Here is a 115,343-nt window from a genome sequence, read left to right as displayed (position 1 = left end):
GTGTTGCTGGTGATTCTTTAGAAGTTCGCAATGGTTTTGTTTACATCAACGGAAAGAAAAATGAATTACCAGATAGAGCGCATTTACAATTTAGCTACTACGTACAGCCAAAAACATCGCAATTCAATCCGCTTTTCCTAAAGGAACGTTATGATATTACAGATGGTTTCGGCATTATAAACGACCAAAACACCTATTATTTCTCAGCGATTTCAGATGAAGCTTTAGCTAAATTTAAAGACAATCCTAACGTAGTAAGCATCACACCAAATATTCAAGAAAAAGGTGTTAGAGATGCAAATATTTTTCCGCACGACCCAAATTATAATTGGAATGTAGATTTTTTTGGTCCGTTATATATACCAGAAAAAGGAAAAACCATCAATATTGATTTAAAAGTTTTACCACTTTACAAACGTGTTATTACCGAATACGAGGGCAATACATTACAGGTAAAAGGCAATCAAATTTTAATCAATGGTGAAGTAGCCACTACCTATACCTTTAAACAAAATTATTATTGGATGATGGGTGATAACCGCCACAATTCCATAGATGCCAGAGCTTGGGGCTTTGTACCTTTCGACCACGTAGTGGGGAAACCTGTATTTATTTGGATGAGTTGGGATGGAAAAAAACCACGTTGGGAACGTTTCTTTACAACCGTTAGTGGTGAAGGCAAAGCAACGTCATACCTTATTCCGTTTCTTGTATTATTGTTAGGATGGATTGGTTTTAACAAATGGAGAGCGAGGAAGAAGAGTAGTTGATTGTCATTCCTGCGAAAGCAGGAATCCATTTTAGAATAATTCAGATTCAATGAAAGAGATTCCTGCTTTCGCAGGAATGACAGAACAAATGAACATTATATTACACCCCACATACTTTCCAAACATAGCACATTTTGTTGCCATAGCAAATGCCGACCATGTGATGTTTGAGGTTGATGATAATTTTTTAAAGCAAACCTACCGAAACCGTAGCTATATTTACAGTGCCAACGGCAAACTCGCTTTAAACATTCCTGTTGTTCATACGCAGAAAAACAGACAAAAATATCGGGATGTTAGAATTTTCAATGAAACCAAATGGCAGGATTTACATTGGAAATCGTTACTTTCAGCCTACAGAACCTCACCCTTTTTTGAATATTATGAAGATGAACTTCAACCGCTATTCAACATAAAAGCCGATTATATTTTAGACTATAATTTAAAGTGTTACGAGGTTATTTGCGAATGCTTGCAATTGGATATACAGACTTCAAAATCTAAAATTTATCAAAAGGAGATTGCTAATGCTACTGATTTTAGGCCCTTAGTGAACGCTAAGAAAGAGCAGCCACAACAATTTGATACTTACACCCAGGTTTTTAGTGATAAGCACGGATTTATCCCTAATTTAAGTATTTTAGACTTGCTTTTTAATGAAGGGCCAAACGCACTTAATTACTTAGAATCTCAAACCATAACCCTTCAATAATGTTACAAACTGTAGCACATTACGGTTGCCACTTTTTATTACCGCTTGCGGTTGCTTTGGTTTTTTATAAACAGAATTGGAAATACGCCTACCTCATCATGGTTTTAGGTATGCTGATTGATTTGGACCACTTATTGGCAAACCCTATTTTCGATCCAAACCGGTGTAGTATAGGGTTTCATCCTTTACACTCTAGTTTAGCGATTTTGTTTTATATATTTTTATGCTTCCCTAAGAAGTCTCGCTTGGTGGGTTTGGGTTTGGTAATCCATATTATTGCTGATACGGTAGATTGTGCTTTGATGTAATTTCAAGTTGCAAAGTTTCAAAGAATCAAAGTGATTTCGTTAAAAAGTTTAACGGGTAAGTATTTTGGATTTCTGAATAAAAACTGTGACTGAATACTGCGACTGTAGACTATTCTTTATCCAAACTTAAAGTTGCCATTAAAGGATAATGATCGGAGTAATGCTGATTGTAAGACTTGAAACCATTTACTGAAAAAGCTTTGTCGGAAAAAATATAATCGATGCGAACTGGGAAAAATTTGAATTCATAAGTACGTCCAAAACCATTTCCTGCTTCTTTAAATGAATCATTTAAATTGCCCTTAATTTTTCGGTATACATAAGAATACGCTGTGTTATTAAAGTCGCCACAAATAATCATCTTATAATGACATTGTTTTTGATGTTCTAAAAATATCTCCGATTGAAATTGTTGACGCTTGAATGTATTTTCAACCTGTTTAAAAATACGGGAAGTACTTTCCTGTTTAAGCTTTTCTACATCGGTATCAATTTTTAACGATTGCAGATGTAGGTTGTAAACCCTAATCGTGTCTTTTCCCTTTACAACATCGGCAAAAATGGCATTGTTGTATGTATTTGGAAATTCTAAAGAACCCGAATTGACAATAGGAAAATTAGAAAAAATGGCTTGACCCGTGAGTATTTTTTTTCCTGACACTTTTTCAAACTTGTACTTATAAAAAGAAAAATCAGTATTTGGATTCGGGCGGTAATCTTGAATACACAAAATATCTGGTGCTTCGGTTTTAACGAAATCAACTATTTTGGTTTCTATGTTTTTTTCAGGAATCCAATCATACAGATTAAACAATCGTACATTGAAATTCATCACTTTTATATTATTCGGATTTTCAACTTTTTTTGATTCTGAGAACTTGTAAAGGGAACCAAAAACCATTTGCCCTACAAGAAGCGCTACCAACGATATGAAAAGTTGCTTTCTTATGCCAATTAACCAATACAAAAAAAACAACACATTCAATAAAATTAAAAAAGGCACGCCCAAACTAAGTACCGATAACACTGAAAATGCGCGTGGTGACAAAAATGGCAATGCATAAGCTAGTAATAGAACAATAGCAACCAAAATATTGATGACGTAGATGATTTTATTTATCCCTTTCAGTTTTTTCATGTTCTATTTGTTGACCGATGACTGATGACCGATTATTGCTGGCTTATGAACAAAATTTTATTTCAAACTATTTCTAAATGATATCATCATGTTCATTAAATGAAACGACTCATTGTAATATTTACAAACTCTTCAAGCGATTTTCAAATTTGAACTTTTCCATAAAAATATTATGAATACAAAAAGCATCTGTCACCTGTCATCAAACTTCAGAAAAGCTACTTCCCTGCCCTGAATAAAAATTCTTTTTCTTCTGCCGTTAAACTATCGTAACCGCTTTTGCTTATTTTATCTAAAATGACGTCAATTTTCTTTTGATTATTAAACTCGTTAAAATCGGCTTTAGTATAACCACCAACCTTACTTTTATTTTTATGAACGGTTTTTAAAGGTCCTTTTTTAGAAGGTTTAAACATATTGACAAATAAATCCACTAAATGTTCAAATCCTTTACCAATATCATCACCTTTCAGTAATCGTTTTGCATAAAAATAGCCTAATAATGCCCCGCCTAAATGCGCTAAATTCCCTCCTGCATTACCAATTTCAGGATTATTAATACCTGTAAAAACCCCAAGGATATCTAAAATTACAATAGCTAATCCAACATACCAAAGCTTTATGTTAAAAACAAAAAAACGAACCTCTTGGTTTGGCATATAAGCACAAAGAAAAATTAACAAAGCTCTTACTGCTGCTGAAGCTCCTACCAAATTAGAATTAGCACCAAATATACTTGGAAATAAGGTGTAGCATATCATAAATAGTAATCCACCAGACATGGCCCCGAGAAAGTAAATATTCAAAGCCATTTTAGCACTGAATAAATTTAAAAACATACGCCCAATAACATACAACCAAAGCATATTAAAAAGGATATGAAAAAAATCATAATGCACAAAAGCATAGGTAATGATTGCCCAAGGCTTTACTACAAAATTGCTTAAGTTGCTTGGTAGCTCGAACCAATTCAGTTTTAAAAATAACGCAAAAACATATACAACTAAATTAACAGCTATAATTTTCTCTAATACATTTAAACGAGATAACTTATACCTTATGTCGTTATTTAAACTCATTAATCCCAACGGTTTTTGTTAAACTGATTTTTTTTCCAGTACCACATAATAAAAAATCCGGTTAGCGCGCCACCAACGTGTGCCATATACGCCGTGTTACTCGGGCTAAAGAAAGACTGTCCCGTAATACCTGAAATTAAATCTAAGATAATAATACCTGGTATAAAATATTTAGCTTTTATAGGAATAGGTAAAAATATAAGCATCAGTTCCGCATTGGGGTTCATCATACCAAAAGCTGCCATGATACCCATAATACAGCCCGAAGCCCCTACCATTGATGCATTATAAACGGGAAAAATATTTTTTAATTCGGATAACTGTGCTTGGGTAACACCTTCAAGTACTTTGTTGTTAGAAAGCATGTGGGTAATTTGATCTGAACTTAACCCTGAAGCTATTAAAGAGTTATAATTAGGAATGTACTGAAAATAATAGTAGCCCAACTGCAATGCAGCAGCACCTAACCCAGCAGAAATATAAATAAACAAAAACTTTTTAGAGCCTAAAACATGTTCAACCGGCGAACCAAACATCCACAAAGCAAACATATTAAACAACAAATGTGTAATGCTTAAATTCTGCAAATAACCGCCACCATGCATAAACATATGCGTAATAATTTGCCATGGTTTAAACAAGTCGTTTTTTGGAAAATACATAGCAAACAATTCATAAAAAGCACCATTTGCAATAAATAACGTTCCAATAAACATCAAAACGTTTATAATTATTAAATGCTTAACGGTTTCAGAAATTCGCATCATAGTTTTAATCTTTCTAATAAAGTGAAAAAGTAATAAAAAAACCTTTCGACTTTAGTTTATCTTGAACGTAGTCGAAAGACTCAAGGTGTCGATAATTACCTTCCACTTTGTTTTATATAAATTTTTTATCTAATTCGTCAACACTCATCGTAATAAATGTTGTTCGGTTAGTAGGTGATACATTGGGCTCTTTACACGCAAACAGCTTATTTACCAAATGTTCTTGTTCGTCTTTTTGTAATGACTGCCCTCTTTTAATAGCTAAACTTTTCGCCATCGATTTGGCTAGTAAATCAGTGGCACTAAAATGCGTATCGGGTACTTCATTTTCAACATCGCCAATTAATTGTTCTAAAATAATGGACACTTCACTTTCTGGAACCGATACGGGAACACCTGTAATTTCAATAGTTTCATTAGTAACATTTGAAAACACAAAACCGGTATGTTCTAAATCTTCTTTTAATTGATGGATGATTTGAATTTCCTGTGAAGAAAAATGCAATTCCAAAGGAAACAACAATTGCTGACTTACTCCTTCCTTAATGGTTAAATTCTTAAGAAAATCCTCGTACAAAATTCGTTGGTGCGCCCGATGCTGGTCGATAACCAACATACCCGATTTTATAGTACTAACAATGTATTTATTATGAAGCTGGTAGGTGATTTTAGTTTGTTCAATTTTATTATCATCGGTAAAAGCTGACATGGTAGTTTCTTCACTTTCAAAATGAACTTCACTAAAATCGTGATCGGTTTTAGTACCTTTCGATTCTAATCCTACATATAAACTGTCCCAGTTATTTACCGTTTGCTTTTTAAAACCAGTAATTTGTTTTCCTGAGGAATAATTTTCTTTAAACGGATTAAAACTTCTATCCACCTCAATAACTGGAGTTATAGTTTCTTTATTACTGAAATGGTACGGCGTATCCAAACTAGAATCACGCTCAAAATCAAGCACGGGTGCAATATTAAACTGCCCCAAACTATGCTTCACAGCCGAACGCAATAAGGCATAAAGGGTGTGCTCATCATCAAACTTTATCTCTGTTTTTGTTGGATGGATGTTGATATCAATGGTTTGAGGATCGACCGCTAAGTTTAAAAAATAGCTTGGGTGATTTCCGTTTTTCAACAAGCCATCAAACGCCGAAGCAATAGCATGGTTTAAGTATGGACTTTTAATAAACCTGTCATTCACAAAAAAATATTGCTCGCCTCTGGTTTTTTTTGCGAATTCTGGTTTCCCAACAAAACCTGATATCTTCAACACTTCGGTTTCTTCTTCAACAGGCACCAATTTCTCATTGGTTTTGTTTCCAAAGATATTAACAATACGCTGTCTGTAATTACTAATTGGCAAATTAAAAGCTTCACTTCCATTGTTATAAAGTGCAAAACTAATATTGGGATGCGCTAAAGCTACGCGATGAAACTCATCTATAACATGACGTAACTCCACGGTATTCGACTTTAAAAAATTGCGTCGTGCCGGAATATTAAAAAAGAGATTTTTTACAGAAATTGAAGTGCCTTTTGGCGTAACCACCACTTCTTGGGATACCACATTACTTCCTTCTATAACAATGCTATTACCTACATCATCATTCTCTTGCTTGGTTTTTAACTCCACATGGGCAATAGCAGCAATACTAGCCAAAGCCTCCCCTCGAAAGCCTTTGGTATGCAAATGGAACAAATCATCTGCCGTACGGATTTTAGATGTGGCATGACGCTCAAAACTCAATCGGGCATCGGTGGCGCTCATTCCCTTGCCATTATCTATAACTTGAACAAGGGTTTTGCCAGCATCTTTTATAATAAGTTTTATAATAGTGGCATCGGCATCAATAGCATTTTCCAATAACTCTTTAACTACCGAAGCGGGGCGTTGTACAACTTCTCCAGCAGCAATTTGATTTGCAACATGATCGGGCAAAAGCTGTATGATGTCTGACATAAATTATTTGGAAAAAAATATAGATAGATCGAATTCAATAATTGCTAAAAAAATTAAAACCAATACAGCAATAATAATTAAAACACGTCTATCTGCTTGTTTATCTGGGTTGCTTTTTAAATCGTCTAACGCATTTACTATTTTAGTTTTTAAACCCGTATTGCCTCCAACGGTTTTTCTAAAATCATCAAACTTATGTTTAATTTCAAACGGGTTACCTTCCCCTTTATCATCAAAATAACGCGGCGTATAATTAAACTTTTTGTTTTTTCTCAGTTTTAAAATTCCCATAATTTCTAAGTTTTTGGTTACATGTATTTTTTTTCTAACAAATACATGCAAATCAATAATAATACCAAAACTATAATGAGTGTTCGTATTGGCATCACACCTTTTACTTTCCGACTCCTTTCACTTTGTCGTTTCCATTTAGAAACAAAATCCACCTTCTTAGCGTCGTCTAAGTTGTCCTCATTTTCATTTTTCTTTGAAAAAGGGGATTGATAATTAAAGGTTTTATTTTTGTGTGATTTAAACAAAGTCAATACTTACTTATACCTCAAAAATACTTAAAAATAGGGAAAAACCGAAGATTGAAATGATAAAAAATGTTAACATTTGAAGTTGCTAGGAATCAAAGCTTCAGAGATTCAAAGATTCAAAGATTCAAAGTTCCAAGTAAATTTTGGTAACAGTCATTTTATAGCTTTGTCTCTTTGCTGCTTTGCTACTTTGCTACTTTGCTACTTTATAACTAACTGTTTTTTCGCAGTTCAGCCATTTTAATAGCTGCAATGGCGGCTTCGGTACCTTTATTACCGTGTATTCCACCTGAACGTTCGATGGACTGTTGCATAGTATTATCGGTAAGTACACAAAAAATAACTGGGGTTTCGTGCAGTACATTTAGGTCTTTAATACCTTGAGTAACACCTTCACAAACAAAATCGAAATGCTTGGTTTCTCCTTGAATAACACAACCTATAGCAATTACGGCATTTACCATTTGCTGTTGCATTTTTTTGCTTCCATAGATAAGCTCAAAGCTTCCTGGAACATCCCAACGGATAATGTTATTTGGCAATGCACCGTTTTCTATAAGCGCATCGTAAGCACCTTGGTATAACCTTTCGGTAATGGTATCATTCCATTCTGAAACAACAATCCCAAACCGAAACTTGCTCGCATTTGGGATTGTTGTTTTATCGTAATCAGATAAATTTTTGTTTGCCGTAGCCATATTATTTATTTGCCAATACCTGAGCTTTACCAATAAATACGTCTATGGTTGTAGCTTCAGATGAATTTGGATATTCTTCTTTAATTCTGTTGAAATATGTAAGCGCTTTATCGGCTTTACCTAAATCTAACGCAATAGCACCTGCTTTATATAGATACATAGGTGTTGTGTATTCATTGTTACGTAATTCTGCAGCTTGCTCATAATAATCTAAAGCATCTTCAGATTGGTTTAATTGTGCAAACGCATCACCAATGTTTCCTTTTGCTAAAGGCGCTAATATTTCATCGTCACTTTCAAAATCACTTAAATGCTCTATGGCTTTTTTGTAATCTTTTAAGTTCAAGTAAGCGGTACCCGCATAGTAGTTAGCTAAGTTAGCCGCTGGTGTTCCACTGTGCTCCTTAATAATATCCAGCATTCCAAACTTCCCTTCACCACCTTTTAAAGCCAAGGTATAAAGCGAATCTTTAGCAGTACCGTTTACTGCATCGTTAAAGTATTTTTGTGCTTGAAACATGTCGTTTATAGCTGTTACTTGTTTAGGTTTTGCTATAAATTCCTTATAACCTAAAAAACCTAAAACCACTACAGCTACAACACCAATTATAATAAAAATGTATTTTTGATTCTTTGCAACAAAATCCTCTGTTTTTGATGCCGTTTCATCAAGTGTATTAAAAACCTCGGCGGTAGCAGAATGTTGTTCTACTTCTTCTACCTTTTCTTCTTTTGTTTTTGGTTTGTATCCTCTTTTATTATAAGTTGCCATGTATTTAGTCTAAAATTAATGCGCCGCAAAAATATAATTTTTCTTCATAACTAAAAGGGTATTTATTTGATATTTTTCAATAATTTGCACATCCTTTTAAAGAGTCCCATATTCTTTATACCGTTTAAGTTAGCTTTTTTATGATTTTAAAATCACTTTCATTACTAAATTACAAGAATTTCGATAGTAAAACCTTCGCTTTCAACGATAAAATAAATTGTATTGTTGGCAACAATGGCATTGGAAAAACCAATGTTTTGGATGCCATTTACCATTTATCCTTTGGAAAAAGTTATTTTAATCCCGTTGCAACCCAAAATATTAAGCACGACGAAGACTTTTTTGTGATTAATGGCGATTATGAAAAGGAAAGCAAACTTGAAAAGGTGGTGATAAGTTTAAAACGCGGACAAACCAAAGTGATTAAGCGCAATGGAAAGGCTTATGAAAAGTTTAGTGAACACATTGGTTTTTTACCGCTTGTTATTATTTCGCCAGCCGATAGGGATTTAATTATTGAAGGCAGCGATACCCGCCGAAAATTTATTGACAGTGTCATTTCGCAAAGCGATAAAAAATATTTAAGTAACTTAATAAATTACAACAAAATATTGGCGCAACGCAATGCCCTGCTAAAATATTTCGCTTTAAACCATACTTTTAATAAAGATACTTTAGAAGTTTACAATAACCAATTAAACGATTTTGGCACTGTTATTTTTGAAAAACGCCATGCTTTTTTACAAACATTCGTCCCCATTTTCAAAGCACGTTATGAAGCTATAAGCAATGGCAACGAAGTGGTTGAGCTAAACTACCACAGCGATTTGTATGAAGACAATTTAAACAACCTGCTTCTAAAAAACATCAATAAAGACAAAACCTTGCAATACACCAGCGTAGGCATTCATAAAGACGATTTACATTTTAATATTGAAAATCATCCTATTAAAAAATTTGGAAGTCAAGGGCAGCAAAAATCATTTTTAATAGCTTTAAAACTGGCACAATTCGATTTTATAAAAGCACAAAGTAATGTAAACCCTATTTTATTACTTGACGATATTTTTGATAAATTAGATGAAAATCGTGTGGCACAAATTATTAAATTAGTTGATAATGAAAATTTCGGGCAACTATTTATAAGTGACACCCATGCTGAACGTACTGAAAATGCAGTAAAACAAGTACACCAAAGTTATGAGATTTTTAAATTATAACAGGAAGAACGAATACCAACACCCAGCAACTAAAACCCATTAACTAAAACTAAAATGGCAAAGCGCAACAACGAACATATAAGTATATCAGACGCATTGAAAGAATTTGTAGAAACCAATAAATTAGAAAAAGGTTTAAACAAAGTAAACGTAGCCGATGCATGGGCAAATTTAATGGGCAATGGCGTTAACAACTACACCACCGCTGTAAATTTAGAACGAGACACCCTTTATATACAACTTAGCTCGAGTGTATTGAGAGAAGAATTAAGCTACGGAAAGGAAAAAATAATTAAGATGCTTAATGAAGAACTAGGAAAAGAAATTATTAAAAAATTGATTCTAAGATAATTAGATATTTAAAGATAAAGTAAAAAAAACAATAAAAAGCAGCGATGTGTAAAAAATTATACTACCTTTGTCCCTTAAATTTTTATAAATAAATTACAATGAGTAAAGGTACCGTAAAATTCTTCAATGACTCTAAAGGTTTTGGATTCATCACTGAAGATGACAACAACAAAGAACATTTCGTACACATTTCAGGACTTATCGATGAAATTCGTGAAGGTGATGCAGTTGAATTCGATCTACAAGAAGGTAGAAAAGGATTAAACGCCGTAAACGTAAAAGTAATCTAATACATATACTTTAACAATTACATTAAAAGTCTATCAATCAATTTGATAGACTTTTTTGTTGAATTTAACTTCAAAATAAAATTAACTGAAAAATACATGACTTGCTATGATATTTAGCGGTACTTTTGAAACAATAATTAATATTTAATATTTATAACATGAGTAAAGGTAGCGTAAAATTCTTCAATGATTCTAAAGGTTTTGGATTCATCACTGAAGATGACAACAACAAAGAACATTTTGTACACATTTCAGGACTTATCGATGAAATTCGTGAAGGTGATGCCGTAGAATTCGATCTGCAAGAAGGCAAGAAAGGTTTAAACGCCGTAAACGTAAAAGTAATCTAATACATACACTTTAACAATTACATTAAAAGTCTATCAATTTTTTTTTGATAGACTTTTTGTTTTTTATAAACTTTCTAAAAAAAACATTTTTTTTTTAATAATTTTTTACGTTACATTTATACTATTAATTTAATAATTTAAAGTATGAGTAAAGGAACAGTTAAATTCTTCAACGATGCCAAAGGGTTTGGTTTTATTATTGAAGAAGGTTCGAAAAAAGAGCATTTTGTTCACATTTCAGGTTTAATTGACGAAGTTCGTGAGGGCGACGAAGTTGAATTTGAACTTAAAGAAGGTAAAAAAGGATTAAACGCAGTAAATGTAAAAGTAATTTAATATATACTATTTAATTTTTTTAAGACACAAAAAATCCCGCAATAGCGGGATTTTGTATTTATAACTTGTATTGAAGTCTTAGAACATCTCTCTTCCCGAGAAATGAAAAGCACTTTCTATAGCAGCATTCTCATCACTATCACTTCCATGCACCGCATTTTCACTTATAGAATCTGCAAACAGTTTTCTAATAGTTCCTTCTGCAGCATCCGCAGGGTTTGTAGCACCAATCAAGGTTCTAAAATCTTCAACAGCATTCTCTTTTTCTAAAATAGCAGCTACTATTGGGCCACGTGTCATATATTCAACTAACTCACCAAAAAATGGACGCTCATTATGTATCGCATAAAAAGTTTGAGCATCTTTAGTAGTCATTTGCGTTAATTTCATTGCAACAATTCTGAATCCTGAAGCTGAAATTTTTTCTAATATTGCGCCAATATGCCCTTTTTCCACTGCATCTGGCTTAAGCATTGTAAATGTTCTATTTGTTGCCATTATATTGTTTTAAATTTGGTGCAAAAGTAAGGTATTTATCAATAAAAACAAGTCCATTGAATTTTAAAAAATTGTATCTTCGCTCTCTATGACAAAAGAAGATATTTTAAACATAAAACAATTACTTTCAACACCAAAAAAAATAGTAATTGTTCCCCACAAAAACCCCGATGGCGACGCTATTGGCTCAACCTTAGGACTTTACCATTATCTTATAAAAAACAAGCATCAAGCACAAGTTATTACACCTAACGATTATCCTAGTTTTTTAAAATGGATTCCTGGGGAAGCAAACATTTTAAAACACGATACACAAACAAAAACATGTGATAGCCTTATTAATGATGCCGATATTATTTTCACATTAGATTTTAATGCCTTGCACAGAACCGGAAACATGGAACCAGTTTTGGCAGCAAGCAAAGCCATTAAAATAATGATTGACCACCACCAAGCACCAGACGATTATGCAACCTATGTATTTAGTGATGTAAGCATGAGTTCTACGTGCGAAATGGTATATCATTTTATTGACATGCTGGGCGATTTAAATATTATAGACACCAACATGGCCACTTGTATTTATGCAGGTATTATGACAGATACTGGCTCGTTTAGATTTTCTTCTACTACCAGTAAAACCCATAGAGTTGTAGCCGATTTAATTGATAAAGGTGCTAACAATTCTGAGATTCACAATAACATATACGACTCTAATAGTTATAAAAGCTTACAATTATTAGGCTGTGCATTAACCAACTTAAATGTTATTCCAGAATCTAGAACGGCATACATAACACTTTCCCAAGAAGAATTAAACCGATACGACTACAAAAAAGGAGATACCGAAGGTATTGTAAATTATGGATTATCATTAGAAAACATAGTTTTAGCGGCCATTTTTATTGAAGACAAACAAGAAGGTATCATAAAAATATCATTACGTTCTAAAGGAAATTTCTCAGTAAACGATATGTCTAGAACCCATTTTGAAGGTGGCGGACACACAAACGCAGCTGGTGGCAAGAGCTATTTATCCTTAAAAGATACCGTTGAAAAATTTATTAGTATATTGCCTAGTTATAACAAAGCTTTAAATAATGAATAAATTATTCCTACTTTTTTTTATTTTACTGGCCGTTTTAAGCTGTAAACAACCCGAAGCCAGACGTCCTATTTCGGTTAAATCTGGTTCGTTTATTAATGCTTCCGTAGAACGGAACAAAAAATTATATGCCAAGGAGAAAGCTCAAATTGAAAAAATAATGAGTCAGCATAAAGACCGTAATTACATTGCTTCAGAAAGTGGGTTTTGGTATTATTACAACACTAAAGTTGAAATTGATTCTTTAGAAACCCCTAAATTTGGTGACATTGTTAACTACAACTACAATGTAAAAGCGTTAAATGGCAGTGTAATTTATTCTAAAGAAAACATGAAAACCCAAACTTACGTTATGGACAGAGAAGAACTCTTTACTGGGCTACGCGAAGGTTTAAAACTTTTAAAAACAGGCGAAACAGCAACATTTCTATTTCCTTCCCAAAAAGCTTATGGTTATTATGGCGATGAGAATAAAATAGGAAGCAACATACCTTTAATTTGTGAAGTTACCGTGAATTCAATTACCCAAAATCAACCCGAATAGTAATGATTCCATTAAAGAATTCTTTTAAAGTTTTTACAATTACTTTATTAATAGCCATTTCTTCTTGTAAAGCACAATATAATGATTTTGAAGATGGTATATATGCCGAATTTATCACCACCAAAGGTACTATGGTAGCCAAATTGGCTTTTGATGAAACCCCTATTACCGTTGCTAATTTTGTATCGTTGGCCGAAGGCACCAACACCATAGTAGACAGTGCTTATAAGGACAAAAAATTCTATAACGGTATTATTTTCCATCGTGTTATTGATAGCTTTATGATTCAAGGTGGCGACCCTACAGGCACCGGTTCAGGCAACCCCGGCTATAGATTTAAAGATGAATTTAAGCCCAATTTAAAACATGATAAACCAGGTATTTTGTCTATGGCAAATTCGGGCCCAAACACCAATGGAAGTCAGTTTTTCATAACAGAAGTTCCAAAACCTAATTTAGACAACAGACATTCCGTTTTTGGGGAACTTGTATTGGGGCTGGATATTTTAGACAGTATTTCGAATGTAAAAACAGATTCTAGAGACAAACCTCTTGAGGATGTTGTTATAAAAGAACTAAACATTATAAGAAAAGGAAAAGCAGCAAAGGCATTTGATGCGCCTAAAATTTTTATCAACCATTTTGCTGAAGCAGAAAAACTTGAAAAAGAAAGAATAGCTAAAGCCGAAGCCCTTTTAAAAGCCACAAAAGACAAATTTTCCCAACAAGAAGCACAAGCTATTACATTAGCTTCTGGTTTAAAATACATCATTACTGAAAAAGGAACAGGAGAAAAACTAAAAGAAACCTCAAAAGTTTTAACCAATTACACCTTGTATTTTGAAGATGGAAAAATTCTTGACACCAATAAATTAGAAACAGCCGAAACATTTGGCATAGTTAACAACCACCGTAAAGCTGCTAACCAGTACCAACCCATCGTATCCGATTTAAGTCCAAATGCTCGAATGATAGCTGGCTTTAAAGAAGGCTTGCAACAATTACATATAGGCGATAAAGCCACTTTATTTATTCCGTACCACTTGGCGTATGGTGAAACAGGAAACAGAGCTATTCCTCCAAAAACTAATTTAATTTTTGAAGTTGAAATTTTAGAGCTTCAAAAGTAACATCAAACAAAACACAAATTTATGTACCTATTAAAATTTGACTGGAACCCGCTAACAGGTATCGACATTATTGGAAATTTCAAACTGCACTTTTATAGCCTTATGTGGGTGGTTGCCTTTGTTTTAGGTTGGTACATTATGAAACGCATTTTTACAAAAGAAAAAGTATCGTTAGAATATTTAGATCCTTTATTTATATACACGGTTTTAGCAACTATGATTGGTGCTCGTTTGGGGCATGTACTTTTTTATCAATCAGAATTAATTTCTGAGGATTTTTTCAGCATATTTCTCCCTTTTAAATTTAAAGGGGGATTTGAGTTTACAGGTTTTCAAGGACTTGCAAGCCATGGAGCGGCCATTGGTATTATTATAGGCATGTATTTATACCGAAAAAAATACAATTACAAATCCTTACTTTGGATTTTAGACCGTGTGGTAATTTCGGTTGCTTCAGGTGCTATTTTTATAAGAATTGGAAATTTTATTAATTCTGAAATTATTGGAAAAATAACCGATTCTAATTTCGGGGTTCGCTTTATTCAAGATGAATATTATAAAAGCCAAATTGTGCAGTTAACCGGTATAAACGATGTTCAAAAAGCCTACAATGCAGTAACAGACAATCCACAATTTATAGAATTATTAAATGCTGTTCCTTACCGCCATCCAGCACAATTATACGAATCGTTTTGCTATATTTTTGTGTTTTTAATATTATGGTATTTCTACTCTAAAACTACAAAAAGAGACCAAACTGGATTTCTTTTTGGGCTATTCTTAATCTTGTTATGGACCGTACGTTTCTTTGTCGAGTTTGTAAAAGAACCACAGGGCGATGAGTATATCAATTGGTTTGGTTTAAACACAGGGCAATGGTTAAGCATCCCATTCATCCTTATTGGTTTGTATTTTATGTTTGTTTACAAACCTAAAACAACTGTTAAATAGTATGTTTTTTAAACACATTATAATAATTTCGGTTTTAGCTTTAGGTGTTATTGCTTGTAAAAAAGACAAAAAAGCTGTTACGCAAACCGATATTTCATTTAAAAAAGAAGGTGAGCTAACTATTTTTAAAATGGGCGATTCAACCAAAATAAACTTGGATATTGAAATAGCCGATACCGATTTTGATATTCAAACAGGCTTAATGTACCGCGATTCTATGGAAGAAAACCAAGGTATGCTGTTTGTTTTTGATGACGTAACCCAACGTTATTTCTACATGAAAAACACTAAAATACCTTTAGATATTATTTATATAAATGATGCCTACAAAATTGTAAGTTTTCAAAAAAATACCAAACCTTTGGATGAAACTTCGTTACCATCAAAAGCCCCTGCAAAATATGTTTTGGAAGTCAATGCCGGTTTAGTAGATACATGGACACTTACTGTGGGTGATAGTATTAGCTTCAGTAAATAGATAATTCACTTTCTCGTTTACAACAAAAACCCCTTTGATTTTAAGATGAAATTTTGTATTTTATCAGTATTAAAAATACATGAAATTATGGGAAAAGGAGACAAAAAAACCAAACGCGGCAAAATAAACAGAGGTACTTTTGGTGCTAGACGCCCTAGAATTAAAAAGAAACCCTCTATAGAAACCAAAATTAGTATTGACAAAAAAGCTATCGCCAGATAAGGTGCTTACCTTATAAAAACCAATTCTGTTTCGGTAGACATTGGTTCACTATAATTATATCCTTCGTAATTAAAAGCTTTAATATCGTCAATTGTTTTTGCATCGGTATCTATAACATAGCGAGCCATTAAACCTCTGGCTTGTTTAGCAAAGGTCATAATCATTTTATATTCGCCATTTTTAAAATCTTTAAAATTAGCGGTTATGACAGGAACTTTTAGGGCTTTTACATCTATGGCCTTAAAATATTCGTTACTGGCTAAGTTTAAAAACAGCTCACCATTTTCCAATTCTTCATTTAAAGCTTTAGCTATTGTTTTTTGCCAAAAGGCATAGAGGTTTTTGTTTTTACCAACAGGAAATTTAGTTCCCATTTCCAATCGGTAAGGCTGTATTAAATCTAATGGTTTTAACAACCCATACAACCCAGAAAGAATACGTACTGTATTTTGCACCGTTTCTATTTTTTCTTGCGGAATGGTGTATGCGTCTAATCCTCTGTACACTTCGCCACTAAAGGCATACATAGCAGGTCTTGCATTATCTTGAGTGAATGGTAATTGCCATTCTTGATTTCGTTCATAATTTAGCTGTCCCAACGCATCGGAAATACTCATAAGTTTTGATAAACTTTTGGCGGATTTCTTTTTAAGTAATTTATTTAAACGCTCTGATTGATCCAAAAATTGCGGCTCACTAAATTGTGCTGTTGGTAATTGTGTTTCAAAATCGAGCGACTTTGCTGGTGACAATACTAATTTCATGTGTTATGGAAGTTTCATTATCTGATTTTATAAATTCAAAGTTACAATTACTATGTATTAATTAAAACTAAGATTGAAAGTATTTGTTAATACCTCAATAAGATAAATTAATTACAATGGAGATTCATAAACATAAAGCCCTTCTTCTACCCCATCATTATATAAAGACTTTACGTAATTAAACCCGTTTTTTGCATAAAAAGTATCCAAGTTCAAATCTTCAATGGTAAGCCAATAATTTTGCTTAGAATGCATTTTTTTTAATTCATTCAACCAAAGCGAGCCTAAGTTTCGACCTCTTTTTTCTTCTAAAACATATATAAAACCTAGATACAGATAGCCTTTTCGAAACCATGAGTTTGCTTCTTCAACTGCATAGAGCATATCGGGAGGACATGTTGAAAACACCAAACCACCCGCCATAATTTGATTATTTTCTATAAGCACATAGCACTTTGTTGTCTTTTTGTATGTTTCCCAAAAAGGCATAATGCCTTCTTGCCAATCTTCTGGCAGGATTTTAAAAAAATCAGCTATTTCTGTACAGCGTTTAAAAATCATTTATAAATGGATTGGATAAAAATCAAAAACCTTTCGACTGCGCTCAAGGTGACAAAGAATTAACTTTGAACTTACAATAAACCCCAAGACCAAAGTTTATCGGAATCTTCGGTCCATCGGTCACCAATATCGGTTCTGTAATAGCCATTGTTAATAATAACATTGTTAATCCTATTATACATCATTTTTTGGGCATCTTTCATGGTGTTTCCAACACCCGTAACTAAAACGGCAATACCTGTATTGCCTGTAATTAACCATTCGTCGTTTACTTTTTTTAAATGCATGGGGTGCACACCTTCTTTTCCATTCTTTTTGAAAACTACCACCGCATCTTTTGAAAAGAGGTTGAATGTTTTTTTGTCTTCATACGGAAACGGAGGTACCACAATAAAAGCACCCACTTGAAACCCTTTTTTTACATTAATTTTGAATTGTTTTTTCTGTGCCAGTTTTAAAAACATTCCGCCCATAGGTTCGTTAATACCAGCACGTTGAATATGAATTTGCGGATATCCAAAACGCGATGTAAACTCTAACGGATAAATACCATGACCGTTTACAATACAGTTAATATCAATATGACCAATAAAATTATGTTTAGCGAGTGTGCCTTGAAATTTTAATAAAGTCGCTTCAAAAATGGGTGAATCTTTGGTCCAAAACATACTGGTGCCCATTTCGCCGGTTGAAACCCCTAGTTCTTTTGGGAATAGTTTTTTATGTTCGAAGGTGATATTGATGGGGTAAATAAATTCGTTACCATTAAAAAAAGCTGCAATAGAAACCTCTACGCCTTTTACTTTTCGTTGCAGTTGAAAATTCCCGAAATCGTTGCCCCACGATTTTTCATAGGCTTTCAAAACGCGAATGGCATCCAAACCTTCATCATCGCTACCAACAAAAAGGAGCTGCTTAAGTTCTTGTGTTTCTCCACAAGGCTTAATAACATACGTATTTGGATAGGTTTCAATATACTTGATAGCCTCGCCAAACGATGTGAATTCTTTAGAAGGAATAGACTTTATTTTGTGTTTTTGAAGTTCTGCTTGTCCAAAATTTCTATCCAGCTCTAGCTTGTCGGTGTATTCGGTACCACCAATGACCAATTTCCCAGCAGATCTCAGTTCGCTAGCTACTTTACCATAACCGGTATAATCAAACACTACAACATCTGCCCAATCTACATGCCTTTCCCATTTGGTTACTTTGTTTACAAAGCCATAGCCAATTTCTTTTGAGGCTTTGTCTTCAATAAACATTTTTACATCATGTCCTTCTGATTTAATGGTATTTATAACATCTAAGGATTCGCCCCAACGCGATACAAAAAGAAACTTTTTGCCCAAGGCTTGTTTTGTTTTCACAGGAAATTCATATGATTTTTAATGATTAAAATCTTCACTAAAAGTATATAATTTAGTGACTTGTTTTATATATGTTAAAAAATAAATTCTTGGTTATTTATTAAGGATTAAAAGATTTACAATTAACGAATTTTGAACACTTCGGAAACTAAGTATGAAAAGACCATTGGATCTTGTTTTTTTAATCATTAATTGTTAATTGTTTTGCGTTAGGGAATACTCATGCATTTTATTTAAATATTGAAATCGTGAATGCTCTGAATTTGTAGCGGCATCCTTTTGTTTTAATGAGGTTGAAATTACCATTGAAATAAACCCTTACTTTGATAGTGGATTCCTGCTTTCGCAGGAATGACAAAAAACAAAAGATATAGTCCTTTGACTGCGCTCAGGATAAACTTCCAGACCGACCGCTTGCCCTGAGGGCAGTCGAAGGGTGTGGTAACGCCCAAATACTATTTATGGATTTTATTAAACACAAAAAAGCCTATTAACGAACTGCTAATAGGCTTTTGTAAAAGATATTTTATTAAGTTATTCTTTTAGTTTCTTTTTGTCTTCACCACGTTTTATGGTATCGTACATAATTGGTGTTGCGATAAATAATGATGAATAAGTACCTACTACGATACCTACTATTAACGCAAACATGAAACCTCTAATGGATTCGCCTCCAAAAATGAAGATAGCTAATAATACTACCAATGTGGTTAACGATGTATTTAAGGTTCTACCTAATGTACTGCTTAACGACACGTCGATAATTTTATCGAAATTCCAACTTGTATGCTCGTTTACATACTCTCTAATTCTATCGAACACAATTACGGTATCATTTAACGAGTAACCTATTACCGTTAATATAGCTGCGATGAATGCTTGGTCTATTTCCATACTAAATGGCATAAACTTGTAGGTTAACGAGAATACACCCAATACAATCAATACATCGTGGAATACTGCCGCAACAGCACCTAATGAGAATTGCCATTTTTTGAAACGGAATAAGATGTAAAGGAACACCACGATTAAAGAGCCTAAAATTGCCCAAAATGATGCTTGTTTAATGTCATCGGCAATGGTTGGACTTACTTTATAGTACTTCATTAAACCTACTGATTTTGCTTCAGATTCATTAATAAAATCTTCATACGAAAGACCTTCTAAATGTGGTTGTAATGTCGTATAAAGTGTTTTTCTGATAGCTTCATCAACCTCTGCTCCAGATTCGTTTACTTTATATTTGGTTGTGATTTTTAACTGATTTTCATCTCCAAAGGTTTTAGCATCTGCACTACCAAAAGCACCAACCAAAGTAGCTGTTATTTCTGATGCGCTAACATCTTGTGGGAAACGCACTTGGTACGTTCTACCTCCAACAAAATCTACACCTTGATCTAAGCTATTTGTAAATAAAGAACCTAAACTAACTAAAATAAATGCTCCTGAAATGATGTAAGCAATTTTACGTTTCTTTAAGAATTCAATGCTTAAATTTCTGAATAAGTTTTTAGTAAGCGGTGTAGAGAACTCTAATTTTCCACCGCGGTTCACATACCAATCTACCAACAATCTCGTAATGAAAATAGCAGTAAATAATGATGTACCAATACCAATTAATAAGGTAGTTGCGAACCCTTTAATAGGTCCTGTTCCAAAAACAAATAATATTAAAGCTGTTAAACCGGTTGTAATGTTCGCATCTAATATAGATGATAATGCATTACTAAATCCATCTTGAATGGCTTCTTTTTGTCCCTTACCTTTAGCAATTTCTTCTCGAATACGTTCGAAAATAATAACGTTCGCATCAACCGACATACCGATTGTTAATACGATACCTGCAATACCAGGCAAGGTTAATACCGCACCTAAGCCCGATAAAATACCAAAAATCAATAAGATGTTCAACGCCATGGCAACATCGGCAAAAGCACCAGCTTTACCATAGTATAATACCATCCAAACCAATACTAATATTAAAGCAATCATAAATGAAGTTGTACCACTATCAATAGCTTCTTGGCCTAATGATGGCCCAACAACTTCACTTTGAATAATATCCGCAGATGCAGGTAATTTACCAGCACGTAATACGTTAGCTAAATCGACAGATTCGTTTAATGTAAAGTTTCCTGAAATCTCTGAATTTCCTCCAGAAATTGGTCCTGTAGTTACACCAGGTGCTGAATACACCACGTTATCTAAAACAATAGCGATTTGAGTACCTTGTGTATATGCTTTACCAGTCATTTCTTCCCAAATCTTAGCACCTTTTGCATTCATTTGCATAGATACCGTTGGTTTTCCAGTTTGACCAAAATCGTTACGAGCATCGGTAACAACAGCACCACTTAATTGAGGAATATTATCTCTATTACCCACTAAGGCATATAAATCTACAACTTCACTATCTTTTTCTGGTTTACCGAAAGCAAACTTAGCATAACGCATTTCAGCAGGAAGTAATGCACGTACTTTTGGTGAATTCAAATAATTAAGAACTTTGTCTTTGTCTTTAATTTCAAATTGCGCAATAACTGGTCCACCTTGGTAACCTTGACCGCGTATTAAATCGAAAATTGGGTTTACGGCTTTTGTTGCTGTAGAATCGGTAGCAGCTTCACCTAAAAGATCATCAATAGTTGAATCTTTTGCGTTTTCTTCATCTTGAGGCTCTGCGTTTATTGTATCTTTTGCAACATCAGCAGTTTCTTTTAAAACCTCATTTGCCTGTGCTAAAAAGTTAAAGAATTGCTCACCTTTATAAGCATCCCAAAACTCTAATTGTGCAGTACTTTGTAATAAACTTGTAGCACGCTCAACATCTTTAACACCTGGTAATTCAACTAAAATACGTCCAGAAGTTCCTAAACGTTGGATGTTTGGAGACGTTACACCAAACTCATCGATACGTTTACGCAATACTTCAAAAGCCGAAACAATAGATTCATCAATTTTAGTACTGATGATTTTCTTAACTTCATCATCAGACATAGTTCCTTCAATCTCTCCATCTAAAGCTTTGGTATAAAATATATCAGGAGATGCTAATTTAGTATCACCTTTAATTTTATCAAATGCGATGAAAAAATCTTCTAAATAAGTATTCTGACTGTTTTTTTGAAGCTCCTCAGCGTCATTTAAAGCCTTATTGAAAACAGGATTTTTAGTATTATTTGCCAATCCTTTTAAGATGTCTTTTACAGAAACTTGAAGAATTACGTTAATACCTCCTTTTAAGTCTAAACCTAAATTCATAGCTTTTTCCTTCACATCATTATATGTGAACTTTGCAATACCAATATTAAAAACGGTATCGGTTGCTACAGATTGTAAGTAGTTTGCTTCTTCAGCACTTCGCTTTGCGCGATAATCTGGATCAGATTCTGGAATTTTGTTAATAGCTACTTCTTGAGCAGTTTTTTCTATTTGATTTGCTTTGAATGTGAATGATAATTGGTAAATACTTACCAAACCAAACAAAACTGCAAATATCTTTACGAGTCCTTTGTTTTGCATTATTAAATTTTTTTGGTCAAATTTTTTTAAAACGAGCAAATATAGAATTTACCGCCGATTTGACAATTATTTTTTATGGTTATAAATGTGAATGATATAGCTTTAAAACTATATTTTTTTGAATCCTCACAGGTTTTAAAAATCTGCTAGGTCTTATTATTTTAAGGAAAGTTTACCCTAACAGTTAGGTCCTGCCCTAACTTCGGGTATTTTGTAAGACGTATCATCTATTGCAAGCGCAACATTTTTTTGAAATTTATAAGCTTCCTTTTCAAGTTGCTCATTACTTTTTACTACGATCTCATTCGTTGGAATTGATACAATAGGAATAAAAAATCTGTTGTAATCGTATTTTAATTCTAAAGCACAAGTACCACCAAAACCTGTATTGGTATCTTGTTTATGAATTTCAAATACATCTAAATTATAAGTGTTAGACTGATTCTTTAAAGGAAATTTAGCTGGCTTTTCATCTTTTTTGGAAGATAAAACACCCAATGCCAATTCTTTTTCCTCAGAAAGTATTTTTTTTACATGGTCAACATCAGTATTACTATAATATGAGATTTTATAGCTGCCTGCTGCCTGTTCTTCTACTTGAATATTATTTACACCTATATTTTGTAATTGCTTTTTAACAATTTCAATGGTGTCTTCGGCATGGTTTGAAGATGCTTCTACTTGGGCAAACTGCAATACAATTTCCTGATTGGGTACAGGAGCCTGTTGGTAACTAGCTACACCCAATAAAGTAAAAATAAAAATTAAAGTACTAACGCACCATTTTGCCTTCATGCGCCAAATATATCATTTAAAAGTTGAAAGTTGAAAGTTAAAAGTTAAAAAGTGCCTAAAATTGTAGTTCGTTACAACTCTAGGCACTTTAAGCACTTATTTTATAAGCTTTTAACTTTACAAACTATAGTAAATCGTTTACAGCTTTAACACCTTTTGCGCTTTCTTCCAAAGTTGCTTTTTCGGCATCGTTTAATTTGATGTTTATGATCTCTTCAATACCTTTTTTACCTAAAACTACTGGTACACCAAGACAAATATCGTTATAACCATATTCACCTTCTAAATAAGCAGAACAAGGGAACACTTTTTTAGTATCGCAAGCAATAGCTTGAACCATTCCAGATACCGCAGCTCCTGGTGCATACCACGCAGAAGTTCCTAACAATTTAGTAAGTGTAGCACCACCAACTTTAGTTTCTTCTAAAACTTGGCTCAATCTTTCTTCACTTAAAAATTCTGATACTGGCACACCATTTCTAGTAGCTAAACGTGTTAAAGGAATCATACCTGTATCGCTATGACCACCAATTACCATACCGTCTACATCGCTAATTGGTCCGCCTAAAGCTTCTGCTAACCTGTATTTAAAACGTGCAGAATCCAAAGCACCACCCATACCAATAATTCTGTTTTTTGGTATGCTAGTAGATTTGTGTACTAAATAAGTCATGGTATCCATTGGGTTACTAACCACTATAATAATAGTTTTAGGTGAGTGCTCAATTAAACTTGAAGAAACTGTTTTGACAATTCCTGCGTTAATACCAATTAATTCTTCGCGCGTCATTCCTGGTTTACGAGGAATTCCTGAGGTTATTACACAAACATCGCTATTAGCTGTTCTACTATAATCGTTAGTAATACCTGTTATTTTGGTATCGAAACCATTTAATGAAGCTGTTTGCATCAAATCCATAGCCTTACCTTCGGCATAGCCTTCTTTAATGTCCAACAAAACAACTTCTGAAGCGAAATTTTTAATGGCAATATACTCCGCACAACTTGCGCCTACTGCTCCTGCACCTACTACTGTTACTTTCATTTTTTAGTTTTTAATAATTTTTTAGTTGTTTGATATATTTTCCTTTTAAAGATACAAATTTGATTACATAAACTTCAAAAGGTTAATTTTTATGCTTTTAAGCACGCTAAATTACGAATTAAAATACACTAAATAAAAAAAGTGCAAGATTAAATCTTGCACTTTTTAACTAACTAATCATTATTAAAACTAACTAAAACTAAACAATTATATTTTCAGAATTCATTAAATATTTTTCAAATAGATAAGAATTATCTAAAACCAAAATTCAAACCAACTGAAAAGGCATTAAATTCAGCCAAATGATATTCAGCATTTAATCTAAAAAAGCCTAATTTCAACTTGGTTCCTATGGTACCTCTAACTGAAGACACTTCGCTTGAAACAGAAAACGGATCGGTAATGGTTTGAGAAAACAAAGGGCCATTTGATACTATATAGGTTCCCAATAAATCGGATTCCGATTTTCCTTTGATATAACCAATACCTCCATAAAAATTAATAACAGGCAATTTTGTGGATGCAATAAGTTGAAACAACCAAGTATTTGTATCATTTTCAAGTCTTTGGTTATCACCACTAATATCTGAAGAATCTGTTAAATCGTAACTTCCATCTAAATGGGTATAAGCAACCAAACCAGAAACAGCTACTGGTAATATTTTATCGGCAGGCAACCATTTTGTAAACTCTACCTGTAAACCAGCTCCATACATACTAAAATCGATTTCATCTGTATCAATTTTTGGAACAAACCGTGCCTTTAATTCTATGCCTTTGCTTAATCCTAAAGCACCTTGTATAAAAGCAGTTGGCAATAAATTAGCCGTTTGGGACCCTATACCACTAGGCAAAGTTATTGTTTCTTCTTGTTCGCCTAAAATGCCATCATCATACCTAACAACTATATTTATATCAGGATCATTTTCACCTAATGCAGAAGCTACTTTTTTTGAAGCTGCTCCATCGGCAAATTCTACGGTAAAATCTTGTTCCGGGTCGCTGTTATAATCAGCAATATTCAGTAAAAATGATTTATGCTCATTCTTTACAGATGCGGCATTGGCAATGATTGAAATTTCAAAACCACCCAAAGGTTTCGCATCGGCCGTATTAAACCAATTGGCATTCATACTATGCATTAAACCATCTGTACCGGGTGCTAAATAATCGTTTGCAAAACGTTCAGCATTTTTTACGCCTGCAGTTAAAAGTGCATCGATATCTTGAGCTTTTGAAGAAATTGTTGCTATACAAAACAACATAAGTAGGCTAATTTTTTTCATTCTTTTAATTTTGGGTTCAACAAATATATATAAAAAACTACATATAAAAACATTTTATCGAAAAAAAATGCTTTTAAACGATAATTATTCTAAAAATCAATTCTAAAACTCATGTTTGGAGTTAGACTTAAAGAAGCATTGTTTATTTGGATGGTAGATTCAGAATCGTTTGGGTTTACTTTATAATAACGGTTTATTATGTTTTTAGTATTGAAAAGGTTCAATACCCCAACCTTTAAAGAGGCATTAATGGATTCATAAACATTAAACTTATAACTTAACGAGGCATCCAATCGTTTAAATTCGTCTAGGTTCTTACTATTGGGGGCACCATAATTTACATAAGTTCGATTTCCCGATGTAACGGTTTCGTTACCCGCAACAGGAGATGTATAAGGCTGACCAGAGCGCCACATACCTCCAACCGATATTTTTAAATCTTCTAAAATATCATAATTAAAACCAACCGAAATGGAATGTCTAATATCTACATTATTTGGAAAAACAGATGGCGTAAAGGTTTCAAACTTATAATCATTTATGGCATAGGTATAACTTATCCATGTACTGTATTTGTTGCTCGTTTTGTTTGCCAGAAACTCAATACCTTTTACCGTATAATCTCCAATAGCATTTATGTACTGAAAATTATTATAAAACCCTTGATTACTAGCTGTAATACCTTCAACCGTTTTGTAAAAACCGGTAATATCTACATTTAAATTATTTTGATTATAATCAATTCCAAAGGAAGCTTGCTTACTTGTTGAAATAGGAATTGTTTGCTCGTTGGCTAAAATCCAACGGCGGTTTTCAACTCCTAAAAAATCGTCTTGAAAATCTACAATTTGAGTTGCTGATTGATTCTTAAACTCGCCTTCTAATTTCACCGCAAATTGTTTAGATAATTTTTGTCTGATATTCAATCTTGGCTCCACTATTAACTTTTGAAATTTTTGAAAATAATTAACTCTAACCCCAATTCTAAAAAAGGTTTTGTTTTTATTATATTCTGCTTGTGTATAAAGCGCATGGTTTAACAACACATCTTTTTTGGTTCGGTCATACACAGGATTGGTTACAGTAGTTTCGTTTAAAATACCCGTTTCGTTAAACTGATAGCCATTTAAAAGCGTTAAAAAATCACTCAGTTTATAATACGTATTAAATTTGAAACCCGTTTCCAACACTTCGTTGGTCTGGGTCAATAACTGATCGGTTTCAATTCTATAATCATTGGCATCAACATTATATTTTGAATAATAAGCAGTAAAATGTGAGCTTAATTTTGAATTCCAGTTAGCCATCCAATGCCCGCCAAAGCCTAAGTTTTTTTGTGCTAAATTGCTCGATTTAGATTCGGTTTCATTGTTGTTAGAAATACTTTCAAAATAATCTAAGTTATTATCAATACCAATTACATTGGCTCTAAATTTATGATGCTCGTTTAAATCGAATAGTATTTTGGCAGTATAATCGTAAAAAACAAAATCTGAACTTGTGGTTTGGTTTTCTATATTTTCGCTATTGGTTCTAATATCACTATCCTGAAAACTTCTATCGAAATAATTATCGTAAGTTGGTGTATTAAAAGCATCGGTAATGGAACGGCGCCCCGAAATATGAAGCTCTAATTTTTTGGTAATAGGAATTTCCATAAACGCATCGGCACTTATCAAATTTGCCCCTGCACCTCCTAAAAACTTACCAGACAACTCGTTTTTGGTAAACATGCTTATGGTACTGGAAACGCCATCACTAAACTCGCTACTGGTGCCATTTTTAGTCACAACCACTTTATTAGTAAGATTAGGGTTGTAAGCCGAAATTAACCCGAAAAAATGACCGGAATGGTACATTTTAATACCGTCCCAAAGCATCAAATTTTGATCGTTTGTTCCACCTCTTACATTAATATTTGCAATACTTTCATCAGTACTTTCAACTCCTGGCAAGGCTTGAATTGACTGAAGAATATCAGGGTCTGTCAATCCTGGCAAAATACCGAATACTTTAGTATTCAATACCGTACTGCCATCTACAAGCTTTTGAAAACCTGTGGTTAAGAACTTCGTTATAAGCACCTGATTTAGCTCTTGCTTATTTTCAACTAAAATAACTTGATTACAATTGTTAGAATCTGAAAACAGTTGTTTAGCTTGTATTTGCTGACTTTTAAAACCTAAATAAGAAATAGTGATATAGGCATTTAGCGGTACATTGTTTAATTGAAACTTTCCTGCTTCATTCGTGATAGTCCCTTTATTGGAATTATCAATAGCCACCGAGGCGCCAAATAATGCTGTTTTATTTTCTAAAGCAAGCACCACACCGCAAACCGAAATAGTTTTCTCAATAACCGATACCGTTATATACCTATCATCTAATATTTTAAAATTGAGTAAGGTTTTGGTATTTAGAAAAGCTATCGTTTGTTGAAGTGTAGTGTCTGGTTCTGGTGCTTCTACAAATACATTGGAAACATCATCAAAAGCATAAGAAAATTTCACATCAAACCTCTGCTCTACTGTTTCAATAATTTCCGCAAGAGGTTTTTTAACAACCCTGTTTTGACCAAAACAGAAATTAACGATGCAGAAAACGATACAAAAAAACCATTTATTGATTTCCATAGTTGTAAAACGTAACATGGTTGCCTTCTATTTTATAACTTATTTTTAATGGAATGGTTATGGATTGTAAAGCTACATTTCTATCCTTATGCGTAAATGTGCCCGTAAACAACTGAGAATCGTCTACCCCGTCCAAGGTTACTTTTAAGCTGTATTGTCTTTCCAACTCTCCAACAACTTGCTGTAAAGGTATTCTATCAAAACTAGATTCCGCTTGCAACCATGATGGGTTTTCAGTATTAAAATCATCAACAGTTTCAATGGTTCCGTTTACAACTCTAAATGTTTTTCCTTTTGGAAGTTTAACCGTTTCGTTATTAAAAGTAACACTTACCAAACCTTCATAACATTGAACTTCAAAATAATTATCGCGTTCTTTTACATTAAATTGGGTTCCCAAAACCTGAACGGTTCCAGCATCGGTTTTTACGGTAAACCTTTTCCCTTTGCTTACTTTAAAAAAGGCTTCTCCGTCTAATTCCAAATTGCGGTTATCTTCCCATTTTTTCTTGTTGTATTTTAATTTTGAAGCGGCATTTAAAATAACTTCAGAATTATCGGGTAAGGTTAACGTTTCGTTTTGTGCAATTTGAGTTTCAAAAGACACATTGTTGTTAAAAAACAGAAAATAAGAAGATGTAAGCATTACTACCAACACTGCGGCAATCTTTAAAAACGTTTTAAAATTAAGCGGAATTACTTTTGGCTCATTTTTAGTTAGCTTTCTTTCTTTAAAAGCAGCCAATGCTTTTTCAGCATCTACTTTGGGCGCTTCCATTTGTTTGGCATAAAAAGCTATTTTCTCTAGAATTTTAATATCTTCAGATTGTTTTAAATCCTTTATATCTTGCTCCGAAAGCTCATTATCAAACCACTTTAATATGTTATTTTCGTTTTTCATTTTTTTAATGCTTCAACTTTAAGACAACTATTTTCTTTTTTACCCTACCCTTTATTAAAAAATTCCAATAAACAAAATTCCAATAAAAAACGAGCAGAGGCTTTTTGAATTAAACCCAAAAAAATTAAATATTTTCAATATGATCCCGTAAAATTTTTAATGCACCAGACATTCTTTTTTCTACGGCCTTTTGAGAAATATCCAATAAATCGGCTATTTCTCTATATTTTTTACCTTCAATTCTATTCAATAAAAATACTTCACGCTGGGCATCGGTTAATAAAGAAATGGCATCTTGCAACTTTTTTTTAAATTCTTCTTCCTCTAATATATAGTCGGGGCTTTCGTTAGTCTTATCTAAATAAGGTGAAGCTTTGGCATATTCCATAACCACCTTATGGTGCTTAACGGTATTCAAAAACAAATTATTAATGGTAGTAAATAAATAGGTCTTTGCTTTTGTAAAATCTATTTTAGAACAATTTTCCCAAATTTTTGAAAAGGCATCTTGTACAAAATCTAAAGCACCATCTTTATCTCCACATTTATAAAAGGCAAAATTGCTTGCCGATTGTACATGTTCTAAATAAAAGTTATTAAAATAAGATTCTTCACAAAGTTTGTTCGCATCCATTTATATAGGTTTTATGAGGCTTTAAAATAAAAATTTTTACAAAAGTAGGGTAAAAATATTTTAAGTTGTCTTAAAGGCGTAAGATAACACAAGTATACAATTATGAAAGTTGGTGTGAAATTAAAAATAGCAAAAAACATCTTAACCATAATTTCAACTTTATTTATTTTAGCCATTGCAAACCAAAATTTAAAATTAATTTAAAAATAGGGTAGGGTAAAATAAAATGTTGTTGTCTTACTGAAACAAAGGCGAAAAGAATCGCTATGAAAAAGAAAATATTTAACCCAAAAATTATTATCATGAAAAATTTAAAATTAATTACAAGTTTAGTTTTAACAGCATTGTTAACTTTTACATCATGTCAAGATGAAATAGATTCTGAAAATGGACAGAATCCAAATACAAACAATTCGGAGTCTAAAACCGCAAGTAACTTAGAGCGCACTTCTATGTACGATGGAAGTTTTGACGACTTTTTAGACGGCACATCTTGTTCCTCTATATTATTACCTGTTGTAGCAACGGTAAATGGACAACAAGTAAGTATTATATCGCAAGCGGACTACCAACTTGTTTTAAACATTTTAGGACAGTTTACAAATGATAGCGATACTGTAACACTACAATTCCCATTTAGTGTTAGATTAAGTAATTACACCGAAGTTGTAGTTGCAAACCAAGGAGAATATGACGCTATTATTGACGCCTGCGAAACTGCTGAAAATACTGGAAAAGATGCTATTTCTTGTTTAGATATAGATTTCCCTATTACAATTTTAACCTACAGTCTAAACTTAGAACAAACAGGTAGTTTAGTTATTCAATCAGAACAACAATTGTATGCGTATATGAACAATATGGACAATACAGAATTATTCTCTGTAAAATACCCTATAACAGCTACATTATCAAACAACTCAACAGTAACGCTTACTAGCGATTTGGATTTACAAGCAAGTATTGAAGATTGTTTAGATACTGAAGATGCTGAAGAAGAAGCTGAAGAAGAAGCTAAAAATCTGGAAACTATTTTAGTGAATGGTGCTTTCAAAGTACAAACTTTTATAAATGCAGGAGTAAACAAAACTTCAGATTACGCTAACTACACCATAGATTTTGCAAACGATAAAACTTGTACCGCTATACATTCAACTTTAAGTGCTGTACAAGGAACATATAATGTTGCCTCAGAAACAGAAGTATATTTAAACCTAACTTTTGCAGGGAACGCTACTTTTAACTTATTAAACAGCAAATGGGAAGTAACCAGTTTTAGTAACACATCCATTTCATTAAAAAGTACAACAAACGCGGCAATAACATTAGTTTTGACCCAAATTTAGTATCTACATAATTGTTGGTTGGTTACCAATTATGTTTATGGTGAAACGGCTGTTGGTTTGTCCAACAGTCGTTTTTAAAAAAAATAAAAGATGAAAAAAATAATAACAATGCTATTGGTTCTTGGTTTTTTAGTTTCTTGTTCAAAAGAAGAAACCACCGAAACCAAAAATGAAAACACAAAATCAGCAAACCAAAAAGGAACTGGAAGTTCTTCAAACGATTTACTTTCAGACACCACCTTTAAAAGTATGGTAATAGAATTGGTTTACGTTGAAGGTTTTGAGCCTAACCAAAATAGCATCAACAATTTTGTAAATTTTTTAAATGCCAGAACTTTTAAACCAAACGGTATTACCGTTGAAAAAAGAGCCATTGCTTCTCCGGGAAACGCCCCTTATTCCAACCAAGAAATAATTGACATAGAAGACGCAAACCGAACCAAATACAACACCAACAGTCAAATAGCCGTATGGGCATTTTTTGCCGATGGTGAATCTGCCAGCAATACCGATACTAATATTGTATTAGGAACAGCATATAGAAATACATCGTTTGTAATTTACGAAGCTACCATTCAAGATTTAAGCAATAGCCCATTTGAACCAAACCGAACTGTTTTAGAAACTACGGTAATTACCCATGAATTTGGGCATATTTTAGGGCTTACAAATTTAGGGGCAGCCATGGTTGATAATCATGAAGATACCGAACATGCTAAACATTGTAATGTTGAAAGTTGCCTTATGTATTGGGCTGCCGAAAGTGGCTCGGGCTTAAGCAACTTAATGGGATCGAATACAGCGCCTCAACTAGATGCCCAATGTATTGCCGATTTACAGGCAAATGGCGGTAAATAATTAATATATAACCAAAACAAATTATCAAAATGAAAACAATATTTAAAATCTTATTCATATTTACTATCGCTTTTACATCAAATGCACAAACAAATAAATCGAATGCAGGACTTAAAGGTGGTTACAATCTGGCTGCTGTAAGTTTTGATGGTGAAACAGAAACCGGACAACGACATTCCTTTCATATTGGTTTTTATGGTGAATCCTTTTTATCGGAAAGTGTAGCACTGCAAGTGGAATTGCTTTACTCACAACAAGGTTATGAATTAAAGGATAATAGCGGAACTTTTACCCAAAAATTAGACTATATTAACCTTCCTTTAATGTTGAAACTTTATCCAGATGAAGCTTTCTTTTTAGAAGTTGGTCCACAAGTTGGATTAGCAGTCTCTCACAAGGAAGAGTTTGACAGTAGTTTTGGTTTGTTTGATACCTCTCAAGAATTCGATCCTCAAAGTTTTGATTGGGGTGTAAATTTTGGTACAGGTTTCAAAACCGAATCTGGCATATCCTTAGGCGTTAGATACCATTTAGGTTTAGGCAGTATTTATGACGAAGGCAACCCCAAAAACCGTGTTTGGCAATTTTCAATAGGGTTTGATTTTTAATCAAATCCTATTGAAATATTAGTTCTTGTTCATTGTGAAAGAATCTAATAACATCCCTCCAATAGACGAAATAACTTGTAATTGTAACTTTTTACCTTCTATGGTTATTAAAGAAAAATGCCCTGTATGGGCAACTGCAGCTACAATATTTTTACCACATTCTTCTGGTTGTGGCAACCAATTTTTTTGAAGTTTTCCACCTGCACCTGTAGTTATTTGAATAAACCCATTTGAAATTTCTGGATAAGTTTCTGTGTTTGCTCTATACTTTTCTATAACATTTCCACCAGAATCATATGGATGCAGACGTTCATAAGTATGTGCATGACCATTTAAAACAACATCTACATTATATTTTGCAAATAACGGATACAGTGATATAACCGCTTTCTCATCTTTTTTATAGGTGCACGTTTTTCCGTTATGGTGGAAATACACAAAAATCCAATCGTATTTGCCTTGTGCTTGAATTAAATTGTTTTCAAACCATTTAACTTGATTTTCAACATCAAACAACTCACCATTTCTAGTATCCAATGCTATAAAATGAGAATTACCATAATCAAATGAATAATAATGCTCATTGTTTGGCAATTTCCATTCTTTTTCAAAATTCAAATCTGGAGCTACTCCCCAATCATGATTTCCTAAAGCTGGATAAAATGGAATATTTTTTAAAATAGATTCCATTGGTTTAAACAAATATTCATCGGCAAATAAACTTTCTCCTTTAGGATAAATAATATCCCCTAAACCAATTCCGAAATTTGGTTTTTCTTTTAAACTGTTAATCTGGAAACTTGTAATTTGCGGAAACCCTCCTTTTTCTACAGGTTCTCCAATATCCCCCATAGCATAAAATGAAAACTTACTTTTTTTATCTAATGGTTCCACCCTAAAGTAATAATCATCGCCAAAAGCCAATAATTCATCATCCGAATAAATAGCATAAAAGTATTTTTCGCCTCTTTCCAACCCCTTTAAAGTTACTGTATGTCTTACGGAATTACTATCTTTTTCAATGGTGCCAAGGCTCGTATTGCTCAATTCTTTCGTTTTACCATATTTCACCATTGATGTTTTTCCTACATTCGTTTTCCATAAAACACTTATACTATCTGCAAACGAATTTTGTAAATAAGGTTCACGCAAAAGCTCTACTTCAATTTGGTTATTAACTACCAAATCAGATTTTACTACGCCACAACTAGCAAAAAGCAACACTGTTACAATTAAAAATATAAGATTGCTTTTAAGTTTGTTCATCATAATTTGAAGTATTTTATTCTACACCCATGCTTATATTCCATAAAAATAGAAAAAGCCATGATATAAATGTATCATGGCCTTTTTTAAATGTTTTAAATAGAAACTACTTAAGCATCAATTTTAGCATAAACAGCATTCTTTTCTATAAACTCTCTACGTGGCGGCACTTCATCGCCCATAAGCATAGAAAAAATTCTATCGGCTTCCGTACCGTTATCTATTTGAACTAAACGCATGGTTCTAAACTCAGGATTCATGGTAGTATCCCAAAGTTGCTCTGCGTTCATTTCTCCAAGACCTTTATAACGTTGAATGTTTACACTACCTCCAAATTCTTCAGCAATGCGGTCACGTTCTTTATCACTCCAAGCGTATTCTTTTTTGTTTCCTTTTTTAACTAGGTATAAAGGCGGTGTTGCAATGTAAATATGACCTGCCTCAATCAATTCTTTCATGTACCTAAAGAAGAAGGTTAAAATCAACGTTGCAATGTGGCTACCATCAATATCGGCATCACACATAATAACTATTTTGTGGTAACGTAGTTTAGAAAGGTTTAAAGCTTTACTATCTTCTTCAGTTCCAATAGTTACCCCTAAAGCGGTAAAAATATTTTTTATCTCTTCGTTTTCAAAAACTTTGTGGGTCATCGCTTTTTCCACGTTCAAAATCTTTCCTCTTAATGGTAAAATAGCTTGAAACGCCCTATCACGACCTTGTTTTGCAGTACCACCTGCCGAATCTCCCTCTACTAGAAACACTTCGCATTTTGCAGGATCTTGCTCCGAACAATCACTTAATTTCCCAGGCAAACCACCAATACTCATAACAGTTTTACGCTGAACCATTTCACGTGCTTTTTGAGCTGCATGACGCGCTTGGGCCGCAAGAATTACTTTTTGAACAATGATTTTAGCATCGTCTGGATGTTCTTCTAAGTAATCAGTCAACATTTCAGATACCGCCTGACTTACAGAAGCAGAAACCTCTCTATTACCTAGTTTGGTTTTAGTCTGTCCTTCAAACTGTGGCTCTTGAACTTTTACCGAAATGATAGCTGTTAATCCTTCACGGAAATCATCACCAGCTATTTCAAATTTTAGGTTTTTCAATAAACCAGAATCGTCCGCATACTTTTTTAAAGTCATGGTTAAACCTCTACGGAAACCTGACAAATGCGTTCCTCCTTCGTGTGTATTAATGTTGTTTACATACGAATGCAAGTTTTCAGCATACGATGTGTTGTAAACCATGGCCACCTCAACAGGCACGCCGTTTTTCTCACCTTCAAACGCAATAACATCTTTCATTAAAGGCTCTCTGTTTCCATCTAAAAACTTGATAAACTCTTTTAAACCTTCTTCTGAATGAAATGTTTCACCTTCAAAACTACCATCGTCTTTTTTAGTTCTTTTATCAACTAAATGGATGGTAATTCCTTTATTTAAATAAGCCAACTCACGCAATCTGCTTGCTAAAGTATCGTAACTATATTCCAGTGTTTGAGTAAAAATAGTAGCATCTGGCTTAAAAGTAACGGTAGTACCTCGTTTATCAGTTTCACCAATGTGTTTAACCGGATACATCGCTTTACCACGCTCATATTCTTGCTCGTAAATTTTTCCATCTCTATAAACGGTAGCGCGTAAATGTTCAGATAAAGCGTTCACACAACTTACACCAACACCGTGCAAGCCACCCGATACTTTATATGAATCTTTATCAAACTTACCTCCTGCTCCAATTTTAGTCATTACAACTTCAAGAGCAGAAACGCCTTCTTTTTTATGTAAATCTACAGGAATACCACGTCCATCATCTTCAGTAGTAATCGAATTGTCTTCATTTATACTAACCGTAATATTGTTACAATGCCCTGCAAGTGCCTCATCAATCGAGTTATCTACAACTTCATATACCAAATGGTGCAAACCACGTACGCCAACATCACCAATATACATGGATGGACGCATACGCACATGCTCCATGCCTTCTAAGGCCTGAATACTATCGGCCGAATAATTGTGCTTATTAAATTCTTCTTTTGCTTCGCTCATATTATAATTTAATATTGTTTAAATTCTAAGTTTTACCGCATAAAAAAAGATGCCTTTTTTGCATCCTTCTGAATACAAACAAATATACAAAATTATCAGCCTTTTAAAAAGCTTTTCATCGACTCATTCATATAATTATCAACATTTGTTAATTACTTAAAAATGCCTTAAATCGTCTAAAAAGTGCCTTAAAATTGATTTTGACTGATTTTTTTCATTTTTAAAATCCTCAAAAACAGAAAGTGTCTTAAAACTTAAATTTCAGGGTTTTCATTAACTTAAAATGCGACATAATTCTTCCATAGAATACATTTTTTAGTTGTTTATGGTATTAAGTTCTTAAATTCAAATGAACTGTTCTAAAATTTTGAATTTCGCTTCGAAGGTATTTCGTTTTCATATTAAAAATAAATTTTCAACACACTCCCGTATTTTATAAAAACCAACAAATTATACACAAGTTTTCTATTAATTTGATAATACAGCATAGGATATAGGAAAAAATAGTGCTTGATATGTTATTTCTGTATATATTTGGCAAGTAAAAAAATAACAATGATAAATAACAACAATAATAATTTCAATAATCCTAATTTTTAGGACAGGAAGGTTGTTGTTTAAAAATATATAAAGCCTTCCAAATACGGAGGGCTTTTTTTAATTTAAAAATATAGAAAATGAGTAAAATTATGACAGTCGACGTATTGTCGAGTATTAAAGGAGCACAACCCAGTGAGGCGGTGAACAAATTATTTGAGGTGATTAAAAATGCACAACCAACAAATAATAATTCTTTTAGTATGAATCATAATAATAGCGTATCGTTAAACGATTTAAGAGACGATGTGGTGATTGAAAGTTCTGCATTGGAAAAGCAAATCATTATTGAAAATTTTCCAAAAGAGAAAAAAGGCTATTTAGTGGTTTCTAAAGTTATAGAAGAATAATTATGGCATCTCAAATAAAACAACTTCACCAACAACTGGTGAACAAAGAAATTACTTGTACAAACTTAGTACAAGAAAAACTGAACTTATTAAGAGCCAATACCAACAACACCGTAAACACTTTATTAGATACCTTGGCGTTAGATTTAGCAGCTAAAGTAGATGTTAAAATTGCAAAAGGCGAAACCATTGGTTTACTGGAAGGTATTCCGTTTGGTATCAAAGATGTGTACATGGTTCAAGGAACTTACACAACGGCGAGCTCCAATTTGCTTAAAAATTATAAATCGGCCTACACCGCCACAGCCATTCAAAAATTATTGGATGCTGGCGCTATTCCGTTAGTAAAAGAAAACTGCGATAGTTTTGGTCATGGTTCTTCTAGTGAAAACACCATTTTTGGCGCTGTTAAAAACGCCATCAACCCCGATTTAGTAGGTGGTGGTTCCAGTGGTGGTTCGGCAGTCAATGTGGCCAAAGATTATACCGTATTTTCGATTGGTGGCGATACAGGTGGTTCTGTGCGCCAACCGGCTGGTTACAACAACGTTTATGGCTTAAAACCGACTTACGGGCGCATTTCCCGTTACGGATTGATGGCCTACGCATCTTCTACCGATTGTGTGGGACCTATCGCTAAATCCATTGAAGATATTCGTATTGTGTTGAATGTGATGAGTGGTAAAGACTCAAAAGATCAAACTACATACGCTTCCGCGGAAATTAAAGAAGCAAGTATCTCAAATTCAAACGGTATTAAAACCATCGGGTATTTTAAAAATTTCGTTGAAAGTGATGCGATCGACCCAAAAATTAAAGCTGATTTTTTAGCAACTATTGAAAAAATAAAAGCCAAAGGCATTGAAGTAAAAGAGTTGGATTTCTTTAAATCGGATATTTTAGTTTCAACCTATTACACCTTGGCAATGGCTGAAACGGCTTCTAACCTATCACGATTGGATGGTAGTAACTACGGAAACCGCATTGAAGATAAAAACCTAAAAGAATCATACGCCGTTACGCGTTCAGAGAATTTTTCAGAAGAAACCAAACGACGTATTGTTGGTGGAAACCAAGTACTATCTCAAGGGTTTTCAGATGAAATTTATTTAAAAGGATTGGCGTTAAGAGATGCTATTTCAGAAAATTTTGAAAACGATTTTAAAGAAGTCGATATCATTTTATCTCCGGTTACACCTAGTACACCTCCAAAAATTGGCGATAGTTTAAAAGACCCACACGCTATGTATCTAAGCGATGCTTATACGGTTGGGTTTAGCTTAGGGCAATTACCAACGCTTACCGCTCCACAAGGCACCGAAACAGGCGTACAAATTACAGCCGCTAAAAATAACGACGAACTTGTTTTGAAGTTTGCTAACTTCTTAAAAGACACGATATAATGGAATTAGAGCAATTAGACGCAGCACTTAAAGCACACGATTTAGAGTTAGTAATCGGACTGGAAACACACGTTCGATTAAATACCAAAACCAAATTATTTTGTTCTTGCCCAAACCAAGAGATTGAAACCCCAAACCAAAACATTTGTTCGGTTTGTACCGGGCAAATGGGCGTTTTACCTGCCATTAATAAAGAAGCCATTACTAAGGCTATTTATTTTGGTAAAGCGGTAAAATCATCGTTTGAAAACGAAGTAATTTCTTGGGACAGAAAGCATTACGAATACCCCGATAACCCGAAAAATATTCAAATTACGCAGTTTCACAACCCTGTAATTCCTGATGGGCAAGTGTCTTGTTTCCGTAACGATGGAAGCCAGTTTACTGTAAATTTAACACAAGTTCATATTGAAGAAGACGCCGCTAAATTGATGCACGAAAAAACCGTTTCGTTAGTCGATTTTAACAAAGCCGGTGTACCATTAATTGAAATTGTAACCGAACCTTGCATTCGCCATATTGAGGATGCTTCTATTTACGCACAGTACATTCAACGTATTGTTCAAAATTTAAAAATATCGGAGGCAAATCTTGAAAAAGGTGAATTCAAATCGGATGTTTCTGTATCGCTTCGTAAAAAACACAGTTACACTTTAAACCCACGTACCGAGATTAAGAACTTGAACTCGTTTAAGTTTATGGTGGACGCTCTAAAAGAAGAAGTTGAAAAACAACTTAACTATTTCTTAGAGCATAAAGAATTTAGACCCGACCAAACCACGGTTTTATGGGATGCCGATTTAAAGCAAACCAAAACCATGCGTAAAAAGGAATTTGAGGCCGATTACCGTTTTATTTCGGAACCCGATTTACCGTTTGTAAACATTAAAGAAGCTGTTGAAGCGATTAAAGTAGATACCAGAACGCTTCCGTTTGCGGTAGAATCTATTTTGATAAACGGTGGTGTGTTACCACAAGATGCCAAATTCTTTACTGCCGATTCGTTACGCTCGGAAACCTTCGTTGCGATTCATAATGAATTGAACGATGCCTCGTTTGTTGCTAAAACATTATCAAACAATATAAAACCTGAGGAATACGCCCAAATTCAAAATATTCAAGATTTTATTGAGATTATCAAAAGTTTCAAAGAAGAAAAAGTAACGGTTGTATTGGTTCAAAATGCCATTAAATCATTGTTGGCCGATGCTACGTTTGATTATAAAAGCTATTTTGAAGCCAACACCATTTCCGAAGAAAAAATCTACGATGCCATTGCCAAGGTCATTTCAGAAAATGAAGCGATTGCCAACGACATTAAAGCTGGAAACCAAGGAAAAGCAGGTATTTTAGTTGGAAAAATTATTGCGATTATTGGAAAAGGCGCTTCAGGAAAAGTGATTCGTGAGGGAATTTTGAGTCAGTTAGCGGGTGGAATTGACGAAAGCACGAAGACAGAAGACGGAAGCAACACCCAAAACCCAAAACCAAGCACCCAACAACCAACCCCAAGACAACAGGAAGAAGTATTACCACAAATTCCTATCGTCATCAAAGAAGAGTACAGGACCCATTTAATTTCGGGTATTTCTGAAGCTAACATTTCAGAAACAGTCACTTTTGCAGGTTGGGTTTCTAGTGTACGCGATCATGGTGAATTGATTTTTATCGATTTACGCGATTCAAGCACCGAAATTTTCCAAGTGCGTTTAAGTAGAGAATCGTTCCCTAATTTAGACGAATTGGTAAAGCTAAAACCAGAGTCGGTTATTACTGTCTCAGGAACCATTGTGCAACGTAAAGAAGACGATTATAACACGGCATTACGAACTGGAAAAATAGAATTGGAAGCGAACGAACTGGACATTTTAAACCTATCTAGAACCTTGCCTTTTGAAATAAAACGTGCGACTAAAACCAACGAAAACACCCGTTTTCAATACAAGTATTTAGACCACAGAAACGACGATGTACGTCGAGTGATTGTTAACCGCCATAAGGTGATCAAACTTCTGCGCGATATTTTAGATGAAGAACATTTCTTGGAAATTGAAACACCTATTTTGAGTGCAGGAACCGATGAAGGCGCTCGCGAATTTATAGTACCTACCCGTAAACAACCTGGTGCTTTTTACACCTTACCACAAGCCCCTCAACAATTCAAACAAATGTTGATGGTGAGTGGTTACGAAAAGTATTTCCAGATTGCACGTTGTTTTAGAGATGAAGATTCCCGTGGCGACCGTCAACCGGAATTTACGCAGTTGGATATTGAAATGGCCTATGCGAGTATGCAACAAATCATCGATTTAAACACCAAAATGTTTAATGAGGTGGTAACAAAAATATATGGCAACAAATGGATATTACGTCCGTTTGAAGTGATTACCTACCAAGATGCCATGGATTTTTACGGTTGTGATAGACCCGATTTACGTTTCGGTTTAAAACTTCAAGACATTACAAACATTGTAAAAGATACCACCTTCCAAGTCTTTAGTAAACCTATTGAAGAAGGTGGTATTGTAAAATGTATTAAAGTTTCGGCCCAAGAACAAGGCAACAAACGTTTATCAAAAGGGCAAATTGAAAAACTTACAGGTATCGCTCAACAACATGGTTTGGGTGGTTTGGCTTATATTATTGTAAATGAAAACGATTTACAATCGCCTATCATTAAGTTTTTAGGTGAAGATATTGCTGCGGGCATTATTAAAGCCACTAACGCACAAGTGGGTGATATTGTGTTTTTCTCGGCGGCCGATTATGCCACTGCCAATAAAGCACTGGATGCGGTACGTCAAGAACTTGGTAAGATGTTGCATTTAATCAATCCGAAGGAATTACGCCCTGCATGGGTGGTTGATTTCCCGATGTTTGAAAAAACCGATGAAGGTCGTTGGACCTTTACACACAATCCGTTCTCAATGCCTGCGGTTTATGATATTGAAAAACACATGAACGGCAAAGAGGAAGAAATAGGAAGCATCATTGCCCAACAATATGATTTAATCTTGAACGGTTACGAAATTGGGGGTGGCTCGGTGCGTGCTCACAAACCCGAAATTTTAGAAGCTACTTATAAAAACATGGGCTATAACAAAGAAGAAATGCTAAAAAGCGTGGGCACTATGTACAAAGCATTCCATTATGGAGCGCCACCACACGGTGGTATTGCTTGGGGTGTAGACCGTTTGATGATGATTTTAGAGAAAAAAGCATCGATACGTGAAGTGATGGCCTTCCCAAAAACAGGAACCAGTGAAGATTTATTATTTGGCGCCCCTTCCCTACTTTCTGACAAGAAAATTGAAGAAATGAATGTAAAAGTGATGAAGAAATAGGTTGATTTTTGAAGTAACTCCATTTTAAAATAAATTAAAAAATCCCGATAGTTTGCTGTCGGGATTTTTTTTATTCGTTGTAAGAATTATTAATTATATTTACGGAACAACAGTAACAATAAACTTACTATATCCCAGCATATTTACGGGATATGAGTAATAAAGGTTATTATATAATACGTTTTGTGTAATACTGAAACAAATATGATTGAAAAAATACTTCCTGCAATAATTACAATAATTGGAAACGTTATTTTCTACCTGTGGATTAAAGGAAAAGTTGACAAATCAATTGAAAAAAATAAAATTGCGTACAGCGGAATTTTTAAAGAAAAGGTCAATATTTATAGAGAACTACTAGAAAAAACATACGGAATAAAAAAAGAATTGAACCGATTTCAATATGTCGGAACAAAAGAAGAAGGAAATAAATTAATGCAAAAAATTAACGCTTACATTCAGTTTTACTCAATTAATCAGCCTTTTCTTTCTGATGAAATGTTATCGGATTTAAATAAAATGCGTGCTGAATTTCAAGACGTTTTTGACAAGTTTTATATGCACATATCGGACAGGAAATCTGATAATCTGACTGAATTCTTTGACGCGGGAAATAAGTTGAAAAGCAATAATCCCTTTAACGAAATTGAAATGCGAATAATAATGGAAATGCGAAATGACTTAAAGATAGCAGAATTTTGAAAATAAAGTAATACAAACAACACACATATATAACTAACAAAAACTTATTTACTAGATAAATACGTGTTATGATATTACAATTTAAATTATTTCTAAGCTTTATCGGTTCTTCCTAAAATATAATTTATTACGCTAACACGCGGGTTAGGAATTACTTATGCATTTTTTTGTTAAATTTTGAAATCGTGAATGTTTTGCATTTGCAGCGGCATCCTTTTTAAAAATAATGGACTATAATAATGGTTTGTGCTAATAAACAATAGATTGCTTCGTCCTTCGTCCTCGCAAAGACATTTTTCCTTCGTCTGCACTCAGGACAAACTCCAATCCTAGCCCGATAGGGTAACGCCCAAATAATTACGTGTTTATTTTAAAAATGTAGTATCTTTTTCCGCGCTATGCTTTATTCACAAAAAAATGTATGCAATAAAATAATTTCTCAAGGCAATGCACAGAGAAGAAATGAAAAAGAAGGAAAACGAAAAGGCTTGTTGGACGTTTTGTCTAGAATGTAAAGGACTGGGAAAAAAAAAGCAGAGACTTCGCAAAAAAATGCGGCTCAACTACCAAAAAGCCCTGGAAGAATTTGAAAAAACGAATGGCGAAATGAATGCGCCTGTTCGTTCTAAAGCGCATTTTAATGTCTGCTTAAACTGTTCGGGTTCTGGATTGATTTCTTCTGAGAGTCCGCCAATACCCGACACAGAAAACTATCCGCATGTTGCTATTATTGGTGGCGGCATAGGCGGAATGGCTTTGGCGGTGGCGTGTTTGCACCGTGGCATTCCGTTTACACTTTATGAACGCGATAGTGGTTTTAACGTGCGTTCTCAGGGTTACGGACTTACATTACAGCAAGCCAGTAAAGCAATTGCTGGTTTTGGTATTCTCTCTCTAGAAGAAGGCGTGGTTTCAACAAGGCATGTGGTACATACCACCGATGGCAACGTGGTAGGTGAATGGGGGATGAGAAAGTGGCTGCAGGAAGGCGAAAAAAAGTTACCGAAGCGCAGTAATATCCATATCGCACGACAATCGTTACGCTTAGCATTGATGGAGCAACTTGGTGGCGATACTGCCGTACAATGGAATCATCAATTATTGGATTTTAAAGTGTGTGCAGATAAAACCGTTGAACTCAATTTTGAAGTTGATGGCAACATAAAAACCACCAAAGCTGATTTGGTAGTTGGTGCAGATGGTATTCGAAGTTCAGTAAGAAAGTTGTTAATTGGTGATAAAAAAACGCCTTTGCGTTACCTAGATTGTATTGTAATTTTAGGTATCTGTCCTTTAAAAAATCTTAAAGGGATTGATAGTGATTTGTTGGATTCGGCAACCGTATTTCAAACTGCCAATGGTAATGAACGTATTTACATCATGCCTTTCACTAAGGATTCTGTGATGTGGCAATTGAGTTTCCCTTTGCCAGAAGCTGATGCCAAGGCATTAAGTGCTCAAGGTCCCGAAGCATTAAAAAAAGAAGCTTGCAGAAGAACGCAGTGGCACAAGCCCATTCCTCAAATTTTGGCAGCTACTAAAGAAGCTCAAATTTCTGGATATCCTGTGTACGACCGTGAATTGCTAAAACCTGAATTATTAGAAAAAGCAAGTTCAATAACACTTATTGGTGATGCTGCACACCCCATGAGTCCGTTTAAAGGTCAAGGTGCAAATCAAGCACTTCTGGATGCCTTGGCACTAGCTAGAGGCATATTTAAAAAGTGCAGACCTTTATCTTCTTGGAGAGACTTTGGAATAAGAGACACCGTATTAACTAAATTTGAATTAGAAATGATAAAACGCAGTACTTCCAAAGTAAAAGATTCAGCAGATGCTGCACAGTTTTTACATTCTGATATTGTACTACATGAAGATGACGGCCCCAGAGGACGTAGTTTAAAGAGAACAGACAAATAACAAATATTGATCTTAAATGTAAACTTTAACATTCTCTATCCAGTTTTACAAAAACTTTAAGATTTTTTAGACTTATCTTTAAAACTTTACTAAACTTTTAAAAATTTAAATATGAAAAAATCAACCTTTATTAAAAGCATTGCTTGCATTTTTATCATGCTTTTATCTGTTAACATGGAAGCGCAAAAATTCAGTTCTTTGGACAAAAGCCCATTGGATGTCACCTCATACCCTACCAGTAATAGAGAAACCAGTAAACTTGTGAAAGTGGTTTATAGTAGACCGCAACTTAAAGAAAGAGACTTAGGCACTTTAGTACCTAATGGCAAAGTATGGCGTACCGGTGCTAATGAAGCTACCAATATTACTTTATATAGTGACATGAAAGTTGGCGGAAAAGCTGTTAAAGCTGGCGAATATTCATTATTCGCAATTCCTGGAGAAAAGGAATGGACTATTATTTTAAATAAAGATATTAATGTTTGGGGTGCGTATTCGTATAACGAAGCTAATGACGTGATTAGAGTTAAAGCACCTGTAAGTGCTGGTGATGCGTTAGAAGCTTTTTCTATTGCTTTTACTGATGATGGCACCATGCATTTAGGCTGGGGAACCGTTAGAGTTGCTGTGCCTTTTACTAAATAAGACGGTAGACGGTAGACAAAAATAAAAGTTCCAGTTATTTAAAAATACTGGAACTTTTGTTTTCTATAGAACTTTAAAAACGTACCCTAATAGCCAGTATAAAATCAAGAAAACAAAGATGGTTCCAAAGCACCCGCATTTGCCTCCTCCTATTTTTTTGGCTCCCCAGGCTGCTCCTATAATTCTTAGTAATTTTTCCATAGTAAATTAATCAGGTTATAATTTAAGGAATATTTAAATACTTATGTGTTTGCAGTGACACTTTCCACTTTGGGTTTGCCATAACATAATCTACAATTTCCGGAATTACTTTATCGCGTTTGCTCCATTCAGGTTGTAAGTACAAAATACAGTCTTTATTTACTTTGGCAGCTTGTTCTTCCGCAAAGCGAAAATCATCTTTATTATACACAATAACTTTAAGTTCGTGGGCTTTGGCATACACTTCCTCAGTAGGGAGTTTCATTTTTTTAGGTGATAAGCAAATCCAATCCCAAACACCGGTTAATTTATAGGCACCAGAGGTTTCAATATGTATTTGCAAGCCTTCGGTTTTTAATTGCGAAGTAAGGGGTGTCATATCCCAAGTTAATGGCTCTCCACCAGTAATTACTATAGTATTACTGTACTTTTTGGCGTTTTCAACAATTTTTGAAATGTTGGTTGGCGGGTGTAAATTGGCATTCCAGCTTTCTTTCACATCACACCAATGGCAACCCACATCGCAACCGCCTATTCTAACAAAATATGCCGCTGTTCCTTTATGAAAACCTTCACCTTGAATGGTATAAAACTCTTCCATTAAAGGTAACATTTCACCTTTATCTACTAATGTTTGTATGTCTTTATTCATAATCGTTTGCAAAGATAACGGTTTGCATGTGAATTGTTGGAAGTTTTATATAGCTTGTTTATTTAATTTTATATATAAATACCTATTTTTATGAAAAATTAAAGTAGATGGACAAGAAGGAAACTTTTTTTAATTATATAACTGAAGGCAATATTTGTAAAGGCGATTTTATATCTGTTGGTGCCGCTATGTTAAATGGGGAAACCATCACAAATGCCTTAGTAAACATCCCCTTAAAAACACTTAATAGACATGGTTTAATAGCTGGAGCTACGGGTACGGGAAAAACAAAATCGTTACAGGTTTTAGCCGAAAATTTAAGTGATAAAGGCATTCCTGTGCTATTAATGGATATTAAGGGCGATTTAAGCGGTATTGCCCAACCAAGTCCAGGACATCCAAAAATTGATGAACGTCATGCCCAAATTGGTATTCCCTTTGAAGCTAAAAGTTTTCCAGTAGAGCTTTTAACACTTTCTGAACAAGATGGGGTACGATTAAGAGCTACTGTTAGCGAATTTGGTCCTGTTTTATTATCTCGGATTTTAGATTTATCGGAAGCACAATCGGGTGTTGTAGCCGTTATTTTTCAGTATTGTGATGATAATAAACTTCCTATTCTCGATTTAAAAGATTTTAAAAAGATACTACAATACGCTACCCAAGAAGGTAAAGCAGAATTTGATGATGCTTACGGACGCATATCTACTGCATCAACAGGTGCTATTTTACGCAAAGTGGTAGAATTGGAACAACAAGGTGCCGATTTGTTTTTTGGTGAAACTTCGTTTGATGTGGACGATTTATTGCGCGTAAACAATGAAGGTAAAGGTTATATCAACATCATCAGACTTACGGATATTCAAGATAGACCCAAACTTTTTTCAACCTTCATGCTAAGTTTGTTAGCTGAGATTTATTCAACCTTCCCTGAACAAGGTGATAGCGACAGACCTGAACTAGTCATTTTTATTGATGAAGCCCATTTAATTTTTAACGAAGCTTCCAAAGCATTGCTAAATCAAATTGAAAGCATCGTTAAATTGATACGTAGTAAAGGGGTTGGTTTGTATTTTGTAACCCAAAACCCAACCGATGTTCCCGAGGCTGTATTAAGTCAATTAGGTTTGAAAATTCAGCATGCCTTACGTGCTTTTACAGCAAACGATAGAAAAGCTATCAAATTAACAGCGCAAAATTATCCGGATTCGGAATATTATGATACGGTTGAAGTTTTAACCTCGCTTGGTACAGGTGAAGCCTTGGTATCTGCCTTAGATGAAAAAGGGCGACCTACCCCACTGGCAGCCACTATGATGCGTGCACCTATGAGTAGAATGGATATTTTAACCGAAGATGAATTAAAAGCTTTAAATTCAAAATCGAAACTTGTTAAAAAATATAACGAAACTATAGACAGAGAAAGCGCTTACGAACTTCTAAATAAAAAAATAGAATTAGCTGAAGCCGAAGAAGCTAAAGAAAAAGCTAAAAAAGAAAAAGAAGCACTTGAAAAAGCAGCTTCTAAAGAACGCGCTACAACGTCTTCTAGAACAAAAAGCACTGCCATGAATCCTATTGTAAAAGTACTTACCAGTGCTACATTTATTCGCAGCGTTTTTGGCATTCTAACTAAAGTAATGAAGAAATAGGTTACTAATAATCATTCAAAATTTGAAATAACTAATGAACCCATTTTTATCGAAATTACTGGTTGATATTGCTCGAAAACGACTTCAATCTAAAAAGAAAAACGAAACTGTAAGTAAAAAGGAAATAGTTCCTTTAGTTAGAAAGTTTCAGGTTGAAGTATCGCATGCCATTAAAGAGTACATTTTTGTTATCATCGGTGTGTTTTCAGCGGGGTTTGGATTAAAAGGTTTTTTACTACCAAACCGCTTTATTGATGGTGGCGCCACTGGTATTTCATTATTGCTACAAAACGTAACTTCTTTAGATTTAAGTTATTTTTTAATATTGGTAAACCTACCATTCCTAATTTTGGCTTCCCGAACCTTTAGTGTAAAATTCGCTTTAAGAAGTATGGCTGCCATTGCACTTTTAGCATTCGTTGTACATTTTGTTGAATACCCAACCATTACAGAAGACAAGCTTTTGATTTCTGTTTTTGGCGGTTTCTTTTTAGGCTTAGGAATTGGTATGTCTATGCGAGGTGGCAGCGTTATTGATGGCACCGAAGTATTGGCCATTTTCTTAAGTAGAAAATTATCGCTTACAATTGGAGATGTCCTATTATTAATCAACATTTTGATTTTTTCAGTTGGCGCTTATATTTTATCCATTGAAACAGCACTTTATGCTATTTTAACCTATTTAGCCGCTGCAAAAACAGTCGATTTTGTGGTTGATGGTGTCGAAGAATACGTGGGTGTTACCATAATTTCTACAAAGCATGAAGAACTAAGGCACATGCTTACCCAGGAATTACGTAGAGCCTGCACCATTTATGCAGGAAAAGGTGGTTATGGAAAAAGTGGCGAAAGTTATGATAAAGATATTATTTACACCGTTGTTACCCGATTGGAACTTGCTAAATTGCAAACCGAAATTGATAAAATTGACAGAAATGCGTTTATCATTATGGGACTTGTAAAAGATTTAAAAGGAGGAATGATAAAGAAGAAACCTCTGAAATAGACGGTAGAAAAAAAATAAATAATGGCAGAAAAAAATTACACAATACAAAACAACCCATTTATAGTTCCAACAACCGATGGAAAAATAATTAAAGAGCATTTTGGAGTTGCTACTGATGAAAACTCGCAAATTAGTATTGCCCACATGATAGCCCCAGCGGGTTGGAGCGAACCTTTTCAAACACCAGAATTTGACGAATACACCTTTATAATCCGTGGTAAAAAACAGTTCATCATAGAAGATGAAATGGTAGTTTTAGAAGCTGGTCAATCTATCAAAATCAACAAAAATACACGAGTTCAATATTCCAATCCGTTTACCGAAGTCTGCGAATACATTGCCATTTGCCTACCTGCTTTTTCTATGGATTTAGTAAACAGAGAAGCCTAAATGAATAAATACTTTCTTAAAACTATTGGAGGTTTTATAAACCTTATAAGCTACTTTTCCCCCACTTATGCAGCACAAATTGCTGTATTCTTTTTTTCAAAACCTAAAAAAGGAAAAATTAAAGAGGATGAATTGCCTTTTTTAAATACGGCTGAAAAAGAAACCGTCCAGTACCAAAGTATATCCATTGCTACCTACCATTGGAGCGGTACCAAAGAAACTGTTTTGTTAGTTCATGGTTGGGAAAGCAATGCCTTTAGATGGAAAGACCTTATTGAACTTTTACAAGCTCAAAATTTTAACATCATTGCTGTAGATGCTCCGGCGCATGGTATGTCTGGGAGCAAAATATTCAATGTGTTTCTGTATTCCGAATGTATTCATGCCATAACAAATAAATTTAAAATTGATGCTATTGTAGGGCATTCGGTTGGCGCTACGGCTTCTGCTTTAGCGCTACACAACTACAATTCTTCTATTAAAAAATTGGTATCCCTAGGTGCACCTTCAAATTTTGCGGGCATTATTAATAATTATATTTTAATGATGGGCTACAACAAAAAGGTAATAAATGCCATGAACGCATATTATTTAAAACATTTTGGTCATGAACCCGATTATTTTTCGGCTAAAAATTTCCTAAAGGATATTCAAGCGGAAGGACTCATTATTCATGATAAAAAGGACCGAATTATTTCTTACAGAGATGCTTTAGATATTTCAAAACACTATAAAGTCTCCAAACTTATAAAAACAGTTGGTTTGGGTCATGGTTTAAAAAACGACCAAGTTTACAATCATATTTTAGAGTTTTTAAACGATTAGATTTGTTGTACTTTTGAACCTTGGAGCCCAACAATGGGCTTTTAGCAACTAAACCATTATTATTAATATCGTTCTTGATGGATTATAAATGGTTTTTGATTTTTTATTTAAATGGAAATAGAATTAAAGCGCATCAATAAATTTTTAAGTGAAGTTGGCTACTGCTCACGCAGAGAGGCCGATAAACTCATTGAAGCTGGCAGGGTAACCATTAACGGCGTCATACCTGAAATGGGCACTAAAATTGCGCCTACCGATGTTGTTCAAATTGATGGGAAAGATATAACCAACACCAAAGAAGCTTTCGTTTATTTGGCATTTAACAAACCTGTAGGCATTGTTTGTACCACCGATACGAGTGTTGAAAAAGACAATATCATCGATTTTATTAATTACCCCAAACGCATTTTCCCTATCGGAAGATTGGATAAACCCAGCGAAGGCTTAATTCTATTAACCGATGATGGTGATATTGTAAACAAAATTCTTCGTGCCAGCAACAACCACGAAAAAGAATATATTGTGACGGTTGATAAGCCCATTTCCCAAACCTTTATTGAGCGAATGCGTGGTGGCATTCCGTTGGAAGAATTAAAGAAAACTACCAAAAAATGTGAGGTTGAAAAATTAGGCACGTACGAATTCAAAATTATATTAACACAAGGATTGAATAGACAAATTCGTCGGATGTGTGAGTATTTAACTTATGAGGTAAAAACGCTTAAACGCGTTCGTATTATGAATATAAAACTCGATATGCCACTTGGTGAATACAGAGAACTTACTAAAGAAGAGTTTGAAGAACTAAACAAACTTCTTGATAATTCTACCAAAGAGTACAAACCCAATAAATTTCGCCGAAATTAATCCAAACTATCGGACAAACCAATTACTTAATATGGGAATTATAAAACGCTCTCACTTAATTTTGTAATGGGCATCATACCCTTTGACTCTATCTTAGCATCAAAATAAATTTTGAAACTATGATACGAATATTGGCATTGATTTTGACCGTTGGAGGCACAATAACCTTGATTATAGGGGTTTTAGGTATTTTTGGAAATAACTTTGTAACACTCAGTCCTTGGGCATTAACTATATTAGGAGGGGTTTTCTTTATCGCAGGTGTATCCATGCTAAAATACAGAAAGGATGACCCCGTTAAACCAATCGAATAAAAAATTTAGAGAAACGTTTTGTCAATAATTAAGAAAGAGAAACGTTTTGACTCCTAATTAGAACTACGTCTTTCTCTTGCCAACAATGTGTTTTTTAACAACATAGCAATCGTCATAGGGCCTACACCACCTGGAACAGGGGTAATATAACTTGCCTTTTTGCTTGCACTTTCAAAATGCACATCGCCTGCTAGTCTGTAACCGTTTGCTTTGGTGGCATCTGGAACACGCGTAATTCCAACATCGATAATTACCACATCTTCCTTAACCATATCGCCTGTTAAAAATTCTGAGATACCAATGGCAGCAACAATAATATCGGCGGCTTTTGTTATTTCAGCTAAATTTTTAGAACGACTGTGAACAACCGTTACCGTAGCATCACCCGCTTGACGCTTTTGGCTCATTAGAATACTCATTGGGCGCCCCACAATATGGCTTCTACCCATAACTACCACATTCTTCCCTGAAGTTTCAACTTGGTAGCGTTCCAACAATTCGAGAATTCCGTAAGGTGTTGCTGGCAAAAACGTTGGCAAATCTAAAGCCATTTTACCCACATTTACAGGATGGAAACCATCGACGTCTTTATCTGGATGCACTGCCATTAAAACCTTTTGCTCATCTATATGCTTTGGCAATGGCAACTGCACTATAAACCCATCAATATCATCGTTGGTGTTCAGTTCGTTAATTTTAGCTAATAATTCTTCTTCAGAAGTATAATCGGGTAAATCTATTAAGGTAGAATTGAAACCTATCTTTTCGCAAGCTTTTACTTTTGCGTTTACATAAGTCATACTTGCACCATCGGTTCCAACAAGAATGGCTGCCAAATGTGGTACTTTTTCTCCTTTAGAAACTAGCGCACTTACATGTTCTGCTATTTCTTCCTTTATGTCGTTGCTTACTTTTTTACCGTCTAAAATTATCATTGTTTGGTGTTGGTTGTTAGTTGAAGTAACTTTTAACTTTTAACTTTTAAACTTTTAAACTTTATTTCATCCCCTTCATCATCTGCATCATCTTTTTACCACCGCCACCTTGCATCATTTTCATCATTTTGCTCATTTGGTCGAATTGCTTTAAAAGCTGATTTACTTGTTGAACCGAAGTTCCAGACCCCTTGCCTATACGTTGTTTTCTACTTGCATTTATAATGCTTGGATTTGTTCTTTCTTTGGGTGTCATGGAATGAATGATGGCTTCAATACCTTTAAAAGCGTCATCATCAATATCTACATCCTTTAACATTTTTCCAGCTCCAGGAATCATACCCATAAGGTCTTTCATGTTTCCCATTTTTTTAATTTGCTGAATCTGTTTTAAGAAATCATCAAACCCAAATTGGTTTTTGGCAATTTTCTTTTGAAGTTTACGTGCTTCTTCTTCATCAAACTGTTCTTGAGCCCGTTCTACTAAGGACACAACGTCTCCCATCCCCAAAATACGGTCTGCCATACGTGCTGGATAGAACACGTCAATCGCTTCCATTTTCTCGCCCGTACCTATAAACTTGATGGGTTTATTTACTACCGATTTAATGGAAATTGCGGCTCCACCACGGGTATCTCCATCTAATTTGGTAAGGATTACCCCATCAAAATTCAACACATCGTTGAAGGCTTTTGCTGTGTTTACAGCATCTTGCCCCGTCATAGAATCGACCACAAACAAGGTTTCTTGTGGTTGAATGGCTTTATGGATGTTCGATATTTCGGTCATCATCGCTTCATCTACAGCTAAACGACCTGCGGTATCTATAATTACTACATTGTATCCGTTTGCCTTAGCGTGTGCTATACCCGCTTTTGAAATGGCCACCGGATCGGTGTTGCCTCTATCGCTAAAAACCTCAACGCCTATTTGGTCTCCAACTACGTGCAATTGGTCTATGGCCGCGGGTCTGTAAACATCACAGGCCACCAATAAAGGTTTTTTAGATTTTTTGTTTTTAAGATAATTAGCCAGTTTACCGGAAAAGGTTGTTTTACCAGAACCTTGTAAACCAGACATTAAAATAACACTTGGGTTGCCCGAAAGGTTAATACCTTCGGCATCGCCCCCCATAAGCTCGGTTAATTCATCTTTTACGATTTTAACCATTAATTGCCCTGGTTGTAACGTGGTTAATACGTTTTGACCAATGGCTTTATCTTTTACTCTTACGGTAAAGTCTTTTGCTATTTTAAAGTTAACATCGGCATCTAGTAATGCACGACGTACTTCTTTTAATGTTTCGGCTACGTTTACTTCGGTGATGCTTCCATGACCTTTTAAAACGTGTAAGGCTTTATCTAATTTATCGCTTAAATTATTGAACATAGTTCAGTTTTAATTTTAAAAATGCAAAGTTAATGATTTGAGCCGTAATTATTGACGTGATTTTTATAAAAATGAGATTTGATTTTTACACTTTGGCTTTTTTTAATACGTTGCCATTTGCGCTAGGGATAGCAACGGAAAGCCCACAGCGACGCAGGAGCGAGGACTTGAAGTGGATAGCCCGACCCTTGTGGTAGCGCCCTAAAGAATTGGCATAAAAAAAGGTTGCCAAAATTTGTATTTGACAACCTTTATAAAGAGAGCTTTATTTAATAATTAACCTAACCAACCAAATATATGGGCTCCCTTTTTAACCAAAAACATAATTAATTTTTCTTTTCAAGGATTAATGTGCGCTCTATTTCGCCCGAAGCACTTAAATCGACTAATTCGATTCTGTTTGTTGCAATGGCTTTTATTTTCCATCTGAATGTGAGCTCGTTAAACGGTGCTTGGTTGGCGAATAACATGCCTAAATAAAGCCCTTCTTTTCGGTACGCTAACCAAGAACCGGCTGTAACACCGTTGTTGGGATCGGTAACTTTTATTCTTCCTGTTAATAGAAAGTCAACGGTGTAGCCAAAAAAGTTTGTGGTTGGATCTACCACGTGCACCAAGCCATCATCGTATGTAGCTACTTCCCAGGTTCCTGCTGCTATTACCGCATCGATGTATTTTAAATCGTCATCTACATCAAAACAATGTCTTTCCAACACCATTTTACTGTTGGCGTTTTCAAGTTTTATTAAACCTGGTTCTAGGAAGGTAATTAACCATTCCAGTTTTAAATCTGGACGTCCATCTAATGTAATTTGAAGTATAAAACCTATGTTTCTAACGCCTATTTCGTAAGTTCCTGCAACAAGCTCGCCGTTTATTCTTAATTTAACTTCGTTGTTCGGCAAAAATTTAAGCGGTGTTCCTATATATTCTTTTTCTTTATCGGTACCGTTTATACTTAATCGTGCAATTCTCCAATAACATTCTTGTAAATAATTTTCAATGCGCTCTTTGGTAATGTCTATAACAATATCGCAGTTTCTCTTAATTATAATTCTGTTACCGCCTTCTTCGTAGATTTTAATTTTTCCGTCTTCAAAATCATACAATAACCATTCTAAAGTAAAGTCAGCTAAATTGTCAAATGCCATTTTTAAAAGTACACCACGTCTTGTTGGTCTTAGCCCCCAAGTTCCGGTCAACATATCGCCATTTCTTGAGCGCATTACAACAACACCATTTTCTTTAAAATTAATGGCATACTGTTGGAATTGCGCGGTATTGTCTTGATTATTTCTTTTGAATTCATAAACAATCCAAGGGCATTTTTTTAAATAGTTTTCTAAACGTTCTTTTGAAAAATCTTCTATCTCGCAACTATCTTTGGCCGTTTCAATAATACGTCTTAGTTGTTCGTTATTTTCGGCCGTTAAGGTCGTGCCATTTTTAAGCACCATGGTTACAGGAAAGTTTAAACTTGCCAAAACTTCGGCATTTTTAACGCGCTTTATAAAAAAGTAAAGTTGCTTTTTGTTTTCAATATTTACAACATCGATTACCGAAAAATCTCTGTTGTATATAGAAAAGGCTATTGGAAATTTAAAATCAATACATCTTATTTCTCTTTCTTCTTCTTCCTCATCACCTTTACATTTGGCAATAAATTCAGATAATTGTTCGGCACTTTCTATCGTAATCTCTTGGTATTCTGCAGTGGTTATAGTAATAGGAAATATGACATCTAAACGATCTATATCGTCTTCCAGTTCGTCATAAAGACGCTTTATTTTTTCATAGTCTGCCTCAGAGTCAATCCTAATCTCGATGCCACGAACTTTTACAATAACGGGTAGTTTAACAGAAATACAAGATGCACCGTCAATAATATTATCTTTAGAACCATCCATCTTAGAGGTAGCGCTAATTAAACTAGTTAATTGCGCTTGGGGCACTAAAGCTTCCTCTTGTGTAGGTTCGGTTATCTCAATTTTTTCTTCTTGGCATGAAGCAAACAATAAAAGGGCAAAAAAAGGTATTAGTAAAAATGTTCTAAATTTAGTTTTCATGATTGTTGATTTTTGGGTTTAACATAGCTTTTTGTATATAAAACAGGATAACTCTAAAAATTCCTACCCTTGTTTAAAAAAAATTTAAATTCAAATATAAAATTTGTCACACCAAGCGCATCCGAAGTGCCAAAAAACCTTATTTTAGTGGCTCAACTACTAACTAAAAATGGAGAAACAACTACATCAAAATATTTGCGAAGAGCGCTTGTTTTCTTCAATATTTAATAAATACGCCAAAGATTTACACAACTTTTTATATTATAAGTATGGCGATTTGCTAAACCCGAAAGACAAAGTGCAGGAAGCCTTTATTAAACTTTGGGAAAATTGCGCCAAAGTAAGCCCAGAGAAAGCAAAGAGTTTTGTATTTACAACCGCTAATAATTTAATGTTAAATGAAGCGGCACACCAAAAGGTTGTTTTAAAGCACCAACAAACCAAACCCAAAATGCATACCAACGAGAATCCTGAATTTTTAATGCAGGAAACCCAGTATATGGATAAACTACAAAAAGCATTATCAAACTTAACCGATGCTCAACGTGAAGCTTTTATGATGAACCGAGTGGAAGGCAAACGCTTTAAAGAAATTGCTGAAATTTTAGACATTTCCACCAAAGCGGTTGAAAAACGTATTTACGGGGCGTTGGAAAAATTAAGGAAGGAAATTAAAGAGTTGTAATTAATAAACATTCCTATGGAAAAAACAATTTTTGAAATTACCAAAATGGACTGCCCTTCTGAAGAAAATTTAATCAGAATGAAATTGGATGAAGTTTCAAATATTAAAAATCTTGATTTTGATATTCCAAACAGAAAACTAACCGTTTTTCATTCTGGAGGAATTGCCATAATTGAAAAATCAATAGAAGAACTAAATTTAGGTGGAAAGAAACTAAAAACCGAACAGTCAGATCAAACCGAATTTAAAAAACAATCAAATCAGAAAAAATTACTTTGGACGGTTCTTGCTATCAACTTTGTGTTCTTTCTAATAGAAATGACAACTGGATTAATTTCAAAATCAATGGGACTGGTAGCAGACAGTTTAGACATGCTTGCGGACTCATTTGTTTATGGCATTAGCCTTTTTGCGGTTGGAGGCACTTTGATAAGAAAAAAACGAATTGCTAAAATTGCAGGTATATTTCAAATAATACTTGCCATATTAGGATTTATGGAAGTTTTAAGACGCTTTTTTTTCGAATCGGATAATTTACCCAATTTTTCAACCATGATAATTGTAGCTTTATTTGCTTTAGTTGCTAACGGAATTTGTCTTTATATACTTCAAAAATCGAAAAGTAAGGAGGAAGCACACATGAAAGCCAGCATGATTTTCACCTCAAACGATGTTATTATTAATTTAGGGGTTATTGCTGCTGGCTTGTTAGTTAATTGGCTAAATTCAAATAAACCAGACTTAATTATAGGTATGATAGTTTTTATATTAGTAACCCAAGGAGCATTAAGAATACTAAAGTTAGGAAATTAAAAGATTGACAAACTTTAAAACTTTTTTTAAGTTAGGGTAGGAAAAAATTAAAGTAAACTGTTATATAATTGAATACAGAAAAGATGAACAGAGAAGAGTTAATATCAAAATGGTTAAATAACGATCTGAATGATCAGGAACTTGAAGCGTTTAAAATGCTTGAAGACTATGATGATTTGGTAAAGTTATCGGATGGCGTACAGGCTTTTAAGGCAGATGACTATAATACTTCTTCAGAATTGGAACGTGTTTTAAAAACCATTACCCCAATAGCTATTGGTGTACCCAAAAAGCGACCTTCAAATTGGATAAAACCATTGATGCGCGTTGCGGCAATTCTTGCTATTTGTTTCAGTATATACTTTTATACAACTACTATAGACACTAAAATAACCACAGAGTTTGCTCAAAAAACAATTGTAGAACTACCAGATAATTCTAGTGTTAATTTAAATGCGAAATCCCTCTTAGCATTCAATAAAAATTCTTGGAAAAATGAACGCGAAGTAACGCTAGAAGGCGAAGCGTTTTTTAAAGTTGCCAAAGGTTCATCGTTCCAAGTTATTACAAAATCTGGAACCGTAAAGGTTTATGGAACTCAATTTAATGTAAAACAACGAGATCATTATTTTGAGGTTATTTGCTACGAAGGTTTGGTTGGCGTTACGTTCAATTCTCAAGAAACTAAATTAAAACCTGGTGACAGTTTTTTAATTATAGATGGGAAACAAATTGCTAAAGAAAAAGAAAACAGCGCAACACCTTCGTGGTTAAATAACGAAAGTACTTTTAAAAGCCTACCTTATAAAGAAGTTATTGCAGAATTTGAAAGACAATACCATGTAACGTTCAAACTTCAAAACATTGATGCTAACCAATTATTTACAGGTAGTTTTGCACACAACAATTTGGAAGTTGCTTTAAAGGCAATTACATTACCTTTACACGTAACTTATAGTAAAACCAACGGTACTATAACTTTAAAACGTGAGTAGAAAAGGACTCCTTTCTATTTTTTTATCGCTGTTTTTTTTGAATGTTGCATCCTTAAAAGCGCAAAACATTCAAAAAGAAAAGCAACCCCTTATTTCCATTTTAAAAGTTCTTGAAGAAACATATAGCATTCGTTTTTCTTTTATAGATGAAACCATAAATAAAAAGGAAGCCACTTTACCAGACTTAGAATCATCACTAGAAGAAGTTTTGGAAACACTAAAAACCGAAACTTTATTAGATTTCGAATTGTTGGACAACCGCTTTATTGTTATTAAAAACAAAACCGACCGGCAACCAAGTTCCTTCAAAATGCAAAACTTGGAGGAAGTAACCATTAATAACTACCTAACAACAGGCATATCAAAGCTTAACGATGGTTCCCTATCCATAAAACCAGAAACTTTCGGCATTCTTCCGGGACTTATTGAACCCGATGTTTTACAAACCATTCAAGCATTACCAGGTGTTTTAAGTACCGATGAAACAGTTTCCAATATTAACGTTCGTGGTGGCACACACGACCAAAACCTCCTGCTTTGGGATGGCATTAAAATGTACCAATCGGGTCATTTTTTTGGGTTGATTTCAGCTTTCAATCCCTACACCACAAAAAAAATACATGTTTACAAAAATGGTACCAGTGCTAAATATGGCGATGGCATTTCGAGCGTTATCGATATGCAATTGCCCAACGATATTGACAATGAGTTTAAAGCAGGTTTGGGTTTTAATTTAATTAATGCAGATGGATTTGCTAAAATTCCGCTTTCAAATAAAACCGAATTGCAAATAGCATCACGTCGTTCGGTAACCGATTTAATTTTAACGCCTACTTACGACCAATATTTTAAACGAATTTTTCAAGATTCCGACTTAACTAAAACCAACAGAAATTCCATTTCTAAAAATGAACAGTTCTATTTTTACGATGTAAATTTAAAATTCTTATACAACATCACTAAAAAAGACAGAGTCCGCATTCATTTTTTAAACGTAAACAACTTTTTAAATTACGACGAACAATCTACCATAAACGATAGAAATGAAGCTTTTAATAGCAAACTATCGCAACGAAATTTAGCTACTGGAATTACCTATACCAAAGATTGGAATGAATCGCTTTCGACAACCTCTCAAATTTATGTTTCAAATTACGATTTAGATGCCACCAATCACGACATCACCAACAACCAACGCTTAATTCAGGAAAACGAAGTGTATGACGGTGCTGCAAAATTGGATATTAACTACTGCCCAAACCATCAACTTAAAATAAATGGGGGCTACCAATTTATTGAGGTGGGCATTAGTAATTTAGAGGACATTAACAATCCTGCATTTAGAAGTTTTATAAAGGAAGTCATTCGCAGTCATGCTGTTTATGCCGAAACAGGACTTCTATCAAACAACGTTAAAACAAATTTAAAGGTAGGTGCGCGTTTAAACTACATTCAAAAATTCGATATGCTCTTCGCAGAACCACGTTTAAGTTTTAGTCAGCGGTTTTTAAACGATTTCAGATTGGAAGTTTTAGGAGAATTTAAAAGTCAAACTACCTCACAAATTATCGATTTACAAAACGATTTCTTGGGCATTGAAAAACGAAGATGGGTGCTATCAAACAACAAAGACATTCCTGTTTTAAAAAGTAAACAAGCCTCGGTGGGTATTCATTACAATAAAAACAAACTTTTAATTAGTGCTGAAACTTATATTAAAAAAGTAGATGGTATCACCACACGAAGCCAAGGATTTCAAAACCAATATCAATTTGTAAATAGCATAGGGAGTTACGAAATTAAAGGCATCGATTTTTTACTAAACAAACAGTTTACCAATATAGTTAGTACGTGGATTTCATACTCATATAATACAAATAATTATACGTTTGACGCTTTAAATAAAGGCAAACCCTTCCCCAACAATGCAGATATAAAACACGCCGTAACATTTGCCGGCACTTACACCAAGAATGATTTTAAATTGGCAATTGGTTTAAATTGGCATTCTGGAAAACCAACCACACCAGCAAACAGAAACGACGATCCTAACAACACCGAAATAACTTACTCAAGTCCAAACAGCGCCAACTTAAAAGACTACTTACGCACCGATTGTTCTTCTACTTACCAATTTGATATTTCCCGTGCTTCCAAAGCAACGGTAGGGGTTTCAGTCTGGAACGTTTTCAACAAAAATAATATTATAAACTCATACCATACTTTAGATGATGAAAATAAAATTGTTAAAGTTGAAAACCAATCCCTAGGAATCACTCCTAATGTGAGTTTTAGGATTGACTTTTAATACAAATTAAAAATAAAAAGCGACCGTGTATTATTTTCATAAACGGAACAAACCATTTCATATATTTGGCTGAAAATAACAAGGGTTATGTTACTATTAAACATTTTAGATACCTCGCTGCCATTTACCAATCCGGTATTAAAATTTCTTATTATTTTAATCATTATTCTACTAGCCCCTATTATTCTTAACAAATTAAGAATTCCCCATATTTTAGGTCTCATTTTGGCGGGTGCCGTTATTGGACCTAACGGATTTAATTTACTATTGCGCGATAGTAGCATCATTTTATCCGGAACGGCAGGTTTGCTTTATATTATGTTTCTAGCTGGTTTAGAAATAGACATGAACGAATTTAAAAAGAACAAATTCAAAAGTCTGTTGTTTGGTTTGTACACCTTTACCATTCCCATGACATTTGGAATTTTAGTAGGTATTTTTATTCTTAAATTTTCTGTGCTTACATCGGTTTTACTTGCCAGTATGTTTGCCTCACACACCCTTATTGCCTACCCCATTTTAGGTAAATTCGGCATTACCAAAAACCGTGCTGTAAATCTAGTAGTGGGTGGCACCATGATAACCGATACCCTGGCACTTTTAGTACTTGCCATTATTGTAGGTATGACAAAAGGCACGACCAATTTAGAATTTTGGATTCGGCTTTTTATTTCGGTTGTAGTTTTTGGGTTTATTGTTTTACATATTTTTCCAATTATTGGCAGATGGTTTTTAAAGCGTTATCAAGATCATATTTCACAGTACATTTTTGTTTTGGTTATATTGTTCCTAGGTTCGTTTTTAGCTGAAGCCGCAGGTATTGAAGCCATTATTGGCGCACTGCTTTCGGGTTTTGCACTTAACAGATTAATCCCTTCTACATCGGCTTTAATGAACCGTATTGAGTTTGTTGGTAACGCCATTTTTATTCCTTTTTTCTTAATTGGTGTAGGTATGTTGATTGATTACCGTGCCTTTTTCACCGATTTTGAAACCATTCTGGTAGCTGTTATTATGACGATTGCCGTAACATTAGCAAAGTTTTTCGCCGCTTGGGCAACACAAAAATCGTTTAAATTTTCGGTAGATGAACGACGCATTATTTTTGGTTTGAGCATTGCACATGCTGCCGTTACATTAGCAACCGTTTCGGTGGGATACAACATCATTATTGGTGAAACCGAAACTGGAGAACCTATAAGATTGTTGGGAGAAAGTATTTTGAATGGCACCATTATAATGATTTTGGTTACGTGTACCATTTCCACCTTCGTGGTTCAAAAAGGATCTAGAAATCTGTCCATATTTCAATCTACCGCAAGAGACAAAAGCGATACTGAAAACGAAGAGAAAATATTGGTTACCGTTAATAACGCCGATACCGTTGAGGAACTAATCAATTTAAGCACTATAATAAAATCTAAAGAAAACAAAGAATCCATTTTCGCTTTACATGTTATCAATAATGAGAATTCCGATGTAAAAGCAGAAAATAATGCCATTAAAATTCTTGACAAGGCCATAAAAATTGCTTCGGCAACAGACATTCATTTAAAAAAATTATTGCGCTACGATATGAATGTTTTAAATGGGGTTTTAAATGTTGCCAAAGAAAAAAAGATAACCGATTTAATATCGGGCCTTCATGTTAAAACCAATATTTCAGAATCATTTTTAGGAGATTTAACCGAAGGTATTTTATCTAAATGCAATGCCACGACGTTTATTTATAAATCTTTGCAGCCTATTTCAACCATAAAAAGACACATCATTATCATGCCCAATAATGTTGAAAATGAAATAGGATTTCCTTTTTGGTTATTGAAAATTTGGAACATTGCCTACAACACCGGGACCAAATTGGTTTTTTACGGTACGGAACAAACCATTAAAGTGATTCAAAACATCCATTTTGAACACCCTATTGAAGCGGATTTTGTAATCTTCAACAGTTGGAGCAGCGCCAAAGCACTTTCCAATAATATTAAATTAGACGATAATTTAATTTTTATTTTAACTAGAAAAGACGAACCATCTTACCAAAAAAACATCAAGAATATCTCAATTTATCTAAACAGATATTTAACGTCCAATAGCTTTATTTTGGTTTGCCCTATCATGAAACCCGCTTCCATTAACAACACCATCGAGTTTAACAACCCTTCCTTGTTAGAACCATTAGAAAAACTGGATGAAATTGGAAAAACCATTGCTGGGGTTTTTAGGAAGAAGTAACAATTACATAAAATTTTATTTTTGTAAAAACTTCAACTAAATTCGTTTGTCGCCTGATATAAGTTATTAAAACGGACTCATATCATTACAGTTAAACAAACCTCCTAAAACCCTTAATTCAAATTTGCCAAACTCGCTTTCAAAGTTTCAATTTTAGCCAAAGCATCCGCTTCTTTGTTACGCTCGTTAGCAATTACTTGCTCGGGTGCACCTGCAACAAAACGCTCGTTTGATAGTTTCTTTTGTACCGATTTTAAAAAGCCTTCGGTATAATTTAATTCTTCCGTTAGTTTTTTAATTTCAGCTTCTACATCAATGCTTCCAGCCATAGGAATAAAATACTCATTGGATTTTACTCGAAATGTTAGCGCTCCATCAACCGCTTCGTTTACATAATTAATACTCTCAAGATTTCCTAACTTAACTATAACATCATCAAAACCAGTGCTTGATTTCTCATTGTTTATTACCGAAAAACCTATGGCATCTTTAAACGCAATATTTTTTTGTTTTCTGAGGTTTCTAATGCCCGAAATAACTTCTGAAGCAAATTCAAACTCAGTAATTAAAGCTTCATTTATTGGTTTAGCTTCTGGCCATTTTGCAACAATTAATGCTTCTTCTGGCGTTCTTTCAGCTATATAATGCCAAATATCTTCTGTTAAAAACGGCATAAACGGATGCACAATTTTTAAATTTTCTTCAAAAATCGAGATAATCGCTTTATAAGTTACCGCATCAATAGGTTGTTGGTATGCTGGTTTTACCATTTCTAACAACCAACCACAAAAATCGTCGTAAATAAGTTTGTAAATCGCCATTAAAGCATCACTTAAACGGTATTTACTAAAATGGTCTTCTATTTCTACCAAGGCTTTTTGGAATTTCGATTCGTACCATTCCAGCGCTATTTTACTAGAGTTAGGTTGCGGTATGATTTCATCAATTTCCCAACCATCAACCAAACGATAAGCATTCCAAATTTTATTTCCAAAACCTTTACCTTGTTGGCAAAGTGCTTCATCAAACATTAAATCGTTTCCGGCGGCACTACTTAATAATAAACCAACACGAACGCCATCGGCACTGTATTCTTCAATTAGTTTTAATGCATCTGGTGAATTTCCTAAAGACTTACTCATTTTTCGACGTTGCTTATCGCGTACCAAACCTGTTAAGTACACGTTTTGGAATGGTTTTTCACCTTTATATTCGTAACCTGCAATAATCATACGGGCCACCCAAAAGAATAAAATATCTGGACCTGTAACTAAGTCGTTGGTTGGGTAGTAGTATTTAATGTCGTCGTTTTCAGGATTTCTAATACCATCAAACACACTCATTGGCCATAACCATGAGCTAAACCAAGTATCTAAAGCGTCGGTGTCTTGACGCAAGTCGGCAGTTGTTAGTTGTTGGTTGTTGGTTTTTTGTTTAGCTAATTCTAAAGCGTCTTTAAGAGTTTCAGCAACTACAAAATCCTCTTTTCCGTCGCCATAATAGTAGGCTGGTATTTGTTGCCCCCATAATAACTGACGCGAAATATTCCAATCGCGGATGTTTTCCATCCAGTGACGGTAAGTGTTTTCAAACTTTTTTGGAAATAATTTAATTTCGGAATCTTCACCTAAAACCGCTTCAATTGCTGGTTTTACAAGTTCTTCCATTTTTAAGAACCATTGGTCTGATAATCGTGGTTCAATAACAGCTTTGGTTCTTTCAGACGTTCCTACTTTATTGATATGGGTTTCGGTTTTAACTAAAACGCCGTTTTCTTCAAGCTCTTTAACTATTTCCTTTCTAACAACAAATCGATCTTTCCCTTGATAATGCAAGCCAAAACTGTTTAAACTAGCGTCTTCATTAAAAATATCAATAACTTCAAGGTTGTGCTTATCTCCTAAAACTTTATCGTTTTCATCATGTGCAGGCGTTACTTTTAAACAGCCTGTACCAAACTCAACATCAACATACGTGTCTTCAATAATAGGTATAACTTGGTTACAAATTGGCACAATAGCCTTTTTGCCTTTTAGATGTGCAAAACGCTCATCGTTAGGGTTGATACAAATAGCGGTATCGCCAAAAATAGTTTCTGGACGTGTGGTAGCAATGGTTAAAACATCGTTACTACCTTCAATCTTATAGTTTAAATAATAAAGACTTCCCTGCTTTTCTTCATAAATTACTTCTTCATCAGAAAGTGTTGTTTTGGCCTCAGGATCCCAGTTTACCATACGGTACCCACGATAAATAAGTCCTTTTTTGTGTAAATCAACAAAAACCTTAATGACCGCTTCACTCATATCATCATCCATGGTGAATTTGGTTCGATCCCAATCGCAAGAACAGCCTAATTTTTTAAGTTGTTCTAAGATAACACCTCCATACTCATGGGTCCAATCCCAGGCATGTTTTAAGAATTCTTCGCGAGATAAACTGTTTTTATCAATGCCTTGTTCCTTAAGTTTTGCAACCACTTTGGCTTCGGTAGCAATAGATGCATGATCGGTTCCAGGAACCCAACAGGCATTTTTACCCTGTAAGCGCGCACGACGAATTAATACATCTTGAATGGTATTATTCAACATATGCCCCATATGAAGTACACCCGTTACGTTTGGTGGAGGAATTACAATGGTATAAGGTTCTCTTTCATCTGGTTCTGAATGAAAATAATTGTGTTTCATCCAGTAGTTGTACCACTTAGTTTCTACCTGACTTGCATCATATTTTGACGGCATTTGCATACTTTGGAATAGTTTTTGAATAATAAGTTGCAAAAGTACTTATATTTCTTTTTCTGTGAAAGGTATATTATAGGTTGAAAAAAGTAATTGATTATTATTTTAACAATTTTTAAGAATTATAATAGAAAAGGAATATGTACTTTTAACTAATGAAAACAACATAAAAAAAGCATTTCATCTGTTATTTTTGATGTTTATATAAAAAATAAGTATGTTTGACCTACATTATTAAGTTACTAATAACTGAATTAATTATAAAACATAAAAAACAAATCAATAAAATAAATCAATAAACAATGAAAAAATTAATTACAATATTATTTATAGGATTAGCAAGTCTGGCTATTAATGCACAAGACAAAGTAGCTAAAATCGAGTTTAAAACAGATACCGTTGACTATGGAACTATTGAAAAAGGTTCAAACGGTGTACGTGTTTTTGAATTTACAAACACAGGTAACGCACCTTTAATAATTTCGAACGTTACTTCCAGCTGTGGTTGTACTATTCCTAAAAAGCCAGAAGGTCCTATTTTACCTGGAAAAACTGGTGAAATTGAGGTGAAATATGACACCAATAGAGTTAACCCAATTAGAAAGACCATTACTGTTATATCTAATGCGGAAACTCCAACTGTTGCCTTAAAAATTAAAGGTGAAGTTATTGATACTAAAACTGCCAATGTTCTTGAAAAAACAAACAAGAGTATTGTTCAACAGTAACAAAATTATAGCTTAAATAAAAGTCCTAAACAGATGTTTAGGACTTTTTGTTTAAAATGGGTTTTCTAAATTAAAACTGAAATTTAATTCTTTACCATTTCTATCTACTTTCAATCGTATGCGCTTACCTGCATCTTCAAAAAACTCGTGCATTAATTCTTGCAATGTAAATTGATAGGAAGGCCTGCCATTAACACTTAAAACAAGATCTCCAATATGCAACCCTGCTTTCTGCGCAGGAGAATTGGCTCGCAATTCAACTATAGCATATGCTGGTTTTAATGTTAATTTATACTCCGGGTTTATTATAATCTTTGTTCCATTTGTACCATCATCGCTTTTTTCTATATCATAACCAGTAGCTGTTCTATTTTTAAACTCCCTTACCAACCTAACACCATCATGGGACAATTCTATACCACTCTTGTTATAACTGAATTTTTCTTTGAAATATCTATTCTTCTTAAGTGTTACAGTCCCTTTTTGGTAATTAAAAACCATATTAAAACGTTTCAAAACATTTCCTGCTAAACTGCCATTTCTATCTTTATGCTTCCTTGCAAATTGAATTGATAAACTATCCGGATAAGCAACGTTAGCATCTTCCAAAACAAAACTCTTTAAGGAAAGTTTCCCTATTTTAGAACGCTTACCGTAAATACTGCCGCTTAAACCATGCCCTAAAAAATCTTCAAAATATTTATTGCCGCATTTTATCCCTGACGAATCGTTTTCAAATAACCACAATACATCACTACCACCAGAATCTATCAATAACTTTACGGGAATATCCTTATTATCAATGGTAACTTCTACATTTATATAAGGTTTGTCATTATAAAACTCTAAGTTGAACGTTTCACATTTGTTGCATTTTTTATAACGATAGGCTTGTGGTTCAGTCAATCTTAAATACTTTTTAGAATAGTTTATTTCAACTATAAAATCTTTGAAAATGTCGTTTCCTATAATACCATGCACAGGGAATCCCAATTTTGGAGTCAAATTTAAATTAGCATCAAATATGGCATATAAATCTTGATTCAATTTAACAGCATCACCAATTTTGATAAGATTATCGGTAGATTTTAATGCTTCAACAACTTCACCTTCACCCAAACCTCTTAAAAAAATAGATTCGGTATTTTTAATTTTCAAAGTATCGGAAACATTTAAAAAATTAAAGATTATTGGTTTACTTACACCAGTATCTAACAGAAAAGAAAGTGTTACGCCATTAATTTCTAAAGGAATAATAATTAGATTGTTTATAAGCCTAAAATTTATCTTATCCGATTTGTGTTTATTTTGAATAGTAAAATACCCCTGCGAAAAACCAAGGTTGTTAAATAAAAAACAGAATACAATAAAAATCAGAAACCTTTTCATAGTTGAAAACTAGGCTTTACACACATTTAATTTACAAATCTTTATGACACTAAGTTTATTTTAGTCAGCTTTTTAAAAAAACTTTAAGATAATTTTCTCAACTTTGCGCCTTATAATTAATAAAAATGCCAACTATATCTAGAAAAGGGCTTTTAATGCCCGAATCACCTATACGTAAATTAGTACCTTATGCAGAACAAGCTACTAAAGATGGAAAAACTATTTACTATTTAAACATAGGACAACCTGATATAAAAACACCTGAAGTCGCCTTAAATGCGGTTAAAGAAAATGATATTGAAATACTTTCGTATTCGAGATCTGAAGGTTCAGACACTTACAGAAAAAAGTTAGCAGCATACTATAATAAATTCGACATTAAAGTGTCGCATGAAGATATTGTTGTTACCACTGGTGCGAGTGAAGGTTTATTATTTTTGTTCAGTAGCATTATGGACCCAGGTGATGAAGTTATCATTTCTGAACCTTTTTATGCTAATTATATTGCGTTTTCAACCTCTTCGGGTGTTAACGTTGTGCCCGCGGTTTGCAGTATTGATGATAATTTTGCGTTGCCTTCCATTGAAACGTTTGAAAAACTAATTACACCTAAAACCAAGGCTATTTTAATTTGTAACCCTGGTAACCCAACAGGTTATTTATATTCAAAAGAAGAAATAGAAAAACTGGCCGCTTTATGTATTAAGCACGATTTATTTTTGGTGGCTGATGAAGTATACCGTGAGTTTGTTTACGATGGCAACACCCACTACTCTATTATGCAAGTAGATGGATTGGAAGAACACGCTGTAGTAATAGATTCTGTTTCAAAACGATATAGCATGTGTGGTGCGCGTGTAGGCTGTTTGGTTTCTAAAAACAAAACCGTTTTAAAAACGGTTTTAAAATTTGCTCAAGCTCGATTAAGTCCGCCAACATACGCACAAATTGCAAGCGAAGCAGCTCTAGATACACCACAAAGTTACTTTGACGATGTAATTGCTGAATATGTAGATAGACGCAACACATTAATTAGCGAATTACAAAAAATAGACGGCGTAAAAGTAGCAAAACCCAAAGGTGCTTTTTATTGCATTGTTGAGTTGCCAATTAAAGACTCCGATGATTTTGCACAATGGCTTTTAGAAAAATTTGATATTAATGGCGAAACCGTTATGGTTGCTCCTGCTGGCGGATTTTATTCTACACCAGGTTTGGGCTTAAACCAAGTTAGAATTGCCTATGTACTTAACAAAGAAAGCTTAATTAAAGCAGTTCACATTTTAAAAGAAGCCCTTAAAGTTTACAAAGATTAGTGCAAATAGAACAAAAAATATCGTTAAAACCTTACAATACCTTTGGCATTGATGTAACTGCAAGCCATTTTGTTTCGGTTGCGAATGTTGAAGAATTAAAACAGATTCTATCTTTAAAAGAGTATCCTAACAAGCTTGTTTTAGGTGGCGGCAGTAATATGCTATTGACCCAGGATTTTAACGGACTTGTTATTCTTATCAATTTAAAAGGTATTGAAATTATATCGGAAGATGAAGATTCTGTTTTAATAAAAGCTGCTGCGGGCGAAAACTGGCACGAATTTGTACTTTGGTGCATTAACAACAATTTTGGAGGTCTTGAGAACTTATCGTTAATTCCAGGCAATGTAGGCACCACGCCTATTCAAAACATTGGTGCATATGGTGTGGAAATTAAAGATACTTTTGAGTCTTGCGAGGCTATTTCAATAGAAAACAAAACCATAGAAACTTTTAAAAAAGAAGATTGCCATTTCGATTATAGAAACTCTATTTTTAAGAACGAAGCTAAAGGCAAATACATTATTACCTATGTAACCTTCAAATTAAGTAAACAAAACCACAAACTGCATATTAACTATGGCACCATTGCTTCCGAATTGGAAGCTATGAATATTACCGAACCTACTATTCAAGATATTTCAAAAGCCGTAATAGCCATTCGCGAAAGCAAATTACCAAACCCAAAAATTATCGGTAACAGTGGTAGTTTCTTTAAAAATCCGGTGGTTTCAAAAGCACATTACACTAAATTACTTGAGAATTTTAATGATATGCCTAGTTACCCTGTTTCAGATGAAGAAGTAAAAATACCTGCAGGTTGGCTTATTGAAAAGGCAGGTTTTAAAGGCAAGCGTTTTGGCGATTATGGTGTGCATAAAAATCAAGCTTTGGTTTTGGTAAATTATGGTGATGCCAAAGGGGCTGACATATTAAAACTATCAATTTTAATTCAAGAAACCATTAAACGTCTTTTTGATATTTATATAGAAGCCGAAGTAAATATCTTATGATAACAAAGAAATTTCTAACTTTGACGTAATAAACAGTACGTTTTTAACTTTTTAAACCTATTCATCTTGATTTCATCTATAGAAAAAGAAATAGTTGGCTTATTGGAACGTGGCGACAAAAAAGCCATTACCATACTTTATGAAAACTATGCAGATGCTTTATACGGTGTTATAAAAAAAATTATAACAGATGATGATACGGCACAAGATGTACTTCAAGAAAGTTTTGTAAAAATATGGCGCTACTCAAAAAAGTACGATTCCAGTAAAGCTAAATTATTCACTTGGCTTTATAGAATTGCCTATAACACTGCTATAGATAAAGTTAGGTCGCAAAAAAACAAAGGTGCTAAGGAAGTCCAATTAGAAGATTCTAACGTATATAAAATATCGGCGGACGAATTAAATCAGGATGTGATGGACATGCAAAAACACCTGAGCAGTTTGGACGAGAAATATCAAATAGTAATAAATGCTCTCTTTTTTGAGGGCATGACCCAACAAGAAGCCAGCGAGGAATTAGATATTCCGCTGGGAACTATAAAATCGAGATTAAAAATTGGATTGCGTGAATTGAAAAAAATTTATCATCCTTAATTTAAAACAGTCATGAATGCGAAAATAACTACTTTTTTAAATTCTGGCCTACTAGAAAAATATCTATTAGGCGAAACTACTTCTGCCGAAACAGAAATGGTTGAGTCTTATATTTCAAAATATCCAGGAGTACAGAATGCCTACAACACATTACAATACAACTTAGAAATTGTTGCCAAAAGTAATGCGGTTGAAGCCCCTAAAAGCATCTTAAACAACATTTTAGATGAACTTGACGAAGCACCTGTTGTAAAAATGAACACTGCTACAAGACAAAAATTATGGTACAAATTTAGTGTGGCTGCCAGTATAGCTGCTTTAATATTTGCAGGAAACTCATATTTCCTACATTTAAAAAATCAAAAATTGGCCGAAGAAAACCAAGTGGTTGTAGACGAGATTTTTGATTTACGTAGCGACATTGATGCCAACAATAAAAAGTTAGACGACATTATGAACCAATTTATGGAACTTAATGACCCCGACACTTACAAATACATCATGCAGGGTAACAGTCGTGCAAAAAATTTAAAAACGGTGGCTTATATAAATCCTAAGGACAAAACATCTATGATAGATGTAGTTTCTTTACCTCAATTACCTGAAGAACAATGCTACCAAATTTGGGCAGAGTTACAAGGAAAAATGGTAAGCTTAGGTATTTTAACTGAAGCCGACAGACAATTAAGGGCAATTCCTTATACTGAAAATGCACTAGCATTAAATATTACCATAGAACCTAAAGGTGGTAACACTACTGCTTCTTTAGATAGAATGGTAGCAGAAATAGATTTACAATAGTGTATAGATTAATAGTAAAATCCATTAAAAAAGCCTCGTTTTAAATATAAAACAAGGCTTTTTTTAATTACTATAATTAATTTAAATATTTATTCTTTATCAAATAATGCTTTATGAATTAATCCTGCCACAATAGCACCTGCAATTGGAGCTACCCAAAATAACCAAAGTTGACCTGCAAAGTCACCACCTGCAAATAAGGCTTGACTTGTAGAACGCGCCGGATTAACAGAAGTATTTGTTATTGGAATACTTATTAAATGGATTAAAGTAAGCGCTAAACCAATAGCTATAGGAGCAAAACCTTTTGGGGCTCTATCATTAGTGCTTCCTAAAATTACTAATAGAAAAAATGCTGTCAGTACAAATTCAGCAACTAATGCTGATAGCATATCAAATCCTCCGGGAGACAACTCGCCATAACCATTTGCCGCAAAACCGTTTAAATTAACAAAATCTGCTTTTCCAGACAATATTAAATATAAAACACACGCAGCTGCTATTGCTCCAATTAATTGTGCAAAAATATAACCCAATAAGTTTTTAGCTTCAAATTTACCACCTGCCCATAATCCTAATGAGACCGCAGGATTAAAATGTCCTCCTGAAATATGACCAACCGCAAATGCCATTGTTAATACTGTTAAACCAAAAGCTAGTGCTACACCAGCAAAACCAATTCCCAATTCTGGAAAACCTGCTGCAAAAAGAGCACTACCACAGCCACCAAAAACAAGCCAAAATGTTCCAAAAAATTCTGCTAATAATTTTTTCATAAATTAATAATTTTAAAAGTTAGTTTTATAAATGTAGTAAAATATTTATAATCAGACACTAAAAAATTAATTCGTCACAATCTGACTTTCAATAAATAAACTTTTAGAAATTAATAGTTAAATACTTTATCTTTGCAGTAAATATTAAAAACAGATGAAACTTCTTTTAATAACAATCGCTTTATTAGGATTAGGAATTGCAGGAATTGCCATTAAAATTTGGGCTAAAAAAGATGGTAAATTTGCAGGTACTTGTGCAAGCCAAAACCCAATGCTTAATAAAAACGGTGAAAGTTGTGGTTTTTGCGGAAAAACTCCAGACCAATTTGGCGACTGTAATGAACCTCAACATTCATAATACTTTATGAATTTTATTGATTTTATTTTCTACAGTTTTATAATTGTAGTTGTTATTCAAATTGCTTATTATATTTTTTTCTTCTCAAAGTTTGCATTCATAAAACCTAAAAAGGAGCGAACAAAAAACATGCCCGTTTCAGTAATTATATGTGCTAAAAACGAAGCAGAGAACCTTCAAAACTTTTTACCTTCTGTTATTTCGCAAAATTATCCCGAGTTTGAAATTGTTTTAATTAACGATGCTTCAACAGACGATACGTTGGATGTAATTGAAGCTTTTGCAGCGCAACACAGTAATATTAAAATTGTTGATGTTAAGAACATTGAAGCTTTTTGGGGAAATAAAAAGTATGCCTTAACGCTTGGTATTAAAGCATCAAAAAACGATTATCTTTTGTTTACCGATGCCGATTGCAAACCGCTTTCCAAATATTGGATACATGATATGTGCTCTCATTTTAATGGTGAAAAGACCATTGTTTTAGGTTACGGAGCTTATTCTAAAATCAAAAACTCATTCTTAAACAAACTCATTAGGTTTGAAACGTTGGTTACTGCCGTTCAATACTTTTCGTTTGCTAAAGCCGGCATACCTTATATGGGTGTTGGCCGAAATTTAGCTTATGCCAAAAAGGAATTTTTTAGTGCAAACGGTTTCATCAACCATATAAAAGTACTCTCGGGTGATGACGATTTATTTATAAATCAAGTAGCCACTAAAAGCAATACTGCCATCTGTTTTTCTGAAAATAGCATAACACAATCGATTCCTAAAACCACCTTTAGTGATTGGGTAAAACAAAAAAGAAGGCACATTTCAACAGCAAAACATTACAAATCGAATCATAAAATTTTATTAGCATTACTTTATTGTACGCAATTACTCTTTTGGACTTTAGCACCCGTTCTTCTTATTACTTTATTTAATTGGCCAATCGTTGTTGGTCTGATTTTAACAAAACTAATATTGCAGTATACTATTTTTGGCATGTCGGCAAAAAAATTAGGTGAACAAGACCTTGTGGTACTGTTTCCCTTTTTAGAAGTTTTTTTAGTTATCACACAATTAACTATCTTTATAAATAATCTTATTTCAAAACCAAATCATTGGAAATAAAAGAAGCCATTAAACGCGCCAAGGAAAACGACCAAAAAGCGTTTAATTTTTTGTTGGATACGTTTTGGGATGATGTTTACGGTTTTCAATTAAAGCGTATTCAAAACGAAAATGATGCGGAAGATGTAACCATACAAACATTTTCGAGAGCGTTTGATCGCATTGAAACTTTTGATGAAAACTACAAGTTCAAAACCTGGCTTATCACTATTTCAAAAAACATTCATATCGATTTGCTTCGGAAGGAGAAAAAATCAATTTCCCAAGTTATTTCAAATGATGACAAATCGGTTTATCAAATTTTAGATGAATCGCCATCACCCGAAGACGAACTTATAACCGAGCAACACTTAGCTAAACTTCTTCGCGACATCAAAAAACTAAAGCCGCATTACCAAGAAATTATAAATTTACGTTACTTTCAAGAGCTGAGTTATAAGGAAATTTCAATCCAACTTAAAGAACCTATAAATAACGTAAAAGTGAAGTTACTGCGTGCTAAAAAATTATTGGCAGAAATTATTCAGGAACAGTAAATGATAACTAAACTTAAAAACTTAGGTCCTGGTTTACTATTTGCTGGTGCAGCAATTGGCGTGTCGCACTTGGTACAATCGACACGTGCTGGTGCCGATTTTGGTTTGGGTTTATTGTGGGCATTGCTTTTAGTAAATGTTTGCAAATATCCGTTTTTTCAATTCGGCCCACGATATGCAACCGCTACTGGCGAAAGTTTATTAGATGGTTACAATAAATTAGGCAAAGGTGTTTTGGCTATTTATTACACACTTAATTTAGCCACCATGTTTACCATACAAACGGCCGTAACTATTGTCACTGCTGGTTTAGCCTCTAGTCTTTTTGGTGATTTTGCAACATTTAACCTTGGAAACAAAACCATAACCAGTATTGAAACGTGGACAATTATTATTCTATTCATCTGTTTGATTATTTTAACACTTGGTAAGTACAAGCTTTTAGATAGGTTAATGAAAATCATCATCATTACCTTAACCATTAGTACCATTTTAGCAGTTGGTATCGCACTCACAAACAACGTCGAACCACTTTCATTCCAACAAATATTACCAACAAACACTTTAGAAATTGGTTTTCTTATCGCTTTTATGGGCTGGATGCCTGCACCCTTAGATGTTTCTGTATGGCAATCTCTTTGGGCTATTGAGAAAAATGTTGAAACCAAACAGTATTCAACCAAATCGGCATTATTCGATTTTAATATCGGCTACCTCAGCACTATAGTAATAGGTATTGGCTTTCTACTTTTAGGCACTTTGGTTATGTTCCATAGCGGAGAAACATTCAGCAATTCAGCAGGTGTTTTTTCTGGGCAATTAATTAATATGTACACCCAGAACTTAGGCAATTGGGCATATGTAATTATTGGTATTGCTGCATTTACAACCATGTTCAGCACCACATTAACAACCCTAGATGCTTCGCCAAGAGCCATGGCAAAAACAACTACTTTGTTATTTAAAAAATCCTCAACTCTTAATTATATCTTTTGGATTGCCTTATTAACTATAGGAACGCTTTTTATCTTTTTGTATTTCGCTTCAGAAATGGGTTTATTAATACAAGTAGCTACCATTTTATCATTTATTACGGCGCCGTTTTATGCTATCATCAATTACAAATTAATTTGTAGCAAGCACACGCCTAAAGAATGGCATCCATCAAAACAACTACACATTTTAAGTTGGTTAGGTATTGCTTTTTTAATAGGATTTAGCATCTGGTATCTCACATCATTATAAAGTACTTTTAAAAGAATACTTCGTATCTTTGTGCTTTATTTTTTTAAGATATGGATTCAGAAACCGTTTCAAATATATTGCCCGAAGAGCGACAAGCAAAACCTAAATGGCTTCGTGTAAAGCTTCCAACAGGAAAAAAGTATACCGAACTTAGGGGTTTGGTTGATAAATACAAACTAAATACCATTTGTACTTCTGGGAGCTGCCCAAATATGGGAGAATGTTGGGGAGAAGGCACTGCTACCTTCATGATATTGGGTAATGTATGTACCCGTTCTTGTGGCTTTTGCGGCGTAAAAACCGGAAGACCAGAAACTGTAGATTGGGATGAACCAGAAAAAGTAGCACGTTCTATAAAAATCATGAATATCAAACACGCGGTTCTAACAAGTGTTGATAGAGACGATTTAAAGGATATGGGAAGTATTATGTGGGCTGAAACTGTAAAAGCCGTTAGAAGAATGAACCCTGAAACCACATTGGAAACACTTATTCCTGACTTTCAAGGGATGGAACAACACATTGACAGAATTGTAGATGTAGCACCAGAAGTGGTATCGCATAACATTGAAACCGTTAGACGTTTAACCCGAGAAGTACGTATTCAAGCACAGTACGACAGAAGTATGGGGGTTTTAAAATATTTAAAACAACAAGGACAACGTCGTACAAAATCGGGCATTATGCTTGGCTTGGGTGAAACTCGTGAAGAAGTTATTCAAACACTACACGATTTAAAAGCGAATGATGTTGATGTGGTTACTATTGGTCAATACCTACAACCGAGTAAAAAACATTTACCTGTTAAGCAATTTATCAATCCAGACCAGTTTAAAGAATATGAGGAAATTGGTTTAGAATTAGGTTTTCGCCATGTTGAAAGTAGTGCATTGGTGCGTTCTTCATATAAAGCCCAAAAACACATTAATTAGTTATGATTAATATTGCTATCAATGGCTTTGGTAGAATAGGCAGACGTGTTTTTAGACTTCTTCAAGATTATAAAGACATTCAAGTTGTTGCCATAAATGATTTGGCTGATGCTAAAACATTAAGCCATTTACTTAAATACGATAGTGTTCATGGAGGTTTCAACGGGACAGTTTCTTACGATAATGCCAACATTATTGTGGATGGTAAAAAAGTTACTCTTTTAAATAAAAAACATCCAAAAGACATTAATTGGACACCTTTTAATGTTGATTTTGTTATTGAAGCTACTGGAAAGTTTAAGTTGAAAGCAGATTTACAAAACCATATTTCCAATGGGGCCCAATGTGTTATTTTAAGTGTTCCACCTATTGAAGATGATATAAAAACCATTGTACTTGGTGTTAACGATTCCTGTATTGATGGTACTGAAACCATTATTTCCAACGCTTCGTGTACAACCAATAATGCAGCTCCTATGATTGATGTTATAAACAAACTTTGCGGCATCAATCAAGCTTATATTACAACAGTACACTCTTACACAACAGACCAAAGTTTGCACGACCAACCACATAGAGATTTACGTCGTTCGCGGGCTGCAAGTCAATCCATAGTACCTACTACTACTGGAGCAGCCAAAGCGTTAACTAAAATTTTCCCTGAACTATCCGATGTTATCGGTGGTTGCGGCATTAGGGTTCCGGTTATAAATGGATCGTTAACCGATATTACTTTTAATGTAAAAAAAGCAGTTTCTATTGAAGATATAAATAATGCCTTTAAAGAAGCCGCTAAAAACAACTTAAAAGGTATTTTAGAATATACTGAAGACCCAATCGTTTCTATTGATATTGTTGGAAACACACATTCTTGCATTTTCGATTCTGATATGACTTCGGTAATAGGAAATATGGTAAAAATTATAGGCTGGTACGACAATGAAACCGGCTATTCTAAAAGAATTATTGATTTAATATGTAATTTATCGAAGAAAAAGTGTGTTTTATCGATAAAATAATTATATTTGCCCGTAATGTTATTTTAAATGTCCCAAATTAAAAACTACATATCTATTGCAATAATGCTCATAAGCATGACGGTTTTCTCACAAAAAACCATCAGCAATGACCCTGAATTGCTTCAAAACAGCATCGATTATCATATATCGCAATCGCAAACCGAGTTGGAAAGTTTCAACTATTATAAAGCGCAAAAAAACCTTGATGAAGCTTTAAGTTTAGCCGAACAATCAGACAACAAAAAAAGCATTGGTGTTATTTACGCCATAAAAGGCAAACTACAACTTATTATTGACGACAATGATAAGGCCATAAAATCACTTACAAAAGCAATTGAAGTTCAACGTATTATTAACGACAATCTTAATTTAGGAAAATCTTACAAAATACTGGGAGATGTTTATGCTGCAAAAAAAGATTTCAACCAAGCTTTAGATTATTATAAATCGGCGAAGTCAAAATTTGAAGAAGAATCTTTAAATGCAGATTTGGCAGATGTACTTTTAAGTGAAGGAAAAACATATTTTAAGTTAAAGAACTATAAAAAATCAAGGGATATTATAGAACAATCGTTGGCTTTGGCTAAAAAAGAAGATTTTTTAAAAATACAAGCAGATGCTTTAGTTTCTCACAGTTTAGTTCATACCAAATTAAACAATAACGAGAAAGCTTTAATTTATGCACATGAAGGCGTAAAACTTGCTAAAGACAATAATTTCACAATCATAATTAATGAAGGGTATTTATCGTTAAGCGAAATTTACAATAATATACAAGATTATAAATCATCAAGAGATTATTTAAGTTCTTATGTTAAACTTACAGATTCGTTAGCAAACATAAAACGTGCTAATTATTCTAAGGACCAAGAAACCCAATACCTTTTAAATGATGCTGAAGAAAAATACGGAAAGGTTGTAAAAGAGCTAGAAAAGGCAGAAGACGATAATAGTTTAAGCACATTAATTTCTATTTTAAGTGTTGCTTTAATAACCATTTTATCATTATTAACGCTGTCACTTTACAAAAACAACAACATTAGGCTAAAAACAAATAATATGCTCCACAAAAAAAATGGAGAGCTTATTATAGCAAAAGAAAAAGCAGAACTTGCTTCAAAAACCAAAGCAAATTTCCTTTCTACCGTTACGCACGAGTTAAGAACCCCTTTGTATGCCGTAACAGGATTAAGCAATATGTTATTGGAAGAAAACCCAAAACCAGAACAAATTCAACATTTAAAATCGTTGAAATTTTCGGGAGATTACCTATTAACTTTCATTAACGATATTCTTCAAATTAATAAAATTGAAGCCAATAAAGTTGATATTGAGCCAGAACCATTCAATTTAAAGAAAAAAATAAACAACATTATTTTAGCTTTAACCAATTCGGCGCAAGACAACAACGTGAAGCTACATTTAGAATATGATAAGGATTTACCCGAAAACTTTATTGCCGATCAACTAAAAATTTCCCAAATACTTATCAATTTAATAGGAAACTCCATCAAGTTTACTAAGGATGGTGATATTTGGATACGAATTTATAAAATAGAAGAAGAAGGAAAAGTTTACACCTTACGTTTTGAAGTTGAAGATAACGGTATTGGAATAAGCCAAGAGAAACAAGACAATATGTTTGAAAGTTTCTCCCAAGGCTCTATTCAAATTAACCGAAAATATGGCGGTACCGGTTTAGGGCTTTCCATAGTAAAAGGTTTAATTGATATTTTAAAAGGAAAAATATACGTAAAAAGCGAGCTTGATAAAGGCACAACATTTTATTTTGAAATTCCTTTAGAATACACTTCTATAGAAGAAGCTAAGGAAGTTAAAACAACTTACTTTAGCGGTAATGCTAGCGATTTGGATTTAACCAACGTTAAGATTCTAGTGGTTGAAGATAATAAAATCAACCAAATGATTACCAAAAAGATTCTAACTAAAATGTCACTTAAATGTGATATTATTGATAACGGTGAAGATGCTGTGGAAATGATAAAAGCCAATAAATACGACATTGTTTTAATGGATATCCACATGCCAGGTATAAGTGGCATTGAAGCTACCAAAATTGTGAGATCGTTTGATAAGGAACAAATTATATTCGCTTTAACCGCTGTTACTATTGAAGATAAAATGCACGAGTTTGAAGAAGCTGGATTTACAGACATTATTCCAAAACCGTTTAAACAAGAGGAATTTGAGAAAAAACTTTATAATGCATTGGCTTCAAAAAACAATACATCAACAACTACTTAACAAGCCGTAAAGTCTTTAATTAGCTTATTAATTTCAATCTCTTTATCAATTGCTACAGTAATGGGCAAATAAAAGAGTTTGGTTTTTAAGGCTTCATGTTGTTTCAATCGCATAAAATCTTTTTCAGTAGTAACAATCAATTCCTTTTTTTCCAAAGCCAAAATATCTTGTGCAGAAAACTCATGATGGTCCTTAAAGTTTAAATGCTCAAACTTTAAATTCTTTTCATTTAAAAAAGACACTAGCGGACTTGCATTGGCAATGCCCGTTACCAAAGTAAAGTTGGTTTCTGTATCTAGCTTTCTTTTATTTTCAGATGAAAAAATAAATTCAGAATAGCTTATAGAACTAAAAAAAACATGCTGGTTTTCTTTAGGCGAAATTTGCTTAACAAACTCTCTTTTTTCTGCTTCACCCAAACTATTGGGGCATTTTGTAACAATAATAATATCAGCTCGTTTTGCCCCACTTCGCGGTTCCCGTAAATTTCCTGTGGGCAAAACAAAATCGGAAAAATAAGGATTATGATATGTAGTTAATAAAATATTCAACCCTGCTTTAACTTTTCTATGCTGAAAAGCATCATCCAGTAATACCACATTTGGTGGGTTTTCAAGTTTTTTTAATTCATTTATGCCGTTAATCCTATCACTATCTACAGCTACAAGGATATCGTTTTTAAATTTGTTATAAAATTGAAACGGTTCATCGCCCAAACTTTCTGCCGTAGAAAATTCATTTGCCAGTTGAAAGCCTTTCGTTTTTCTTTTATAGCCTCGACTTAAGGTAGCTACTTTGCAATCATCCTTCAACAAACGGATTAAATACTCAATCATGGGGGTTTTTCCCGTGCCACCAACACTCAAGTTTCCAACACAAATCACCGGAAAATCGTAAGATTTAGATTTTTTAATACCAAAATCGTACAGTTTGTTTCGTAAACTGGTAACCGCATAATACACAGGAACGAAAGGAAAAGCTATGTTTCTAATTAATTTCATCGTAACGAAAATAATATTTTATCTTTGATACAAACAAATTTATTCATGATTGTTCAAGACGTCATCAACCATTTAGAAGAATTAGCGCCTTTAGCTTACGCCGAAGATTTTGATAATGTAGGTCTTTTAGTAGGCGATAAAAATGCCAAAGTAACAGGTATTCTAGTTACTTTAGATACACTTGAAGCTGTTGTAGATGAAGCCATTGCCGAAAAATGCAACCTTATCGTTAGCTTCCACCCTATTATTTTTAAAGGTTTAAAAAAACTTACCGGTAAAAATTACGCAGAACGAGTGGTTATGAAAGCCATAAAACATGATATAGCCATTTACAGCATACATACTGCTTTAGACAATGCCGTACAAGGTGTAAATGATATAATTTGCAACACTTTAGGCTTAATAAATAAACGCATCCTCATACCACAAAGCGAAACCATTAAAAAACTAACCACCTACGTTCCTAAAAACGAAGCAGAACAACTTAGAACCGCCCTATTTAACGCTGGTGCGGGCACTATTGGCAACTACTCCAATTGCAGTTTTAATGTAGAAGGTTATGGTACATTTAATGGAAACGATACCAGCAACCCTACGAAAGGAGAAAAAGGTGTTACCCATACCGAAGCTGAAACTAAAATAACCATCACCTATCCAAAGCATTTAGAATCTCAAATATTACAAACGCTTTTTAAATCGCATTCTTATGAAGAAGTAGCTTATGAAGTAACGACTTTAGAGAATAAAAATCAAAATATTGGTATAGGAATGGTTGGCGAACTAGAAGAATCTATGACAGAATTAAATTTTTTAGCCTTTTTAAAACAAAAAATGAACACCAAATGCGTAAGACATTCGACGCTTTTAAATAAAAACATAAAAAAAATTGCCGTATTGGGTGGCTCGGGTAGTTTTGCCATAGAAGCCGCTAAAGCCACTGGTGCAGACGCTTTTATAACTGCCGATTTAAAATATCACGACTTTTTTACAGCCGAAAACAGCATTCTTTTAGCCGATGTTGGACATTATGAAAGTGAGCAGAACACAAAAAATGGTTTAGTAGCATATCTTACAAAAAAAATTACTAATTTTGCAATCATTTTATCAAAGACAAATACAAATCCTGTTAAGTATTTTTAAAGTATGGCTAAAACTAAAGAATTAACTGTTGAAGAGCGTTTAAGAGCGTTATACGATTTACAACTTATCGATTCTCGTATAGACGAAATAAGAAATGTTCGTGGAGAACTTCCATTAGAAGTGCGCGATTTAGAAGATGAAGTTGCTGGGCTAAACATCAGATTAGAAAAATTAGTTTCAAGTTTAGAAGTAATAGATAACGATATTCTTTCTAAAAAGAATCAAATTGAAGAATCTAAATCTTTAATTAAAAAATATAGCGAGCAACAAAAAAATGTTAGAAATAACAGAGAATTTAATTCTTTAACCAAGGAAGTTGAGTTTCAAGAGTTAGAAATTGAATTGGCCGAAAAACACATTAAAGAATTTAAAGCACAAATAGAACAGAAAAAAGAAGTTATTTCTGAAACTAAAGCACGCTTAAAAGAACGTGAAAATCATTTAAAGCACAAAAAAGGTGAATTAGATGCTATTTTAGCCGAAACTGAAAAAGAAGAACAAGCTTTAATTCAAAAATCTCAAGATTACCAAGAGCAAATTGAAGAGCGTTTGGTTGCTGCTTACAACAGAATTCGCAAAAACGTAAAAAATGGTTTAGCGGTTGTACCAATTGAAAGAGGTGCTTCTGGAGGATCGTTCTTCACCATTCCACCGCAAATTCAAGTAGAAATTGCTGCTCGTAAAAAAGTAATTACCGATGAGCATAGTGGACGTATTTTAGTTGATGCCCAATTAGCTGAAGAACAAAAAGAAAAGATGGAAAAATTATTTGCTAAATTAAGCTAATAATTGCCAAATATAAATTTAAAAAGCCTTCTCCCATGTGAAGGCTTTTTTATTTCCTAATCTTTCGTTAATTTCATTAAGGTCTTAAACTACGTTTCGTCTAAACCTGAAACTTAAAATATGAAACATATAATTTTAGCATGTTTTTTAACCGTATTATTCAGTTGCCAAAACAATGCACAAGCAAACAAAAACCAAGAAGCGGTTATAAACGCCAAACCTATTGAAGTCCCCATAAAGAACGGTAAAGCCAAAGCTTATTTTGCCAGTGGCTGTTTTTGGTGCGTTGAAGCTATTTATGAAAGCGTTAAAGGTGTTGATGAAGTTATTAGCGGTTATTCTGGTGGACATACCAAAAACCCAACATACGATGCTAGCAACACTGGCAGAACAGGACATGCCGAAGCGGTGGAAGTTATTTACGACCCAAAAGTTGTGAGTTTTGAAACGCTGGTAGATGTTTATTTCGGTTCGCAAGACCCAACGCAAGTAAACGGACAAGGCAATGACCGAGGTTCGCAATACCGTTCCATTATTTTTTATCAAAATGAAGCGCAAAAGCAAATCATCCTTAAAAAGAAAGAAGCCCTTGCCAAAAAATTAAATGCTAAAATTGCTGCCGAAGTATATCCATTCCAAAAGTTTTGGGTGGCCGAAGATTATCATCAAAACTACGAACGTCTTCACCCAAACAACAGCTATATTCAAAATGTATCTGTTCCAAGGTTAAACCGGTTTAAAGCTAAATTTCCTGAATTAATAAAAGATAAACATTAAGTTGATTACTTGTTTTATATCTTTACTAAAATCTTAATCATGAAGAAACCAATCATTCTACTTTTCATTTTCATTGTTATTGCTTGTAAACAAAAGCAAGAAACCAAAGTTGCTCAAAAAGAACTTTCAATTGCCGAAAAAATAGCAAATGCTCATGGCTTTGAAAACTGGAAACATGTTTCTGAAATAGCTTTTAATTTCAACGAAAAAAGAAGTTGGACATGGCATCCTAAAACCAATGATATTACTTTAATCACTGAAAACGACACCATAAATTATAATAGAAAATCTGTTGATAGCATTTCAGAAAAAACAGACAAGGCATTTATAAATGACAAGTTTTGGCTATTAATTCCGTTCCAACTAGTTTGGGATAAAGGTACTAGCATTTCTGCTCCTGTTAAAGCTGAAGCGCCCATAAGTAAAATGGAAATAAATAAAATTACATTAACCTATCCTAATGAAGGAGGTTACACCCCTGGTGATGCTTATGATATATATTATAATGATAATTACATAATTAAAGAATGGGCTTTTAGAAGAGGCAACAAACCCGAAGCAGGACTTGTAAATACCTTTGAAAACCATCAAGATTTTAACGGTATAAAAATTGCGTTAGATCATAAAAAAACAGAAGGCGATTGGAATCTTAAGTTTACCAATGTAAAAGTTACTTTGGATTAATTTTAGAAATTTTCATACTTTAAACATCCAAAATTATCACTAAAGACGTATATAATATAAACAATGAATATTCCGCGTTATGCGTCTCTATATATTCAAAGCGCTTCCACTAATAGTTGAAGCGCTTTTTTTTTAACCCATAAATTGTTCTTTGGTATGTGTTCCGTCACAATAAGGTTTATTGCTTGAAGCACCGCATCTACAAAATGCCGTTGTTTTATTCTTAATTTCTTTTCTACCATCTTTATGGGTTACATGCAGCGTTCCATAAACCAATAAGGGACCGTTTTCCAATACCTCAACCTTGGTTTCTAACACTTCAGCTGTTTTGTCTTTTTCATTATTCATATAAAAGCTCAAAGCACCCGATGGACATTTCTTTACAGTTTCTATAATAGCATCTGTTTTTGCGGCATCAATTTTTATCCAAGGCCGTTCCATAGGCTGAAACACTTGTGGCAAACCTTTGGCACAAATAGCCGAATGAATGCATTTTTCAGCTTCCCAAACTATAGTAGTTTCTCCGTTTGTATATTCTTTTATCTTGCCCATAGCTAAATTATTTTACTAAATATACAAAATTCACAGCTAAAAATTAAGTCTTAATAGTAACTTCATTCCTAAGTTTAGAATTCTTATTTTTGTTGGAAACCGAAAAAACAATCGCCTTGCTCAACTATAAATTAGGTCTCGATTTTGCTTTAGAGCAAGATAAAAAAGACACTTTATCATCCTACCGAAATCAATTTCATATACCAAAAGATAAAGATGGTAACGATTGTATTTATATGACTGGAAATTCACTCGGGCTCCAACCAAAACAAACCAAGGCCTATGTAAATCAAGAACTGGAAGATTGGGCTAATTTGGGTGTTGAAGGGCATTTTGATGCAAAAAACCCGTGGTTGAGCTACCATGAATCTTTAGGGGAACACATGGCAAAAGTGGTTGGCGCAAAACCTATTGAAGTGGTTGTGATGAATACCTTAACGGCCAATCTACATTTTTTAATGGTATCGTTTTACCAACCAACCAAAACACGCTATAAAATTTTAATGGAGGCCGATGCGTTTCCTTCAGATAAATATGCTGTAGAATCGCAATTGCGCCATCATAGTTTTGACGAAAAAGAAAGCTTAATTCTTTGGAGCCCTCGAAAAGGCGAAGAACTTGCCAATTACGACGATTTAGAAGCTATTTTAGAAACCCAAGGCAACGAAATAGCATTGGTTATGATTGGTGCCGTAAACTATTATACAGGGCAGTATTTCGATTTAAAACGAATCACACAATTAGCACATAAACACGGATGCATGGTGGGGTTTGATTGTGCCCATGGTGCCGGAAACGTTGCTTTAAATTTACACGATTCTGATGCCGATTTTGCTGCATGGTGTACCTACAAATATCTAAACTCTGGCCCAGGTAGTATTGCAGGTTGCTTTGTACACGAGCGCCATGCCTACAACAAAAACCTCAACCGATTTACAGGTTGGTGGAGCCATAATAAAGAAACCCGTTTTAAAATGCGTGATGACTTCGACCAGCTTGCAGGCGCCGAAGGTTGGCAATTAAGCAATCCACCCATTTTATCAATGGCGGCCATAAAAGCATCTTTGGCTATTTTTAATGAAGTTGGCATGGATACATTGATTGAAAAATCAAAAAAACTAACAGGCTATTTAGAGTTTCTTTTGAAAGATTTAGGTGAAGACACCATCAAAATCATCACCCCTAGCAATCCTGAAGAACGCGGTTGCCAACTTTCAATAGCAGTAAAAAACGCCGATAAATCATTGCATAATAAATTAACCAAAGCAGGTGTTATTACCGATTGGCGCGAACCCAATGTTATTCGTTGTGCCCCTGTGCCCTTATACAATTCGTTTCAAGATGTGTATTATTTGGTAGAACGGTTGAAAAGCATTTTAAATGAATAAACAACAAAACATACTTATTATTGGCGCGGGACTTTGTGGTTCACTCCTAGCCCTACGCATGGGACAACGTGGTTACAACGTATCTGTTTACGAAAAACGCCCCGATTTACGCCAAGTAAATTTAGATTCTGGTCGTTCCATAAATTTGGCATTTTCAAATAGAGGCAATAAAGCCATGAAATTGGTGGGCATTGAAGATAAAGTAAAAGCTTTATGCATTCCTATGAATGGTAGAATGCTTCACGATATAGAGGGCAATACCGTTTTCGCACCTTATAGCGGTCGTGAACATGAGCATATCAATTCCATTTCACGCGGGGCATTAAACGCTTTACTTTTAGATGAAGCCGAAAAACATCAAAACGTTTCTATTTATTTCAACAAAAAATGCAAGTCGGTCAACTTTGAAAAAACCACAGCACTTTTTCAAGATTATGAAACCAAAAACGAATTCATAGAAGATGCCGATGTTATTATAGCTACCGATGGTGCTGGCTCCATCATGCGCCAAAGCTATTATTTAGTCAAAAAATTCTTATTCAGTTTTTCGCAAGATTATTTAACGCATGGTTATAAAGAACTAAGTATTTTACCTACCGAAAATGGCGATTACAAAACCTACAAAAACGCTTTACATATTTGGGGAAGGGATTCATTTATGCTCATTGCACTCCCAAATTTAGATGGCAGTTTTACAGTCACCCTTTTTTTAAGTTATGTTGATGGTGAATATAACTTCAACAACCTAACTACCAAAGAACGTGTTGTTGAATTCTTTTGTAAATATTTTAAAGATGCTTTGGAATTGATGCCGAATGTGGTAGACGATTTTTTAAAAAACCCCACTTCACCACTTGGCACTGTAAAATGTTCGCCTTGGCATTACAAAGGAAACACGCTTTTAATGGGTGATGCCGCTCATGCCATTGTACCGTTTTACGGACAGGGCATGAATGCGTCTTTTGAAGATGTGGTGGAATTTGATAAAGTTTTAGATACTTATAAAGGCGATTGGGAAACCGTTTTTAAAGCCTACGAAGCATCACGAAAAAAAGATACCGATGCCATTGCAGATTTAGCTATTGATAATTTTCATGAAATGAAAGGTCATGTAAACAACGCTATTTTTCGGGAAAAACGTAATTTGGAAATGGCTTTGGAAAAACAATTTCCAAATGATTATTCATCAAAATATTCCTTAGTAACTTTTAATGAAGATATTGGATACAGAGAAGCCATGTTACGAGGTAGGGCTCAAGACAAAGCGATTTTAAACATGCTTAACGATGGTACTTTAATTGTAAAAGACGATTTAAAAACCATCCTAGAAAAAGTAAAAAAACAAACTGAAGCTATTCTTGAAGATGATAGAATTGCTGGGTTGAAATAAAGTTATGAAACTATTTGCTAAATGTTCAAAATGTAAACATGAAATAAGCTTCAGTTCTAACCATAAAACTAGAGTTGAATTTGCCATGTATGAAGGAAAAACAAAAACTTTAATTTGTGATAATTGCGGTATTAAAAATAGTTTTAAGGTAAATGACATTTTTGCAAAAGAATCTAAACTTGCATTTATTATTGCAGGAATAGTATTTTTAATTGGCTCTCCACTTTTAATATATTACCTCCCTATTTTCATTCTTAAATATGGTGGTTTATATACAAGTCTAGGGGTTGGTGGTCTTTTGCTAATTCCTGGTTTTATATATTCCAACATTTTAAAAGAGGATAGAATAAGAGTAAACACTTTTAATAGAGGATGGATGTAAGATTAATTAACATATTATGAACTTAAACCTAAAAAACAAAAACGCCTTGGTGTGCGGAAGTACCCAAGGCATTGGAAAAGCAACCGCTATAGCCTTGGCTAACGAAGGTGTAAACGTTACTTTGGTTGCCCGAAACCGAGATAAACTAAAACAGGTTTTAGCTGAATTACCAAAAAGCGAAAACCACCATTTCATTGCAGCCGATTTTACAAACCCAAAAGATTTACGGGAAAAAATAATCAAGTTTATAGATAAAAACCATGGATTCCATATTCTTGTAAATAATACAGGTGGCCCAAGAAGTGGCGATGTAATAAACGCTAGTTTAGATGAATTTGACAATGCGTTTACCATGCACTTAAAATGCAACCACGTATTAGCACAAGCAACCATTCCGTTTATGAAAGAAGCTGGTTTTGGCAGAATTATTAATGTGATTTCTACATCGGTAAAAGAACCTATTCCGGGCCTTGGTGTAAGCAACACCATTAGAGGTGCCGTTGGTAACTGGAGTAAAACCTTATCGGTGGAATTGGGTGCTTTTGGTATTACCGTAAACAACGTGTTGCCTGGTTTTACCGATACCGAACGTTTGGCTGAAATTATTAAGATTAAAGCAAACCATGAAGGCACAACAATTGAAGAAATGACCGAAATAATGAAAAACTACAGTCCTGCAAAACGTTTTGCTCAACCAGAAGAAACCGCCAACGTTATTACATTTTTGGCTAGTGAAGCCGCTAGTTATGTAAACGGAATTAACGTCCCTGTTGATGGTGGACGCACAAAAAGTTTGTAACTTTATACTAATTCTGCGTGAGGGATTGTATCGACATCCTTTTTTGCCATTAAAAACAAAAAAGATATAGCGAAAAGCCCGACCCCATAGGGGCACGCCCTAAAAATTACATTTATGAGCAAATTAGTTTCGCCTTTAAATTTTAAAGCTTGGATTGAAGAAAACCGGCATCTTTTAAAACCGCCTGTTGGCAATAAAGTGGTTTGGGAAGATGGTGAATTTATTGTGATGGTAGTTGGCGGACCCAATAACAGAAAGGATTACCATTATAACGAAACGCCCGAGTTTTTCTATCAGATTGAAGGCAATATGATACTGAAAATTATGGATGGAAATACGCCAAAGGACATCCATATTAACGAAGGTGATATTTATTTGTTGTCCGCAAAAGTACCACATTCGCCACAACGTGTTTCCAATACCGTTGGTTTGGTTATTGAGTATCCGCGCTCAAAAAAGATGAAAGATGCTTTGGAATGGTACTGCGAAAAATGTAACAATTTACTGTATAGAAAGAAGTTTAAATTAGTGAATATTGAAACCGATATGCCTAAAATTTTCGATAAATTTTATGGCGATGAAGAAAAACGTACCTGCACAAAATGCACGTATGTCATGGATCCGCCTAAGAAAATTTAAATATGTTTTTATGACACGTAAACTTCGTATTAACGGGCATTCGCATTTGCTTCCTTATCCAGAGGAAATACCCGACTATATGCGAGAAAAAGGGATTTTTTGGGTTGATAAAGACCGAAAGTTCATGCTTCAAAAAGATTGGAGCAGACCTGTAACCGATTCTAGCTTTTTTTTACATGAAAAACTGGAATGGATGGCACGTTACAATATAGACCATGCGGTGGTTTTAAACCTATCGCAACTTTATGGCAATGGGCTACGCGTGGAAGAAATGAAACAGGCTTTACGTTTTCAGAATGATTTTAATGCACGTATTCAACATGATAACCCCAGTAAATTTACCTGTGGTTTTGTGGTGCATCCGGGTTTTGTAAAAGGTGCCTGTTGGGAAATTGAGCGCTGTGTTGAAACCCACGGTATGCAATTACTTTGTTTACCAACACATTACATGGACACCATTGGAACATGGCGTTGTATTTTTGATGAAGAAAACGAGCCTATTTTTGAATTGGCTGACAAGTATAATTTAGCAGTTGAAATCCACCCCTATGATGGTGAAAAATTTATAAAATTAGAAAATACCTCGTGGCGCTTTCATTTAATTTGGATGTTGGCACAGTGTGCTGATGCTTACCATTTTTTAACTTTGAATGGTTACCAAGAAAAGTACCCCAACATGCGAACTTGTTTTGCACATGGCGGACAATTGGCACAAATAAATTTGGGCAGACGCATACAAGGGTTTGATGGCAGACCCGATTTATTTGAAGGCAAACACCACCCCAGAAAAGCGGTTGGACATAAAAATATTTTCTTTGATACGCTGGTACACGATACGGGTGGACTACAATTATTAATTAAAAACCATGGTTCTAAACAAGTGTTGATGGGATTAGATGACCCTTATCCTTTAGGTGAAATGGAAAGCACCAAACAATCGTCATATCCGGGAAAAATATTAGATTTGGCCATGGAACAAAAGCTTATTACCGAAGTAGAACGTGATGCTATTTGGCAAGACAACGTGATAAAATGGCTTTGTGGCGATCATGAAACGGCAAAACAAAAGTTGATTAATAGAATTTTGAATTAAAAATAGGTCTCGACTGCGCTCGACCTGACAAAAAACATGCACTTTTTACCCGAAGAATTAGACGATTATGTAGTAGCTCATTCTGAAGCAGAACCAGAATTGTTGCAACAACTTACCCGTGAAACTTACCAAAAAATACTGCAACCTATTATGCTTAGTGGTCCGTACCAAGGGCGCGTATTGAGCATGATTTCCAAACTAAAACAGCCTAAAACCATTTTGGAATTAGGCACTTTTACAGGATACGCTACCTTGTGTTTAGCCGAAGGTTTGCAAAAAGATGGAGAAATACATACCATTGATATTAATGAAGAATTGGAAGATTTTCAACGGAAATATTTTGACAGATCGGAATACGGGCATCAAATTTTTCAGCATTTGGGCGATGCTTTAGACATTATTCCAAAGCTGGATAAAACCTTCGATTTAATTTTTATTGATGCTGATAAGCCTAACTATGTTAATTATTTCCATTTAATTATTGACAAACTAAACCCTGGCGGCATTATCTTATCTGATAACGTTTTATGGCACGGTAAAGTGGTAGAACCTTTAGATCCTAAAGATGCTTCAACCAAAGCGGTTTTAGATTACAACACACTTTTAAAAGAAGACCCTAGAATTGAAACGGTTTTATTACCTATTAGAGATGGGTTAACTATTAGCAGGAAACTATAGTTTAATAAATTTAATTTTTGAAATGCTTTTTGTTTGCTGATGGTTTGCTTTAGGGATTACTCATGCGTTCTGTTTTAAATTAATAAAATCGTGAATGCTTCGCATTTGAATTGAAAAGCCCACAGCGAGGTACGAGCCATGACTTGTAACGTAAAGCCTGACCCTTAGGTAACACCAATATTTACATGTTTCGTTTTACGGAGCCTGTAAAATCGCCTAAATCGTCCTTTACACTATCCAATTCTTTTTGTACATCGGAAACAATACTAGTATCAATGCCATTTTTATCAGCACTTTTAGTTATTTCGTGCTTAATATCGTTGGTAGCATCTTTAAGTGTACGCATGCCTTTGCCTAAATTTCGCGCTATTTCTGGTACCTTATCGGCACCAAAAACCATGACAACAATAAATAGTATGAAGGCTATTTCTGCACCACTGATGAATAAAAATGTAGCTTGTAGTATCACAGTACAAATATAGGAAGTTGTTTGTTCACTTTTAAAATTAGGGCGTTAAAAAAAACAAAAAAGCCAACTAAATAAGTTGGCTTTCCTTTAATATGCTATTTTTTTGTTTTTGCTTTAAACTTATCAAAATCAGTTGTCACCTCTTTTTGTGGCCAATAATTGTTGGTAATATCTATATCGGCAGTTTCTAAATTTGGATCGATTTCGATAGCAGTTATTTCCTTTTCTGATGCAATAGCTTTTGTTACTTCGTTATCGTTTAACCTCCAAATTTCAGCAGGATAGGTTTCCATTTTTGAAGTACCATCGGCATATGTGTACTTAACCAGTATTGGCATTACAAGTCCACCTGGTTTATGGAACGTAATATTATAAAAGTATTTTGGTGTTTTTATATTTTTACGTTCGACTTCGGTAAAATTATCCATTAAATATTCTTTAAGGGGTTTTGAATTATCTAAAAGACTTCCTTTTTTAAGTTCTTCTTTAAATTCATCACTTCCTTCTTCAACCATAAAAACTAAAGGCACTAGGTTTTTTATAGAACGGTTATTTTTCTCTAAATAGTCTTTTATGTATTGGTTAGGTTCTGATGACACATAGTATTTTTTAACTTCTTTAATGCCTATATCAACCCAATCTGTGGTATAAAACCAACCTCTCCAAAACCAGTCCAAATCTACCGCCGAGGCATCTTCCATAGTTCTAAAAAAGTCTTCGGGAGTTGGGTGTTTGAACATCCAACGTTGTGAATATTCTTTAAATGCATAATCGAACAACTCGCGTCCCATAACGGTTTCTCTTAGGATATTTAATGCGGTGGCAGGTTTTCCATATGCATTATTTCCAAATTCGCGGTAATAATTAAGGTTCGAACCTTTAACCATAATAGGATTTATAAAATCTTGATCCCCTCCCATATATGGTACAATCAAACGTGCAGGACCACGATCAAAAGGGAAGGTTTCATCTCCTGGAGATAACGCTTCTGGATATTTCTCTCCAAATTCCTGTTGCGTAACATATTCCAAAAAAGTATTTAAACCTTCGTCCATCCAAGTCCATTGGCGTTCATCGCTATTTACAATCATAGGGAAAAAGTTATGCCCCACTTCGTGAATAATAACTCCCATCATACCATACTTTACGCGGTCGCTATAGGTACCATCTTCGTTTGGACGCCCGTAATTCCAGCAAATCATAGGGTATTCCATACCTTGGTTTTTGGCATGAACGGAAATAGCTTTATGGTATGGGTAATCAAAAGTCATTCTAGAATATGATTGTAATGTATGTGCTACTACTTTAGTAGACCAATCTCCCCAAAGCGGATTCCCTTCTTTTGGATACATGGAAGCTGCCATAATATCTTTACCTCCCACTTTAACCGCCATCATATCCCAAATAAACTTTCTTGAAGTGGCAAAGGCAAAATCGCGAACATTTTCGGCTTTTAACTTCCAAGTTTTAGTTTTGTCTGAAAAACCTTTTTCAGCAGCTTCAGCTTCAGATTGTGTTACAATCAAAACGGGTTTATCGTATGTTTTCTTAGCTAATTCATAACGATCCATCATGGTTTTTGTAAACACTTCTTTTCTGTTTAGCAATTCACCCGTACCATCTAAAATATGATCTGCTGGCACTGTAATATTCACTTCGTAATTACCAAAAGGAAGTGCAAACTCATCGCGTCCCCAAAATTGAGAATTTTGCCAACCTTCAACATCATTATACACTGCCATTCTTGGGAAGAATTGTGCTATTACATAGGCTCTGTTGCCATCTTTTTCAAAAAATTCGTAACCAGAACGATCTCTTAATGGAACATGATTATTTATATTATACCACCATTTTATTGAAAACGAAAACTTTTCTCCTGTCTTTAATGCTTTTGGCAATTCTACACGCATCATAGTACTATTAATGGTGTATTTAAGTGCAGTACCACCAGTATCTTTTACTTCTTCTATATTAAAACCCCCATCAAAAGGGTCTGTTAAATGGTCTTTTACAAAATCTTCAGGTCTTTTAACTTGGGAAATTTCACTCTCCTCAATTAAAGGTCTTTTAGAATCCTTAGCACGCATATTTTGATCTAATTGCACCCATAAATATTTTAAATCGTCTGGTGAATTATTAGAATACGTAATGGTTTCAAAACCTGAAAGTTTTTTGTTTTTATCATCTAAAACAATATCCATTTTATAATCGGCCTGTTGTTGGTAATAAGCTGGCCCTGGAGCTCCTGAGGCAGATCGATACATATTAGGTGTAGAAAACAGATCGTACAACTGCCTAAATTTATTGGTGTTGGTATGTCCTGGTTTGCGCTCTTTATTCTCTTGATTTTGTGAAAATAAGGTTGTCGATACAAAGAGTATTGACAAAAAATAGTACTTAAATTTTATCATTATGAATTTTATGCTTTAAAAAAATAACAGCTTTTTACAATAATAATTATTTTATTATTGTAAAAAACCAAAAATCACAAAGAATAATAAAATAATTAACTTTTATTTAGTTGAATTTTAACAAAACACTTCTGTTTTGTGGAATAAGAATGATACTTTTTTGCTTAGAATTAATCTTTGTTTTAATGATGTTTTGTTGGTCACTAAACAAATCGAATAACACTTCATTACTGATTTCGAAAGATTCAATTTTTTTTACACCCTCAATTTCTAAGTAACATTTCACCAAGTCAACATCATATTCTTTTCCTATGAAAGAGAAAGCAGTTTCTTTATTATTAATTTTTATTTTAATTTTCTCATTTAAGTAGCGTTCTATATATAAATCTGCGGCAGGCAACTCATCGTTTCCTGCTAAGGTTATGGATTCATCATAACGTTCTCGCAATAATTTTTCTAAATCGTCAATAAAAATTCTGGTTGTAATTTGAACTGATTGTTTGTTTTGCAAATAATCTATTTGAGTAACACTTATATAATATTTATGAATGGCGGTGAATGCGAAAAGCGGAATTACCAACAGTATTAATAGACATTTCATGTGGATTAATCTAAGTAGTTATTTTGGCTAAAGTAGTTATTTTACGGTAGTTGTTTTTAAAAAAGCATCTTAAAATCAAGGTTTACTTGTTTTCAAGTTCTCCATATACTGCTTGTACTTATGCCTTAAAAAAATTAATATTTTAAAATCGGTTTCATTTTTGCAGTACTTAATAAAGTTTTCATCATCGGCACAAAAATAAAAAAAGTCCATTTTAAGATCTTCTTCCATAGGATTGGAAGCAAAAAAATCTTTAGCTAATCGCCCTATTATACTTTGCATTAACTCTTCTTTTCCTTCTAGTTCAACTCTGTTTTTTAACATTTTCGTTCTTCCTGAAATTCCATTTAAAATTGGATTTAATGGAACTGAGCCCCCCAATAAGCCCAACAACATTTTAGGCTTAAATTCACCCGCTTCACTTAAACGTCGTTCACTTTGTGTTGCGGGTTTTCCTGTATAACCTGGTATGCCAACATCGTAAAAATTAATGGGCGCATTGCCTTCAATATTGTTTATATCTGAAAACAAATTTCCTGTAAGCACCTTACCAACAACAACTTCATCCAACTCATTAATTAATTCATCTAAAGTAATTTTAATAGCTTTAAATAATATCATGTTTTTATCTACAACCACGGTTTTTGGTTGATGCTGTATAGACGAAAATGTTAATGTATCATTTAAACTTACCGGAATTTTAAATTCGCCTTTGTTGTTTGTTACAGCAAAAACTTGAGCCGTTTTATTTATAACATGAATATTTTCCACTTCAATTTTACTATCTACTTTTCCTGAAATTTCAACGGACTGAGAAAAAACAGCTTGACACAAAAAAAGAACAATAATACTATTGAATTTGGCTAGTGACATGTTTTTGGTTTGGCGCTCTAAAGAACGTTTACAAACTCTTAAATAAAATAAAAAACCGATTTAAACTTTTGTTAAAGTATTTTTGTATGCGGAAAAAGCATAAGTGCTATTTGTTGCTGTCTTTATTTAAAAACTGCAAACTTTTTTCATGGAGCAGTTGTAAAAACTCCATTTCCTTTCCATAATTAAGCAAAGAAAAATCGAAATCCTCACTTTCAACGTACCTTACAAACTCTTCAACACGATGTTCGGGAATACCAAAATTATTGGTTAAAAATTCGGAACCAAAATAATATTTAACGGACTCTGCTGGAACTTCCGGAATTCCCAATTCTTTTTTGTTTTTTACACCAGACCTGAATAATGGCAACAAAATCTGGTCTACAACATTAACAATATTAAGTCCGTTAACCATTTTTTGGGTTTGAGTATTCATGCCAATATTAGTAACTTGAGACTTATTATCCGGTTTAAAACCATAATCATCGCTATTTTCTATACCAAAATACAAGGCATCTAATTTCAGGTTAAGGGGTTTGGTCGTTTCTATATCTACTTTTAAGTTTCCCGATAGTTTACTTGAAGTCACAATAATTTCATCTAGTTTATTAATCTGCTCAATTAAAAATATTTTCATTCTTTTCGATTTTATAATCGCTTCACTAACTTGAAAATTAATATTTTGAAATTGTAATGCACGCACCTCAATAAAATCATTTAAACCTACCGATAAAACAAACTCACCATTATCATCGGTTATAGCAACAATGTTTGCTGTTTTGTTAAAAATGGTTATATCAGAAATATCATTACTTTCAACAATTATCTTGCCTTCAACTTCAACGCGTTTTAAATTTTGTGTTATCGCTTGTAAACTAACCAAAAGAGTAAATAAGAATATAATTTTTTTCATGATATTTTTACTTTAAAAATAACCCATAAAAACCAATTTTAATAACAATATGGCTATAATCTTTTATTAAAACACCTAATTGGTTAATTTTACTCAATAAACTATTATTAATGAAAAACATCCTTATTGCCAGTACATCAACCATTCATGGAAGTGGATATTTAGAATATATGTTGCCCGAATTAACCATATTTTTTAAAAACGCCAACAACATTTTATTCATTCCTTATGCAAGACCCAGTGGCATATCGTATGATGAATATACAAAAAAAGCAACTGAAGCCTTCTCAAAAATCAACAAAACAACAAAAGGCATTCATGAATTTGAAAACCCTATTGAAGCCATAAAAAACGCCGAAGCCATATTTGTTGGCGGTGGCAATACCTTTGTATTAACCTATCAACTTTATAAAAACAATCTTGTAGAAACCTTACAAACCACCATAAAAAACGGCACACCTTATTTAGGAACTAGTGCAGGTAGCAATATTTGTGGCCTCACCATAAAAACCACCAACGATATGCCCATTGTGTACCCACCAAGTTTCAACGCGTTGGCTTTCGTTCCGTTTAATATCAATCCGCATTATTTAGACCCCGACACCAATAGCACCCACATGGGAGAAACCCGAGAAACCCGAATAAAAGAATTCCATAACTTCAACACACCTCCAGTTGTAGGCTTGCGAGAAGGCAGCTGGTTACAAGTACATGATAACTCCATCGTTTTAAAAGGAACATTGACTGCTCGTGTTTTTGAATATAATAAAGTCCCTTATGAAATTAAAACTGGCACAGAGCTAAACCATTTAAAATAAAAAAGCCCCATATTTCTATGAAGCTTTTTAGAGCGAGAGACCGGGTTCGAACCGGCGACATTCAGCTTGGAAGGCTGACGCTCTACCAACTGAGCTACTCTCGCATTTCCGGCGCAAATATATAAAAATGGTTTCTTACTCCGCAAGAAAAAAATCATAACTTTTTTAAAAAATGATAACCTAAAATTTTAAAGTCTTCATTGTAATAAAACTTGTGCGATGCATAATTGGTTGCATAGGTGTTTAATTCAGCTGTTTTGCAACCCTTTAGCTCCGCATAATTGTAAATCCATTCAAAAAACCTTTTACCTAAACCTTTGCCTCTAAAATCTTCATATATGTATACATGGTCCAATTCTACACTCTTACCTGTATAATGCCTTGTACAAAACCAAAGTCCGCAAATACCAATTAATTTTTTATCGTTATAAATACCTGCACATTCATAATTTTGATTTACTATTTCAGAAAATCGCTCTTTTAAAACATCTAATGGCACTTTATAATCGTTTAGTTTTTCTACTAAAGGTAGTATTGTATTGATTTCTTCTTTTTCAATAATTCTAAATATAAAAGACATTCTTGTTTTTTTAGTGAAGATAATTAATTTCAAAATGTTCAACTTATCAAAAAGTAAATTTGTTTAAGTTTGAATTTCATTTTGAATCTATAAAATTTTGAATCACACAATAAAACACATATCTGCTACTGAAGCCCATGCAGTTAGACACCCAGTTTTAAGAGCTGGGAAACCTATAGAATCTTGCATTTTTGATGGGGATGACCTTAACACAACCTTTCATTTAGGTGCTTTCATTGAAAATAAATTAGTAGCGGTATGTTCATTTTTTAAATGCAAGCATCCTTTATTACCCGAGGAATTTCAATATCAACTTAGAGGAATGGCCGTTTTAAACGAATACCAAAATCTTGGTTTAGGCCAATTAATTTTAAACCATGGTGAGGTCTTGTTAAGAACTCAGAACATTCAAATTATTTGGTGCAATGCCCGAGAAAAAGCTATAGGTTTTTATAAAAAAATGGATTATACAATTATTGGTGATGCTTTTAACATAGAACACATAGGCCTGCATTACGTTATGTATAAAACTTTATAAATAAAAAACCCTGAAATTCAGGGTTTTTAAAAGTGACTAACTCAAAATAATTATATGTAGGATTTAATTATTTTTTTGACAATGCTTCTTCTATTATGGCATATGCATCTGTAGCACCGTGTAATTTTGCGTAATCCGCCGCTGTTTTTTTCTTATCAGATTTAGCTTTTAAATCGGCACCTTTTTCAATTAAAAGCTGCAAAATTTCAGTTCTGTTGTACTTAGCAGCATACATAACTGGGGTCATGCCATTGGATTTTTGATTCACATCTTCGCCCAACGACAAAAGTTTTTTTACTGTTTCTATATCGCCTTTTGCAATAGAAACACAAAATGAATTTACTTTGAAAACGGTTTCTACGTTGTGATTTTCAACGTTAAAATTAGATGATTTTGCATTAACGGTTCCCAATGAGAAACATAACGCGATTGCGGAAAAAATGATTGTTTTTTTCATGATGAATGATTTTGTTTTGATTAATGATATACTAAAGAGACGACAAAAAATCCAATCTGTTACACTAAAATATTATATAACAGATTTTTAACGTTTAATTCACATATTTTTAACGGATTCATTTTTTTTTAAACTTCTTATAAAAATTGGTACTTTCAAAGGTTTTCAGTTCGTTTTTCAACAGTATTAAATCAAACTTCAGTATCTTTGATTTCTGTTAAAAAAGTTAAAAAAAATGAACAAAAAAGTTATCTTAATGATTCTTGATGGCTGGGGAAATTCACCAGACCCAAAAGTTTCAGCAATCGATCATGCAAACACAGCATTTATTGATTCTTTATATAAAAAATACCCATACGCCACTTTAAGAACCGATGGTTTACACGTAGGTTTGCCTGAAGGACAAATGGGAAACAGTGAAGTTGGCCACATGAATTTAGGTGCAGGCCGAATTGTATACCAAGATTTGGTAAAAGTTAATTTGGCAGTTGAAAACAAAACTTTAAACACCGAAAAAGTATTGGTTGATGCCTTTAATTATGCCAAAACCAATAACAAAGATGTTCATTTTTTAGGTTTATTAAGTGATGGTGGCGTACACTCACACATCAATCATTTATTCGGATTAATTGATGCTGCCAACGATTTTGGTTTAAAAAACACATACATTCATGCTTTTACTGATGGTAGAGATGTAGACCCTAAATCTGGTTTTGGTTTTTTAACTTCCTTGGAAAACCATATAGAAAACACCAATACCAAACTAGCCACGGTAACTGGCCGTTACTACGCCATGGATAGAGATAAACGTTGGGAACGTGTTAAATTGGCTTACGATGCCATGGTGAACAGCATTGGGGAAACCTCAACAAATGTTACAAAAACGGTTCAAAAAAATTACGAAAATGATGTTACAGATGAGTTCATTAAGCCTATTATAATGGTTGATGCTACTGGAAATCCGGTTGCAAAAATTAAGGAAGATGATGTTGTTATCTTTTTTAACTTTAGAACAGACCGTGGTCGTGAATTAACCGAAGCCTTATCGCAAACCGATTTTCATGAGCAAAACATGCACAAATTGAATTTGTACTATGTTACGCTTACAAATTATGATGATACCTATAAAAACGTTAACGTTATTTTCAATAAAGACAACTTAACTGAAACCTTGGGTGAAGTATTAGAAAAAAACAATAAAAAACAAATCCGTATTGCTGAAACTGAAAAATACCCACACGTTACGTTCTTTTTCTCTGGTGGTCGTGAAGAACCTTTTAAAGGCGAAACCCGTATTTTACGTAATTCACCAAAAGTAGCTACTTACGACTTACAACCAGAAATGAGTGCTTTTGAATTACGTGATGCCTTAATACCTGAATTGCAAAAAGGAGAAGTAGATTTTGTGTGTTTAAATTTTGCCAATGGCGATATGGTTGGACATACCGGTGTTATGGAAGCTGCCATTAAAGCTTGTGAAGCTGTAGACCAATGCGTTAAAGATGTAGTAACAACAGCATTGGAAAACGGGTACACTACCCTACTTATAGCCGACCATGGAAACTGCGAAACCATGATAAATCCTGATGGTTCTCCAAACACAGCACATACCACAAACCCAGTTCCTGTAATTTTAATTGATAACGATTTAAAATCTATTAAAGATGGTGTATTAGGAGATGTGGCACCAACTATTTTAAAATTAATTGGTGTAGAACAACCTGTAGCTATGACGCGACATGCTTTAGTTTAAATATTTAAGAAAATAAATTATTGTATTTTAGTTATTTAAAATAAAGCTCCAATTTTAAATGAAATTTAGCGAAAACTTAATTATTGCTGTCGATTTTGATGGAACTATTGTAGAAGATGCTTATCCACAAATAGGCAAACCAATTATTTTTGCTTTCGAAACACTAAAAAAACTTCAAGAAAGAGGGCATCGTCTAATTTTATGGACCTATAGAAATGGTTCAAAATTAGATGATGCCGTCCGTTTTTGTGAAGAAAACGGATTACATTTCTACGCTGTAAACAAAAGTTTTCCTGAGGAAGATTTTAACAACAATATGAGCAGAAAAATTCACGCCGATTTATTTATTGACGATAGAAATATTGGTGGTTTTTTAGGCTGGGGAGAAATTTATCAAATGCTTACCAATACCAATCCCCCAATACCAGAAAAAAGAAAAAGTATTTTTGACTTCTTTAAGTAAATCAATCCAAATATCCAAAAGCCATTATTAGCATTTTAAGTATCTTTGCCATTATTTTTCAAGTATGATTGTAGTAAAAACAAAAGAAGAAATTGAATTAATGCGCGAAAGTGCCTTAATAGTATCTAAAACTTTAGGTGAAGTAGCAAAAGCCATTAAACCTGGTGTAACTACTTTACAACTCGATAAAATTGCAGAAACCTGTATTAGAGACCATGGGGCTATCCCTGGATTTTTAGGGTTATATGATTTTCCAAATACGCTGTGCATGAGTCCAAATACGCAAGTTGTACACGGTATTCCAAACAATACACCTTTGGTTGAAGGCGATATTATTTCTATAGATTGCGGCGCCTTAAAGAATGGTTTTTATGGCGATCATGCCTATACATTCGCGGTTGGAGAAATAGACCCTGATACCGAAAAACTACTTCAGGTTACTAAAGAATCCTTATACGTTGGTATTCGCGAATTTAAAGTGAACAATCGTGTTGGTGATGTTGGTTATGCCATTCAAAAATACTGCGAAGACCATGGGTATGGTGTTGTGAGAGAATTGGTTGGCCATGGTTTAGGAAAAAAAATGCATGAAGATCCTGAAATGCCAAACTACGGCAAACGTGGTAGAGGCAAAAAATTTGTAGAAGGTATGGTAGTTGCCATTGAACCCATGATCAATATGGGAACACACCGCATTAAACAACATAATGACGGATGGACTATAACTACTTTAGACAATAAACCTTCGGCACATTTTGAACATGATGTTGCCATAGTAGATGGAAAACCAGAATTACTTTCAACCTTTGCTTATATTTATGAAGCATTGGGAATTCGAAGCAATGAAGAAGAAGAATTTCGCCAAAAAGCATTGGTACTTTAGAGTTGCCACACTAAGATTCACAAAGACCCACTGAGACATACAGAGAGTTTAGTTTTAATACAATATGGTTTACAACGATATTACTGAAAACATTATTGGTGCTGCGATTGAAGTTCATAAAGCACTAGGTCCAGGTTTACTTGAATCTGCATATCAGGAATGTTTGTTTTATGAATTAAAAGCGATGGGATATTCAGTTACAAAAGAAACAACTCAGTCTATAGTTTATAAAGATATAACATTAGACCATGGCTACAGAATAGACCTCCTTGTTGAGAATAAAATCGTTATAGAATTAAAAACAGTTGAAAAGCTTACAGACGTACATACAGCCCAAATATTAACATACATGAAATTGGGAAATTATCCATTAGGGCTACTTTTAAACTTTCATACTAAACTTTTAAAAAACGGTATTAAACGTTTTATTAACACGCCTCAGTGAATCTCTATGAGTTCTCTGTGAATCTCTGCTAAACAACTTGAAAAAAATCTTCAAAATAATTCTAAATACCATTCCAAGGCCTTTACTAATTAGGTTAAGCTACATTATTCGCCCTGTTTTAGTATTTATTTTAAAAGGCAATACTTTTACCGATCCTATTGATGGAAAAAGTTTTAAAAGTTTTTTACCTTACGGATATGGTAAACAACGTAATAATGTACTATCGCCGTCTACTTTAAGTTTAGAACGCCACCGATTACTTTGGTTGTATTTAAAAAATGAAACTGATTTTTTTACTTCAAAAGAAAAACTAAAAGTACTCCACTTTGCACCTGAACAATGTTTTTTAAAACGTTTTAGAAAGCTTAATAATTTAGATTACACCACTACTGATTTATTGTCGCCTATCGCCGATGTGAAAGCCGATATTTGCAACCTACCATTTCCTAACAACACTTATGATGTTATTCTTTGCAACCATGTGCTGGAACATATTCCGGACGATACCAAAGCGATGCAGGAATTATATAGAGTCATGAAAGTTGGTGGTATGGGTGTTTTTCAAATTCCGCTAGATTTGAACAGAGCGGTTACTTTTGAGGACAACACCATAACCGATAAAAAAAAGCGTGCTGAAATATTTGGACAATACGACCATGTGCGTGTTTATGGTCGAGATTATTTTGACAAGTTAAGAAGTGTTGGTTTTAAGGTTGAAGAAGTTGATTACACATCAAAACTATCAGAAGTAGACATTATAAAATACTGTTTAGCTAAAGGCGAAATTATTCCAGTAGTTTACAAATAACTCTTGATTTAATTCTTGGGAAAATCGTTTAAGGACAGTGTTTCCAATTCCTTTTTATCATTTTCAAAAATAAGAAACACCTTAAGTTCTGGGTGGGTTTTCAAAAAGGTTTTCACTTTTTCTATTCCCATAGCTTTAAAAGCAGTGGCATATGCATCAGCAACCATACAATTTTCGGCAATTACAGAAATACTTAAAAGATTGGTTTTACTGGGGTAGCCTGTTTGTGTGTCTATGATATGTGCGTAGCGATTACCATCATTATCCACTTTAAACTTTCGGTAAGTACCCGAAGTTGCCATGGCTTCATCATGTACTTCAATAGCTTCTAAAATGGATTGTTCACCATCAAAATGCGGCATTTCAATACCAATTTTCCAAGGCGATTTTTTTTCTACATTTACTCCTCTTGCACGTATTTCACCACCAATTTCAACTAGATAGTTTTTTATGTTTTTACTTTCTAAAAATTCACCAATTACGTCAACACCATAACCTTTTGCTATAGCATTAAAATCTATAAAAGTGCCTTTGGATTTTATAATTTTATTATTGATTCGTTTTACTTTATTTAAACCAACCGATAGCATTAAACTATCAATTTTCAAACTATCTAGATTCACTATTTTTCCTTCAGGACCAAAATCCCAAGCATTTACAACGGCTCCAATAGTGGGATCGAAAACACCTTCGGTTTGGTTATAAACTTCTTTTGAAGCTTCAAAGACTTTTATAAAATGTGTATCTACAAGACTATCTTCATTTCTATTCAATTTAGAAATATAAGAACCGGTTTGATAAGTAGACATTGATTTATTTATTACATAAAACAAACTATCAAACTGAGGTTGATAATTAATTTCAGAATTATAAATAATGGAATAACTAGTACCAAAAATAGGACCAGAAAGCTTTGTATTTACGGGGTTTTGTTTGCATGAAATGAAAAACAACACAGCTAAAAGAAAGGTAAACTGTTTCATTTTCAATTCAAATTAGTTTCTAAAACCTGTATGCCATTATATTCCAACAAATAATCCTGATTTAAATAAATCGGTAATTTTTCTCCAGCAATGTTACCTATACCAACACCTGCATAAAGTACTTTGGCATCTTTTTCCCGAGCATGTTTTTTGAAAGCTTCCATCCAAATAACATCATAATTATTGGGGTTATCGGGTAAAATAACAGCTCTCACAATTACAAAATAATATTGCTTGTTTTTATCGATGCAAACGAATTGCGGATGCTTTTTAAGCTTACTGTTAATGGCAATAAACTCAAAACCACGTTGTTCTAAGTCTTTTCCAACATGGTTCATAGCTAAATTATGTAATTCTTGGTCTGTAAGTGCTTTACTCATATTACAAAAGTACTAAAAAGTAAAAATTATGATAACAATTTTTAGAAGTAAACCGAAATTATCCAAAACTAAGTAAAGCTGAATTTAAAAAAACACTATGGCATCCAATAAATAATTCAAAAATTTATATTTAAATTTTGAAACCTAAATTTGTTTAACTTTAAAAACTCTAAACAACTTTAAGATTAACATGACTAACCATCCCGTTTCAAAAAAAATAGGCTTATTTCTTGGCCCTATTTTGTTTTTTATTGTTCAATTTTTACCTTTTGATATTATCTCCAACAATGCCGATACTGTTATAGCAACAGCGTTGTGGATGGTTTGTTGGTGGATTACCGAAACGGTTTCTATTTCAGTAACGGCACTATTACCGCTATTGCTGTTTCCTATATTTAAGGTGATGCCTATAGACGCCGTTGGTGCAAACTATGGAAGTCCTATTGTGTTCCTATTTTTTGGTGGTTTTGTGTTGGCTTTAGCTATTGAAAAAGTGAATCTTCATAAACGAATTGCTTTAAACATTATAAAAAAAACAGGCACCACCCCTAACAAAGTCATATTGGGATTTATGATTGCGACCGGGTTTATGAGCATGTGGATAAGTAATACCGCCTGTACTGTTTTTATGCTACCCATAGCCTTATCAGTAATACATTTACTGGTTGATGATGCCGATGGTTTTACAAAAAACGACCAAAATTTTGCCATTAGTGTTATGTTGGGTATTGCGTTTGCTGCCAATGCTGGTGGTATTGCAACCGTTATAGGCACGCCACCAAACTCTATTCTTATTGGGTTGCTAGAAAACGAATACCATATTGAAATTTCATTTTTTAAATGGATGGTTATAGGGTTGCCCTTTTCTGCACTTTTAATAGCTATTATTTATTTTGTAATGACCCGATGGTTTTTCCCAAACAAAGGGTTAAAATTTAATGCTTCAAAAGATGTCATTGATTCTGAATTAGAAAAAATAGGAAAAATTTCACCTAAAGAAAAACAAGTTTTAGTCATTTTTAGCGCGGTTGTTTTTCTTTGGATTTTTAGAACCCTCATCAACTCGCTCATTCCTAATCTTGATTTATCCGATACTATGATTAGTATTTTTGGAGCCTTAGCTTTATTTACAATTCCATTCAATTTAAAAAAAGGCGATTTTATTTTAGAGTGGAGTGACACCCAAAAGTTAGCTTGGGGCATTTTAATTTTATTCGGAGGTGGTTTGGCATTGGCTAACGGCATGTCTACTAGTGGTATTGTGGATATTATTGCTGCAAAAATTTCAACAAGCGATATTAGTATTTTACTAACAGCAGCCCTTTTAATCACCTTAATGTTGTTTATGACCGAGTTAATGAGCAACGTTGCTTTAACAGCCGTTTTAGCACCCGTTGTAGCAGGTATTGCCATGGGGCTAAATATTCCTATACTTTACCTTTTAATACCGGTTACCATAGCCAGTAGTTGTGCTTTTATGTTACCTATGGCAACGCCCCCAAACGCCATTGTATTTGCCAGTGGTTATATAAAAGTGAGCCAAATGGCTCGCATTGGTATTGTTATTAATTTAATTTCCGCTTCACTTTTAATACTTATGTTTCAATTTGTTATTGGTTGGGTGTTCTAATTTTTTAGGATAAGTCTTAATTTTTCAATAACTTAGAAGTAAATTCTATAGCCATGAAAACTTCTAAAAGGCTAGATTTAGCCGTGAAAAAACTTTATAATGCATTTTATAACAACGAATTGCATCCCGAATGTTGCAAACAATGTGCGGTTGGAAACATATTAGACAACAAAGACAGTTGGAAGCATCTTTCAGACCACCATGGTGCTACAGAGTTGAATTATGTTGGAAACGTGCATCAAGCTTTAGGCAGAACATTTAATGGCTATACCCCTTTAGAATTGTTACAAATTGAAGCCGCTTTTTTAAAAGCTTGCGGTTATCAACTGCCTCTTCACCATAAAAACAAAAAGCCTAAAAATCCAACAGAAACAGACCTATTGTTTAATGGATTAACCGAAGTAATTACCTTACTGTGCAAATTGGACAACATTCCGAACATTATGGATTATACTGCGTTGTTAAAAACACAACCAAAACATGTATTAATTTGATTTTCTGATTTTTATCCAATTTCATCTTTTCAATTAAAAAAATAATTAAATTTACATAGTCCCATTCTAATGCTTTTGTCACTTCTAACCAACCAAACATATGAAAACAAACATTTTAATTTTGGGCACCTTATCTTGTGCACTTCTAATCGCTTGCAATTCAAAAGAAAAAAAAACTGAAGAATTGTATGAACCAACAACAGCTATTGTTGAAGATCCTGTAGAACGAGGCGGGTACCTTCTTAACTCCAACGGCTGTCATGACTGCCATTCACCTAAAAAGTTTACAGAAAAAGGTATGGAACTGGATCCAGACCGTTTGCTATCTGGCCATCCTGCCGGTCAAGAATTACCACCCTATGATGAAAAAACAGCTAAATCATATGTTCTTTTTTCAATGGGACTTACTTCTGCCACAGGGCCTTGGGGTACATCATTTGCTGCTAACATAACACCACATGCTACTGGCATAGGTACATGGACAGAAGATCAGTTTATAAAGTGTATAAAAAAAGGCTTGTACAAAGGCTTAGAGGGAAGTAGACCTTTATTGCCTCCAATGCCGTGGGAACATTATGCTAATTTTACCGACGATGATTTAAAGGCTATTTTTGCCTATCTTAAAACCATGAAACCAATTGAAAACATTGTACCTGCTCCCATAGCTCCAAAAATGAATTAATTATTTTTTATTGAATAAAAAAACCCAACTTATTCAGTTGGGTTTTTAGTTTTATAAAATTCTGGAAGATTACCCTCCAAAGTCATCAAATCGAATGTGCTCATCTGGAATACCGAAATCTTCACCCATTTTTTGAACAGCTTTGTTCATTAATGGTGGTCCACAGAAATACAATTCTATATCTTCTGGCGATTCGTGCTTGCTTAAATAATTATCAATAACACAGTTATGTATGAATCCTACAAACCCATCACCTGGCGAATCGATATCTGCTTTTACTTTCCAGTTATCTTCTGGTAAAGGCTCCGATAAAGCTAAATAGAATTTAAAGTTAGGAAAACTATCCTCTAATTGTTTAAAATGATCTAAATAGAACAACTCACGCTTAGAACGACCACCGTACCAATAGGTTACTTTTCTACCCGTTTTTAAGGTTTTAAATAGGTGATACAAATGTGAACGCATTGGCGCCATACCTGCTCCACCACCAACATAAAGCATTTCAGAATCTGATTCATTGATAAAGAACTCACCATAAGGTCCTGAAATAGTCACTTTATCTCCTTTTTTCTGGTTGAAAATATATGATGATGCTACCCCAGGGTTTACATCCATCCATCCATTTTTATTTCTATCCCAAGGTGGTGTCGCAATACGAACGTTTAACATAATTTCACGCCCTTCTGCTGGATAAGAAGCCATCGAATAGGCACGCTCAACAGTCTCGGCGTTTTTCATTGTTAAACTCCATAAACCAAACTTATCCCATTCTGCTTGGAATTTATCTGGTGTTTCATGTTCTTCAGGATGCGCCGTAATATCAATATCTGAATATTTTATTTCACATGGTGGAATTTCAATTTGAATATATCCACCAGCTTTGTAACCCATATCTTCAGGAATTTCAACTACAAATTCCTTAATAAACGATGCTACGTTATAATTACGAACAACGGTTGCTTCCCATTTTTTAATACCAAAAACTTCTTCTGGAATGGTAATGTTCATGTCTTGTTTCACTTTAACTTGACAAGCTAAACGTGCCCCATGTTGTAACTCTTTACGAGTGAAATGAGGTGTTTCGGTTGGAAGTGCTTCACCTCCACCAGATAATACATGACATTCACATTGAATACAAGTTCCACCACCACCACATGCTGATGGTAAGAATATTTTCTGATTTCCTAAAGTAGATAGTAAACTACCTCCTGAAGCTACTTCAATTTCCTTTTCACCATTGATCGTGATTTTTACCGGTCCTGATGGTGATAATTTTTGTTTTACAACTAATAATAATGTTACCAATAAAATAGTAATAATTAAAAAAGCTGTTACTGTAGCTATGATTGTTCCTAATGTACCTGCGGCTAAAATTATATTACTCATTGTCTTTTATATTATTAGCTAACACTTTATCTCCTTTTTCTACTTCCGAATCAACTTTGGCTGTTTTTTCTTCTTGTTTTGTACCTTCATCACCTCCAGTTAACATACCTCCAAAACTCATAAATCCAATTGCCATTAAACCCGTAATGATGAATGTAATACCCAATCCTCTTAAGGCAGGTGGTACATTTGAATATCTAATTTTCTCGCGAATGGCGGCAATAGCAAGAATAGCTAAAAACCATCCAATACCAGAACCCACACCGTATGTGGTGGCTAAACCTAATGTTGGAATTTCACGCGATTGCATAAATAACGACCCACCAAGGATAGCACAGTTTACCGCGATAAGTGGTAAAAAGATACCTAGTGAATTGTATAATGATGGTGAAAATTTCTCAACAACAATCTCTACCAATTGCACCATAGTTGCAATGGTAGCAATAAACATGATGAATGATAGGAAACTTAAATCGTAATCGGCATACTCAGCACCTAACCACGCTAATGCACCTGGTTGTAATAAATACTGATCTAATAACCAGTTTAAAGGGACTGTAATAGCCAATACAAAAATAACGGCAGCTCCCAAACCAACTGCTGTACTTACTTTTTTTGATACAGCAAGGTAAGAACACATTCCTAGAAACGTGGCAAACACCATGTTATCTATAAATATTGATTTTAAAAATAATTCTAAATGTTCCATATTCTTTTAAGTTTTCAGTCTCAGTCTCAGTTTACAGTCATTACTGTTTACTGCTACTGCAAACTGTGTACTGATTAATCTTCTATTAATGCTTTATTTCTTGAACGTTGTACCCAAATGATGATTCCAACTACTATTAATGCCATTGGAGACAATAACATGAAACCATTATTTTCGTAACCAATAGCGTATAATCCTGTTTTTTCGATAGGATCTCCTAAAACTTTAAATCCCAATAAAGTACCAGAACCTAACAATTCTCTAAAGAAACCAACAATTACAAGAATCAATCCATAACCAGCAGCATTACCAATACCATCTAAAAACGAACGCCAAGGACCATTTGCTAAAGCGAATGCTTCAAAACGTCCCATGATGATACAGTTGGTAATAATCAACCCTACGAAAACCGATAAGGTTTTACTTAACTCATAAGAGTACGCTTTTAATACTTGGTCTACAATAATTACTAAAGCAGCAACCACAACCAATTGAACAATAATCCTAATTTTAGATGGGATGATGTTTCTCATTAATGAAATAACCACGTTTCCTATTCCTAGAACCGCCATTACCGACACTGCCATTACAATAGATGCTTTTAATTGCGCTGTAATAGCTAAAGCTGAACAAATACCTAATACCTGAATAGTAATTGGGTTGTTATCCGCTAACGGATCAGTAATTAACTTTGTGTCTTTTTTTGATAAAAGTCCCATAAGATTAATTGTTTTTTAAATTATCAAAATAAGGTTTGTAAAGCTTTAAATCGCTTTTAATCATAGCTGTTACACCGTCGCCTGTAATAGTAGCTCCTGCAATGGCATCCACCTCATTATCTGTTTTGTCTTCATTTTTTGGGTCGGCATTTCCTTTTGCTACGGTAATACCTGCAAAATCGCCAGCATCGGTTAATAGGTGTTCGCCAATAAAATCGTCCATAAAGAAACGTTCTTTAATGTTAGCACCTAAACCAGGAGTCTCCCCTTTGTGGTCAAAATAAGCACCTTGAATCACCATGTTTTCATCTAAAGACACATAGCCCCAAATAGCATCCCAAAGTCCTTTGCCGTATATTGGCGCAACATAAAACGTTTTACCGTCTTTTTCACCAACAAACAAAGGCAACCTTCTTACGCCTCCGGTTTTTGCTTTCGCTTGTTCTTTTTTAACATCAATTAAATAGGCTTCGCTATCTTCCTTTACACCGCCTCCGTCAATAACCAACTGTTTTTTAATGTATTTTGAAAATAAAGCGGCAGCTTCTTGAGTAGATACGAAAGACGCACTACTTTCATCATTATTATTTACACCCATGGCGTATAGAATGTTTTGTTGCTTTTCTATACGTTGGTTTTCAGAAATTTGCGGTTTCAATGAAGATGCTGTAAATGCCAATAAAGCCCCTACAATAAGTACCATTGCTATCGCAAATATTATGGTATATGAATTTTTATCTGTTCTACTTTCCATCTTAAGCCGTTTTTACTTTTAAACGTTTCAATCTTTTCTTCACGTTGCCTTGTATTACATAGTAATCGATAGTTGGAGCAAACACATTCATTAAAAGAATAGCCAACATAACGCCTTCTGGATATGCAGGGTTGAATACACGAATTAAAATAGAAATGAATCCTATTAAAAATCCGTAGTACCATTTTCCTTTGTTGGTTTGTGATGCTGTAACAGGATCGGTAGCCATAAACACAGTACCAAAAGCAAATCCACCAATAATTAAATGCTCCCAAAATGGTGTACTCATTAACCCGTAAAATTTACTGGTTTCAGTAATAACTCCTGCATCAACAATTTGGTTGAATATTAAGCCCATTACCAAAGCACCTAATACTGATGACAACATGATTCTCCAGCTTCCTATTTTAGCGAATATTAAGAACAATCCACCTAAAAGGATCAACAAGGTTGATGTTTCTCCTACTGAACCAGGAATAAAGCCCATGAACATATCCCAAGTTGAAAAAGCAATTTCTTTTCCTTGAGCTAAACTACCTAAAATGGTTTCACCAGAAATAGCATCTAAGTTAGCACCTGCTGCAATTTCATTGGTTCTCTCAACCGCACCTTCAACCCAAACTTTATCTCCAGACATCCAAGTTGGATATGCGAAGAATAAAAAGGCTCTAATGGTAAGTGCCGGATTTAGGATATTCATACCTGTGCCACCAAATACTTCTTTTCCAATTACCACACCAAATGCAACGGCTACTGCCAACATCCAAAGTGGAATATCAATAGGTACAATAAGTGGCACCAACATACCCGTTACAAGATATCCTTCTTCTACTTCGTGCTTTTTAATGATGGCAAATAAGAATTCAATTCCCAAACCAACACCGTAAGAAACAATAACCAATGGAATTATTTTCCAGAAGCCAATTAAGAAGTTATCTAAAGTCCAAAATTCCGAACTAAAAAAGCTTCCAGCCACCGCTTGAATATCGCCAACAGCTAAGTTATGTTGGTAACCTGCATTAAACATTCCGAAAATTAAACAAGGTACCATCGCCATAATTACGGTATTCATGGTACGTTTTAAATCGTCGGCTGCTTTTATATGAGTTCCGTTATGTGTGGTCTCATTTGGTAAGTATAAAAAAGTATGAAGCGCGTTGAACGCTGGAGCCCATTTAGACCCTCTATACTTTCTTTTTAAAATATGTAATCGTGTTTTTAAATTCATCTTATATATTTTTCATTTCATTGTATTCAATGAATAATTACCCAATTTCTTTAAGCATTACATCTAATCCTTTTCTAATAATCTCTTGATGTGGTTGTTTAGACACACATACAAATTCGGTTAAAGCAAAATCTTCAGGTGCTACTTCATACATACCCAAAGCTTCCATTTCATCTAAATCTTTATACATACAAGCTTTTAAAATTTGCATTGGATAGATATCTAGAGGAAACACTTCTTCGTAACCACCAGTTACAACAAAAGCACGATGCTCACCATTGGTGTTGGTATTTAAATCGTATTTTTTATTTGGGTTTAACCAAGAAAAAGTAAATGCTCTTGATGTAGAAACTTTATTAAATACAGGTTTGTTCCATCCGAAAAGTTCATAATCATCCCCTTCCGGTATGATAGTAATTACATTGCTGTAAAAATCTAAATACCCATCTGGTTTAATGTGCTTTCCGCTTAAAACGTTTCCAGAAATAACACGATCGTGTGCTTTTTGAGAAATTCCTTTGTCATAAATCATGGTTGCTACTTCACTACCAATTTTGGTAACAAAATATCTTGGTTTTTCAACCGCCGATCCTGCTAAAGCTACAATACGTTCTGCATTAAATCTACCAGTTAAAAGCAATTCACCAATAATAACTAAATCTTGCGCAGCAACCGTCCAAACAACTTCGCCTTTATTTATGGGATCTACTTTATTTATTAAAGTCCCCACATTTCCTGACGGATGCGGACCCGACACTTTATGAAGCGTGATACCCGATAAACCTGCTAATGGCGATGTTGATTTGGCTCCAACCGACACATGTACTTTCCCTTCGGTAAGTTTTCCTAATGCCGTTACTGCCGCTTGCAATTCAGCTTCTTTCCCTTTTAGGGTAAAATCTAAATCGGCTGCTAAAGGAGCACTGGCATAACCTGAAATAAATATAGCTTTTGGCGCTCTATCAGGGTTCGCAATAACATCGTACGGTCGTTGCTTTATAAAAGGCCAACAACCAGAAGCTAATAAATGTGCTTTTACCTCATTTGGTTTAGCCGCATCTACATTAAACACACCATAATCTTGATATGTTTGCTCTTTATCTGCTTGAAATTTAATTGATAAAATTCTGCGTTTTTCACCACGGGCAATTTCAATAATTTCACCAGAAACTGGAGAAACAAACTTGATGTTTTCGTTAGATTTATCGAAAAAAACAGGCTCACCTGCTTTTACTTTAGTTCCAACTTTAGAAATTAATTTAGGGATAACGCCATGGAAATCTTCAGGCCTTAAAGTATAAAAGTTGCTTAAAATCGCCTTTTCCAAGGTTTTTTCAGCTTCACCTTTAAGTTTAATGTCTAGACCTTTTTTAATGCGAATGTCGTTTGACATATTATTTATATTGAAATTATTTGTCTAAAAATCGGTGCAAAAATACAAATTAAAAATACAGTTTACATAATAAATACTTAGATTTTTTTTGATGCAAACAGAATATATGAGTTAGGCATAAATTTTGTTTATATTTACAAAAAAACCGCTGTTAAAATGCCTTTGTTAAAATACACATATTTTCTTCTTTTTGCACTTATATCTACAGTTTCCTTTTCGCAAGTAAAAGAAACAAACCCACCAAGTTATATTAAAACCATCAATTTTAAAGGCAACACGCCCGAAACCCAATTACCCATTTTAAAATTGGGCGAGTATGTGGTGCTAGAATTTGATGCTCTTAACGGAAATGAAGAAGATTATTACTACAAGATTGACCATTATAATTATGATTGGACACCTTCGATTTTAATGAAATCGGAATTCATGGATGGATTCGACAACCAACGCATTCGTAACTACGAAAACTCATTCAACACCTATCAAATATATTCGCATTACCAATTAACCATTCCTAACGAACAAACCAGACGCCTAAAAGTTTCCGGAAATTACCTATTAAGTGTTTTCAATAGTAATGATGAAATAGTATTTTCAAGAAAATTTATGATTTATGAAGACCAAGCCGCCATTGGCGTAGCCATAAAACGCGCACGCGACGTTCAATTTATAGAAGAAAAACAACGGGTTGAAATTATTGTTACTTCCAAAAACGCACCACTTAACAATCCAACCCAAACCGTAAAAGCACTTATTGTGCAAAACAACAATTTAAACACCGCCATTTCAAACCTAAACCCACAATACATCCTTGGCAATCAGCTCATTTATAAATACGATACCGAAACCAGTTTTTTAGGTGGCAATGAATATTTATTTTTTGAAAACAAAGATGTTCGCGCCGCCAACACAGGCATCCGCGCCATAGATTTACAAGACCTTTACCACAACTATTTATTTACAAACGTAGAACGTGCCAGCAAACCCTACACCTACAACCCCGATATTAACGGCAATTATGTAATAACCGTTTTAGACGCCGAAAACCCAAGTATTGAGGCCGATTATGTTTGGATGCATTTTTCACTCATTCCAACCGAGGCACTAAAAAACAAAAACATACATGTGTACGGAAACTTTAATAATTATGTGATTGACGACAGCACCAAATTACTTTTCGATGCCCAAAACCAAGTGTTTAGAAACGCCATATTACTAAAACAAGGATTTTACAATTATAAATATGTAGTAGTAAATAAAGATGGTAGTTTAAACGAAGGTGCCATAAGCGGCAATTTTTATCAAACCGAAAACAACTATAAAGTCATTATTTATTATAGAGATTTAGGCGCACGTTACGACAAAATAATTGGAATTGGCGAAGGCAATTCGGTTAATATCTCAAACTAAAGATACCTTTCAACCAATATTTTAATCAATCACGTTAAAAATCACCAATTACCCCTTAAAATTTAGTATTTTAGCGGCATAAACACAGTGAACACCAATAGTTAGCATGGTTCAACAAGTTACAAGAGGCATAAAAATTTCGGTAGAAACCACCTACGAAGGCTCATTTTATAAAAACTATAAAATACAATACGCCTTTGGTTATACCGTGACCATTGAAAATCAAAGTAAAGATTCCGTGCAACTTAACGCACGCTACTGGGAAATTCTAGATGCCCTAAACAACGTTGAAACCGTTTCTGGCGAAGGCGTAATAGGCAAAAAACCTGTTTTAAAACCCGGCGAATCGCATACCTACTCATCGGGTTGTTTACTAACCTCACCTTTTGGCGCCATGCAAGGGCACTACAGCATGGTAAACTTTACCACCACCAAAAACTTTAAAGTTACCATCCCTACTTTTAAATTAAGTGCACCGTTTGCAATAAACTAATCCGTTTTCGCAAAAAAAATTACACTAAAGCAATCTTTTAATTCATCAACAAAACAACAATTTGGGCGTTCCCACACCCTTCGTCTCCGCTCAGGGCAAGTGGTCGCGCTATCCATTACTAGTTTTGGCTCGCTGCGCATACTCGCCAAAAGCTATTCACTTCTATCGCTAACGCAGTTACAAAGCCTACGTAATGTTTCTAAAAATTTATTTTGTAAGTTAATATTTATTACATTCGTGAGGGCATAATGTGGATATAGACAATTGATTATATCCAATTGATTGTGCTTAATTTGAAATGACCATATTAGAAAAAATAACATTTGTACTATTTGTAGGAGTAATCATTTTTACGTGGAACAAATACGCTGTTACTAAATTAGTTAAAGAAGTTGTTCGCAAAAATCCAAATAACAATTGGTTAGCTGACAAACAAAATATAATTACAAAAGGATTTCAGTCTTTTTATTGGACAGCCTACATAATGTTAATAGTATCATTTCTAATATATGATTAAAATGAAATGGCTTAATAAATTGGATAATTAAAAATGGATAAAAAAACTACTGAAAGACTATTAAAAAATTATTTCAATGCCAGAAAAAGTTGGGAAGGTTGGTGCTATTTGAATAACATTCATTTAAAAAACAACAATTCATCTGTTCCGAAATATGTTGACCAAAATGAACTGCTTTTTCATTGTCGTTATCTACTATTAAAAGATTTGCATATTGAACTTTATAAAATAATAAAAGACA

114 protein-coding genes and 1 tRNA gene (2 of these 115 running past the window's edge) are annotated in these 115,343 nt (G+C 34.0%); 70 read left to right on the top strand and 45 right to left on the bottom strand.

The window, feature by feature from the left end; translation table 11 throughout:
• The 3 genes from lepB to ACGK9U_RS07695 form a co-directional block, all read left to right on the top strand.
• Positions 1–770, top strand: partial view of a signal peptidase I gene (gene lepB / locus ACGK9U_RS07705; protein ID WP_394465785.1) — the final stretch only. The gene continues 838 nt to the left of window position 1, outside the view; only the last 770 of its 1,608 coding nucleotides appear in the window; its start codon lies off the left edge, out of view; the stop codon is at positions 768–770.
• Between the two features lie 88 nt (positions 771–858).
• A complete protein-coding gene (locus ACGK9U_RS07700) occupies positions 859–1,482 on the top strand; it encodes a WbqC family protein (protein WP_394465857.1) in 624 nt (207 codons plus the stop codon).
• Positions 1,482–1,790, top strand: a complete 309-nt coding sequence (locus ACGK9U_RS07695) for a DUF6122 family protein (RefSeq protein WP_394465784.1) — start codon at positions 1,482–1,484, stop codon at positions 1,788–1,790. The genes ACGK9U_RS07700 and ACGK9U_RS07695 overlap by 1 nt, the downstream gene beginning before the upstream one ends.
• A 109-nt stretch (positions 1,791–1,899) precedes the next feature.
• Here ACGK9U_RS07695 and ACGK9U_RS07690 read toward each other — a convergent pair whose 3' ends face one another.
• The 7 genes from ACGK9U_RS07690 to ACGK9U_RS07660 form a co-directional block, all read right to left on the bottom strand.
• A complete protein-coding gene (locus ACGK9U_RS07690) occupies positions 1,900–2,928 on the bottom strand; it encodes an endonuclease/exonuclease/phosphatase family protein (protein ID WP_394465783.1) in 1,029 nt (342 codons plus the stop codon).
• A gap of 218 nt (positions 2,929–3,146) precedes the next feature.
• The gene (locus tag ACGK9U_RS07685) at positions 3,147–4,007 is read right to left on the bottom strand and encodes a rhomboid family intramembrane serine protease (protein ID WP_394465782.1); all 861 of its coding nucleotides are present in this window, start codon (positions 4,005–4,007) and stop codon (positions 3,147–3,149) included.
• Positions 4,007–4,774, bottom strand: coding sequence for a rhomboid family intramembrane serine protease (locus ACGK9U_RS07680; RefSeq protein WP_394465781.1), 768 nt, complete (start codon positions 4,772–4,774; stop codon positions 4,007–4,009). The genes ACGK9U_RS07685 and ACGK9U_RS07680 overlap by 1 nt, the downstream gene beginning before the upstream one ends.
• A gap of 112 nt (positions 4,775–4,886) precedes the next feature.
• Positions 4,887–6,737: a DNA mismatch repair endonuclease MutL gene (gene mutL, locus ACGK9U_RS07675; RefSeq protein WP_394465780.1), complete on the bottom strand. Its 1,851-nt coding sequence runs from the start codon at positions 6,735–6,737 to the stop codon at positions 4,887–4,889.
• Between the two features lie 3 nt (positions 6,738–6,740).
• Positions 6,741–7,028 (bottom strand): riboflavin synthase subunit beta, encoded by a 288-nt coding sequence (locus ACGK9U_RS07670; RefSeq protein ID WP_394465779.1) that lies wholly within the window; start codon positions 7,026–7,028, stop codon positions 6,741–6,743.
• 463 nt (positions 7,029–7,491) lie between these two features.
• Positions 7,492–7,977: a 6,7-dimethyl-8-ribityllumazine synthase gene (ribH, locus tag ACGK9U_RS07665; protein ID WP_394465778.1), complete on the bottom strand. Its 486-nt coding sequence runs from the start codon at positions 7,975–7,977 to the stop codon at positions 7,492–7,494.
• A 1-nt stretch (position 7,978) separates the two neighbouring features.
• Positions 7,979–8,749, bottom strand: a complete 771-nt coding sequence (locus ACGK9U_RS07660; RefSeq protein WP_394465777.1) for a tol-pal system YbgF family protein — start codon at positions 8,747–8,749, stop codon at positions 7,979–7,981.
• A gap of 140 nt (positions 8,750–8,889) precedes the next feature.
• Between ACGK9U_RS07660 and recF the strand changes: the two genes are divergently transcribed.
• The 5 genes from recF (at position 8,890) to ACGK9U_RS07635 (ending at position 11,296) form a co-directional block, all read left to right on the top strand.
• Entirely contained in the window at positions 8,890–9,969 is a 1,080-nt protein-coding gene (gene recF / locus ACGK9U_RS07655) for a DNA replication/repair protein RecF (protein ID WP_394465776.1), read from the top strand.
• A gap of 54 nt (positions 9,970–10,023) precedes the next feature.
• Positions 10,024–10,320 (top strand): DUF721 domain-containing protein, encoded by a 297-nt coding sequence (locus ACGK9U_RS07650; RefSeq protein WP_394465775.1) that lies wholly within the window; start codon positions 10,024–10,026, stop codon positions 10,318–10,320.
• Positions 10,321–10,418: 98 nt separating this feature from the next.
• Complete coding sequence (locus ACGK9U_RS07645; RefSeq protein ID WP_034044451.1) at positions 10,419–10,610, top strand: cold-shock protein; 192 nt, start codon at positions 10,419–10,421, stop codon at positions 10,608–10,610.
• Positions 10,611–10,768: 158 nt separating this feature from the next.
• A complete protein-coding gene (locus ACGK9U_RS07640) occupies positions 10,769–10,960 on the top strand; it encodes a cold-shock protein (RefSeq protein WP_394465774.1) in 192 nt (63 codons plus the stop codon).
• A 144-nt stretch (positions 10,961–11,104) separates the two neighbouring features.
• Positions 11,105–11,296: a cold-shock protein gene (locus tag ACGK9U_RS07635; protein WP_394465773.1), complete on the top strand. Its 192-nt coding sequence runs from the start codon at positions 11,105–11,107 to the stop codon at positions 11,294–11,296.
• A gap of 78 nt (positions 11,297–11,374) precedes the next feature.
• Here the strand turns inward: ACGK9U_RS07635 and ACGK9U_RS07630 are convergent, their stop codons facing one another.
• The gene (locus ACGK9U_RS07630; RefSeq protein ID WP_394465772.1) at positions 11,375–11,794 is read right to left on the bottom strand and encodes a nucleoside-diphosphate kinase; all 420 of its coding nucleotides are present in this window, start codon (positions 11,792–11,794) and stop codon (positions 11,375–11,377) included.
• Positions 11,795–11,882: 88 nt separating this feature from the next.
• Between ACGK9U_RS07630 and ACGK9U_RS07625 the strand changes: the two genes are divergently transcribed.
• From ACGK9U_RS07625 to ACGK9U_RS07600, 6 genes are all read left to right on the top strand, one after another.
• On the top strand, positions 11,883–12,902 hold the full coding sequence (locus tag ACGK9U_RS07625) for a bifunctional oligoribonuclease/PAP phosphatase NrnA (RefSeq protein ID WP_394465771.1): 1,020 nt from the start codon (positions 11,883–11,885) through the stop codon (positions 12,900–12,902).
• The gene (gene gldI, locus ACGK9U_RS07620; RefSeq protein WP_394465770.1) at positions 12,895–13,443 is read left to right on the top strand and encodes a gliding motility-associated peptidyl-prolyl isomerase GldI; all 549 of its coding nucleotides are present in this window, start codon (positions 12,895–12,897) and stop codon (positions 13,441–13,443) included. The genes ACGK9U_RS07625 and gldI overlap by 8 nt, the downstream gene beginning before the upstream one ends.
• A 2-nt stretch (positions 13,444–13,445) precedes the next feature.
• A complete protein-coding gene (locus tag ACGK9U_RS07615) occupies positions 13,446–14,573 on the top strand; it encodes a peptidylprolyl isomerase (RefSeq protein ID WP_394465769.1) in 1,128 nt (375 codons plus the stop codon).
• 21 nt (positions 14,574–14,594) lie between these two features.
• Positions 14,595–15,524 (top strand): prolipoprotein diacylglyceryl transferase, encoded by a 930-nt coding sequence (lgt, locus tag ACGK9U_RS07610; protein ID WP_394465768.1) that lies wholly within the window; start codon positions 14,595–14,597, stop codon positions 15,522–15,524.
• A gap of 1 nt (position 15,525) precedes the next feature.
• Positions 15,526–16,002, top strand: a complete 477-nt coding sequence (locus ACGK9U_RS07605) for a DUF192 domain-containing protein (protein WP_394465767.1) — start codon at positions 15,526–15,528, stop codon at positions 16,000–16,002.
• A gap of 87 nt (positions 16,003–16,089) precedes the next feature.
• Positions 16,090–16,224 carry a 30S ribosomal protein THX gene (locus tag ACGK9U_RS07600; protein WP_394465766.1) on the top strand — a complete coding sequence of 45 codons (135 nt, stop codon included), beginning with the start codon at positions 16,090–16,092 and terminating at the stop codon, positions 16,222–16,224.
• Positions 16,225–16,229: 5 nt separating this feature from the next.
• Here ACGK9U_RS07600 and yaaA read toward each other — a convergent pair whose 3' ends face one another.
• The 10 genes from yaaA to ACGK9U_RS07550 all read right to left on the bottom strand — a co-directional run bounded on the left by yaaA (position 16,230) and on the right by ACGK9U_RS07550 (position 29,732).
• Positions 16,230–16,988, bottom strand: a complete 759-nt coding sequence (gene yaaA / locus ACGK9U_RS07595) for a peroxide stress protein YaaA (protein ID WP_394465765.1) — start codon at positions 16,986–16,988, stop codon at positions 16,230–16,232.
• Between the two features lie 111 nt (positions 16,989–17,099).
• Positions 17,100–17,549: a GNAT family N-acetyltransferase gene (locus ACGK9U_RS07590; protein WP_394465764.1), complete on the bottom strand. Its 450-nt coding sequence runs from the start codon at positions 17,547–17,549 to the stop codon at positions 17,100–17,102.
• Between the two features lie 71 nt (positions 17,550–17,620).
• Positions 17,621–18,916: a phosphoribosylamine--glycine ligase gene (locus ACGK9U_RS07585; protein ID WP_394465763.1), complete on the bottom strand. Its 1,296-nt coding sequence runs from the start codon at positions 18,914–18,916 to the stop codon at positions 17,621–17,623.
• A 534-nt stretch (positions 18,917–19,450) separates the two neighbouring features.
• A complete protein-coding gene (gene secDF, locus ACGK9U_RS07580; RefSeq protein WP_394465762.1) occupies positions 19,451–22,438 on the bottom strand; it encodes a protein translocase subunit SecDF in 2,988 nt (995 codons plus the stop codon).
• A gap of 177 nt (positions 22,439–22,615) precedes the next feature.
• Positions 22,616–23,233: a hypothetical protein gene (locus tag ACGK9U_RS07575; protein ID WP_394465761.1), complete on the bottom strand. Its 618-nt coding sequence runs from the start codon at positions 23,231–23,233 to the stop codon at positions 22,616–22,618.
• 124 nt (positions 23,234–23,357) lie between these two features.
• A complete protein-coding gene (gene mdh, locus ACGK9U_RS07570) occupies positions 23,358–24,278 on the bottom strand; it encodes a malate dehydrogenase (RefSeq protein WP_394465760.1) in 921 nt (306 codons plus the stop codon).
• A gap of 251 nt (positions 24,279–24,529) precedes the next feature.
• Positions 24,530–25,564 carry a DUF6588 family protein gene (locus tag ACGK9U_RS07565; RefSeq protein WP_394465759.1) on the bottom strand — a complete coding sequence of 345 codons (1,035 nt, stop codon included), beginning with the start codon at positions 25,562–25,564 and terminating at the stop codon, positions 24,530–24,532.
• Between the two features lie 89 nt (positions 25,565–25,653).
• Positions 25,654–28,215 (bottom strand): carboxypeptidase-like regulatory domain-containing protein, encoded by a 2,562-nt coding sequence (locus ACGK9U_RS07560; RefSeq protein ID WP_394465758.1) that lies wholly within the window; start codon positions 28,213–28,215, stop codon positions 25,654–25,656.
• Entirely contained in the window at positions 28,184–29,098 is a 915-nt protein-coding gene (locus ACGK9U_RS07555; RefSeq protein WP_394465757.1) for a FecR family protein, read from the bottom strand. The genes ACGK9U_RS07560 and ACGK9U_RS07555 overlap by 32 nt, the downstream gene beginning before the upstream one ends.
• Before the next feature lie 124 nt (positions 29,099–29,222).
• Positions 29,223–29,732, bottom strand: a complete 510-nt coding sequence (locus ACGK9U_RS07550; RefSeq protein ID WP_394465756.1) for an RNA polymerase sigma factor — start codon at positions 29,730–29,732, stop codon at positions 29,223–29,225.
• Between the two features lie 302 nt (positions 29,733–30,034).
• Between ACGK9U_RS07550 and ACGK9U_RS07545 the strand changes: the two genes are divergently transcribed.
• The 3 genes from ACGK9U_RS07545 (at position 30,035) to ACGK9U_RS07535 (ending at position 32,544) form a co-directional block, all read left to right on the top strand.
• A complete protein-coding gene (locus tag ACGK9U_RS07545; protein WP_394465755.1) occupies positions 30,035–31,078 on the top strand; it encodes a hypothetical protein in 1,044 nt (347 codons plus the stop codon).
• Positions 31,079–31,168: 90 nt separating this feature from the next.
• Positions 31,169–31,936, top strand: coding sequence for a membrane metalloprotease (locus ACGK9U_RS07540; RefSeq protein WP_394465754.1), 768 nt, complete (start codon positions 31,169–31,171; stop codon positions 31,934–31,936).
• 29 nt (positions 31,937–31,965) lie between these two features.
• On the top strand, positions 31,966–32,544 hold the full coding sequence (locus ACGK9U_RS07535; RefSeq protein WP_394465753.1) for a porin family protein: 579 nt from the start codon (positions 31,966–31,968) through the stop codon (positions 32,542–32,544).
• Positions 32,545–32,562: 18 nt separating this feature from the next.
• Here ACGK9U_RS07535 and ACGK9U_RS07530 read toward each other — a convergent pair whose 3' ends face one another.
• Positions 32,563–33,813 carry a purple acid phosphatase family protein gene (locus ACGK9U_RS07530; RefSeq protein ID WP_394465752.1) on the bottom strand — a complete coding sequence of 417 codons (1,251 nt, stop codon included), beginning with the start codon at positions 33,811–33,813 and terminating at the stop codon, positions 32,563–32,565.
• Positions 33,814–33,920: 107 nt separating this feature from the next.
• Positions 33,921–35,870: a DNA topoisomerase (ATP-hydrolyzing) subunit B gene (gene gyrB / locus ACGK9U_RS07525; protein WP_394465751.1), complete on the bottom strand. Its 1,950-nt coding sequence runs from the start codon at positions 35,868–35,870 to the stop codon at positions 33,921–33,923.
• A 677-nt stretch (positions 35,871–36,547) separates the two neighbouring features.
• Between gyrB and ACGK9U_RS07520 the strand changes: the two genes are divergently transcribed.
• The 6 genes from ACGK9U_RS07520 (at position 36,548) to ACGK9U_RS07495 (ending at position 44,831) form a co-directional block, all read left to right on the top strand.
• Positions 36,548–36,817 carry a hypothetical protein gene (locus ACGK9U_RS07520; RefSeq protein ID WP_394465750.1) on the top strand — a complete coding sequence of 90 codons (270 nt, stop codon included), beginning with the start codon at positions 36,548–36,550 and terminating at the stop codon, positions 36,815–36,817.
• A 2-nt stretch (positions 36,818–36,819) separates the two neighbouring features.
• Positions 36,820–38,220, top strand: coding sequence for an amidase family protein (locus tag ACGK9U_RS07515; RefSeq protein ID WP_394465749.1), 1,401 nt, complete (start codon positions 36,820–36,822; stop codon positions 38,218–38,220).
• On the top strand, positions 38,220–41,564 hold the full coding sequence (gatB/aspS, locus tag ACGK9U_RS07510) for a bifunctional amidotransferase subunit GatB/aspartate--tRNA ligase AspS (protein ID WP_394465748.1): 3,345 nt from the start codon (positions 38,220–38,222) through the stop codon (positions 41,562–41,564). The genes ACGK9U_RS07515 and gatB/aspS overlap by 1 nt, the downstream gene beginning before the upstream one ends.
• A gap of 204 nt (positions 41,565–41,768) precedes the next feature.
• Positions 41,769–42,266 carry a hypothetical protein gene (locus ACGK9U_RS07505; RefSeq protein ID WP_394465747.1) on the top strand — a complete coding sequence of 166 codons (498 nt, stop codon included), beginning with the start codon at positions 41,769–41,771 and terminating at the stop codon, positions 42,264–42,266.
• A 462-nt stretch (positions 42,267–42,728) separates the two neighbouring features.
• A complete protein-coding gene (locus ACGK9U_RS07500; protein WP_394465856.1) occupies positions 42,729–44,186 on the top strand; it encodes an FAD-dependent oxidoreductase in 1,458 nt (485 codons plus the stop codon).
• Positions 44,187–44,297: 111 nt separating this feature from the next.
• Complete coding sequence (locus ACGK9U_RS07495; protein ID WP_394465746.1) at positions 44,298–44,831, top strand: DUF2911 domain-containing protein; 534 nt, start codon at positions 44,298–44,300, stop codon at positions 44,829–44,831.
• 223 nt (positions 44,832–45,054) lie between these two features.
• On the opposite strand, the gene ACGK9U_RS07490 is transcribed toward ACGK9U_RS07495, so the two are convergent.
• Positions 45,055–45,684 (bottom strand): 7-carboxy-7-deazaguanine synthase QueE, encoded by a 630-nt coding sequence (locus tag ACGK9U_RS07490; RefSeq protein WP_394465745.1) that lies wholly within the window; start codon positions 45,682–45,684, stop codon positions 45,055–45,057.
• Between the two features lie 107 nt (positions 45,685–45,791).
• Here ACGK9U_RS07490 and ACGK9U_RS07485 point away from each other — a divergent pair, with 107 nt between their 5' ends.
• The 6 genes from ACGK9U_RS07485 (at position 45,792) to ACGK9U_RS07460 (ending at position 50,738) form a co-directional block, all read left to right on the top strand.
• A complete protein-coding gene (locus ACGK9U_RS07485; protein ID WP_394465744.1) occupies positions 45,792–47,336 on the top strand; it encodes a helicase HerA-like domain-containing protein in 1,545 nt (514 codons plus the stop codon).
• A 34-nt stretch (positions 47,337–47,370) separates the two neighbouring features.
• Complete coding sequence (locus ACGK9U_RS07480; protein ID WP_394465743.1) at positions 47,371–48,342, top strand: YitT family protein; 972 nt, start codon at positions 47,371–47,373, stop codon at positions 48,340–48,342.
• A gap of 21 nt (positions 48,343–48,363) precedes the next feature.
• The gene (locus ACGK9U_RS07475) at positions 48,364–48,732 is read left to right on the top strand and encodes a cupin domain-containing protein (RefSeq protein ID WP_394465742.1); all 369 of its coding nucleotides are present in this window, start codon (positions 48,364–48,366) and stop codon (positions 48,730–48,732) included.
• Positions 48,733–49,557 (top strand): alpha/beta hydrolase, encoded by an 825-nt coding sequence (locus ACGK9U_RS07470; RefSeq protein WP_394465741.1) that lies wholly within the window; start codon positions 48,733–48,735, stop codon positions 49,555–49,557.
• Between the two features lie 111 nt (positions 49,558–49,668).
• On the top strand, positions 49,669–50,424 hold the full coding sequence (gene rluF / locus ACGK9U_RS07465) for a 23S rRNA pseudouridine(2604) synthase RluF (RefSeq protein ID WP_394465740.1): 756 nt from the start codon (positions 49,669–49,671) through the stop codon (positions 50,422–50,424).
• A 119-nt stretch (positions 50,425–50,543) separates the two neighbouring features.
• Positions 50,544–50,738, top strand: coding sequence for a hypothetical protein (locus ACGK9U_RS07460; protein WP_394465739.1), 195 nt, complete (start codon positions 50,544–50,546; stop codon positions 50,736–50,738).
• A 53-nt stretch (positions 50,739–50,791) separates the two neighbouring features.
• Here ACGK9U_RS07460 and ACGK9U_RS07455 read toward each other — a convergent pair whose 3' ends face one another.
• The 3 genes from ACGK9U_RS07455 to ACGK9U_RS07445 all read right to left on the bottom strand — a co-directional run bounded on the left by ACGK9U_RS07455 (position 50,792) and on the right by ACGK9U_RS07445 (position 55,129).
• Positions 50,792–51,673, bottom strand: a complete 882-nt coding sequence (locus tag ACGK9U_RS07455; protein WP_394465738.1) for a bifunctional 5,10-methylenetetrahydrofolate dehydrogenase/5,10-methenyltetrahydrofolate cyclohydrolase — start codon at positions 51,671–51,673, stop codon at positions 50,792–50,794.
• A gap of 61 nt (positions 51,674–51,734) precedes the next feature.
• Positions 51,735–53,063, bottom strand: coding sequence for a signal recognition particle protein (ffh, locus tag ACGK9U_RS07450; protein WP_394465737.1), 1,329 nt, complete (start codon positions 53,061–53,063; stop codon positions 51,735–51,737).
• A gap of 326 nt (positions 53,064–53,389) precedes the next feature.
• Positions 53,390–55,129, bottom strand: coding sequence for a hypothetical protein (locus ACGK9U_RS07445; RefSeq protein ID WP_394465736.1), 1,740 nt, complete (start codon positions 55,127–55,129; stop codon positions 53,390–53,392).
• 169 nt (positions 55,130–55,298) lie between these two features.
• Here ACGK9U_RS07445 and ACGK9U_RS07440 point away from each other — a divergent pair, with 169 nt between their 5' ends.
• From ACGK9U_RS07440 to ACGK9U_RS07420, 5 genes are all read left to right on the top strand, one after another.
• Positions 55,299–55,814, top strand: coding sequence for an RNA polymerase sigma factor (locus ACGK9U_RS07440; RefSeq protein WP_394465735.1), 516 nt, complete (start codon positions 55,299–55,301; stop codon positions 55,812–55,814).
• A 15-nt stretch (positions 55,815–55,829) separates the two neighbouring features.
• Positions 55,830–56,627 carry a cation transporter gene (locus ACGK9U_RS07435; protein ID WP_394465734.1) on the top strand — a complete coding sequence of 266 codons (798 nt, stop codon included), beginning with the start codon at positions 55,830–55,832 and terminating at the stop codon, positions 56,625–56,627.
• 83 nt (positions 56,628–56,710) lie between these two features.
• Positions 56,711–57,622 (top strand): FecR family protein, encoded by a 912-nt coding sequence (locus ACGK9U_RS07430; protein WP_394465733.1) that lies wholly within the window; start codon positions 56,711–56,713, stop codon positions 57,620–57,622.
• Positions 57,615–59,930 carry a TonB-dependent receptor plug domain-containing protein gene (locus ACGK9U_RS07425; RefSeq protein ID WP_394465732.1) on the top strand — a complete coding sequence of 772 codons (2,316 nt, stop codon included), beginning with the start codon at positions 57,615–57,617 and terminating at the stop codon, positions 59,928–59,930. The genes ACGK9U_RS07430 and ACGK9U_RS07425 overlap by 8 nt, the downstream gene beginning before the upstream one ends.
• Before the next feature lie 87 nt (positions 59,931–60,017).
• Positions 60,018–62,165 carry a cation:proton antiporter gene (locus ACGK9U_RS07420; RefSeq protein ID WP_394465731.1) on the top strand — a complete coding sequence of 716 codons (2,148 nt, stop codon included), beginning with the start codon at positions 60,018–60,020 and terminating at the stop codon, positions 62,163–62,165.
• A gap of 113 nt (positions 62,166–62,278) precedes the next feature.
• Here the strand turns inward: ACGK9U_RS07420 and ACGK9U_RS07415 are convergent, their stop codons facing one another.
• On the bottom strand, positions 62,279–64,915 hold the full coding sequence (locus ACGK9U_RS07415) for a valine--tRNA ligase (RefSeq protein ID WP_394465855.1): 2,637 nt from the start codon (positions 64,913–64,915) through the stop codon (positions 62,279–62,281).
• Between the two features lie 296 nt (positions 64,916–65,211).
• Between ACGK9U_RS07415 and ACGK9U_RS07410 the strand changes: the two genes are divergently transcribed.
• The gene (locus ACGK9U_RS07410; RefSeq protein WP_394465730.1) at positions 65,212–65,637 is read left to right on the top strand and encodes a DUF1573 domain-containing protein; all 426 of its coding nucleotides are present in this window, start codon (positions 65,212–65,214) and stop codon (positions 65,635–65,637) included.
• Positions 65,638–65,688: 51 nt separating this feature from the next.
• Here the strand turns inward: ACGK9U_RS07410 and ACGK9U_RS07405 are convergent, their stop codons facing one another.
• Complete coding sequence (locus ACGK9U_RS07405) at positions 65,689–67,026, bottom strand: PDZ domain-containing protein (protein WP_394465729.1); 1,338 nt, start codon at positions 67,024–67,026, stop codon at positions 65,689–65,691.
• Between the two features lie 125 nt (positions 67,027–67,151).
• Here ACGK9U_RS07405 and ACGK9U_RS07400 point away from each other — a divergent pair, with 125 nt between their 5' ends.
• From ACGK9U_RS07400 to ACGK9U_RS07385, 4 genes are all read left to right on the top strand, one after another.
• Positions 67,152–68,342, top strand: coding sequence for a pyridoxal phosphate-dependent aminotransferase (locus ACGK9U_RS07400; protein WP_394465728.1), 1,191 nt, complete (start codon positions 67,152–67,154; stop codon positions 68,340–68,342).
• On the top strand, positions 68,342–69,355 hold the full coding sequence (gene murB / locus ACGK9U_RS07395) for a UDP-N-acetylmuramate dehydrogenase (RefSeq protein ID WP_394465727.1): 1,014 nt from the start codon (positions 68,342–68,344) through the stop codon (positions 69,353–69,355). Before ACGK9U_RS07400 ends, murB begins: the two co-directional genes overlap by 1 nt.
• Before the next feature lie 66 nt (positions 69,356–69,421).
• The gene (locus ACGK9U_RS07390) at positions 69,422–69,952 is read left to right on the top strand and encodes an RNA polymerase sigma factor (RefSeq protein WP_394465726.1); all 531 of its coding nucleotides are present in this window, start codon (positions 69,422–69,424) and stop codon (positions 69,950–69,952) included.
• Between the two features lie 12 nt (positions 69,953–69,964).
• Positions 69,965–70,753 (top strand): anti-sigma factor domain-containing protein, encoded by a 789-nt coding sequence (locus ACGK9U_RS07385; protein ID WP_394465725.1) that lies wholly within the window; start codon positions 69,965–69,967, stop codon positions 70,751–70,753.
• A gap of 89 nt (positions 70,754–70,842) precedes the next feature.
• On the opposite strand, the gene aqpZ is transcribed toward ACGK9U_RS07385, so the two are convergent.
• The gene (gene aqpZ / locus ACGK9U_RS07380) at positions 70,843–71,529 is read right to left on the bottom strand and encodes an aquaporin Z (protein WP_394465724.1); all 687 of its coding nucleotides are present in this window, start codon (positions 71,527–71,529) and stop codon (positions 70,843–70,845) included.
• A gap of 154 nt (positions 71,530–71,683) precedes the next feature.
• Here aqpZ and ACGK9U_RS07375 point away from each other — a divergent pair, with 154 nt between their 5' ends.
• Genes ACGK9U_RS07375 through ACGK9U_RS07345 form a run of 7 tightly spaced genes read left to right on the top strand, consistent with a single transcriptional unit; the run spans position 71,684 to position 79,003 of the window.
• Entirely contained in the window at positions 71,684–71,887 is a 204-nt protein-coding gene (locus tag ACGK9U_RS07375; protein WP_394465723.1) for a membrane or secreted protein, read from the top strand.
• A gap of 6 nt (positions 71,888–71,893) precedes the next feature.
• Positions 71,894–73,006 carry a glycosyltransferase gene (locus ACGK9U_RS07370; RefSeq protein ID WP_394465722.1) on the top strand — a complete coding sequence of 371 codons (1,113 nt, stop codon included), beginning with the start codon at positions 71,894–71,896 and terminating at the stop codon, positions 73,004–73,006.
• On the top strand, positions 72,997–73,542 hold the full coding sequence (locus ACGK9U_RS07365) for an RNA polymerase sigma factor (RefSeq protein WP_394465721.1): 546 nt from the start codon (positions 72,997–72,999) through the stop codon (positions 73,540–73,542). The genes ACGK9U_RS07370 and ACGK9U_RS07365 overlap by 10 nt, the downstream gene beginning before the upstream one ends.
• The gene (locus ACGK9U_RS07360) at positions 73,543–74,787 is read left to right on the top strand and encodes an NRAMP family divalent metal transporter (RefSeq protein WP_394465720.1); all 1,245 of its coding nucleotides are present in this window, start codon (positions 73,543–73,545) and stop codon (positions 74,785–74,787) included.
• Positions 74,788–74,837: 50 nt separating this feature from the next.
• Complete coding sequence (gene lipA, locus ACGK9U_RS07355; protein ID WP_394465719.1) at positions 74,838–75,719, top strand: lipoyl synthase; 882 nt, start codon at positions 74,838–74,840, stop codon at positions 75,717–75,719.
• Between the two features lie 2 nt (positions 75,720–75,721).
• On the top strand, positions 75,722–76,738 hold the full coding sequence (gap, locus tag ACGK9U_RS07350) for a type I glyceraldehyde-3-phosphate dehydrogenase (protein WP_394465718.1): 1,017 nt from the start codon (positions 75,722–75,724) through the stop codon (positions 76,736–76,738).
• A 27-nt stretch (positions 76,739–76,765) separates the two neighbouring features.
• On the top strand, positions 76,766–79,003 hold the full coding sequence (locus ACGK9U_RS07345; protein ID WP_394465717.1) for an ATP-binding protein: 2,238 nt from the start codon (positions 76,766–76,768) through the stop codon (positions 79,001–79,003).
• Here ACGK9U_RS07345 and lpxK read toward each other — a convergent pair.
• Positions 79,000–80,004 (bottom strand): tetraacyldisaccharide 4'-kinase, encoded by a 1,005-nt coding sequence (gene lpxK, locus ACGK9U_RS07340; RefSeq protein ID WP_394465716.1) that lies wholly within the window; start codon positions 80,002–80,004, stop codon positions 79,000–79,002. The two genes, ACGK9U_RS07345 and lpxK, sit on opposite strands and share 4 nt — an antisense overlap.
• 45 nt (positions 80,005–80,049) lie before the next feature.
• Here lpxK and ACGK9U_RS07335 point away from each other — a divergent pair, with 45 nt between their 5' ends.
• From ACGK9U_RS07335 to ACGK9U_RS07320, 4 genes are all read left to right on the top strand, one after another.
• Entirely contained in the window at positions 80,050–81,144 is a 1,095-nt protein-coding gene (locus ACGK9U_RS07335) for a Nif3-like dinuclear metal center hexameric protein (RefSeq protein WP_394465715.1), read from the top strand.
• Between the two features lie 3 nt (positions 81,145–81,147).
• Positions 81,148–81,930, top strand: coding sequence for a zinc ribbon domain-containing protein (locus ACGK9U_RS07330; RefSeq protein WP_394465714.1), 783 nt, complete (start codon positions 81,148–81,150; stop codon positions 81,928–81,930).
• Positions 81,931–82,050: 120 nt separating this feature from the next.
• A complete protein-coding gene (gene msrA / locus ACGK9U_RS07325) occupies positions 82,051–82,707 on the top strand; it encodes a peptide-methionine (S)-S-oxide reductase MsrA (protein ID WP_394465713.1) in 657 nt (218 codons plus the stop codon).
• Positions 82,708–82,746: 39 nt separating this feature from the next.
• The gene (locus ACGK9U_RS07320; protein ID WP_394465712.1) at positions 82,747–83,391 is read left to right on the top strand and encodes a hypothetical protein; all 645 of its coding nucleotides are present in this window, start codon (positions 82,747–82,749) and stop codon (positions 83,389–83,391) included.
• Positions 83,392–83,523: 132 nt separating this feature from the next.
• Here ACGK9U_RS07320 and ACGK9U_RS07315 read toward each other — a convergent pair whose 3' ends face one another.
• Positions 83,524–83,943, bottom strand: coding sequence for a (4Fe-4S)-binding protein (locus tag ACGK9U_RS07315; protein ID WP_394465711.1), 420 nt, complete (start codon positions 83,941–83,943; stop codon positions 83,524–83,526).
• 116 nt (positions 83,944–84,059) lie between these two features.
• On the opposite strand from ACGK9U_RS07315, the gene kynU reads away from it, so the two are divergent.
• The 7 genes from kynU to ACGK9U_RS07280 all read left to right on the top strand — a co-directional run bounded on the left by kynU (position 84,060) and on the right by ACGK9U_RS07280 (position 90,312).
• Complete coding sequence (gene kynU, locus ACGK9U_RS07310) at positions 84,060–85,331, top strand: kynureninase (protein ID WP_394465710.1); 1,272 nt, start codon at positions 84,060–84,062, stop codon at positions 85,329–85,331.
• A complete protein-coding gene (locus ACGK9U_RS07305; protein WP_394465709.1) occupies positions 85,324–86,721 on the top strand; it encodes an FAD-dependent oxidoreductase in 1,398 nt (465 codons plus the stop codon). The genes kynU and ACGK9U_RS07305 overlap by 8 nt, the downstream gene beginning before the upstream one ends.
• A 4-nt stretch (positions 86,722–86,725) precedes the next feature.
• Complete coding sequence (locus ACGK9U_RS07300; RefSeq protein WP_394465708.1) at positions 86,726–87,103, top strand: hypothetical protein; 378 nt, start codon at positions 86,726–86,728, stop codon at positions 87,101–87,103.
• 16 nt (positions 87,104–87,119) lie between these two features.
• Positions 87,120–87,902, top strand: coding sequence for an SDR family oxidoreductase (locus tag ACGK9U_RS07295; RefSeq protein ID WP_394465707.1), 783 nt, complete (start codon positions 87,120–87,122; stop codon positions 87,900–87,902).
• A gap of 114 nt (positions 87,903–88,016) precedes the next feature.
• On the top strand, positions 88,017–88,541 hold the full coding sequence (locus ACGK9U_RS07290; RefSeq protein WP_394465706.1) for a 3-hydroxyanthranilate 3,4-dioxygenase: 525 nt from the start codon (positions 88,017–88,019) through the stop codon (positions 88,539–88,541).
• Between the two features lie 10 nt (positions 88,542–88,551).
• Positions 88,552–89,634, top strand: coding sequence for an amidohydrolase family protein (locus tag ACGK9U_RS07285; protein ID WP_394465705.1), 1,083 nt, complete (start codon positions 88,552–88,554; stop codon positions 89,632–89,634).
• A gap of 36 nt (positions 89,635–89,670) precedes the next feature.
• Positions 89,671–90,312, top strand: a complete 642-nt coding sequence (locus ACGK9U_RS07280) for an O-methyltransferase (protein ID WP_394465704.1) — start codon at positions 89,671–89,673, stop codon at positions 90,310–90,312.
• Positions 90,313–90,493: 181 nt separating this feature from the next.
• On the opposite strand, the gene ACGK9U_RS07275 is transcribed toward ACGK9U_RS07280, so the two are convergent.
• The 5 genes from ACGK9U_RS07275 to ACGK9U_RS07255 form a co-directional block, all read right to left on the bottom strand.
• Positions 90,494–90,781, bottom strand: a complete 288-nt coding sequence (locus tag ACGK9U_RS07275; RefSeq protein ID WP_394465703.1) for a twin-arginine translocase TatA/TatE family subunit — start codon at positions 90,779–90,781, stop codon at positions 90,494–90,496.
• 95 nt (positions 90,782–90,876) lie between these two features.
• Positions 90,877–93,192: a M1 family metallopeptidase gene (locus ACGK9U_RS07270; RefSeq protein WP_394465702.1), complete on the bottom strand. Its 2,316-nt coding sequence runs from the start codon at positions 93,190–93,192 to the stop codon at positions 90,877–90,879.
• 106 nt (positions 93,193–93,298) lie between these two features.
• Positions 93,299–93,793 carry a DUF6702 family protein gene (locus tag ACGK9U_RS07265; RefSeq protein WP_394465701.1) on the bottom strand — a complete coding sequence of 165 codons (495 nt, stop codon included), beginning with the start codon at positions 93,791–93,793 and terminating at the stop codon, positions 93,299–93,301.
• A gap of 75 nt (positions 93,794–93,868) precedes the next feature.
• Positions 93,869–94,666 carry a hypothetical protein gene (locus ACGK9U_RS07260; protein ID WP_394465700.1) on the bottom strand — a complete coding sequence of 266 codons (798 nt, stop codon included), beginning with the start codon at positions 94,664–94,666 and terminating at the stop codon, positions 93,869–93,871.
• A gap of 106 nt (positions 94,667–94,772) precedes the next feature.
• Positions 94,773–95,579, bottom strand: coding sequence for a hypothetical protein (locus tag ACGK9U_RS07255; RefSeq protein ID WP_394465699.1), 807 nt, complete (start codon positions 95,577–95,579; stop codon positions 94,773–94,775).
• A gap of 110 nt (positions 95,580–95,689) precedes the next feature.
• Here ACGK9U_RS07255 and pepE point away from each other — a divergent pair, with 110 nt between their 5' ends.
• On the top strand, positions 95,690–96,397 hold the full coding sequence (pepE, locus tag ACGK9U_RS07250) for a dipeptidase PepE (protein WP_394465698.1): 708 nt from the start codon (positions 95,690–95,692) through the stop codon (positions 96,395–96,397).
• Between the two features lie 31 nt (positions 96,398–96,428).
• On the opposite strand, the gene ACGK9U_RS07245 is transcribed toward pepE, so the two are convergent.
• Together ACGK9U_RS07245 and ACGK9U_RS07240 are read right to left on the bottom strand one after the other, a co-directional pair.
• Positions 96,429–96,501 (bottom strand) — tRNA-Gly (locus ACGK9U_RS07245).
• Between the two features lie 50 nt (positions 96,502–96,551).
• Positions 96,552–96,977: a GNAT family N-acetyltransferase gene (locus tag ACGK9U_RS07240; protein WP_394465697.1), complete on the bottom strand. Its 426-nt coding sequence runs from the start codon at positions 96,975–96,977 to the stop codon at positions 96,552–96,554.
• A 97-nt stretch (positions 96,978–97,074) separates the two neighbouring features.
• Here ACGK9U_RS07240 and ACGK9U_RS07235 point away from each other — a divergent pair, with 97 nt between their 5' ends.
• On the top strand, positions 97,075–97,515 hold the full coding sequence (locus ACGK9U_RS07235) for a GNAT family N-acetyltransferase (RefSeq protein WP_394465696.1): 441 nt from the start codon (positions 97,075–97,077) through the stop codon (positions 97,513–97,515).
• 67 nt (positions 97,516–97,582) lie between these two features.
• Here ACGK9U_RS07235 and ACGK9U_RS07230 read toward each other — a convergent pair whose 3' ends face one another.
• Positions 97,583–97,972, bottom strand: a complete 390-nt coding sequence (locus ACGK9U_RS07230) for an ankyrin repeat domain-containing protein (RefSeq protein ID WP_394465695.1) — start codon at positions 97,970–97,972, stop codon at positions 97,583–97,585.
• Between the two features lie 235 nt (positions 97,973–98,207).
• Between ACGK9U_RS07230 and gpmI the strand changes: the two genes are divergently transcribed.
• The 5 genes from gpmI (at position 98,208) to ACGK9U_RS07205 (ending at position 102,324) form a co-directional block, all read left to right on the top strand.
• Positions 98,208–99,725, top strand: coding sequence for a 2,3-bisphosphoglycerate-independent phosphoglycerate mutase (gpmI, locus tag ACGK9U_RS07225; protein ID WP_394465694.1), 1,518 nt, complete (start codon positions 98,208–98,210; stop codon positions 99,723–99,725).
• Between the two features lie 58 nt (positions 99,726–99,783).
• Positions 99,784–100,188 carry a BT0820 family HAD-type phosphatase gene (locus ACGK9U_RS07220; RefSeq protein ID WP_394465693.1) on the top strand — a complete coding sequence of 135 codons (405 nt, stop codon included), beginning with the start codon at positions 99,784–99,786 and terminating at the stop codon, positions 100,186–100,188.
• 64 nt (positions 100,189–100,252) lie between these two features.
• Positions 100,253–101,071, top strand: a complete 819-nt coding sequence (gene map, locus ACGK9U_RS07215) for a type I methionyl aminopeptidase (RefSeq protein ID WP_394465692.1) — start codon at positions 100,253–100,255, stop codon at positions 101,069–101,071.
• 64 nt (positions 101,072–101,135) lie between these two features.
• Complete coding sequence (locus ACGK9U_RS07210; protein ID WP_394465691.1) at positions 101,136–101,516, top strand: GxxExxY protein; 381 nt, start codon at positions 101,136–101,138, stop codon at positions 101,514–101,516.
• 37 nt (positions 101,517–101,553) lie between these two features.
• Complete coding sequence (locus tag ACGK9U_RS07205) at positions 101,554–102,324, top strand: class I SAM-dependent methyltransferase (protein ID WP_394465690.1); 771 nt, start codon at positions 101,554–101,556, stop codon at positions 102,322–102,324.
• A gap of 8 nt (positions 102,325–102,332) precedes the next feature.
• Here the strand turns inward: ACGK9U_RS07205 and ACGK9U_RS07200 are convergent, their stop codons facing one another.
• Together ACGK9U_RS07200 and ACGK9U_RS07195 are read right to left on the bottom strand one after the other, a co-directional pair.
• Positions 102,333–103,307, bottom strand: a complete 975-nt coding sequence (locus tag ACGK9U_RS07200) for an FAD:protein FMN transferase (RefSeq protein ID WP_394465689.1) — start codon at positions 103,305–103,307, stop codon at positions 102,333–102,335.
• 2 nt (positions 103,308–103,309) lie between these two features.
• Entirely contained in the window at positions 103,310–103,687 is a 378-nt protein-coding gene (locus ACGK9U_RS07195; protein WP_209655373.1) for a Na(+)-translocating NADH-quinone reductase subunit F, read from the bottom strand.
• A 190-nt stretch (positions 103,688–103,877) separates the two neighbouring features.
• On the opposite strand from ACGK9U_RS07195, the gene ACGK9U_RS07190 reads away from it, so the two are divergent.
• From ACGK9U_RS07190 to ACGK9U_RS07180, 3 genes are all read left to right on the top strand, one after another.
• Positions 103,878–105,317, top strand: a complete 1,440-nt coding sequence (locus ACGK9U_RS07190) for an SLC13 family permease (protein WP_394465688.1) — start codon at positions 103,878–103,880, stop codon at positions 105,315–105,317.
• A 53-nt stretch (positions 105,318–105,370) separates the two neighbouring features.
• Positions 105,371–105,811 (top strand): Na(+)-translocating NADH-quinone reductase subunit F, encoded by a 441-nt coding sequence (locus ACGK9U_RS07185; RefSeq protein WP_394465687.1) that lies wholly within the window; start codon positions 105,371–105,373, stop codon positions 105,809–105,811.
• 100 nt (positions 105,812–105,911) lie between these two features.
• Complete coding sequence (locus tag ACGK9U_RS07180) at positions 105,912–106,493, top strand: diheme cytochrome c-553 (protein WP_394465686.1); 582 nt, start codon at positions 105,912–105,914, stop codon at positions 106,491–106,493.
• Positions 106,494–106,562: 69 nt separating this feature from the next.
• Here the strand turns inward: ACGK9U_RS07180 and nqrF are convergent, their stop codons facing one another.
• From nqrF to ACGK9U_RS07150, 6 genes are all read right to left on the bottom strand, one after another.
• The gene (nqrF, locus tag ACGK9U_RS07175; RefSeq protein WP_394465854.1) at positions 106,563–107,870 is read right to left on the bottom strand and encodes an NADH:ubiquinone reductase (Na(+)-transporting) subunit F; all 1,308 of its coding nucleotides are present in this window, start codon (positions 107,868–107,870) and stop codon (positions 106,563–106,565) included.
• Between the two features lies 1 nt (position 107,871).
• Positions 107,872–108,588: an NADH:ubiquinone reductase (Na(+)-transporting) subunit E gene (gene nqrE, locus ACGK9U_RS07170; RefSeq protein WP_394465685.1), complete on the bottom strand. Its 717-nt coding sequence runs from the start codon at positions 108,586–108,588 to the stop codon at positions 107,872–107,874.
• A 74-nt stretch (positions 108,589–108,662) separates the two neighbouring features.
• Positions 108,663–109,307 (bottom strand): NADH:ubiquinone reductase (Na(+)-transporting) subunit D, encoded by a 645-nt coding sequence (locus tag ACGK9U_RS07165; protein ID WP_209656560.1) that lies wholly within the window; start codon positions 109,305–109,307, stop codon positions 108,663–108,665.
• A gap of 4 nt (positions 109,308–109,311) precedes the next feature.
• On the bottom strand, positions 109,312–110,061 hold the full coding sequence (locus ACGK9U_RS07160; protein ID WP_394465684.1) for a Na(+)-translocating NADH-quinone reductase subunit C: 750 nt from the start codon (positions 110,059–110,061) through the stop codon (positions 109,312–109,314).
• Position 110,062: 1 nt separating this feature from the next.
• Positions 110,063–111,289: an NADH:ubiquinone reductase (Na(+)-transporting) subunit B gene (locus ACGK9U_RS07155; protein WP_394465683.1), complete on the bottom strand. Its 1,227-nt coding sequence runs from the start codon at positions 111,287–111,289 to the stop codon at positions 110,063–110,065.
• A gap of 37 nt (positions 111,290–111,326) precedes the next feature.
• A complete protein-coding gene (locus tag ACGK9U_RS07150) occupies positions 111,327–112,682 on the bottom strand; it encodes a Na(+)-translocating NADH-quinone reductase subunit A (RefSeq protein ID WP_394465682.1) in 1,356 nt (451 codons plus the stop codon).
• A gap of 156 nt (positions 112,683–112,838) precedes the next feature.
• On the opposite strand from ACGK9U_RS07150, the gene ACGK9U_RS07145 reads away from it, so the two are divergent.
• From ACGK9U_RS07145 to ACGK9U_RS07135, 3 genes are all read left to right on the top strand, one after another.
• Entirely contained in the window at positions 112,839–114,092 is a 1,254-nt protein-coding gene (locus ACGK9U_RS07145) for a DUF5103 domain-containing protein (protein WP_394465681.1), read from the top strand.
• Positions 114,093–114,198: 106 nt separating this feature from the next.
• The gene (gene apaG, locus ACGK9U_RS07140) at positions 114,199–114,585 is read left to right on the top strand and encodes a Co2+/Mg2+ efflux protein ApaG (protein ID WP_394465680.1); all 387 of its coding nucleotides are present in this window, start codon (positions 114,199–114,201) and stop codon (positions 114,583–114,585) included.
• A gap of 550 nt (positions 114,586–115,135) precedes the next feature.
• Positions 115,136–115,343, top strand: partial view of a hypothetical protein gene (locus ACGK9U_RS07135; RefSeq protein WP_394465679.1) — the beginning only. The gene runs 308 nt beyond the window's last position; 208 of the gene's 516 nt are visible here — the first part of the coding sequence; the start codon lies at positions 115,136–115,138; its stop codon lies beyond the right edge, outside the window.

Source organism: Mariniflexile sp. HNIBRBA6329 (assembly GCF_043558645.1).
Classification (GTDB): domain Bacteria; phylum Bacteroidota; class Bacteroidia; order Flavobacteriales; family Flavobacteriaceae; genus Mariniflexile.
The sequence above is the reverse complement of the archived record's forward strand: the minus strand, read 5'-3'. Positions and strand labels throughout refer to the sequence as shown.

Coding starts and splice junctions, on each gene's coding strand:
- ACGK9U_RS07315 (WP_394465711.1), bottom strand. CDS start 83,943: ATGGGCAAGATAAAAGAATATACAAACGGAGAAACTACTATAGTTTGG.
- ACGK9U_RS07160 (WP_394465684.1), bottom strand. CDS start 110,061: ATGGAAAGTAGAACAGATAAAAATTCATATACCATAATATTTGCGATA.
- ACGK9U_RS07260 (WP_394465700.1), bottom strand. CDS start 94,666: ATGTCACTAGCCAAATTCAATAGTATTATTGTTCTTTTTTTGTGTCAA.
- gldI (WP_394465770.1), top strand. CDS start 12,895: ATGAATAAATTATTCCTACTTTTTTTTATTTTACTGGCCGTTTTAAGC.
- ribH (WP_394465778.1), bottom strand. CDS start 7,977: ATGGCTACGGCAAACAAAAATTTATCTGATTACGATAAAACAACAATC.
- ACGK9U_RS07650 (WP_394465775.1), top strand. CDS start 10,024: ATGGCAAAGCGCAACAACGAACATATAAGTATATCAGACGCATTGAAA.
- ACGK9U_RS07290 (WP_394465706.1), top strand. CDS start 88,017: ATGAGCAAATTAGTTTCGCCTTTAAATTTTAAAGCTTGGATTGAAGAA.
- ACGK9U_RS07150 (WP_394465682.1), bottom strand. CDS start 112,682: ATGTCAAACGACATTCGCATTAAAAAAGGTCTAGACATTAAACTTAAA.
- ACGK9U_RS07470 (WP_394465741.1), top strand. CDS start 48,733: ATGAATAAATACTTTCTTAAAACTATTGGAGGTTTTATAAACCTTATA.
- ACGK9U_RS07305 (WP_394465709.1), top strand. CDS start 85,324: ATGAATAAACAACAAAACATACTTATTATTGGCGCGGGACTTTGTGGT.
- lgt (WP_394465768.1), top strand. CDS start 14,595: ATGTACCTATTAAAATTTGACTGGAACCCGCTAACAGGTATCGACATT.
- recF (WP_394465776.1), top strand. CDS start 8,890: ATGATTTTAAAATCACTTTCATTACTAAATTACAAGAATTTCGATAGT.
- ACGK9U_RS07370 (WP_394465722.1), top strand. CDS start 71,894: ATGAATTTTATTGATTTTATTTTCTACAGTTTTATAATTGTAGTTGTT.
- aqpZ (WP_394465724.1), bottom strand. CDS start 71,529: ATGAAAAAATTATTAGCAGAATTTTTTGGAACATTTTGGCTTGTTTTT.
- ACGK9U_RS07180 (WP_394465686.1), top strand. CDS start 105,912: ATGAAAACAAACATTTTAATTTTGGGCACCTTATCTTGTGCACTTCTA.
- ACGK9U_RS07400 (WP_394465728.1), top strand. CDS start 67,152: ATGCCAACTATATCTAGAAAAGGGCTTTTAATGCCCGAATCACCTATA.
- ACGK9U_RS07645 (WP_034044451.1), top strand. CDS start 10,419: ATGAGTAAAGGTACCGTAAAATTCTTCAATGACTCTAAAGGTTTTGGA.
- ACGK9U_RS07640 (WP_394465774.1), top strand. CDS start 10,769: ATGAGTAAAGGTAGCGTAAAATTCTTCAATGATTCTAAAGGTTTTGGA.
- ACGK9U_RS07590 (WP_394465764.1), bottom strand. CDS start 17,549: ATGATTTTTAAACGCTGTACAGAAATAGCTGATTTTTTTAAAATCCTG.
- ACGK9U_RS07435 (WP_394465734.1), top strand. CDS start 55,830: ATGGAAAAAACAATTTTTGAAATTACCAAAATGGACTGCCCTTCTGAA.
- ACGK9U_RS07540 (WP_394465754.1), top strand. CDS start 31,169: ATGAAAAAAATAATAACAATGCTATTGGTTCTTGGTTTTTTAGTTTCT.
- ACGK9U_RS07200 (WP_394465689.1), bottom strand. CDS start 103,307: ATGAAACAGTTTACCTTTCTTTTAGCTGTGTTGTTTTTCATTTCATGC.
- ACGK9U_RS07575 (WP_394465761.1), bottom strand. CDS start 23,233: ATGAAGGCAAAATGGTGCGTTAGTACTTTAATTTTTATTTTTACTTTA.
- ACGK9U_RS07600 (WP_394465766.1), top strand. CDS start 16,090: ATGGGAAAAGGAGACAAAAAAACCAAACGCGGCAAAATAAACAGAGGT.
- ACGK9U_RS07300 (WP_394465708.1), top strand. CDS start 86,726: ATGAAACTATTTGCTAAATGTTCAAAATGTAAACATGAAATAAGCTTC.
- ACGK9U_RS07190 (WP_394465688.1), top strand. CDS start 103,878: ATGACTAACCATCCCGTTTCAAAAAAAATAGGCTTATTTCTTGGCCCT.
- apaG (WP_394465680.1), top strand. CDS start 114,199: ATGGTTCAACAAGTTACAAGAGGCATAAAAATTTCGGTAGAAACCACC.
- ACGK9U_RS07185 (WP_394465687.1), top strand. CDS start 105,371: ATGAAAACTTCTAAAAGGCTAGATTTAGCCGTGAAAAAACTTTATAAT.
- ACGK9U_RS07515 (WP_394465749.1), top strand. CDS start 36,820: ATGGCATCTCAAATAAAACAACTTCACCAACAACTGGTGAACAAAGAA.
- ACGK9U_RS07330 (WP_394465714.1), top strand. CDS start 81,148: ATGGCTAAAACTAAAGAATTAACTGTTGAAGAGCGTTTAAGAGCGTTA.
- gatB/aspS (WP_394465748.1), top strand. CDS start 38,220: ATGGAATTAGAGCAATTAGACGCAGCACTTAAAGCACACGATTTAGAG.
- ACGK9U_RS07145 (WP_394465681.1), top strand. CDS start 112,839: ATGCCTTTGTTAAAATACACATATTTTCTTCTTTTTGCACTTATATCT.
- ACGK9U_RS07605 (WP_394465767.1), top strand. CDS start 15,526: ATGTTTTTTAAACACATTATAATAATTTCGGTTTTAGCTTTAGGTGTT.
- ffh (WP_394465737.1), bottom strand. CDS start 53,063: ATGTTCAATAATTTAAGCGATAAATTAGATAAAGCCTTACACGTTTTA.
- ACGK9U_RS07410 (WP_394465730.1), top strand. CDS start 65,212: ATGAAAAAATTAATTACAATATTATTTATAGGATTAGCAAGTCTGGCT.
- ACGK9U_RS07490 (WP_394465745.1), bottom strand. CDS start 45,684: ATGAATAAAGACATACAAACATTAGTAGATAAAGGTGAAATGTTACCT.
- mdh (WP_394465760.1), bottom strand. CDS start 24,278: ATGAAAGTAACAGTAGTAGGTGCAGGAGCAGTAGGCGCAAGTTGTGCG.
- yaaA (WP_394465765.1), bottom strand. CDS start 16,988: ATGAAATTAGTATTGTCACCAGCAAAGTCGCTCGATTTTGAAACACAA.
- ACGK9U_RS07165 (WP_209656560.1), bottom strand. CDS start 109,307: ATGGGACTTTTATCAAAAAAAGACACAAAGTTAATTACTGATCCGTTA.
- ACGK9U_RS07500 (WP_394465856.1), top strand. CDS start 42,729: ATGAAAAAGAAGGAAAACGAAAAGGCTTGTTGGACGTTTTGTCTAGAA.
- ACGK9U_RS07505 (WP_394465747.1), top strand. CDS start 41,769: ATGATTGAAAAAATACTTCCTGCAATAATTACAATAATTGGAAACGTT.
- ACGK9U_RS07210 (WP_394465691.1), top strand. CDS start 101,136: ATGGTTTACAACGATATTACTGAAAACATTATTGGTGCTGCGATTGAA.
- ACGK9U_RS07195 (WP_209655373.1), bottom strand. CDS start 103,687: ATGAGTAAAGCACTTACAGACCAAGAATTACATAATTTAGCTATGAAC.
- ACGK9U_RS07375 (WP_394465723.1), top strand. CDS start 71,684: ATGAAACTTCTTTTAATAACAATCGCTTTATTAGGATTAGGAATTGCA.
- ACGK9U_RS07625 (WP_394465771.1), top strand. CDS start 11,883: ATGACAAAAGAAGATATTTTAAACATAAAACAATTACTTTCAACACCA.
- ACGK9U_RS07445 (WP_394465736.1), bottom strand. CDS start 55,129: ATGAAAACTAAATTTAGAACATTTTTACTAATACCTTTTTTTGCCCTT.
- ACGK9U_RS07670 (WP_394465779.1), bottom strand. CDS start 7,028: ATGGGAATTTTAAAACTGAGAAAAAACAAAAAGTTTAATTATACGCCG.
- nqrE (WP_394465685.1), bottom strand. CDS start 108,588: ATGGAACATTTAGAATTATTTTTAAAATCAATATTTATAGATAACATG.
- ACGK9U_RS07690 (WP_394465783.1), bottom strand. CDS start 2,928: ATGAAAAAACTGAAAGGGATAAATAAAATCATCTACGTCATCAATATT.
- gpmI (WP_394465694.1), top strand. CDS start 98,208: ATGAACAAAAAAGTTATCTTAATGATTCTTGATGGCTGGGGAAATTCA.
- ACGK9U_RS07345 (WP_394465717.1), top strand. CDS start 76,766: ATGTCCCAAATTAAAAACTACATATCTATTGCAATAATGCTCATAAGC.
- ACGK9U_RS07320 (WP_394465712.1), top strand. CDS start 82,747: ATGAAGAAACCAATCATTCTACTTTTCATTTTCATTGTTATTGCTTGT.
- secDF (WP_394465762.1), bottom strand. CDS start 22,438: ATGCAAAACAAAGGACTCGTAAAGATATTTGCAGTTTTGTTTGGTTTG.
- mutL (WP_394465780.1), bottom strand. CDS start 6,737: ATGTCAGACATCATACAGCTTTTGCCCGATCATGTTGCAAATCAAATT.
- ACGK9U_RS07295 (WP_394465707.1), top strand. CDS start 87,120: ATGAACTTAAACCTAAAAAACAAAAACGCCTTGGTGTGCGGAAGTACC.
- gyrB (WP_394465751.1), bottom strand. CDS start 35,870: ATGAGCGAAGCAAAAGAAGAATTTAATAAGCACAATTATTCGGCCGAT.
- ACGK9U_RS07555 (WP_394465757.1), bottom strand. CDS start 29,098: ATGAAAAACGAAAATAACATATTAAAGTGGTTTGATAATGAGCTTTCG.
- ACGK9U_RS07535 (WP_394465753.1), top strand. CDS start 31,966: ATGAAAACAATATTTAAAATCTTATTCATATTTACTATCGCTTTTACA.
- ACGK9U_RS07615 (WP_394465769.1), top strand. CDS start 13,446: ATGATTCCATTAAAGAATTCTTTTAAAGTTTTTACAATTACTTTATTA.
- ACGK9U_RS07220 (WP_394465693.1), top strand. CDS start 99,784: ATGAAATTTAGCGAAAACTTAATTATTGCTGTCGATTTTGATGGAACT.
- ACGK9U_RS07270 (WP_394465702.1), bottom strand. CDS start 93,192: ATGATAAAATTTAAGTACTATTTTTTGTCAATACTCTTTGTATCGACA.
- ACGK9U_RS07455 (WP_394465738.1), bottom strand. CDS start 51,673: ATGATAATTTTAGACGGTAAAAAAGTAAGCAACGACATAAAGGAAGAA.
- ACGK9U_RS07635 (WP_394465773.1), top strand. CDS start 11,105: ATGAGTAAAGGAACAGTTAAATTCTTCAACGATGCCAAAGGGTTTGGT.
- ACGK9U_RS07630 (WP_394465772.1), bottom strand. CDS start 11,794: ATGGCAACAAATAGAACATTTACAATGCTTAAGCCAGATGCAGTGGAA.
- ACGK9U_RS07530 (WP_394465752.1), bottom strand. CDS start 33,813: ATGATGAACAAACTTAAAAGCAATCTTATATTTTTAATTGTAACAGTG.
- map (WP_394465692.1), top strand. CDS start 100,253: ATGATTGTAGTAAAAACAAAAGAAGAAATTGAATTAATGCGCGAAAGT.
- ACGK9U_RS07155 (WP_394465683.1), bottom strand. CDS start 111,289: ATGAATTTAAAAACACGATTACATATTTTAAAAAGAAAGTATAGAGGG.
- ACGK9U_RS07285 (WP_394465705.1), top strand. CDS start 88,552: ATGACACGTAAACTTCGTATTAACGGGCATTCGCATTTGCTTCCTTAT.
- ACGK9U_RS07480 (WP_394465743.1), top strand. CDS start 47,371: ATGAACCCATTTTTATCGAAATTACTGGTTGATATTGCTCGAAAACGA.
- ACGK9U_RS07485 (WP_394465744.1), top strand. CDS start 45,792: ATGGACAAGAAGGAAACTTTTTTTAATTATATAACTGAAGGCAATATT.
- lpxK (WP_394465716.1), bottom strand. CDS start 80,004: ATGAAATTAATTAGAAACATAGCTTTTCCTTTCGTTCCTGTGTATTAT.
- ACGK9U_RS07560 (WP_394465758.1), bottom strand. CDS start 28,215: ATGTTACGTTTTACAACTATGGAAATCAATAAATGGTTTTTTTGTATC.
- ACGK9U_RS07240 (WP_394465697.1), bottom strand. CDS start 96,977: ATGTCTTTTATATTTAGAATTATTGAAAAAGAAGAAATCAATACAATA.
- ACGK9U_RS07385 (WP_394465725.1), top strand. CDS start 69,965: ATGAATGCGAAAATAACTACTTTTTTAAATTCTGGCCTACTAGAAAAA.
- ACGK9U_RS07550 (WP_394465756.1), bottom strand. CDS start 29,732: ATGGATGCGAACAAACTTTGTGAAGAATCTTATTTTAATAACTTTTAT.
- msrA (WP_394465713.1), top strand. CDS start 82,051: ATGAAACATATAATTTTAGCATGTTTTTTAACCGTATTATTCAGTTGC.
- ACGK9U_RS07415 (WP_394465855.1), bottom strand. CDS start 64,915: ATGCAAATGCCGTCAAAATATGATGCAAGTCAGGTAGAAACTAAGTGG.
- ACGK9U_RS07230 (WP_394465695.1), bottom strand. CDS start 97,972: ATGAAAAAAACAATCATTTTTTCCGCAATCGCGTTATGTTTCTCATTG.
- ACGK9U_RS07440 (WP_394465735.1), top strand. CDS start 55,299: ATGGAGAAACAACTACATCAAAATATTTGCGAAGAGCGCTTGTTTTCT.
- rluF (WP_394465740.1), top strand. CDS start 49,669: ATGGAAATAGAATTAAAGCGCATCAATAAATTTTTAAGTGAAGTTGGC.
- ACGK9U_RS07255 (WP_394465699.1), bottom strand. CDS start 95,579: ATGAAAAAAATTATATTCTTATTTACTCTTTTGGTTAGTTTACAAGCG.
- ACGK9U_RS07520 (WP_394465750.1), top strand. CDS start 36,548: ATGAGTAAAATTATGACAGTCGACGTATTGTCGAGTATTAAAGGAGCA.
- ACGK9U_RS07680 (WP_394465781.1), bottom strand. CDS start 4,774: ATGATGCGAATTTCTGAAACCGTTAAGCATTTAATAATTATAAACGTT.
- ACGK9U_RS07280 (WP_394465704.1), top strand. CDS start 89,671: ATGCACTTTTTACCCGAAGAATTAGACGATTATGTAGTAGCTCATTCT.
- ACGK9U_RS07495 (WP_394465746.1), top strand. CDS start 44,298: ATGAAAAAATCAACCTTTATTAAAAGCATTGCTTGCATTTTTATCATG.
- ACGK9U_RS07660 (WP_394465777.1), bottom strand. CDS start 8,749: ATGGCAACTTATAATAAAAGAGGATACAAACCAAAAACAAAAGAAGAA.
- ACGK9U_RS07695 (WP_394465784.1), top strand. CDS start 1,482: ATGTTACAAACTGTAGCACATTACGGTTGCCACTTTTTATTACCGCTT.
- lipA (WP_394465719.1), top strand. CDS start 74,838: ATGGATTCAGAAACCGTTTCAAATATATTGCCCGAAGAGCGACAAGCA.
- ACGK9U_RS07360 (WP_394465720.1), top strand. CDS start 73,543: ATGATAACTAAACTTAAAAACTTAGGTCCTGGTTTACTATTTGCTGGT.
- gap (WP_394465718.1), top strand. CDS start 75,722: ATGATTAATATTGCTATCAATGGCTTTGGTAGAATAGGCAGACGTGTT.
- ACGK9U_RS07685 (WP_394465782.1), bottom strand. CDS start 4,007: ATGAGTTTAAATAACGACATAAGGTATAAGTTATCTCGTTTAAATGTA.
- pepE (WP_394465698.1), top strand. CDS start 95,690: ATGAAAAACATCCTTATTGCCAGTACATCAACCATTCATGGAAGTGGA.
- ACGK9U_RS07405 (WP_394465729.1), bottom strand. CDS start 67,026: ATGAAAAGGTTTCTGATTTTTATTGTATTCTGTTTTTTATTTAACAAC.
- ACGK9U_RS07565 (WP_394465759.1), bottom strand. CDS start 25,564: ATGAAAAAAATTAGCCTACTTATGTTGTTTTGTATAGCAACAATTTCT.
- ACGK9U_RS07545 (WP_394465755.1), top strand. CDS start 30,035: ATGAAAAATTTAAAATTAATTACAAGTTTAGTTTTAACAGCATTGTTA.
- ACGK9U_RS07335 (WP_394465715.1), top strand. CDS start 80,050: ATGATTGTTCAAGACGTCATCAACCATTTAGAAGAATTAGCGCCTTTA.
- ACGK9U_RS07430 (WP_394465733.1), top strand. CDS start 56,711: ATGAACAGAGAAGAGTTAATATCAAAATGGTTAAATAACGATCTGAAT.
- ACGK9U_RS07460 (WP_394465739.1), top strand. CDS start 50,544: ATGATACGAATATTGGCATTGATTTTGACCGTTGGAGGCACAATAACC.
- ACGK9U_RS07475 (WP_394465742.1), top strand. CDS start 48,364: ATGGCAGAAAAAAATTACACAATACAAAACAACCCATTTATAGTTCCA.
- ACGK9U_RS07420 (WP_394465731.1), top strand. CDS start 60,018: ATGTTACTATTAAACATTTTAGATACCTCGCTGCCATTTACCAATCCG.
- ACGK9U_RS07700 (WP_394465857.1), top strand. CDS start 859: ATGAACATTATATTACACCCCACATACTTTCCAAACATAGCACATTTT.
- ACGK9U_RS07265 (WP_394465701.1), bottom strand. CDS start 93,793: ATGAAATGTCTATTAATACTGTTGGTAATTCCGCTTTTCGCATTCACC.